Here is a 114,478-nt window from a genome sequence, read left to right as displayed (position 1 = left end):
AGCCGACCTTTCTCCTGCTGCAGACGGCATTCTGCGTTGGCGTGACCGGAACTGCGCTGACCGCGGCCGCGAACGTGAACGATCAACTCGCGGCACAGTTCGCCGGCGATCTCGCTGACCTGACCGCACGGGCCGAGGATGACCGGCTGCGTCTTGATGAATTCGCCTCGGCGCCAGAGGAAGTCGATTTGGCCGACGTGATCCGGCTGCGGCTGGACGCGGCCAATGTCGCGGTGGCGGCGACCCGCCTGGAATCGGCTCTGGCTGGGGGACAGGGGTACCGGGCAGGAACGGCCGCCAATCGCCGCTTCCGGGAGGCCGCCTTTCTACCCGTGCAATCACCTTCGGAAGGACAACTGCGGTGGGAACTGAAGCAGTACGAATAACATCCGGCGTCAAGACATTCGGCACCACCGGCGCTCTTGGCCCCATTGACCTGACTGTCGAAGCGGGGGAGTTCGTTGCGGTGCTGGGCCGTAGCGGCAGCGGAAAATCGACCCTGCTGCGAGTCCTGGCCGGCTTGGAGTCACTGACTGCAGGCACGGTGAGCTGGCCGGCGGACGGCGCGCGGCCGCACATCGGCGTGGTCTTCCAGGACGCGCTGCTGATGCCATGGCTGACCGTGCTCGACAATGTCTCCTACGCGCGGCGATTCAGCCACCGCCGCAACGAGTTCGACGCTGGGTACGTATCCGATCTGATGCGCCGGTTCGGCGTCGACGGGTTGGCCGACCGTTACCCCGACCAGCTGTCCGGCGGCCAGGCTCAGCGGGTGGCGATTTTGCGGGCGGTGGCCACTCGGCCTCGGCTGCTGCTGCTCGACGAACCGTTCAGTGCACTCGACCCTGGCACCCGCGGCGACCTGCAACAGTGGCTGGCCACGCTGGCGGCCGAACTGGGCATCACCGTGCTGCTGGTCACTCACGATGTCGACGAGGCACTGTCGCTGGCGCAGCGAGTGGTGCTGCTTGCCGACGCCGGTGTGATTCGGCAGCAGTGGAGCCTGAAAGAGCAGGACCGATCGGGACTGCGTGATGAAATCCTGGACCACTATCGGGTTTCTGTATCGGAAGCGGCGTGAGCGGGTCGCTGTTCTCCCGGCGCCAGGCTCTGGTTGCCGCGGTGGCTGCCGCCGGAGGTGCGCTTGGTCTGGCTGATCTGGCCCACAGTGCCGCAACGGATCCCACGGCGTCCGGGCCCCTTCGGGTGGGATACCTGCCCATCACCGACGCGGCGCCACTGTTGATGGCGCACGCGGCGGGGTTGTATCCGGTGGGTAGCCCCAAGCCGGTGCTGTTCCGGAGTTGGTCGGCGCTCGCCGAGGCCTTCCTCAACCGCCAGATCGACGTTGTGCACCTGCTGATGCCGATGGCCGTGCAGTTGCGCTACGCGCTCGGGGGCGGGGTGCGGGTACTGGGCTGGAATCACACCAACGGCTCGGCACTGACCGTCGCCCCGCAGATCCGCGACTTGACCGAGCTTGCCGGTTCACAGCTGGCCATTCCATTCTGGTGGTCGATCCACAACATCGTGCTGCAGAAGGTACTTCGGGCTCATGGCCTGCAGCCGGTGATCCGGCGCGGCGCTTCGCGGGCCGCAGGCACCGTCGAGCTGATCGTGATGAGCCCGTCCGACATGGTTCCGGCGCTGGCCACCGGATCGATCGGTGGCTACGTCGTCGCGGATCCCTTCAACGCACTGGCCCAGACCAAGAAGATCGGGCGCATTCATACTTTCCTCGGCGACGTGTGGCGCGACCACGCCTGCTGCGCGTTGGTCACCCGCGACGATGTGATCGCCGCCCAGCCGTCGGCCGTCCAGCAGTTCACCGACGCGGTGGTGACGGCGCAGCGGACATTGTCGGCCGACCGGAAGGCCGCGGCCGCCAAACTCGGTGGCGGAAGATACCTGCCACAGCCGGTGCCGGCGATCGAGTTGGCCATGACCTACCCGAAGCCGCCGTACCCGTTGCGGCACCCCGATTGGCTGCCGCAGCGACTTGGCTTTGCGCCGTTCCCGTTCGCGAGCTTCACCCAGGAACTGGTTACGGCCATGCACGACACCGTCATCGACGGTGATCGTCGCTTTTTGGATCGACTCGACCCGGCGACCGTGCATGCCGACCTGGTCGACGACTCCTTCGTCCGTAAAACGATCCACACTCATGGGGGTCCGGCGACCTTCGGACTCAGCAGCGAATTCACCCGAACCGAACAGATAGAGCCGACATGACCACAACGCCTGTTCACGTCGTGAAAGACACACCAGCGCAACCGGAGTCGCGCCGTTGGGTACGCCGATCGTTCTTGGCCCGCTCAGTTCCCGCGGTCGTGGCTGTCGCACTGACCGTCGGCCTGTGGTGGCTGGTCACCACAGTGCTGTGCGCTGCGCACTCGCTGTTGCGCCAAACCGCACCGCAGCGAGTGGTACCCGCACTGGCAGATCTGTTGTCCCGTGGAGTGCTGTTGCCCGATATCGGGATCAGTCTGTGGCGCTTGATAATCGGGCTGCTGGTCGCCATCGTGGTCGGCATCCCCGCGGGATTGTTACTCGGGCTCGATACAACTGCCGACAGGGCTACCGCGCCCATCGTCCAATTCGTCAGGATGATCTCGCCGTTGTCCTGGGCGCCGATCGCGGTGGCGGTATTCGGCATCGGCAATGAGCCGGTGATCTTCCTGATTGCCATCGCGGCCGTGTGGCCGGTGCTGATAAACACCGTGGCCGGCGTGCGGGCGGTCGACCCCGGGTACCTCGACGTCGCCCGGTCTTTTCATGCCAGCCGATTCGAGTTGGTGACGGCGGTGGTGCTCCCGGCGATTCGCGGGCAGGTGCAGACCGGTATCCGTGTCGCGTTGGGTATCGCGTGGGTGGTCCTCGTGCCGGCGGAAATGCTCGGTGTGCGTTCGGGTCTGGGCTACCAAGTGCTCAACGCCCGAGACCAGTTGGCCTACGACCAGGTGGCGGCGGTGATCGTGGTGATCGGTGTGCTCGGCTTCGTGCTGGACCTCGTTGCCCGCTGGCTGCTGAAACCCGGCCAGAAGCAGCCGTAGCTCACAATGGCGGCGGCCTCGCGAGCGGAGGTCAGTGCGGGATCAAGGGTGCGACCGGAGTGGTGGTGGTCGCGTGCACCAGGAGTTCAACCAGTTCGCGTGGGCGACTCAGGAATGGTGAGTGCGACGCGTCGATGCTCAATTGCTCGACACCGAGTCGGCGGGTGACGGTGTCGGCCAGCCAGCGTGGCATCGATCGATCCTGTTCGCACACAATGAAACTCCGCGGTAGGTCGGCGGTCCAGAAATTGGGAACAGATACCGGCATCACGGTGGTATCGCCGAACCGCTCCGGCCCCAACCGGTCGAACGCCCAGCGCGCGGTGGCCTCATCGCAGTCGTGGTAGAAGTACTTCCGTGCGCCCTCGAAGTCGGCGAATGTCATCGCGCCGGCGTCGTCGAAATGCAGATATGCCAACATCTCTCCGACATCGGCATCAAAGCCCTCGGCCAAGTCGGATTCGTCGCGCATGGCCATCGCCTCGGGATACGTGCGCCCTTCGCGGGGCAGTGCGGCGGCCAAATAGGTGATGTGGCTGATCTTTTCGGGTTCCGCGTCAGCGGCCAGGGTGACATCGAAGCCGCCACCGGAGTGGCCGACCAGTACATCGCCGGGCTCCAGTACCGAAACGATGGCATCGCGACGGTTGGCCAGCGTCGACTCCTGGTCGACCAACGCACCGTGTCCCGGCAGGTCGACGGCAACACCATCGTGCCCGAGCGTTGCCAGCTCGGTGATGACGCGTTCCCAGCACCACGCGGCGTGAAAACCGCCGTGTACGAAGATGAATCGCACGCTACTCCTCGATGGAGATGGCCTGTCGTGGGCATTGGCGCACGGCCTCGCGGACCGCGCGCTCGTTCTCCGGCGTCACCTCGTCGGTGAGCAGATTCAGGAAGTCACGTTCGTCGACCTCGAACACGTCGGGGGCCAGGCCCATGCAGACCGCGTTGCTCTCACACAGACCGAAGTCGACGACGATCTTGCTCACCTGAGTATCCTCACCGGCACGTTGGAATAGCCCGACACATTCTGCATGTGTACGCGCTCCAGTCGGTCGAAGTCGACCTCATAGCGGGGCATGAAGTCGAGCAGTTTCTCCAGCGCGATGGCGCTCTCCATCCGAGCCAACGCCGCGCCCAGGCAGCTGTGAATGCCGTACCCCAGACCGAGGTTCTGCGACTCGGTGCGGTTGCGGTCGATGTCGAACGTGTGGGCGTCGGTGAACGCCCGCGGATCGCGGTTGGCCGCGGCGCTGATCAGGAACACCGGCTTGCCCGCCGGGATGGTGGTGCCGTGCAGGTTCGCCTCGCGCAGCGTGTACCGCACGTTGTACTGCACCGGCCCTTCGAACCGCAGCAACTCCTCGACCGCGGCCGGAATCTTGGACCGGTCGTCCAACAGCTTCTGCCACTGCTCGGGGTTCTTCGCGAACAACACCACCGCGGTGCCCACCAGTTTGGTCACTGTCTCGGCCCCGGCGCCGCCCAATAGCGTTGCAAATCCGGCGATTTCGAGGTCGTCGAGCTTGGTCATCTCGCCACCATCGCGCTCGATCTCAGCGGCGATCAAGCGACTGATCATGTCGTTCTGCGGATTCTCCCGCCGGTCGGCGATCAGCTGCAGGTAGTACATCGCGGTGTCGATGGTGGCCTTCATCCCGGCCTCGGTGATGCCGATCTGGCCGGATTCCCGGTGCAGGGAGTCATCGATCCAGTGCCGCACCTGTTGGCGGTACTCGGGATCGACACCGGCCATCCGGGTGATGACCTCGACCGGGAATGGTCCGGAGAAATCCTGCACGACGTCGAACTCGTCGGCGCCGATCTTGCTCAGACACTCGTCGACCAATTCGATGACGGTCTGCCGTTGCGATTCGACGGCTCGCGGGGTGAACGCCTTGTTGAGCAGGCTGCGCATGTGCCGGTGGTCCGGCGGGTCCATGAAGATGATGGACTTCTGCGGCGGCTCGGCTGACTTCACCATGGCCAGGTCGCAGCCGCGCGACGACGAGTAGGTCTCGTGGTCTTTGAGTGCCGCGGCGACGTCGACGTGCCGGGTGAGCGCGTAGAAGTCATGCTCCTCGCTGTAGTAGACCGGCGCCTCGTCGCGCATTCGGGTGTACACGTCGAATGGGTTGTTGAAGTAGTCCTCGGAATACGGATCGAATACCAGGTCCGCCTTGGTCACGGTGTCCTCCTCCGCGCCCCGGTGGCCGGCTGGGGCGCTGGCAATATTACGAAAATCTAGAAAACTGTAACGCAGACAGTATGCCCCGTAGGCGGCCGTCGCGAGGTCGAAACGGCCACGCCGATCACGGGATTCTTATGGTGCAGGGGTTCCGGTGACGCGACTCAGCAGGGGATCGAGCAGCCCGAGTTCGGTGTTGAGACCGGCGGCAGTATCGCGCACCACCGCCACGTCTTTGCCGACGAACTCTGCCACCGCGGCGATGAAGCCGTCGGCGGATCCCGCGCGGGCCACCATGCCGAGCACTTTGCTCGCCGAGCTGCCATGTCCGAGTGCGGCCAGCAGATCGGCCTCGGCGACACCGAGGGATGTGCCGATCCTGGCTCCTTCGGCAACCACACCGATCTGCGCGGCGAACATCGCATTGTTGATCAGTTTCACGGTCTGCCCGGCGCCCAACGGCCCGACGTGCAGCACCGGGTCGCCGTAGGCACCGAGTATGGGTCGGGCCGAGGCAACGGTTTCGTCGGCGCCCCCGACGAACAGGGTCACCGTCCCGGCGGCGATGTCGTGTGGGCCGCCGCTGACCGGGGCGTCGATGACGCCGACGTGTGGGTGCTGTTCGGCGATACGCTGTGCGGTGCGCGGGCTGCCGGTCGTGTGCAGGATCAAGACGGCTCCGGGGGCCATCTCGGCCGGCAGGTCTTCGCAGATCTGTTGGACCTGGTCGTCGGTGAACACGCAGACCACGACGGCATCGGCGCCGTCCGTCACCGCACGTATGGAGTTCGTGGGAACGGCACCCAATTCGGCCAACGCCGAGCGCTTTTCGTCGGTGCGGCCAAGCGCTCGGACCTGGTGCCCGGCCTCGACCAACTGACGCACCATGGGTGCGCCCATCCGGCCGGCGCCGATGAAACCTACCTGCATCGGGCGCTCATCAGCGCGGGTGGCCCATCAAGGTCAGCGCAGCGTCGGCGGTGCCGAAAACTGCGCCGGGGATGGTCCCGGCCGAAATATCCACCGCGTCAGTCTTGGCCAGCGTCTGGGCGTGCCGACAGTCCTTCTGCAGCAGGACACCGGCGATGGGTGCCAGGGTCTCCAGAGATCCGCCGAACAGCGCGACGCTGCTGAGCGCCTTGCTGTTGGCCGAACCCTGGGTCAGCACCTGGCAGAGCTTGTCGCGCGGCACGCCGAGGGCCTCGCCGAGTTCCAGCGTGCTCATCGCGGCACCCAGGTTTGCCGTGAACATCACGTTGTTCAGGATCTTGGCGACCTGACCGCTGCCCAGCGGACCGAGATGCACGATCGGATCTGCATACGTGCCGAACACCGGCCGGACCTTCTCGACGACATCGTGCTCGCCGCCGATCATCACCAGCAGGGTACCTGCTTCGACGGCCGGTGATCCGCCGGAGACCGGTGCATCGATCACCGAAATGCCCTTGGCGGCAGCGAGTTCGGCAACCTCGCGACAGGTGTCCGGGTGGATCGTGGAGTGGATGGCGATGATGCCGCCCGGTGCCATCCCGGCCAGTACACCGGTGTCGCCCTGCAGCACCTGGCGTACGTCGTCGTCGCCGACGACGCACAGGCACACCAGATCACTGCCTGCCGCCATCTCTGCCGGGGTCGCGGCGGTCTTGGCTGCGGTGTCCGCATACGGCTCAAGGGATTCGGGGCGGCGTGCCCACAGTGTGGTTTCGTATCCACCTTCGACGATGCGCCGAGCCATCGGCCCGCCTTGACTGCCCAATCCGATGAATCCGACGCGCATCAGTGCCTTCTCCTCTTCGCGAAAGCACTCATCAGTACCTTCTCCCGTCCGTGTAAGCGCTCATCGGTGCCTTCTCCCGTCCGCGTAAGCGCTCATCGGTACCTTCTCTTCTTCGCGCAAGCGCTCATCAGCCCGCCTCCCTTTCGTTCTCGGTCTCCATGCACTCCGCGGCGAAGTCCAGCACCGACCGGTGATAGTGGCCGGCGGCGAGCCCGACGCTGAGATTGTGTCCGCTGTCGGCGATCTCGCTGATGTGCACCTGTGGCGACGCGGTGAACAGGGCCGCAATGGCAGCCAACGCAGCCGGGGACGAGTCCCAGACCGCCTCGTGTTGGGCGGCGCTGAATTGCACCGGCGGGGTGATGCCGGCGGCAAGATCCGGAAAATCGCGCCCCGCCCAATTGGCGGTGACCTTGCCCTCGTACTCGACCCCCGGGGCGGAAAGCGCGCCGGTCAGAACTTCGGGTGGGTAGCACTCGGTTGGCTCCCAGAGCAATTCGCGTAGGCCCGCCGGCCGGTGGGTCAACGTCGCCTGGCTCAGGATCTCCTGTGCGGCGGGGTTGTAGGTCAGACCGGTGCCGGCCAGGGACAGGCCGCTGACCCGGTCGGACGGAGCCATCCCCTGTGACATTCTCAATGCCAACTCGCATCCCAGTGAGTGCGCCAACACGAACACCGGACCATCTGGCGCGATCTTGCGCACCGCGCCCCAGGCCAACCGAACTCGCTCCGCAGGGTCGCCCATGGTGTCCTGGTACATCGCCGAGGCTCCGTAGCCCGGACGATCCAGCGCGATCGCGGTGTACCCGGCCTCAGCGGCCTGCCGCACCAGTGACAGTTCAGGGTGCCCCGGGCAATCGAAGTACACCGAAGACGTTGCGCCGCCGTGGATTGCAACGAGCACGCCGTTCGGGTCGGGCGGAGCGGCCACCAGTGCGGACATCGGGACCGCGTCGACCATCACGACGCGTCGCCTCGGTTCTGCGGTGGTCATCTAGTCGTCGGTTCGCAGCAGCAGCACGCCGCTGGGTGTCAGGCCGCCACTACTGACGACGGCTACTTTGGCGCCGGCCACCTGACGTTCACCGGCTTCACCACGCAGTTGGCTGACTGCCTCGTGCATCAGCCCCATGCCGTGGGTGCGGCCGTGTGACAGCTGCCCGCCGTGGGTGTTCACCGGGATGATGCCGTCGCGGGCTATCGCCTTGCCGCCGTCCAGGAAGTCCTTGGCCTCACCGATGCCGCAGAATCCCAGCGCCTCCAGCCAAGACAGACAATTGAACGAGAACCCGTCATAAAGCTCCGCAATATCAACATCATTGGGCCGCAGTGAGGTCCGGGTCCACAGATGTGCGGACTGGCCGAGCACCTGCGGCTCGTGGGTCAGGGTGGTCTGATCCCAGTCGGTGCGTTCGATGATCTGGGTGCCCACCGCCTCGATCCGCACCGGCTTGCGCGGCATGTCCTTGGCGATGTCGACCGCAGACACGATCACCGCGATGGCGCCGTCACACGGCACGTCGCAGTCGTACAGGCCGAATGGCGTGGTGATCATCCGGGCGTTCAAGTAGTCGTCCATGGTCATCGGATCGCGGTAGATGGCAGTGGGATTCAGCGCTGCGTTCGCCCGCTGGTTCAGGGCGATCCAGCCCAGGGTCTCCCGGGTGGTGCCGTAGCGGTGGAAGTGGCGCTGCGCGCCCAGCGCCAAGGTGTGTGCCGCCGACATGGCGCCGAACGGCATCTGGAAGCTGTTGGTGCGCATGCCCCCCGGCGGCGAGAGCTTGCCCTCCTTCATCAACTGCTGGTAGGTGGCCTCCCACAACGTCCGGAAGCACAGCACGTGCCGGGCCATTCCCGTGGCGACCGCCATCATCGCGGCGATCACCGAGCCGCCGGGCCCGAAGGTGTCCATGCCGCCATTGATCCAGGTTGGCTGGATGCCCAGGGCGTTCTCCAATGCGGTGCAACCACCTTCGCCCATGCCGACGGCGTCGATCGCCGGGTACGTGGACAGACCGTCGATGTCGGCCAGGGTCAGACCCGCGTCGGCGATCGCTGCCTCGCAGGCCTCGATGGTCAGCGCCAGCGGATTGACCATGAGGCGACGGCCCATCTTCGATGCCCCGATGCCGGTGATGGCCGAATGGTCCTCGAACTTCTTGGTGGTCAACATCGGCCGGACGTGCTTGCCGAAGTCCTGCGGTGGGATCTCGTCGTCGGGCAGGGGTGCGGTCTCGGGCTCGGCAGTGGGCCGGAACAGCGGCAGCCACACGTCGTCGTGCTGTTCGAAGGTCACCTCGACGACGCGGCCCAGCTCCAGTTCGGTGGGGTCACACTCAACGATGTTGGTGGTCAACCGAACCCGTGGATCCTCCTCGATGGCGACCTGGGCGATAACGTACGGCGCAGTCAGCCCGGGCATGGAGAACCGATGGTTGACGGTGAACGCCGACAACACCGCCCGCCCGGACACCTCGTGCGGGGACAGGTTGTGGCTCTTGCAATAGCGGCACACTGGCTGCGGCGGGTGGATCAGCGCCTTGCAGTCGTCACAACCCTGAATGCGCAAGGTGCCGTCGGCGCCGGACGTCCAGAAGAACTCGTTGTCAAAGGTGAGCTGCGGCAGTGGAAGTCGACTCATCGGGTGAATCCCCATTCCGCTTCGTTGGTGACCAGGTCCGGTTCAGGAGCCGCCACGGCGGTCGCCGGCCTGTCCTGCAGTTCGATGATCGCGTGCACCGGGCAATCCAGCAGGGCACGCAGCACCGCCGGCTGGTCCGGCAGCGGGATGTTGCCGTCGCCGACCAGGACGGCATATCCCCAGTCGTCGAGGGAGAAGTAGTCGGCCGCGTGCTTGGCGCACATGCCGAAGCCGTCACACATCGTGCGGTCGAGCTTGACCCGCATCGTGTCAGCGGAACTCAGGTCTTCGGACGTCACAGTGCCTCCACCCAATTCACCCCGAACGGCCGGTCAGCTGCGAACCCGGTCGCGCCGCAGTTGCCGGACAGGTGCCGCTGCACCTCGTCGGGAAACTTGGCCAACAAGCTGGCCGCGATGTTGGTGGCGGCATCCAGCGTCGCGCAGGCCCCGCGGCCGCGCAGCACGACCGACCAACGCTCCAGGCGGGCCAGATCGTCGGACGTCGCCGTACCGTCGCGTAGTGCGATGGCGACGGCCGCCATGGCGGCCGTCCCGTTGAAGCACGAGCCGCACTGTCCGGCGTTCTCCGCGTCGAAGTACGCCAGCACAGACGCGGCCACGGCCACCGGGCACTCATCGGTGATCACCGAGACGGCTCCACAGCCCAGTCCGCTGCCCAGGTTGCGCAGTGTCTGGTGATCCAGCGTGACCGACAGTACGTCGGCGGCGAGCAGGCCGGCGAAGTAGCCACCCATCAGTGCGCCGCGCACCTTGTTCGCGCAAATGCCATGCAGAGCAAGAAGATCCGAAACCGATGCACCGAACGGGAGCTCGTACAGCCCTGCCGGACGGTTACCGCCGGTGACCGTGGCCAGGAACGTGCCGGGGGAGTCGGCGGTGCCCTGGGTGCGGTACTCGGCCGCACCGTGACGATGGATCCAGGCCAGGTGCGCCAGCGTCTCCACGTTGCTCACCAACGTCGGTAGGCCGCCTACGCCTTCTTCGAAGACTCGCGGCGGCTTGTCGGTGGGTTTGGCCGGGCCGCCGTTGATGGCTCGTACCGCGGCGCTTTCTTCCCCCGCGATGTAGGCCGGGGCAACCGTGCGGACACTGACGGTCAACCCGCCCAGGCCCTCCGGTCCCACCTCGGCCAGCGCGGTTTCAACGCTGCGGGCCGCAGCCGGATCGGAGACGTAGACGTGCGCGTGCCCGGCCCCTACGATCCGGGCGGCCAGCCGTGTGCCGTCAAGCACCAGATGCGGTCGATTGACCAGCAACCAGCGGTCTTTCACCGACGCCGGCTCGCCTTCTTCGCCGTTGGCGACCACTACGGTGTCCTGGCCTCGGCGTCCGGCATCGCGCACCGTACGCAGCTTGACCGCCATCGGAAACCCCGCACCCCCGCGGCCGACGAGCCCGGCCTGTTGGACCTGATCCAGCAGCGCGTCCGGGTCGGTCAACACCGAATAGCCACCGGCAGATCGGTGATCGGAGGCGGCCTCACCGGTGGCGGCGAGCAGACGCGGCCTCAGGCCGGGCCACGCCGCCACGGTGAGACCGGTGTGGGCGGGGGCGTTCATGTTCGGCTCCTGCTCTGGCCACGGCTACGCTGGCCCGCATGCGCACGGCAGTGGTACGGATCAAGGTGGACCCGGCCGGCCGACTGACGCCCGATCAACTCGCCGCGGGAATGGCCGAGTTGGCCGGGTTGGTCGGCGATGCCCGGTTGGTCGAGAACAACCTCGCCGCTCTGCCGCCTAGCCGGCGCGAGGTCGAGATCCTGATGGACGGCATCGATGCGGATGCCCTGCAGGACAGCGCAATAGCCTGGTGTACCAAGGCGTTTGGTGGCAGCCCGGAACCGGGAGTGTTGACCTTCGTCAGCCGCGGCACCGACGAGGACGCACACGGCGTGCTGTCCGGCTTCGGCGTGACCGGTCGGATCGACCGGGTCGAGGGCCCCGAAGGCTGGGACATCATCCACGTCACGCTCCGTCGGGAGGATCTGGCGCGCATCCCCGAGAGCCGGATCCAGACCGCGCTGGAGGCCTCGACCAACTGCGAGGTTCGCCTTCATACGCACTGACCGCGCGGCAAGCATCAATTCGCCTTGAGGAAGGCCAGAATCGGCGGCGCCGCCAGCACCCAGGTCTCGAACATGTTGAAATGCTTGACCTTTCCGGCGGCGCGCTCCTCGGCGGCGCGCTCCCAGGCATCCTCGGGCCACGGCGGATCGATCAGCGTGGAGCCTTTGATCAGACAGCTGACTTCCAACGAGGTGCGCTTGGGATGGTCTAGGTCGTTTTCGCCGCCGCGGATGATCAGAGTCGGCACCTTGATGTTGTCGAACATCTCGTCCTCTACGCCGGGGATGGTCTGACCGGGCTTGGGTACGAACGCATTCAGCCAACGCATCATCAGTTTGAGGAATTCGTCGGGGTCCTGCGAAAGGATGCGGTCCCGGTTCCCTGGGTTTTCCAAGGCGCGCTCCTTCCACTCGGCAATGGCGGCAACGGCTTTCATGCCGCTGCCGCGGACCGCAAGGATGTTCGGCACGATGTAGTACGAACCGAGGACGAACTGCCCGTAGACGCCACCGACGATGTTCCACACCACAAGCTTGGTCACCAGTTCCGGGTAGAGCATGGTGGTCAGCATCGAGTCACGGGCCCCGCCGGAACCGCCCGCCAGGATGCATGGTCCGATATCGAGCTTGTTGATCAGCTGTTGCAACGTCTCGGCGCGCATATGCGACTCGCTGTAGCCGTAGAACTGCACGTCGGATTTGCCGCAGTTCGGCCGGTCCCAGAGCAACACCCGGTGGCCGCCGGCAACCAGCGCCTCGGCCAGCGGTCGAAGGCCCGGAATGTCCTTGCTGAAGCGGCCGCCCGGGGTGAGGACGAGGTAATCACCGCTGTCACCGAGGATTTCATAGACGACGTTGCCGCCGTTGATCATGACCGACTGCTCGCCACTACTCACTGTCATGCGGTTCGATTCCTCCAGTGCGATCAGGCCTGAACCAGGACGTCGTTACCGACGACCCGGACCGGATAGGTACGAATACTCCACTCGGGTTTGACCGCGGTGGTGCCGGTGGCCAACTCGAAACCCCATTGATGCCACGGGCAGAAGATGAACTCCATGTCCCGGACCATCACCGCGTCGCCCGGCACGTTCTCATCGACGATGTTCCGGCCGCGGGCCCGGCCGGAACACAGCGGCCCGCCTTCGTGTGGGCAGTAATTCGCAATGGCATAGAACGAGCCGTTGACGTTGTACACACCGACGCCGTGGCGGCCGATCGGTACCAACTTGTGTGTGCCGGGCGGGATTTCATCGACGCTGGCCACGATGTGTTCACGTCCCTGAGCCAGTCTCGGCTGTTGGTCGTCGGCCAAGATCAGAACACCCGAGTCTGTCCCTCGAGTACCGGCACGGTCTCGGGGAGCTTGTAGGTGTCGATTCCGTTGCGGAACATGATGTTTTCGCGCGCGTGTTCGGGCAGGTGCTTGACCAGCCAGCGGGGGTCGTCGAAGGTCCAGTGTGGGTAGTCGCTGGAGTAGAGCAGGATCTTGTCGGCTTCCATCCATTCGAACGCCCGGGTGAGTTCGGTCTTGTCCTCGGGGTAGTCCAGCGGCTGGGTGGTGAACTTGATGTGCTCTTTGACGTATTCGGACGGTTTGCGTTTGATGTCGACCCAGTTCTTGCGTTTGGTGTAGATGGCGTCCATGCGCCACATCAGGGGCAGGATCCAGCTGAAGGCGTGTTCGACGAAGACGATGCGCAATGTGGGGAAGCGGTCGAAGACGCCGTCGAAGATCAAGCTCATCACCTGGTTGGCTGCGAGCAGTGAGTAGGTGACCATGAAATCGTGGTTGTAGCTGGGGAATCCGACCGGCGGGATGGGTAGCGTTTCGAACTGTCCGCGGGACAGGTGACAGGACACCGGGATGTCGTGTTTGGTGGCCGCCGCCCAGATCGGGTCGTACACCGGGTCGCCCCAGGACGGGCGCGGCTCGGCCTTGATCAGGACTTGGGCCATGTACGGATGCCCGGCCCACTTCTCGATCTCGGCAACGGTGGACTGCGGGTCTTCGATGGCGGCGCAGATCGATCCGCGCCAGCGCTCGTGCCAGTTGTTGTGACTGTCCAGCCAGTGCTCGGCCAGCCACTGATTGGTCGCGGTGCAGAAGGCTGCGGTTGCGCCGGCGATCCGCATCTCACCATGAGTCGGCTCCAGGATTGCGATGTCCGAGCCGGCCTCCATGATGAGCTGTTTCAAGGCGAAATCGGGGTCACTGCAGGCAAACTCGCCATCGGGGGGAAAGGAGTCCACCCGCATGGCGTAGGAGTGCACGTAGTCCGGCGCGTCGTAGTAGATGGACTCGCCGACCTTGTGGTTCAGGAAGTACTTGCTGCGCCACGGTTCGGGGATGTAATCGATCAGCTCGCCGCGCCGCGGCATCGGGTGTACGTCGGAGTCGACGCAGCGGACCGGGATGCGCTCGGTGGGTGCGACCCGATCCCGGGCGGATGTCGTTGCAGTTATTGTCATCTCGCGCTCCTCTTCGTCACTGCGCCATTGCGGGCAGCGTGATGCCGTACAGGTCGGCGGCGTTGCGCCAGCAGAATTTCTCGCGTTGCTCGGCACTGAACGCCGATGGCACGGTCAATTCGGTCAGATTCCAGTGCGGATAGCTCGAACCGAACATCGTCATGTCGTCCTTACCGGTGAATCCGAACCACTCACCGGCGAACTCGGTGTCTCCGGGCCCGTCGAACTCACCCTGGACGAAGAACACGTGACCGGACAGATAGTCGCTGGGCATCTTCGGTGCCCACGGTGTCTGTTCCAGATGTGGCCGGCCGAAGCAGTCCATCCGCCAGATGAATGGGGTCAGCATGTCGCCCGCACCGTCGGCCCAGATGAACTTCAGGTCATCGAATCGCTCGAACACGCCCTCGGCGATCATGTTCATCAGGTGGTACAGGTAGTTCAGCCCCATGAAGGACAGGTACTGCTCGTAGGTCAGTGTCTTCCCCGATGGTGTTGGGGGAAAGGCGATTCCGGCGCCCACCTCGATGTGCGCCGCTACCGGCAGGCCGGCCGTCACGGCTGCCTCCCACAGTGGCCAGAACTGTGGCTTGCCGAACAGCTCGCGAGACTGCAGTGGGATGCCGATCTGCACCATCCGCGGGTGGCCGGCGTACTTGTCGATCTCGCGCAGCGCGCCGGTGATGTCGTCGGGATCGACCCGGATGGTGCCACGGAACTTCTCGCCGTACCTGTCGTGCTCGAGCCAGCGGCTCACCAGCATCTCGTTGTGGGCCGCCGCGATCGCGGTGCCCAGATGCCGGTCGGGCATGACGCCGCGTGTCATCGGGTGCAGCACCGCGATGTCCACCCCGCGCTCGTCGAACAACTGCTGTGCCACGACATCGACATCAGAACCGGGGTACTGACGGTTCGGGCCTGTGGTGCCCGCTGCGTACTCGCCGCCGGGGGCGCCGTACCAGTCCATCTCGTAGTCGGGGAAGCCGCGGCTGCGAAATGGTTCCCGCATGAAGTTCTCGCGCAGATCCTTGTTGGACTGGCAGAAGATGTGCACGCTGGCGTCGATGACGGGCGTGACCGTCCCGTCACTGAGTTCTTTCACAAAACCATCCTTAACCACTGGCTGCTCCCAGTGTAGATCCTTGTTCTTCAATCGCAAGAATATTGTTCTCGTCGCCGGATCCGAGTGATTGCGCTGGTAAACGCACATGCTGGTCGGTTGCGTAGCGCGGAGCCCGCAGAACTGGGCGCCTGAGGCGGGAGAGTATGGTCATCGATTTAGGAGAATGCTATTCTCATCGCGTCGTCGCGAGGTATCGCACGGACTTGCGCTGTCTGTAGGAGGTGGCCCGGTGCTACTGGAGTTCGACGCTGATCAGCGGTTATGGCAGGAGACGGTGCGTGACGCTGTCACCAAGTCGTGCCCGGCCACGCTGATCCGCGGAATCGCCGAGGACGGGGCGGACCCCAATCCGCTCTGGCAGACCTATGTGGATGCCGGCTGGACGGAACTGACCGATTCGGAGAACGCCGTCGAGTTGGCCATCGTGCTCGAGGAACTCGGCAGGGTCACCGACCCGACGCCGTTCCTGGCCACCATGAGTCAGTACGCGCCATTGGTGGGGAAGCGATTCGATTCGCAGAAGTCGGGCACCGCGATCTACTCCGGCATCACCGCGGTGCGGGACACCGAAGGCTGGCTGCTGGACGGCACCGCCCGGTTCGTGCTCGAGGGCGACCGGGCCGAGAGCCTGGCCGTGGTCACCGCATCCGGGGTCTTCGTCATCGACCCCTCTGTGCACGATTTTGCGATCCGGGTGCGCCGGACCTCTGTCTTCGACCCGGTACTGCACATGGCCGACCTGACCTTCATCGGATTGCGGGTACCCGACAACGACCGTTTGGAGGTCGACGCCGAGAAAGCACACCACGTCGCGCTCGCCGGTATGGCGGTGCACATGGTCGGCGCGTGCCAACGGATCCTTGATCTGGCCCTGGATCATGTGAAGAGCCGCTACCAGTTCGGCGTACCGATCGGATCGTTCCAGGCGGTGCAGCACAAGGCCGCCGACATGCACGTCGCCATCGAACGGGCCCGGGCACTGTCCTACTTCGCGGCGCTGACCATCGCCGCCGACGATCCGCGCCGCCGACTGGCCGCCGCGATGGCCAAAGCCTCGGCCGGCGAATGCCAATCGCTGGTCTTCCGGCACGGTCTGCAGTTGTTCGGTGCCATGGGATTCACCTGGGAGAACGATCTGCAGTTCGCACTGAAGCGGGCCAAGGCCGGCGAGCTGCTGCTGGGCGGCGCCGCCGAACACCGCGCGGTGATCGTCTCCGAATACCAGAGGGTTTCCAGATGCAGCTGACCTTTGACCCCGACGTCGAGGAGTTCCGCGCCGAGTTCGTCGCCTTCCTCGAGGCCAACCTACCCACTGCCGCACAGACTTTGGAGCGGCCGCGCTCGGTGTCGCACATGCCGCAGTGGGCCCGGGACTGGCAGCGCAAACTGTTCGACAATGGCTGGCTACTGCCGGCCCAGCCGCCCGAGTTCGGTGGACGCAATGCCTCGGTGTTGCAGCAGTACGTGCATCTGGAAGAGCTCTGTAAGCGCCGCATCTACCACAGTTTCAACCCGCAAGGGGTGAACATCATTGCGGCATCACTACTTTCGTTCGGCACCGACGAACAGAAACAGCGCTGGGCAGTGCCGGTGCTGCGCGGTGAGATGACCGCATCGCTGGGTATGAGCGAGCCGAGCGCGGGTTCGGACCTGGCATCGTTGCGGACTCGAGCGGTGCACGTTTCCGATTCCCACGGCGACCATTTCGTGGTCAACGGTCAGAAGGTCTGGACCTCAGGTGCGCACGATGCCGATTTCCTGTTGACGTTTGTGCGCACCGATCCGGATGCGCCCAAGCACAAGGGCATTTCGGTACTGGTCATACCGACCGATACCCCTGGTGTAGTTCGCCGACCGTTCGCCGATCTGTGCGGTGAGGACAACAAAGACTTCAACGAGGTGTTCTTCACCGACGCCGTGGTACCCGCCGAGAATCTGGTCGGTCCACTGAACGGCGGATGGGGTGTGGCCAACGGTTCCTTGGGCCACGAGCGCACCATGATGTGGCTGGGATTTGCGGACCGGATCGACAACCTGATCTCCGATTTCACCCCGCGCACGCCACTGGAACGCGACCAGTACGCATCGACCATCATGGATTATCAGGCGTTGCGGGCTTTGGGCTCAATCTCTTTGGCGCGCGCGGCGCGGGGCGAGCGGGACACCGCCTCGGTGTCAGTGCTCAAACTGCTCGGCTCCGAGGCCGAGATGCGCGCCATGGAACGGGCATTGGATGCCGCCGGTCCCGATGGCTTGGCTCATCCGTCGACCACCGGGCCGTACGCGCACATGAACCTGGACCACTACTTCGCGTCCTGGTTCGAGCGTTACGCGCGAAGCTTCTCCGGCACGATCGCCGGTGGCACCTCCGAGATTCAGCGCAACATCATCGCGACGGCCGTGTTGGGGTTGCCGCGAGGCTGAGGCCCGGGCGGGTGGTTCGACTCAGGCCGTCATGGCGGCGAGGAAGCCGGGCCAGTCGGGAAACAGTGCACGGTCGACGATTTCGATCCGGACACCGGACTGGCTGACGTAGTAGGCGAACGATGACAGCTGATCGCCGGCCGGCCTGGCTTCGCACCGAAAGCCGGCGGCTTCGAGCCGTGCAGCGACCCCGTGGAGGTCGTCGACCCAGTACCCGAGGTGATGTGCCGCGCCGTCGGCCCGGGCGGACCAGATGGTGCCGGGTACCGCGGAGATCAGCTCCAGGTGCGGGGCCTCGATCGAGTAGACGAAGCGGAACGGCATGTCGATATCGCCGTCGTCGGTGGTGATCTTCAGCGTGGCCTCCACCGGTTTGGTCCAGCTGTAGGCGCCCGCGGCAGTCATCTCCGCGATCGCAGAGTCAAGGTCTGGCACCACCAAACCCATGTGGTAGCAATCTGCGGGAGACAGCGGCGTCATCGGGTCACATCCAATTCGAGTTGTCGGGCTTGCACCGAGCTATACCAGGTAGATCACCAGAATCGCGCACCACAGCCCGGTCAGCCACACATCGGTGAACACCTTCAGCCACCGGGGCGCGGTCCGCACCTCCATGAAGTAACGAATGACCAAGCGGCCCTTGATGAAACCCAGCAAGATGACTGCGACGGTGATCTGGGTGCTGGGCTCCGCGGTGTGTCCAGAATGCTCGGGTGCCAGCCACCAGGAGGCAATGGTGATGACGCACAGCGCAATCCATGCGTAGGTGACGGCCCGTTCGGATGCGGGCAGCTTGGTTGCCGCGGACGTCACACCATCACCTCATCACGTAGAACAGTGCGAAGATGACCAGCCACAGCAGGTCGACCATATGCCAGTAGACGGCGCCGGCCTCAACCATCGATACCCGGCGCCGGCGCGGACTACGCAACTCGCGCACTACGACACCCAGGATCACCAGGCCCAGCGCGACGTGGAACAGGTGCACGCCGGTGAGCATGAAATAGAACATGAAGAAATCGCTGTTCGCCATCGAATGTCCGGCCCCGATCTCGATCGTCCACTCGTAGACCTTGATGGCGATGAAACCCAACCCGCACAGCCCGCCGGCCAAGACCAGCCGGACCGACCGCTCGACTTCTCCACCACGTATGGCTGCGGCACCTCGTGCAACGAACCACGAACTGGTCACCAGTACAAGGGTGTTCGCCACGCCCACAGTGATGTTCAGGTGCTGCTGAGAGGCCAGGAATTCCGCGCGATGCATGGCGCGGTAGATCATGAAGATGATGAAGTAGGCGCCGAAGATGATCAGGTCACCGAGCACCATGAGCCACATGTGCCCGTCACCCGGCAGGCGCTGCGTGTGCGTGTCCGACCGCCGCAGCGTCAGGCTCATCAAGCCAGTGCCGGTTCGTCGTCGCGCTGCATCTCGGTGGCTTTCTTCAGGAACACGATGACGCACACCAGCCAGAAGCCGAACACCACGGTGCCCATCCAGAACGAGATGGAGCCGTTCCAGGCGAACGCGCCGGCCTTGGACACGAATACCGGCACGGCCATCACTTCGGTGACGATCTGCCAGATGGTCACATAGGCAAGCCATTTGGGGAAGATCTCGTTGCGGTCGTAGAGGATCGCGACGGCGAAGCCGACGTACGCCGTCGCGAAGCAGCCGAGGGACCCCACATACGACAAGAGACCCACGTCGTACAGCAGTGAGAGTAGTTCCGGATCGCGGCCGGGTCGGTACACCGCGGTCAGGAAACAGAACGCCACCAGCAGACAACCGGGCAGGGCGCCGACGCCCATGGCGCCCATATACGCATACGCCATCACCGAGCCCACCGACATCCGCTTCATGTGATACACCACGATGCCGTTGGAAACTCCTGCGCCACCGACTATCAGCACCAGCAGGCCGAACCCGATCTGGATGGTCACGGCGTGGGCGTGGAAGAAATCGACGATCTGGCTGGTGCCGACATCGGGCCGCGGCGGCGGCATGACGCGCGCCAGCGCGAAGAAGATGACGCCGAACGCCGTGTAGAACGCCGGCACGATCCAGAACACCAGCCAGACGTCGCGCTTCCCGACCGGGGTTACCGGCTGGGAAGCGGTGTGCTGGGCGGTGTCAGTCACCGATGACCAGTCCCTGGTGGACCGCTTGCTGCGCAATGGCTTTGCGCAGCACGAAGAACATCACCACGACGAACACCGTCAGCGCGATGTTGCGCAGCCAGAACGAGATGGCACCGTTCCAGGCCAAGGGGCCGGACGAGAAGATCGCGGCGCCGACGGCCGGTGCCATGGCCAAGCCGGTGAGCGCCGAGAACGGTCCGGTCCAGCGGGGCAGCACTGTCCCACGGTCGTAGTGAATTGCCAGCGCCAGCAACAGATTCTGCGCCACCAGCGCGCCGACCGGAGCGATCAGGATCATCCAGCCCAGGTCGTTGAGCAGCTGTACCAACTCGGCGCCCCGCCCGGGCCGGAACGCGGCCACCAAGAAGAAGATGGCCGACAGCGCGAACAGCGTCGCCCCACTGACCGCCGCGGTCAGGTAGCAGTAGGCGAACACGTGGGTCTGGTTCGTCATCCGCTTCATCTGCACCACGATGACCATGAAGAACGGCAGCAGCATGACACCGCAGAGATTGAACGTGATCATCGAGAATCGGACCATGGCGGCATTGTCGCGGTAGAACGACGCCACCTGGTCGGCGCTCATCTCCGGCGACATCGGGGGAGTGAAGCCCGGGAACGCGAAGAACCCGACCAGCAGCACCACCCCGAAAATCGGTGCCATCCAGAGCGATACCAGTTGGGTCTTGATATCGGCGACCGCCGGCCGGTCCTCGGCTTCGGCGAGCAGGTGTGCCATGCGCGTACTCCCTAGTCGATGACGACCTCGTCTTTGTGCTCGGTGATCGGCCGGGCGGGTAATTGCTCATCGCAGATGCGCTGCAGCTTCTCCAGCGTCTCGTCCAGTCCAGGGCCGAGGGGCTTGCCCGGGGTGAAGGTGGCCGGCAGATGTTTCATGCCTTGGATGACACCGATGGTCTCGTAGTGTTCGGTGCCGGCCGGGTCGACCGTGTAGTCGGGCATTCGGTCCAGCACCGCGGTCAGCATCGACTTGAACACCGTGCGTGCCACGTTCGATCCGACGCAGCGGTGTACGCCGATACCGAAGCTGAAGTGCCGGTTACCCTTTCGATCCAGGTGAAGTTCGTTCGGGTGCTCGAAAACCTCGGCGTCCCGATTGGCCATGGCCCACGAGATCCAGAGTCGCTCGCCTTGTTTGAACTTCGTGCCGTCGAATTCGACGTCGCCGGAAAAGGTGCGGCCGTCGCCGGGTGCAGGGGTGAAGAAGCGCAGGAACTCCTCGGTGGCCGGGTCCAGCAGGGTGTCCCGATCGCAGCTCAGCCGTTCGCGTTCGGCCGGGTTCTGGGACAACCACTCCAACGCGTGCGCGGTGAGCGCCGTGGTGGTGTCGAAGCCGCCACCGATGATCAACCCGAGATTGCCCAGGATCTCCAGGTCAGGCGCCGGTTCGCCGTCAATCCTCAACTTCAGCAGGGCGTTGACCAGACCGGGCCGCGGACTCTCCCGGATCTCCATCATCGTGTTGATCATGTCGATGCCCATCTGCCGATTCATCTCGGCGACGCGCGCCGCGTCGGGCGAGTGTTCCGGGGTGGACACCGACAGGTGGGCGGGCTCGCTGTAGATCATCCACTTGTCGAGCTTGATGCCCATCATCGCCAGCGTCAGTACCGCCGGCACGATGTTGGCCAGGTCGTCCACGAAATCGATACGGCCGCTTTCGATCTTCTCGTCGATGGCGGCGCGGACGATCTCGTCGACGAACGGTTTCCAGCGCTTGATGGCGGCCGGGGAGAGGTACGGGTTGAGCGCGCCTCGGTAGGAGCTGTGCTCCGGCTCGTCCATCTCCAAGATGCCGCCGCGTACCACCGTGGCGCGCTGGGCCTTGGGGATGGTGATGCCCTGGTACGGGGTCTCGCCGGTCAGGTCATGATGATTGGAAACCACGGGGCAGCGGGCCAATTCGAAGACGTGCTTGCTGTCCGCGGCCACCCAGTGCCCGTTGTAGGTGGGGCTCCAGGCCATCGGGCACTTGGCGTGCATCTCGCTGGTGATCTGGTCGAACTGGCCGCGGTACTCGGAGGTGTGCCGATCGAAGTAGAAGGTGTTCTTCTTGCGATCGTCTTCGGCTGTTTCGGCTACGAAGTCGTCGACGCTCAAGGATTTCTCCTACTCATTCCTCGATGAGGATGGCTTGTTCGGGGCAGGAGTGCGCGGCCTCGCGCACTGCGTCCTGCTGATCATCTGGCACCAGCTCGGACAGCGGAGACGAGCTGCCGTCGATATCGCTGAGCACAAAGGAATCGGGGGCGATCATCGAGCACAGCGTGTGACCCTGGCAGCGCTGCCCGTCAACGGAAACCTTCACTGTCTCAACTCCTTTCGAGTGTCTTCGGCGCGCTCCGTCCCGCTGGGCGAGACGCAGCGCGCCGAGGTCGCAGGGCTCAGATGTGGTAGTCGTACCACTTGAGGTAGCCACCGGCGTCCACCCGCAGCTGCATGCCGGTGACGAACCGCGCCTCATCGGAGGCCAGCCAGAGCACCGCATTGCTGATGTCGACCGGCTCGACCCACGGCACCTTCATGGCCTGCTGGACGTAGAACACCGGTTCGGCGTCCGCCAGTTGCGGATCGGGCAGGTCCGGTCGGAACGATTGATACATCGGCGCACTCTGCAGCATGTTGGTGTTGCAGTTGGTCGGGTGGATGACGTTGAGCCGGATACCGCGCGGCGCCAATTCGGTTGCCATGTCATGCGCGTACTGAGCGATCAACCGCTTGGAGGTCATGTAGGCCATGCCACCGGGATCGCTGCCGGGGTTCATCTTCACGTGCGCGTCCATCAGGGCCGCGGCCGACGCGGTGGCTACGATCGAGGCGCCTTCGGACAGGTGCGGCAGGGATACCTGGATGGCGTTGATGGTGCCGACCAGGTTGACGTTGATGACGTCGGTCCAGGCCTGCAGCTGCGGCTCACCCTTCATGCCGGCGATACCCGCCTGTGCCACAACGATGTCCAGCTTGCCCAGCTCGGCGATGCCGGCTTCCAGAGCGGTCTGCAGCGCGGCGGCGTCCCGGACGTCGGCCCGTGCGGTGACGCAACGCCGGCCGGTCTTCTCGACGTAGTTCTTGGTCTCGTCAAGGTCCTCGAGGGTGGCCATCTTGTATCCGACGGTCGAGAAGTCGGTACAGAAGTCGACGGCAATGATGTCGGCGCCCTCTTCGGCCAGGCGGATCGCGTGGCTACGGCCCTGACCGCGCGCGGCGCCGGTGATGAATGCGACTTTGCCTGCTACCCGTCCCACGTGATGTCCCTTCGATGTCGATTACGAAAATGCTCGGCTGCGCTAGGTGTTCTGGCCGCCGTTGACGCCCAGGATCTGTCCGGTGATGTAGCCGGCCTCCTCGGACGCCAGGAACGAGACCGCGGCGGCGATGTCCTCGGGGCGTCCGATCCGGCGGACCGGGGTCTTGGCGATGGTGTCCTCGACGCGGACGAAGCCGCGGGCTTCGGCGCCGCGCAACATCGGGGTGTCGATGAAGCCGGGCGGCACGGCGTTGATGGTGATGCCTTCGGGGCCGTACTCCAGGGCGAGGGTCTTGGTGAGCCCGTTGACGGCGGACTTGGCCGCGACGTAGGCCGACATGTACTGCGCACCGGAATGGGTGCTGGAGGAAGAGATGTTGATGACCCGACCCCAGCCTGCCGCCCGCATGTCGGGCAGCGCGGCCTGGATGCAGTGATAGACGCCGTTGAGGTTGACGTCGATGACTTTCTGCCAGACGGCGAAGTCGGTGTTGTGGAACTTCTTGAAGGCGTCCAGTCCTGCGGCGGTGACCAGAACCGAGATCGGACCGAGTTCGGAGCGGATGGCGTCGAATGCGGCATGGACCGCCTGCACGTCGGTGACATCGGCGACGAACGCGTGCTCGTCGTCGACTCGGTTCAGGTCGATGATGGCCACGTTCAGGCCGTCTTTACGGAGCCGCTCGACAATGGCCGCGCCGATACCGGAGCCGCCCCCGGTGACGACGGCAGTCCTCGCAGATTCAGTCACTAAGAATCATCCTTCCGAATATGAGAACCGTACTCTCGGATCGGGGAACACCGCAAGACGTCGTGCCGTCCGATGTGTAGGCAGTTCATAGGTGCGTTCCGCGGCGACACCCCATATGACTAGGTCATCTAGCCTTGGTTGTGTTCTCTAACTACGAATGTATGATTCGCCGAAGATGAGAATGAAATTTCCATCACATCGTCGCTGCTCGAGGAGGACCGATGGCCCAGGCCGCTGTTGATTCGCAGAACATCGCGGGTTCGGGAACAGCTGAGGCGGGCGTGGACCGCCGGATGTTGATCAACGGCGAACTGGTCACCACCGCGGGCCGCTACCCGTCTATCAATCCGGCCACCGAAGAGGTCTTCGGCCACGCGCCCGAGGCCACCGTCGCCGATGCCGAAGCCGCCATCGCCGCGGCCCGTCGGGCCTTCGACGAGACCGACTGGGCCACGAACGTGGAACTACGGATCCGGTGCATGGACGAGTTCCACAAAGCCTTGGTCGAGCATCGCGAAGAACTCGCGGCACTGACAGTTCAAGAAGTCGGCGCCACCCCGGCACTGACCCACGGCGCCCAACTGGACCAGCCGATCGCGATCGTGCGGTACTACGCCGACCTGCTCAGGACCTTCCCGATGACCGAGGATCTCGGCAACATCGAGGTTCGCGGCGCCCAGCACCACCGCTGGGTCGAGAAGGAAGCCGCCGGCGTCGTCGCGGCGATCATCGCCTACAACTACCCGAATCAACTGGCGCTGGCCAAGCTCGGGCCCGCCCTGGCCGCCGGCTGCACCGTGGTGCTCAAGGCCGCCCCAGACGCCCCGCTGATCACGCTGGCCCTCGGCGAACTGATCGCCAACCACACCGACATCCCGCCCGGCGTGGTCAACGTCATCAGCTCGTCTGACCCGCAGGTCGGTGTCGCGCTGACCACCAGCGGTGACGTCGACGCCGTGACCTTCACCGGCTCGACCGCGACCGGCCGGGCCATCATGTCCGCGGCCAGCGCCACCCTCAAGCGGGTGTTCCTGGAACTGGGCGGCAAGTCGGCCGCGATCGTGCTCGACGACGCCGACTTCGGTATGGCCGCAGTCTTTTCCGCGTTCAGCATGGTCACCCACGCCGGCCAGGGCTGCGCTTTGACCAGCCGGCTGCTGGTGCCGCGCGAGCACCACGACGAGATCGTCGAGATGGTCAAGACCAACTTCTCGCACGTGCGCTGGGGCGATCCGAACGACCCGAAGACCTACATGGGGCCGTTGATCAGTGAGAAGCAGCGCGACAAGGTCGACGCCATGGTGCAGCGGGCGGTCGCCGGCGGCGCCACCCTGGTCACCGGAGGGGAGAAGAAGGGACCGGGGTACTTCTACACCCCGACCCTGTTGACCAACGTCGACCCCGACAGCGAGATCGCCCAAGAAGAGGTCTTCGGACCAGTGCTGGTGGTCATCGCCTACGACGACGATGACCACGCCGTACAGATCGCCAACAACTCCATCTACGGCTTGTCCGGTGCGGTGTTCGGCGGCCAGGAGCGCGCCGTGGCGCTGGCCCGCCGCATCCGCACCGGCACCTTCTCGATCAACGGCGGCAACTACTTCAACCCGGACAGTCCGTTCGGCGGCTTCAAGCAGTCCGGCGTCGGGCGGGAGATGGGCACCGCCGGACTCGAAGAGTTCCTGGAGCGCAAGACGTTTGCCACGGTCGTTGGCTGAAATCACCCGGGACCGCCCAGCCCTACAACGACGTAAGGAAGCGCCTGCATGACCGGTAAGCCGCTCGAGGGGATCCGAGTCCTCGAGGTCGCGATGTACGGATTCGTGCCCTCGGCCGGCGCGGTGCTGGCCGAATGGGGCGCCGATGTCATCAAGGTCGAGCACGCTGTCACCGGTGACCCGCAGCGTGGCCTGCGCCAGACCGGCATGCTGCGCGTCGAGGGCGACCCCAACCCCAACATCGAGCACGCCAACCGCGGCAAGCGCAGCATCGGCCTGGACGTCTCAGTGCCCCAGGGGCGCGAGGTCCTGCTCGAATTGGCAAAGCGCGCAGACGTTTTCCTGACCAGTTTCCTGCCCGGGCATCGCAGGAAGTTCGGGATGGACGTCGACGACATCCGCGCGGTCAACCCGACGATCGTCTACGCGCGCGGCAGCGCACTGGGCCCTCGAGGCCTGGAAGCCGAAAAAGGAGGCTACGACATGACCGCCTTCTGGTGCCGCGCCGGTACCGCCGCCACCATCACCCCGCCGGGGCTGGACGGCATGATCGGCCCGCCCGGTCCGGCGTACGGGGACACCATCTCCGGTACCAACCTGGCCGGCGGCATTGCCGCGGCGCTGCTCAAGCGCGAGCGCACCGGTGAACCCTCGGTGGTCGACGTCTCACTGCTGGGCAGCGGGCTGTGGGCGATGGGCCACACCGTCGCGCTGACCAGCCACCTGAACGAACGACTGATCCAGCAGCCGCCCGGCGTGCATGGCTCGCCGATCAACCCGCTGGTGGGCGTCTACCGCACCAAGGACGACCGGTACATCTCGTTCGTGATGATGCAGCCCACCAAGTTCTGGGGCGACGTATGCCGGCACATCGACCGGCCGGAGCTGGCCGATGACCCGCGGTTTGCCACCGCCGAGTCGATCGCCCAGCACACTTCGGATGCGGTGGCCATCTTGGATGAGGTGATCGCCACCCGCACCCTGCCGCAGTGGAGCGAGCACTTCGCCACTCTCGCCGGGCCGTGGGCACCGGTGCAGGACACCCTGCAGGCCGCCCAGGACGCACAGGTCCGGGCCAACGAATACATCGTGCAGGCAGGCGAATTGGAGCTGGTGGCCAATCCGGTGCAGTTCGATGTCGCGGCGCCGCACACCGGTGGGGCCCCCGGCTTCGCCGAGCAGACCGACGACATCCTGGTCGAGCTGGGCCTGGACTGGGACCGCATCATCGAACTCAAGACGGCCGGCGCCGTCACCTAGGCCAGATTTCTTCATGCTCAACGTCATTGCCTGCCAAGGCGGCCCGCGAGGTGCCGCCGGTGTGGCACAGTGCCTCCAGTTGCACCAACAACTGAGCACCACAGCTATCAACCAGATGGACGACGCCCGCCCAGCGCTGGCACCTAAACTCGGCGGCCCGACTGCCACGTCGGCCGCGACGATTCTGGAAGGACCGGGCGCGGATGGCGGGTAAGGGGCCGGACCGGTGGTCACCGGGTATTTCGTTGGGGCGCAGTGCGTCCGGGCCGATGGCCGCAATCGGTGGTTTGTTCGCGATGTCCGCGGACGCAGTCAGATATGTGTTCCAGCGGCCGTTTCAGATGCGGGAGTTTTTGGAGCAGTCCTGGTTTGTGGCGCGGGTGTCGCTCGCTCCGACGTTGTTGGTGGCGATCCCGTTCACGGTGCTGGTGTCGTTCACCCTGAATATCCTGCTGCGCGAGCTCGGCGCCGCCGACCTGTCCGGGGCGGGTGCGGCATTCGGTGCGGTGACCCAGGTCGGCCCGATGGTGACGGTGCTGATCGTCGCCGGCGCAGGAGCGACCGCGATGTGTGCCGACCTGGGATCGCGCACCATCCGCGAAGAGATCGACGCGATGGAGGTCCTGGGGATCAATCCGGTGGCGCGATTGGTGACTCCCCGGATGCTGGCTTCGGGTCTTGTTGCGTTGCTGCTGAACTCGTTGGTGGTGATCATCGGCATCTTGGGTGGCTACATCTTCTCGGTGTTCGTCCAGGATGTGAATCCGGGTGCGTTCGCCGCCGGCATCACGCTGTTGACCGGGGTACCGGAGGTGATCATCTCGTGTGTGAAGGCGGCCCTGTTCGGGTTGATCGCCGGCCTGGTGGCCTGCTACCGCGGTCTGACCATTACCGGTGGTGGCGCCAAAGCCGTTGGTAACGCGGTCAATGAGACGGTGGTGTACGCGTTCATGGCGTTGTTCGTGATCAATGTGGTGGTCACCGCCATCGGTATCCGAATGACCGCGCGGTGACACGGTGGGCATCATGGCGCTGAGACAGACCTATCCGCGGTTGGCCCGCGAACTGGGCCGCCCGGTGTCGTTGCTGGGGCGCATCGGTGATCACACCCTGTTCTACGGCAAGGCATTGGCGGGGGTGCCGTTCGCGGGGACGCATTACCGCAAGGAGATCATCCGGCTGATCGCCGAAATTTCCATGGGCGCGGGCACGTTGGCGATGATCGGCGGCACGGTGGCGATCGTGGGCTTTTTGACGTTGGCCACCGGCGGCACCCTGGCGGTACAGGGCTACTCGTCGCTGGGCAATATCGGCATCGAGGCGTTGACGGGGTTCTTGTCGGCGTTCATCAATGTGCGTATCGCCGCCCCGATCGTCGCCGGGATCGGTTTGGCCGCCACCTTCGGAGCCGGGGTCACCGCGCAACTGGGCGCGATGCGGATCAACGAGGAGATCGACGCGCTGGAATCGATGGCGATCCGCCCGATTTCGTATCTGGTGTCGACCCGGATCTTGGCGGGGATGATCGCGATCACCCCGTTGTATTCGATTGCGGTGATCCTGTCGTTTGTGGCGTCGCGGTTTGTCACGGTGGTGTTGTTCGGCCAATCCGCGGGGTTGTATGACCACTACTTCAATACCTTCTTGAACCCGATCGATTTGTTCTGGTCTTTTCTGCAGGCGATTTTGATGGCGTTGACGATTCTGTTCATCCACACCTATTTCGGTTATTTCGCCACCGGCGGCCCGTCGGGTGTGGGGGTGGCCGTGGGTAACGCGGTGCGTACTTCTTTGGTCGTGGTGGTGTCGGTGACGTTGTTGGTGTCGCTGTCGATCTACGGCTCCAACGGCAACTTCCATCTCTCGGGCTAGAAAGGGCACCTCGTTGGCACACAACCTGGGCCCTGGCCCGATCCATCGCTCCGAAACCACCAGCAGCGCGGGTCCGGTGGCCGCCAGGGGCGGCGGGCACTTCGGTGCCTCGAACCTGGCCCGTCCGATCGCCGGGCTGGCCACCGTCGCGATCATCGCGTTGATCGTGGTGCTGGCGATCGGGGCATTCGCGGGGGCTTACACCACCACGGTGCCGGTCACCGTCATCTCCCAGCGGGCCGGTTTGGTGATGAACCCCGACGCCAAGGTCAAGATGCGTGGTGTCGAGGTGGGCAAGGTCGACTCGATCGAACAACGCCCCGACGGCACCGCCGCCCTGCACCTGGCGATGGACCCGTCGCAGATGCAGCTGATCCCGGAGAACGTCCGGGCCGACATCTCGTCCTCAACGGTGTTCGGGGCGAAATACGTTGACCTGCAGGCGCCGGCCGCTCCGTCGTCGACACCGCTGCGCGCCGGGCAGGTGCTGCAGGGCGAGCACGTGACCGTCGAGATCAACACCGTATTCCAGCAGCTGACCAACGTGCTCGACAAGCTCGACCCGGCCAAGCTGAACCAAACCCTGGCGGCGATGTCCACCGCGGTGTCCGGTCGTGGTGAGCAGTTCGGTCAGACCATGGTCGATTTCGATGCGCTGTTGGCCAAGCTGCAGCCGAGCTTGGCCAACCTGGGACATGACATCAAGGTGATGGCCCCGGTGTCCGAGGCCTACGGCGATGCCGCGCCGAACCTGCTGCAGACCGTCAGGAACGCCACCAAGATGAGTGCCACACTGACCGAAGAGCAGACGAGCCTGGACAACTTCCTGGTCAACATGACCGGGTTGGCGGACACCGGCAACGACGTGCTCGGTGGCAACCGGGAACAGCTCAGCAATGTGTTGCACCTATTGGCCCCGACCACGGACCTGCTCAACCAGTACGCGCCCGGGCTCAAGTGCGCGTTGGCCGGCATGAACTTCATGGCGCACCAGCCGCCGCAGCTCAATCCCGGCGTGGTGGTCAACGTCGCGTTCACCCTTGGCATCGATCGGTACCGGTACCCGTCAAACCTGCCGAAAGTGGCGGCCAAGGGCGGTCCGCACTGTATGGGCCTGCCGTACATCGGATTCGGCAACCGGTCCAAGTATCTGGTCACCGACACCAACGCCAACCCGTGGGCCTATGGCAACCCCGGCATCGTGCTGAACTCCGACGGTCTGAAGCAGATCCTGTTCGGCCCCATCGACGGCCCGCCGCGCAACACCACACAGGCGGGAATGCCCGGATGAAACGCTCCAATGCCACACTGCTCAAGTTCCTGTCGTTCGCGGTGGTCATGATCGTGATGACGGTCTTCTTGTTCATGGCGTTCGGCCAGTACCGCAGCGGCTCCACTGCGCAGTACACCGCGGTGTTCGCCGATGCGTCCCGGCTCAAGGGCGGCGACTCGGTGCGGGTCGCCGGCGTCCGCGTGGGTACTGTCAATGACGTTGAGCTGCAACAGGATCACAAGGTGCTGGTCACCTTCGATGCCGACAAGGACGTGGTCCTGACCACCGGAACCAAGGCTGCGGTGCGTTACCTCAACCTGGTCGGCGATCGGTTCCTGGAGTTGATGGACGGTCCGGGATCGTCACGCATCCTGCCCGCCGGCGCGACCATCGGCCAGGACCGCACCTCGGGCGCACTGGATCTGGACCTGTTGCTGAATGGGCTGCGTCCGGTGGTCCGGGGGCTGAATCCCCAGGATGTGAACTCGCTGACCTCATCGCTGGTGCAGATCTTCCAAGGCCAGGGCGACAACCTGGACTCCTTGCTGAGCAGGACATCGTCGTTCTCAAATGATTTGGCAGACAACGAACAAACTGTCTCGCAACTGATCGACAACCTCAACACGGTGGTGGGCACGCTGTCCAAGGACGGGGACAAGTTCTCCGGGACCATCGACAAGCTGCAGCAGTTGATCAGCGGGCTGGCCGCTGACCGGGATCCGATCGGTACCGCCATCACCCAACTGGACCAGGGCACCGCCTCGATCACCAGTCTGCTGACCCAGGCGCGTCAGCCGCTGAAATCCACCGTGGACGAACTCAATCGGCTCGCACCGCTGCTCGACGACCACAAGACGGTGCTGGACCGTGGTCTGCAGAAGGACGTCGAGTACTACCGCAAGCTGGCTCGGCTGGGGTCCTATGGCTCTTGGATCATGTACTACATCTGTGGCCTGCAGATCCGCGTCAGCGATCTGCAGGGCCGCACCGCCGTGTTCCCGATGCTGCAGCAAGAAGGCGGAAGGTGCGGTGAGCCCTGATGCTGAAATACCGTGGCGCGCAACTGGTCAAGGCCGGCATCTTCGGCGTCGTGCTGATCGCGATGATCATCGCCATCGGGTTGCAACCCGAGCAGATCAAACAGTGGGCCACCTCGGTCCGCTATCAAGCCGAGTTCAGCGAGGCCGGCGGCATTGCGATCGGCAACCAGGTGACCATGTCGGGCATCAAAGTCGGTACCGTCTCGGATATTTCACTGCGTGACGGCAATGCGGTGGTCACCTTCACCACCGAGGGCAAGTATCCGTTGGGATCGCAGACCACAGCGCACATCCGGACCGGTTCACTACTCGGTGAGCGGGTCCTGACCCTGGAGCCGGCGGGCAGCGGCACGATGCGACCCAATGACGTCATTCCGGTCACCCGCACCTCGTCGCCGTACTCACTGACGGACGCGGTCACCGACCTGACCACCGACACGGCCGGCACCGATACCGCCTCGCTGAACCAGTCGTTGGACACCCTGTCGGCGACCCTCGATCAGATCGCGCCGAAGCTCGGTCCCACCTTTGACGGGCTGAGTCGGCTGTCGCGATCGCTCAACAGCCGCAACGAAAGTCTGGGCGGTCTGCTCAAGAGCGCCGCCGAGGTGACCAGTGTGCTGTCCCAACGCAGCGGACAGTTGAACACCTTGATCCTCGACGCCAATGACTTGCTCGGGGTGCTCAACGATCGGCGCGAGGCGATCGTCGCGCTGCTGGCCAACACCTCGGCAGTGTCCAAGCAGTTGTCCGGGCTGGTGCACGACAACCAGAAGGAATTGGCTCCGACGCTCGAGCGGCTGAATCGGGTGACCGAGGTCCTGGAGAAGAACCGGGACAACATCACGAAGATCCTTCCCGATTTGCGCAAATTCATGCTGTCGCAGGGCGAGACGCTGGCCAACGGCCCGTATTACAACGCGTACGTGCCGAACCTGAACCCGGCGCAGACGCTTCAGCCGTTCCTGGACTACGCCTTCGGCTTCCGCCGTGGTGTCCACGCCGGCCAGCCGCCGGACAACGCCGGGCCGCGCGCCGAATTGCCCATTCCGTACAACGGGATTCCCGGAGGTTCGCGCTGATGACGCGTAGCCGGATGACGAAAGTACTGGCGGTCGTGGTGGCCGCGCTGCTGGTGATCGGCGGCGGTGTGCTGGTGCGGCAGAGGTTCTTTGCACCACAGACGATCTCGGCGTTGTTCACCGAAGCCACCGGCATCTACCCGGGCGATGACGTCCGGGTAGCCGGGGTGCAGGTCGGCACGATCGACGCGATCACGCCGGAGGGCACCCAGACCCGGCTGACGCTCAAGGTCGACCGGAACATCTCGATTCCGGCGGATGCCAAGGCTGTGATCGTGGCGCAGAACCTGGTGGCGGCGCGTTACGTGCAGCTGACCCCCGCTTACCGGCACAGTGGTCCGAAGCTGGCCGACAATGCGGTTATTCCGTTGGACCGCACCGCAGTTCCGGTCGAATGGGATGAGGTCAAGGCCCAGCTGACCCGGCTGGCCACCGACCTGGGTCCCAAGAGCGGCGTTTCGGGTACGTCGGTCTCCCGGATGATCGACAGCGCCGCGAATGCGTTGGACGGCAACGGCCAGAAGCTACACGACACCATCACCCAGATGGCGGGGGCGGCCCGCGTGATAGCCAACGGCAGCGGCAACCTCGTCGAAATCGTCAAGAGCTTGCAGACTTTCGTCACCGCCCTGCGCGACAGCAATCAGCAGATCGTGTCGTTCCAGAACCGACTGGCCACGCTCACCGGCGTGGTCAATGAGAGCCATTCCGATCTCGATGCCGCGCTCAAGGATCTGTCGTCATCGATCGTCGAGGTGCGACAGTTCGTCGCCGGTACCCGGGATCAGACGGCCGAGCAGGTCCGTCGACTCACCAACGTCACCCAGAACCTGGTGGACAACCAGATACAGCTGAAGAACATCCTGCACATCGCGCCCAATGAGTTCGTCAACGCGTACAACATCTACAACCCGTCGACCGGCAGTGCGGTCGGCCAGTTCGTGTTGCACAACATGTCGTCACCGGTCGACTTCATCTGTGGCGCAATCGGTGCGGTGGAGAACACCACTGCGCCCGAAACCGCCAAGTTGTGCTCGCAGTACCTGGGCCCGGCCCTGCGGCTGGTCAACTTCAACCACCTGCCGTTCGGCATCGACCCGTACCTGATGCCTTCGGCCAACCCCGAGGACATCGTGTACTCCGAGCCGGGGCTGGCCCCCGGTGGCGGTGGTGGGTCGCCGACGCCACCGGACGTCATGACGAGCCTGCCGGCCTACAATCCGGGCCCGGCCGTGCCGCCGTTCACCGGTCGGCCGCCAGGCACACCCCCGCCGGGAGCGGATCAGCTGCTGCCGAATGCTTTGCCGAACCCTGGGCCGAACTTGCCGCCGTCGGTGTGGTCGATGCTGACACCGGCAGGCCCGGCGCCGGGTCCCGCGCCGCAGGGCGCGCTACCGCAGTTGCCGGCGGAGGTTCCGGGTGCTCCGGTCGCCCCACCTGCTCCGCCAGGCCCGATCGGCTCGGACACTCCGATCGGGCCGGGTATGGCCGACGCTCCGGCGCCGCTACCGGCAGAGGGGACACGCCCATGAGGCCCGTGCGCAACGCATCGATGCGGGTGGTGGCCCGGCAGCCCAAGACCATCAAGGCCGCAGTGGCGGCTACGTCCGCGGTGATGCTGACCGCGACCGGTTGCGCTTTCCAGGGCGTGAATTCACTGCCACTGCCCGGCGCCGTCGGTCGCGGGTCGGGATCGACGGTCTACCACGTCGAGATCGCGAATGTCGCTACGCTGGAACCGAATTCACCGGTCATGATGAGTGACGTCGTGGTCGGCAGCGTGCGCGGCATGACCGCCAGGAACTGGCACGCCGACATCGAGTTCTCGGTGAAGCCCGGGGTGACGGTCCCCGCCAACGCGATTGCCCGAGTCGGCCAGACCAGCTTGCTCGGCTCGATGCACCTGGCGCTGGACCCGCCGGTGGGGCAGGCGCCGAGCGGCGCGCTGACCCCTGGGGCGACGATCCCGTTGAGTAGCGCATCGACCTATCCGACCACCGAACGAACCCTGTCGTCGTTGGCGGCCGTGGTCAACGGCGGCGGGCTGGGCCAGATCGGTGACGTGATCCATAACTTCAGCGCCGCGCTGAGCGGCCATGAAGCCCAATTCCGGGATCTGCTAACGCGTTTGAACGATTTCGTCGGCACCCTCGACGACCAGCGCGACGACCTCGTCAACTCGATCCAGGCGCTGAACCGGTTGGCGTCGACATTTGCCGGGCAACGTGATGCCCTCACCGCGGCGCTGGACAAGATCCCGCAGGCACTGGACGTGTTGGTAAAGCAACGGCCGCAATTGACCGCCGCGCTGGAGAAGCTCGGCAAATTCAGCAGCGTGGCGAATCAGTTGGTCACCGATTCGAAGGCCGACCTGGTGACCAACCTCAAGAACATCACGCCGGCGCTGGCAGCCTTCACCGCGCTGGGGCCCGACGTGGACACCGTGCTGGAGTATCTGCCGCACTTCCCGTTCACCGGCAGCTTCATCGACCGGGCGATCCGCGGCGACTACTACAACCTGTTCGCCGTCATCGACCTGACCATCCCACGCCTGAAGCACAGCATCATGCTGGGCACCCGGTGGGGACAAGAGGGCACCGAACTCGTACCGGCACCGGGCGACCCGTCGTACCTCAACTACACCTACGATCCGCTCAAGACCGGGGTCAACCCGCCGCCGCCCGGGAACTTCGTGCCGAGTTCACCGCAACCGCCGTGGGCGCCACCACCGGTGACCGCCGACGTCGGCCCGATCCTGCCGGTGGTTCCGCAGGCGGGCATGCCGGGCGGCACGGTCCAGACGCCCCCGCCGCCCGGGCAGAACCAGGTGTTCGCCGGACCGTACGGCGCCAAGCCACCGAGCGGAGGTAACTGATGCTCACCCGTTTCATCCGGACGCAGTTGATCATCTTCACCATCGCGTCGATCATCGGTGTGGCGGTGATGCTGTTCGCGTACATGCAGGTGCCCACGCTGCTGGGCCTTGACCGGCTGACCGTGAAGCTGCAGTTGCCGGCCACCGGTGGTCTCTATCGCTTCAGCAACGTCACCTACCGTGGATCCCAGATCGGCAAGGTGACGGACGTGAAGCTGACGTCGACCGGTGCCGAGGCCACGCTCTCACTGGATACGTCACCGAGGATCCCGATCGACCTGCAGGCTCAGGTCCGCAGTATGTCGGCAGTGGGTGAGCAGTACGTGGATCTGTTGCCCAAGAACGACTCTGGGCCCTACCTGCAAGACGGCGCGGTGATCCCGTTGGCCAGCGCCACCATCCCGCAACCCGTGGGCCCGATGCTGGACAAGCTCGGTGCGCTGGTCGACACGATTCCGGGGGACCAGCTCAGCAAGCTGCTCGATGAGTCGTACACGGCGTTCAACGGGACGGGCTATGACTTCGGATCGCTGTTGGACTCGGCATCGAAGCTGACCAAAGACGCCAACGGAGTCTCCGATCAGATGCGCAAGCTGATCGATGACTCGGGGCCGTTCCTGGACGCGCAAGCCCAGAACACCGACGGCATCCGGGCCTGGGCGGCCAACCTGGCGGGGATCACGGGCACGTTGGCGGGCAACGACTCGCAGTTCCGGTCGATCCTGCACAACGGTCCCGGCTTTGCGCAGGAGACCACGATGCTGTTGCAGCAGCTCAAGCCGACGCTGCCGATCCTGCTGGCGAATCTGAGCACCATCGGCCAGATCGGTGTCACCTGGCACGCTTCGCTCGAACAGCTGCTGGTGTTGTTGCCGCCGTTCGTCGCGCAGATCGAGACCTATGCGCCGGTCAACAACCCGACCGGCCTGCCCAACGGTGAGTTCTCGTTGGGTCTGGGTGACCCGCCGTCGTGCACTGTCGGATTCCTGCCGCCGTCGGCGTGGCGGTCGCCCGCCGATCTGACGCCCATCGACACCCCGGACAATCTGTATTGCAAGTTGCCTCAGGACTCGCCGATCGCCGTGCGCGGTGCACGTAACTATCCGTGTATGGATCACCCCGGCAAGCGCGCGCCGACTGTCGAATTGTGTGATGACCCAAACGGTTTCCAACCTTTGGCGCAGCGTCAGCACGTCTTGGGTCCGTATCCGATCGACCCCAGCCTGATCGCGCAGGGCGTGCGGCCCGACGATCGGGTATTGCCGGACAAGAACATCTACGGGCCGATCGAGGGCTCACCGCTGCCGCCAGGGGTGGCAGATCGGTCGCAGGCGCCTGCGCCGCCCGCGCCGCCACCGTCCAGCTTCCCGGGCATGCCGCCGGGACCGTTGATGCCGTACCCGCCGTTACACGTGGATCCACCGGGTCCGGCACCGGAGCAGGTGCCGCTGGGTCCGATGGTCCCGGAGCGACCCGGTGATCAGGCCCGGGCGACCGACGTGCCGACCCCGACGCCAGGGCCCGCCGAAGTGAATGTTCCTGCACCGCAAGATGGTCCGGCACCGCAGGCCGCACCGAGCGCGTTCAAGGGATCCGCGTCCGGCCCGTCGGTGATGATCGCTCGTTACGATCCGCGCAGTGGTCAGTATCTGGGCAGTGACGGCAAGCTGTACAAGCAGACGGACTTGGCCACGCCGGCCAAGTCATGGCAGCAGATGCTGGCGTCATGACTTGGCAGCGGTGAGCGCCGGCGGTTCGACTCCCTTGCCGCACTTGCGATCTGGAGCCGTCAGCATCGGTTGACAACGTCACGTGTGGTGACCGGTGCCGGCGTGCACCGATGCCGCAAACTCCGTTGTCAGTTCTCAAACCCCGTGTCACATTCTCAATCTGAGTGTCATGCAATGTCGCGAATGACAAAGAAATGAGAAAGCAAAACCGGCAGGCAAACCGCAGCTCGTCGTGGTTAGGGGCCGCATACTGGGGCAGCAGTTTTCGCCAGCACTTCGGCGACGGTGACTCCGGGTGCCAGTTCGACGACCCGGAAGCTGTCGCCGGTCATGTCGAACACGCCCAGGTCGGTGATTACCCGCCGGACCACGGCACGTCCGGTCAACGGCAGGTCGCAGGCCGTGACGAGTTTGGCGGCACCGGTCTTGGTCACGTGATCCATCAGCACGATCACCCGTTCGGCGCCGCTGACCAGGTCCATCGCTCCGCCCATGCCCTTGACCATCGCGCCGGGCACCATCCAGTTGGCCAGGTCTCCGTTGACGGCGACCTGCATGGCTCCCAGTACGGCGACATCGACGTGGCCGCCGCGAATCATTGCAAAGCTCAAGGCGGAGTCGAAGAACGAGGCGCCCGGCACGACGGTGACGGTCTGTTTCCCGGCGTTGATGAGGTCGGGGTCCACCTCGTCGTCGTACGGGAACGGGCCGACACCGAGGATGCCGTTCTCGGCGTGCAGGGTGACGTCGGAGCATTCGGGTAGGTAGTCGGGTATCAGGGTGGGTAGCCCGATACCCAGATTGACGTAGTCACCGTTGCGCAGCTCTGCCGCTGCGCGGCAAGCCATCTCAGCACGGGTCCAGCTCATCGCGGCTCTGCCCGGTGTCGGGTGGTGCGCTGTTCGATGTGCTTGCGCGCGGCTTGTTCGGGTGTCAGCGCGACGATCCGTTGCACGAATATTCCGGGCAGGTGTATCTCGCCCGGATGCAGTTGACCTACTTCGACGACGCGTTCGGCCTCGACCACGGTGATCCGTCCGGCCATGGCCGCGGGTGGGTTGAAATTGCGCGCAGCAGAATGGAATTGACAGTTCCCGGCCTTGTCGGCGACAGCGACGCGGATCAGTGCATAGTCGGTGACGATGGACTCTTCGAGCACCATCTCCTTGCCGCCGAAGATGCGCACTTCTTTGGGTGGCGACGATAGCGCGATGCTGCCGTCGGGGTGGTAGCGCCAGGGCAGTCCGCCGTCGGCCACCAGGGTGCCGACCCCCGTGGGGGTGTAGAACGCGCCGATCCCACTGCCACCGGCGCGCATCCGCTCGGCCAGGGTGCCCTGTGGGGTGAGTTCGACGGTCAGTTCGCCGGCCAGATATTGGCGTGCGAACTCCTTGTTCTCGCCCACGTAGGACGCGATGACCCGGCTGATCCGGTTGGCCTCCAACAGGAGTCCGAGTCCGGCGCCGTCCACGCCGCAGTTGTTGGACACCACGGTCAGATCGGCGGCGCCCTGCTCCAGCAGTGCCTCGGTGAGAAACCACGGGATGCCCGCCAGACCGAACCCGCCGACGGTCAGGCTGGCCCCGTCGGGGATGTCGGCCACCGCGACTGCCGCCGAGGCGACGACCTTGTTCAAGGTCATGACGGGGTGGCCGTCGAGTGCCGGTGGTAGGCGGTGATCCAGTTGCTGAATTCGACCGCCAGATGCCAGCGGTGGGCCGCAACCATCGGCGATGGCATCATCCCCGGGAACTCCACCGTCAGCTGGGCCTCCAACCTGCCCGCGGTGTCCCGGAACTGGTGGCGGACACCGCCGATGACCAGACCGTCGTCGAGCACCGCCTGCCCGGCGATCTGTATCGGATAGTCCGGGTCGGGTTGGGTGGCCAGCTTGTCGATCCTGGTGTAGTCGACCAGGAACCGGGTCGCGGCCAGTGATCCGCCGGTGGTCTCCACCACTTCCTGTCGACCGTCGGGAAGCCCGCGCAGCAGGTAGTGGTCGGGCATGGCGTCGATCATGTTCACCTCGTCGTCGACGACGACGAGGTTGTTGAACCATTCCGCGAAAGCCTCCGCCGAAACTCCAGGCACCGCGAGGTGGGTGATGCTGAGGGCGACGCGGCCGCGGCTCGCCGCCACAGCAGTGCGCGAAACCCGTTCCGAAGCAACAATATCCCGCCGAAGCATGGCGTACATGCCGGCATGTCCGAGTCCGGTCTTGAGGGTAAGCAGAGCGGCCCGCTGGGCGTCCAGATCGCCGGTGAGCGCCGCGGCGAAATCCAGATCCGGCGCGATCTCGGCGATCGCCCGCGGCCCGAGCCGGGACGCGAACTTCTTGAGTACCGCAGTGGCACGGCGCGCCTCCCACTTTTGCACTTCGGCGCGCGGCACTTTCTTGCTGTTGATGGTGGCTGTGATGGTCAGCTGAGTTGCCATGAGTGTTGTGGCCTTCCTGCGCGAAATGGGTTGATGCTGGGATCGATCAGTACTTTGCCTTCGACGCGGCCTGCGGACAGCCGGTCCAGGCTCGGACCGAGTTCGTCCAGTGGGACGGGGGTTTCCGCGAGCTCGGTGCCCAACTGCCCCTTGGTAAGCACCTCGAGTGCGGCCGGCAGGTCTGTGTCGCAGATGTGTGCCAGGGTGGAATCGATGGTGATCTCCCGGAACACCACCGAATGAAAGTCGATCTCCGGTTTGGATTTTGGGATGCCTACTGCCAGCACCCGGCCGCCATCGGTGACCATCTGGATTGCCGACGATAGTTGGCCCGGGGCGCCGCTGGCTTCGATGACGACGTCGGGGCGAACTCCAGCCAGGAGATCGATGACGTCGGAGGCGATGTCTTCTGACGGGGCCAGCGTGCAGGTGGCGCCCAGACGTGAAGCACGTTCCAACCGTGGGCCGGGGAAGTCGATGACGGTCACCTCGACGTCGGTGAGGTGTTTGAGGCCGGCGAGCACGAAGGACCCGATGGCACCGGCACCGATGACCACCACCCGGTCCCCGGCGCGGGCGCCGGACCGACGTGCGGCATGGATACCGACCGCCAGCGGCTGGGCGAGCCCGGCATGATCGACGGACATTCCGCGGGGTATCCGCCGCAGCGACTTCGATGGCACCGCAACGTATTCGGCCATCCCGCCGTTGACGTTGAGGCCGAGAGTTCGGTAGTTCAGGCACAGATTGGTGCGCCCGGCCCGGCAGCGGCGGCAGTGCCCGCACCAGATCCCCGCGCCGCTGGCGACCAGGTCCCCGACGTCAAGGTCGGAGGCCGGGTCGGAAACGACGATCTCGCCGACGAACTCGTGCCCCGGGATGATCGGGCCCAGATGACCACTGTGGGGATGGCGGTGCTCCACGGGGAACGTTTTCGGACCAGCGACCCACTCGGTGGCGTCGGTACCGCAGATACCTGAACGCAGGACCTGGACCAGCGCCTCGCCCGGTGCGGGGGAGGGAACCGGTACCTCCTCGATGCGGATATCGTGCGCGCCGTAGTACACAGCGGCTGCCATCGTCGCCACCATTGCTGTTCCTCCTTGACGCTCAGGGGTATGCGTCACGCTCAACTAATGTAAAGTAAAACTACACATCCGTGCAGCGCTAGTGATCGATTGGCAACTCATTGGTGCCGGCAATCGCGACGGTGTCGTTCACGCGGTGAGACAATCGGGCCCGAGGAGAATGCGATCGAGATGGGTGAAGCATTGAGTACCGAACCCCTGTCGCCTGCCGGCGACGGTCCGGCTGCCGATCGGAACGTGCAGGTCGGGCTACGCCTGCGGACCGCGCGCGAGAAGGCCGCCATGTCCCTGCGCGAGCTGGCCCGTCGGGTCGGCGTTTCGCCCAGCTTCATCTCCCAGGTGGAGTTGGGACGCACAGCGCCGTCGGTGGGCACGCTGTACGCGATCGCCACCGAGCTGGGTCTGTCGCTGGACAAGGTGATGGCCGCCGGACCCGGTGCCCGCAACGTTGCCGACCTGGCCCCACTTGACCAACGAGGTGCCGGTGTGACCTCGAACGATGTGGCGCCCCAGCCGGAAGTCGGAACTCTGCCGGGGTTGCAGCGCGCAGACGAGCGCCCGGAGCTGTACCTGGCCGGGGTCCGATGGGAGCGCCTGACGCCTGAGGATGATCCGAACGTCGAGTTCCTGCGGGTGACCTACCCGCCCGGAACCGAATCGTGCCCACCGGACAACCTGATGAATCACGGTGGCAGGGAGTACCTGCACGTCCTCAGTGGGCACCTGGAAGTGCAGGTGGCGTTCGCCCGCCAGGTCCTCGGTCCCGGGGACAGCCTGAATTTCGACTCGACGATTCCGCATCGTCTGAGCAATCCGCACGATCAGGAATGCACAGCCATCTGGTTCGTCGTCGGCCGCCAGGGATAGGCGGGCTTCGGCGCAAGTATTGGTTTACGGAACACTCCTAATGTACGGTATTGCTTAACATCGTCGATCGGGAGAGCCATCCATGACGCAGCCAGGTCCTGCGGACCAGTTCGCCGCCACGAAAACCGAGATCCTCGACCGGGAGACCGCGCGCTACCGAGCCGTCATCGACGGCGACTTCGAGGCGTTCCGCCGCCTGTGTCACCCGGATCTGGTGTACACCCACTCCGACAGTGCACGGGACACCCTGGACTCCTACATCGACAAGTGCCAGTCCGGGTTCTACACCTACAGCCGGATCGATCACCCGGTCGAGGACGTGCTCGTTGTCGGTGACACCGCAGTGGTGGTCGGACAGATGAGCGCCAGTATCACCGCCGGCGGCAAGGCAAAAGAGTTGAACAACAACTCGATTGCGGTGTGGGTGAAGACCGGGGACACCTGGTTGCTGCTGGCCTACCAGCCCACACCACTGCCGGCCGGCCACTGACGTGCTTGAGTTCGGCCACACCACCCTGGGGCAACGCGTGGTGTTCGGGTTGGGAAAGGCCACCGACAACTTGCACGCCGAGGTAACTCGACGCGATGCCCACTCAGTCATGGTCATCAGTAGGAACGCCGAACACCGCCTGACCCAACAGGTCTGCCGCACTCTTCGGCCTACTCTGCTGTACACAGATACCGCACCGCACGTCCCAATCGAGAAGGCGCAGAAGGCCCGCGCCGCAGCGCACGAACATCACATCGACCTGATCGTCAGTATCGGTGGCGGATCCACCACCGGCCTGGCCAAGGCCGTCGCTCTTACCACCGGATTGCCGATCATCGGGATACCCACCACCTACTCCGGCTCCGAAGCGACCAACGTGTGGGGCATCACCGATGCCGGCCGCAAGACCACCGGCGTCGACGACAAGGTCCTACCGGTCGCCGTCATCTACGACGCGACGCAGATGATCTCTCTGCCCGTCGAATTGAGTGTCGCGTCGGGGCTGAATGCCCTCGCGCACAGCATCGATGCGATGTGGGCCCCGCACACTGATCCGATCAATCAGGTGCTGGCCATCGAGGCGATCCGTGAGTTGGCCTCTGGCATGACGTCGATCAAGGCCGACCCGACCGCGTTGTCCGGGCATGAACGCTGCCTGTATGGGGCGTACCTATCGGCGGTGGCATTCGCCTCCGCCGGCTCGGGGATGCACCACAAGATTTGCCACGTACTCGGAGGCGCCTACAACTTGCCGCACGCACAGACCCACTCGGTGATGTTGGCCTACGTGTTGGCGTACAACTCGCGCGCTGCGGTATCGGCGACCGCCCGCATCGCCGCGGCATTCGGATCTCCGTCGGCAATAGACGGGCTGCAGGCGCTGCGGCAGATACTCGATGCGCCACAAGCGCTGCGAGACTGCGGCTTTCAGGAATCCGATATCCATGAGGCGGCGGACCTCATCCTGCCGGTGATCCCCCCGTCCAATCCTCGACCGGTGACGCGAGATTCGTTGATCGAGCTGCTGTCGGCCGCATGGTCCGGCACACCGCCGAAGGCCGTGTATCTCCGATGAATGCCGAACAGCAGAACCGTGAACACCTACTCACCGAGCGGGTCCTGGCCAGCTTCGACGGAACCGGCGACGACCGCCTGCGCAAACTGATGCACGGACTGGTCGAGCACCTGCACGCCTATATCCGCGAGGTGCGGCTGACCGAGCAGGAATGGAACGCGGCGATCGAATTCCTCACTGCCGTCGGCCATATCACCGACGACAAACGCCAAGAGGTCATCCTGCTCTCCGACGTCCTAGGTGCCTCCATGCAGGTGGTCACGGTCAACAACGAAGCTGTCTCGGATGCGACCGAAGCCACCGTGTTCGGACCGTTCTTCGTCGAAGGGTCCCCTGAAGTCCCGTTGGGCGGCGACACCTCCGGCGGCGCGTCCGGACAGCCCTGCTGGATCGAGGGTAAGGTCACCGACACCGCGGGCAACCCGCTGCCACACACCCGAATCGAGGTGTGGCAGGCCGACGACGACGGGTTCTACGATGTTCAACTCGGCCACGATGTGACCTCCGGTCGCGCACACCTGTTCACCGACGAACTGGGTCACTACAGCTTCTGGGCGCTGACCCCTACCCGCTACCCGATCCCACATGACGGACCAGTAGGCAGGTTGCTCGCAGCCGTCGGCCGCTCACCGATGCGTGCACCCCACCTACATTTCATGGTGACCGCCGAGGGCCGACGCAGCCTCATCACCCACATCTTCGTCCACGGTGACGAATATCTCGAACACGATTCCGTGTTCGGCGTGCGGGACTCTTTGATCAAAGAGTTCGTCGTGCAACCGGCCGACGCACCGCCGCCGGGTGGTCGTGATCTGGCCGGACACCCCTGGGCCCGTGCCCGTTTCGACATCACCCTGGCTCTCACCTGAGCCGCACATTGCACTGAACCTGGAGGTTGCCATGAAGATCGGATTCGCCGGACTCGGACGCATGGGTGTCCCGATGGCTGCGCATCTGCTCGCCGACGGCCACCGCGTCATCGCCTACGACCTCTACCTCACCGGTCCGGAAACGCTGCCGGAGTCGTTGCGCGATCAGGACATTCAGATCGTAGCCAGTCCGGCCGGTCTGGCCGACGCCGATATGTCGGTCGGCATGCTGCCCAACGCTGCCATCACCGACACCGTGCTTTTCGGACCGAGCGGACTCATCCCAGCGGCCAATGCCGACCACATCCACGTGGTGATGGGAACAGTAGGGCCCTCCGCGGTCATCGACTTCGCGCAGCGCGCAGCGAACGCCGACGTGGCGTTGGCAGACGCGCCGGTATCCGGCAGCGTCAGCCTCGCCGAATCAGGACAACTCACTGCAATGGTGGGCGCCGACGATGAACTCTTCAATCGGGTGCGACCCGTGCTCGCGGCAATGACCAGCAAGCAGTTCCACGTCGGCCCGGTCGGGGCTGGTTCGGCGGCCAAGCTGGCCGTCAATTCTGTGCTGGCCGCCTTGAATCAGGGCGTGGCAGAGGCGCTGGTCATGGCCGAAGCCGGAGGCGTGGCGCCGGCCGAACTGTACGAGGTGCTGTCCTCCAGCGCGGTAGCCGCACCCTACGTCCACTACAAGCGGGAAAACTTCCTCGACCTCGACGGCACCGACGTCGGCTTCGCACTCGCCCTGCTGCACAAGGACGTATCGCTCGGACTGGCTATGGCAGCAGAGCACGCGCTCGACCTGCCGCAGGCCACAACTGTCGGGCAAGTGCTCGACCGAGCGCTGGAATCCGGCCTGGGTCAACAGGATATGGCCGCAGTGCTGCAACTTCTCCGCCACCGCGTATAAGAGCGCCTTGCAGATGCACATCGACGCACGCGTGAAGCTTCCCCGTGACGGATGAGAACTGACATCCGTCACCACGCCATGTCGTGCCCGACGTCCGTGGTCAGTACGGCTAGCCCGAGATCTTCTTCATGTAGAACGGCATCCGAACCACCGGCCATTGGTTACGGCCACAGGACCCGCTTGGGCCGGTGGTGTGGTCTTCGCCGGTGTATTCGTCGGAGGTGTCGGCGAGGTGGCCGTCTGGACCGACCGGGTAGATCTTGTACTCCTGCAGTCCCTGGATCGGCGTGCCGTCGTCGCAATACCGCCAGTTGGGCAGCACCCGCTTGACGAAGTAGATGCCGTCGGTGGTGTAGATCGGCGCGGTCCACCCCTCGCTGCTCTTGACGGTGCCGGTGCAATCCGCCGGGCCAACGCATTTGGTGGAGACGGTCCAGGTGGATTGCTCGCCGGGTTGCGCTTCGTACCGCTCGTTGAGTTTGGCGAATGCCCCGTTGGATGAGGTGGCGTACGTGCCGTTGATGCCCCAGAGGCTGGGGTCTTCGTCTGCGACCGCGGGTACCGCGCCAGACACTGCGGTGAACGCGGTGAGGAGTGTGCCGATCGTCGCTTTCATGCTCAACGTCAAGCCCGGCATGGTCGCGCTCCTCGGGGTGATAGCGGCGTTCTCGATTCCGGAGAATATCAGTATCGCGAACATCTCCGTCGGTATCTGCAGTATTCACCGCGGGTCCTCAGAGGTATGCGAGGTCCGAAATTTTCAGCCGGCCCTGGTCCTTGGCCAGTGTCACCACCACGCGGAATCTCTTGGGCGCCTGCTGGGCGTCGTTGGCGTTGGCGGCCTGCGATGTGGTGGCAACCAGCACGACGGCGGAGTCATCGGTGGCAGATTGGACCGCCACGCCCGTCACGGTGACGTGTGCGACCACTTTGGACATGATGAGCTGCTTGACCAGCAGGTACTGCTGGCCCTGGAAATCCTGTTTGAACTTGCCGGTGGCGTTGTCCAGGATGCGCTGCACATCTTCTTCGGCATTGACGAAGTTCAGCGACATGATGTCGATGACGCCCTGGCGGGCCACTGCCGCAGCCTGCTCCTGCTGTTGCCGATGCGTCTGTGCCACGTGGTGGCTCCAGGTCATGGCCGCGCCGAGCCCGAGGAATGCGCAGAACACCAGTGCCGCGACGCCGGCGGCGATCCGGTGCCAGCGCGATGACCGTCGACCTACTGCTGGGGCTGCGGCGGGGGTTGATTCGACTGTCTGACGGCGGAGCACGTCGGCGCGGGCACGTGCTTGGCGAGCACGCGCTTCGGCGAGTGCGGCGTGCGCTTCAGCCGCTGCCACGTCGTCGGTGCCTGCCGTGTCTGCAGAACCGTCGGTGGCCGGTGGTGCCATGGTGGACACTTCCTTATGGTCGGTCGATATCTCGCCAAGGCTAGTTGGCCAGTGCGAGCGGGTCGGCATTCCGCGAGCACATCGTAATAATCTTCTCGGAAATAGAGAATTTCGTTTCCGCATGTGCGAAAGTTGACGACGTGCGTGTGACCGTGGTGGCGGCCGCCTCGGCGCTGGCGGCCGGGATGTTCATCGTCGCGCCACAGGCTTCGAATGTTTCTGCGCCCCAAGCGCATGCCGATCCGCAGACGTGCAACGACGCGTTCTGCGTTCCGGGCATCATCCCGCACCGGGTACTGGGAGCGCCCTGCGACAACACCACCTATTACGTCTTTGCCACCACCGACTGGGGACGGTTGATGTTCTGTGGGTCGCCTCGGCGGTATGACCCGCGCTGGTTCCGCTCGCCCCCGATGGCCGGCATCCGTGATGAGAACAGCAACTGCATCAGCGAGCAGAACATGGTCGCGCAGGCCCCGGACGGCCTGTTCCTGACCTGTGTCGCGATGAACGGGGTCAGCCGCTGGATGCGCGGGGACACCTGACTCGTAGCGGCGGCGCACCGAATCAGGCAGGGGCGCTTGATGTTTCGCTGATATCTACCAGTTGCGGATCGAACACAACGCGCCGTGCGGCCCGCTGTTCTGCTTCACCAGCACGCCGTCGACCTCAAGGCGGCAATTGAAGGACGGCGTCGGGAAGTTCGGCGCCTCGCCGGACTGCACGGTGACCATCGCCCAGAGGTTGGGGTCGTTGAGCGTGGTGTCGAAAACCCATGGCTGGTTGGGCCCGACGGTGACATCGGCCATCGGGCTGAACACGTAGGGGTTATGGCTGTAATCCGACCAGGTCGGCGGGTCGGTATCGCGGTAGTAGATATTCGAGTAGATCGGGGCGGCGGCGCTCACCACGTAGCGGACGTGATGCGGTGTCGGGGGCGGCCCGGGAGCGCCGTCCTCGTCGGCAAAGGCTGGGGCGGCCGGCATCAGCGCAGCGCCCAGCGCGAGCGTGGCGGCGAGAGTCTGCAGGGCTGCGCGCATCATCACATCCTGCTCAGGCTGAATGGATAAGTCAGCGAACCGCCGGGTGCACCGTCGCAACCGGCGTCGAATGTCGACGTCATCTGCCCAGCGAGAGTGCTTGCGTCCCAGGTGTACACGTCGCGGGTGGGGATGGTCGGCCCATAGTAGATGTCCCCGCAGCGCAGGCCCATGTCCTCGTCGATGGTCATGCTGTACTGCCCGTTGACCAGGCGGGCATCGGCCTTGTTGCTGTCGGCTTTGGCGACCGGCTGGGGGATGGTCAGGACGTGGATGCACTCGGTGAGGCTGACCTGGTCACCGTCCGGGTTGTAGCACGGCACGAGCGCCGAGAAGATCCACGTATGAAAGTCCCTGCGGTCAGGCATGTTCAGCATGTAGTTGCCCAGGTACATCGTCGCCGACGCGGGAGGGGCGACCGCAATCGACACCGTCGACACAACCACGGCGGCCATCGCAGCCAACTTCATAGCGTCCTCCACCCGCCAACTGGCGAGACTGTCATTCTCCTAGTCGGAGAATAACATCTCCGCCGGCCGTGGTTCGGTCAAACGAGAACGTCAGGCTCGGCGGAAGTTGATGTGCAGTTCGGTCAGCCCGCGCAGGATGAATGTCGGCTCGTAGGAGTAACTGCGGTTGCCGGCCGGTCCGTGCCTGTCGGCATCAATCGTGATGTCCGACAACCGATCCAGGATCCGCTCGATGGATACCCGACCTTCGACCCGGGCCAGCGGTCCGCCTGGGCAGGAGTGCACGCCGCGGCCGAACGCGATGTGCTCGCGAACGTTCTTGCGCTCCAGGCTGAAGGTGTGCGGATCCTCGAAGCGGACCGGATCGCGGTTCACCGCGCCGGGGCAGACCATCATGATGGTCCCCGCGGCCACCTCGGTGGCACCGACCACGGTGTCCTTCTTGGCCAAGCGGAACTGGCTCTTGACCGGGGCGTCCATCCGCAGCGCCTCTTCGACGAACACCGGGACCCGGGTGCGGTCGCGGCGCAGCGCCTCCTGGATGTCCGGCCGGTCGCCGAGTACCCGCATCGACGCCGACAGCAGCTTGGTGGTGGTCTCCTGGCCGGCGGCGAACAAGAATGTCGCCGATCGGACCACGTCGATCACCTCGGGGGTCGACCCGTCCGGGTACTTCGCGGTGGCCAGCGCGGTCAGCACGTCGTTGCGCGGCTCGCGGCGCCGGTCCTCCAGGTAGGTGACGAACTTCTCGTCCAGCCACTCCAGGGGGTTGACGGCCAGCACCTCGTGCTTCAGCGAGCCGACAATAGATCCGGGCCCCGGCGCGCCGAGCACGGTGCGGAACTCGTCGTGGTCTTCCTCGGGGACACCCAGCAGATCGGCAATCACCAACAGCGAGAAAGGTTTTGCATACTCGGACAGGAATTCGCACGAACCTTTGTCGATGAACTCATCGAGCTGCTGGTCGGCGAGGCGCCACATGAAGTCCTCGTTCTCCTTGAGCCGGCTCGGGGTGAGCAACCGGTTCAGCAGCGAGCGCGCGTCGGTGTGGTGCGGCGGATCCATGGTGACCATGTGCTCGAACATCGGCAGCTGGGTCCGGTGCGATTCGATCTGCTCGGTGATGTCGCTGCCCTCAGGAGTGAACGGCAGTGGCGGGAAGGGGCCGCCGACGGCGATGCACGACGAGAACAGGTCGGTGTCCTTGAGGACCGTGGTTGCCTCGTCGAATCCGGTGACCGCCAGCACGCCGTAATGCGGTTCCTTGACCACCGGGCACTTGCTGCGCAGGTGGTCGAAATATGGATGCGGATCGGGCACCAGCGACTGATCGGTGAAGTAGTCGACGGTGTCGAAGTCGGTCATCTGCGGGATTCCTCCGGGCGGGCGGTATGCGGCGGGCTGCCTGCGGGCACTGCGGAATGTGACTGAAATGCTGTGCACCTGCTTAGCATGGGGTTATGGTCGTGGTCAAGGTCACAGTGCGGACCCCGGCGATAAGATCGCTTGCCCAGTTGGGTGTGAGGGGAAGGCAACGGCATGGCATCGGCTCGACGGATCGGGGCGCCGGACGCGAAGAACCGCGGAGTGCTGCTCGATGCCGCCGAGCAGTTGATGCTCGATGAGGGCTACGCGGCGGTGACCTCGCGCCGGGTGGCGGACAAGGCCGGGCTGAAACCGCAATTGGTGCACTACTACTTCCGGACCATGGACGATCTGTTCCAGGCGGTCTTCCGGCGCCGGGCCGAACAAGGTCTGGAGGTTCAGCAGTTGGCGCTGCAGTCCGAGCAGCCACTGTGGAATCTGTGGCGGTTCAACACCGATCCGGCCGGTACCAGGCTGACCATGGAGATCATGGGCCTGGCCAACCACCGCAAGGCGCTACGCACCGAAATCGCCTACTACGCAGAACGATTCCGGGAGCAGGAGACCAAGGCCTTCACTGCGGCATTGCAGAGGTACGGGGCCGAGGAGGCCGACGTGCCACCCGTGGTGTGGGCGGTGTTCACCACCAGCATCTCCCGGGTGCTGGTCATGGAACAGGAACTCGGCATGTCAGCCGGCCACGATGACACGTTGGCATTCGTCGACACCTGGCTGCGGCGACTGGAGGGCGATCCGTTGCCGATGCCGGACTTTGCGGCGATGCTCGGTCCGGCCGACGAGGAATCCGAGTAGGTCCGGCGTCAGAGCATGCCGTCGAGCAGTGCGGTGAGGATCCGGGTGAGCCGGGGCCGAATTTCGACGATGGCGTGGGCCAGCTGCGGGTCGCTGCGGTACAGCGCGGCCACCTCGGGTCCCGGTGTGGCGATGTGCCAGAACGAGCCGGCCAAACTGGTGGCCGTGGCCACCGCATCGCCGGCCGACTCTGCGCTGAGCGCCGGCAACGACTGGCGCAGTGCCGCAACGATTTCGCTGAATTCGGCCAGGGCGATCAGCTTGTAGCCCCGCACCGCATCCACCGAAACGTTCCGCTCCAGATGTAGGGGAGTCTGGGCCAGTAGATCGCAGAAAAAGCCTCGCGCGGTGAGGGTTTCGGCGAACACGTCGGCGACATCGGCCGGCGCCGGGGTCTGCAGCGCCGTCAGCTGGTGGCGCACGCACCGAGACCACTCCTGCCAGGCGGTCGCCGTCAGCTGCAAGAAGATCTCTTCGCGGGTCTCGAAGTAACGCAGCATCGCCGACTTGTGCATCCCGACCGCTTCGGCGATCTCGGTCAGTGTCACCTGACTCACGCCGCGCGCCGCGCCCAGGTGCTGCGCGGCATCAAGGATCGCTTCGTAGCGCTGCTGCTTGGCCTGCGGGGACCGCGCTCGCTGAAACTCGGCTCCGGACATCGACCCAGCATACCGCAACACTGTTGCGCTATTAATAAAACGATGTTTTACTAATGTCATGTCCAAAACATGGTTCATCACCGGCTCCTCACGAGGCTTCGGCCGCGCACTGGTACGTGCGGCCCTGTGCAACAACGACACGGTCGCGGCCACGGCGCGCGATCCGAAACAACTCGATGACCTGGTAGCCGAATTCGGTGACCGGATCCGCCCGATTCGGTTGGACGTCACCGATCCCGACGGTGTCCGCGCCGCGGTAGCCGAGGCATTGCAGGCGTTCGGTCGTCTCGATGTGGTGGTCAACAACGCGGGCTACGCCAACGTGGCGCCCATCGAGAGCGGCGACGACGCCGACTTCCGGACGCAGTTCGAAACCAACTTCTGGGGCGTCTATCACGTCTCGAAGGCGGTCATCCCGGTCCTGCGCGAACAGGGCGGCGGCTTGATCGTGCAGTTCTCGTCGATGGGTGGGCGGGTCGGCGGCAGCCCGGGGATCGCGTCCTACCAAGCCGCCAAGTTCGCCATCGATGGATTCAGCCGGGTGCTGCGCACCGAGACCGGACCATTCGGCGTCAAGGTTCTGGTGGTGGAACCCAGCGGATTCGCCACCGACTGGGCGGGTTCGTCGATGACCGTGCACGATGTCCCCGCCGCGTATGCCGCGACGGTGGGTGCGCTGCACAACGCCATGCGGGGCGGTGATGTGAAACCGGCCGGGGACCCCGAGCGGGCGGCGAGCATCTTGGTGCAGATGGCCCATCGCGACAACTTGCCCGACCACCTGCCGCTGGGGGCTTATGCCGCGGAAAGCTCGATTCTGTTGGACCGCAGGCTACTTGAGGACGACCTGGCCTGGCGCGCGGTCAGTCGGTCGGCCGACTTCGCCGAACCGTACCCGGTGCAGTTCCCGCCCGACGTTCCGGCAGCTCGGTAGCAGTCGGTTGGCCTAGGCGCTAGCGACCGCGATGCGGGGCCGCTGCCCATCCGGGACGGGCCCCTGAAGATAGAGGAAATGTTGTTGCCGCAGTAGTGCTTTCGCGCGTCGACTGGTAGCTCGTGATGCGGCACAGTCGGATACGACGCGCGGGCGCACCGCGGGTGGCCACGTTGGGCGCGGAGCCGGCCAGGCTGGTTCCGGGGGCTCAATGCGGTCGGCCGTCATCGGGGCCACCGGCGGTTCGGGCACCTGCTGAACCGACACCTGCCGAACCGGCACCGCGTGCGATTCGGGCGTCGTCAGAGTGGTCCACAGCGAGCGGGCAGTGGCCGGGAGGCGGACCAGGGATCGTCGGCTGATGGTGATCGTTGTGGCGTTGGCACTCAACCCGATCGCCATCAGCAGGCCGGCCCGGTGCAACAACGCATCGCCAGGCGCCAACCAGATCGCCACACCGAACGCGATGCCGGCCAGGCACAGCACGTTCGCCGGCTGACGGAACGGTCGGCGCACCCGCGCCCGCCCGGCCATCGAAACCTGGTGATGCACGGCCATCGGGCCGGCAACCGTCATGGCCAACAACAAAGCCAGCCAGGTGATTTCACCGACCACGATGTCCGTCACGGAAATCCACACGGCCGCGCCGGCAAGCAGGAAGCACGCCGACAATGCGGAGAGCAGAAGCACTGCGCGGCGGTGTCGTGCCATCGCCGCCGCGGCCAGCGCAGTCAGCACCATGAAGCACAGACCGAGGGCTGTGGCGTCGTGCCGGGCCAGGTCGCGCAGCTGCTGCGCCGCGGTACCGGTGCCGGACACCGTCACTGTGCTGTCGGTCAGCGCGCCGTCGCGGGTCGCCGCGGCCAGTACCTGGGCGATGGTCGTCGGACGTTGCCACAGCGGCATGGCGACATTGTCCAGCGCGCCGTACACCAGCAGTCGGGTGCTGTGGCCGTCGGCGGTGAACATCGCGTCCCGCACCGACCGGTATGCCGCCCCATCTATCACCGAGCGGGGGAGGTAGAACGCACCCTGGCTGCCATCGCCGAAGTTTTGTCCGATGCCCTTCATCGACGTTGCCAGAGAACCGATCTGGGGCAGCACGGCGTCGAGCAGATGGGCCAGGCCGGGGACGAGGGCGCGCAGCTGGCTCACCACCGCCTGCAGCTGGCCGAGCGCGTCCGCCGGCAGCGCCGGGCCCTGCCGTCCGTCGAACATCTGGGCGGTACCGCGGCCGAGATCGCTGACACTGCGCAGCACATTGGCGAAGGGGCCCATCAGGCGTTGAGCCGAGGCGCACAGCGCGTTGTCGGAGCAATCGGACATCCCCTGCATCCATTCCTGGATCGGGGTCAGCGAACTGGTCACCGCGGCCGCCGCGCGTTGCAAGCTCTGCACACCGGAGCCGACATCGGCAGCTGCGCGGGCGAAATCGCCGCCGCCCGCGCCGCCACCGCGGGCCAGGTCAATGGTGTTGCTCAGTGTGTCCAATGTCGAGGCCAGTGACTTCACCGCAGCGAGTTGGGAGTTGGCCGAGGCGGCCGACTGCGATGCCTGCTTACCCAGGCTGCCCGCTTGGAATGCGAAAGTGGCTTGATCCCAAGGCATTCCAGCCGGTGCGCTGGGGGACTGGACGCGGATGACGCCGGGTAGAGCCAGCAGTCTGCGGGTGAGCAGATTGATGGCCGCGAGACCGTCCGGGCTACGCAGATCGTGATCGGAGGCGATGGTCACGACGTCGGGCAGGACCTGGCTGAGTGGGAATGGTCCGGCATCCGACGGCATGGCCTCGGAGGCGTTGTGTACCGACACGGCGGTGGCGCCGGCCACCAGCGTGCATGCGGTGGCTGCGGCGGTGATCAGGCCCCGTCTGCGCAGTGGGGGCGTCAGCAGGCGCCCGGCCCATGATTCGGTCCATTGCGGCGACTGGGCGCTGCGCCCGATCAGCCCCGGTACCAGCGTCGTGACGGCCAGCAGCGCGACCAAGACACCGATCGCTGCCGGCGCCGTCACCTCCCGTAACAGGGGAGTGTGGAGGAAGACCGATACGAACAGCAGCGCGGTGAGTACCGGTGCCGCCACCGCGGCGTGCCGCAGCAGTGAGCAGTACGCGTGGACGAGGGCGCCGTCGTGCTCGGTGCCGGCGCGTCGTTGCCGGTGGTAGCTCCGGGTGATCACCAGTGCGAAATCAATGGCGGCGCACGCCGTCAGCACGCCCCCGAGGGCTACCGACAGCGGAGAAAGGCTGAGCCGACCAGCGGCGGCGAGCAGGTAACTCACCGGTGCCGCAGCGAACAGTGCCGTCGCGGCCGGGTAGGCGAGCACCGTTAGCCGGACCTTCGGACGGCAAACCCGGTGCACTGCCAAGGCGACGACCAGCAGGACGGCCGCCAAGATGGCGGCCGCAGTCGGCCAGGACGGCGACGCCGGCATGGCGAACGCTGTGGCCGGTCCGGTCAGATATGCGTGGGTGCCTGCGGGCGCGGGAACCGACGCGATGATCCGGTTCACCGCATCGACCGCCGAGCGGGCCTGCGCGCTGCCCAGGGCGCCGTTCAGCCACACCAGGCCGTAGGCGCCGCGGTGGTTCGGGCTCGCTGCGATGTCGGCGGTCAGCGGGTCCGACCAGGTGCCCACGGCCGATTCGACGTGAGCGGCGTCGGTGCGCAGCCGGCTGATCAGGGTGTCGTAGTACGACCGGTCCGCCGGGCCGAGTGGGTGTTGGCTCGCAACGACGAGGTGTCCCAGTGCTGTCGGCTCGCTCGTGGGCTGTGACCAGCCGGTGCTCGACGCGGTTGTGCCTGGTAGTAGCGGCGGTGGGGCAATCGGCGTCGGCGGCGCAGCGATGACGACGAACCACAACGCCAGGGGCACCAGTACCCAGCCTGCCGCGATCCAGACGGCGTACCTGCGGACGGCGGCCAGGGCCCGTCTCGGAAGCCGGTGGCGGACCTGTGCGCCCCGGCGTAGCCCGGTGACCATCGCCCGGCCAGCGCTGTACGCGAGGACGGTGGCGGCGGAGGGATTCTCCGCGACCGGACGGCTAGCCAACGACAATTCTGCTCACCCTCGAGCCGCCGTCGCGCAGGGCTGCGTGACGATTTTTGGTGGCTCGTAATTCATCGATTTGTCCGCTGTATGACGCGGAAGACACATCGACAATTTACATACGTGTCAAGGATCACGCGCGCCGGGTCGACGGTAGGCGTGTCGGACCGTGCGATGCGAAAATGTCTGGTGCCGTGTCGAATACGTGTATTCGGGTGATCGGCGGGTGTTGGCAACGAGGCGCAGCTAACCGTCGGTGCTTATCGGAAGCGCGGCAGGTACCGGGCAGTCGGCAAAAATATGTAACTGGAGTTATCGGGCGCGCTTGGCCAGTGCGGCGGGGTCGTAGATGAAGACGGACCGGCCCTGCTGGCGGATCCAGCCGCGGGCAGCGAAATTCGACAGGGCCTTGTTGACCGATTCGCGGGTGGACCCGACGAGCTGGGCGAATTCCTCTTGAGTGAGTTCGTGGTTGATGCGCAGCGCTTCGCTGTCCCGTTCGCCGAAGCGACTGGCCAGGTCCAGCAGTAGCTTGGCGACCCGTCCTGGCACGTCGGTGAAGATCAGGTCGCTGAGGTTGTTGTTGGTTCGTCGCAGGCGTCGGGCCAGGACCCGCAGCAGCTGTTCAGCGATCTCGGGGTGTTCGCCGATCCAGAAATGCAGTGCCGGGCGGTCCATGGTCAAGGCTTCCACCGCGGTCAACGTGGTCACCGTCGAGGTGCGGGGTCCAGGGTCGAACAATGCCAGTTCGCCGAACATGTCGGCCGGCCCGAGGATGGCGATGAGGCCCTCTTTGCCGTACGGACCCGTGCGACCGATCTTCACTTTGCCCGAGGTGATGATGTACAGCTCGTCTCCGGCGTCGCCCTCATGGAACACGATGTGTCCCAAGGGAAATGACACCGGCTTCAAGTGGGCGGTCAGTGCGGCGATGGCATCTGGGGCCACGCCCTGGAAGATGCCGGCGCGCGCCAGTACCTCGGTCACGATGTCCCCGTTCGGGAGGGTTGAAGAGACAAGTGCGAGCGCCGGCACCGCTGTGGGCGGCGGACGCTTTTGCACATTACAGCAGCTGTAAGTCGTGTTATTGGTGTGGTTTGGGTGAATCAGCCGCGTTGCGGCAACGTCATCACCGACAGGTACATGTCCAGAGCGGTCCGGTACAGGTCGACGTCGTCGAGTTCGCTGCCGAGCATGATCGCGTCGCTGGTGGTGATGAGGATGCGAGCGAAGGTCTCCGGCGGGATCGACAGGGTGGCTCCGAGTTGCTCGGTGCCGGCCTGGATGAACTCGGTCAGTGCGTCGACGACTTTGCGACGCTTTTCCGAGACACGTTGGTGGGCATCGGGATTTCGTCGCAGATACAGCGTAAATTCGAAGCCCAGTGCGGCGAAGTCGACGGCGCCGGATTGGGTCAGATCCCGCCAGTGCGCCGCGATCTGGTCGCGGTCGGCGGCTTCGATGACGGTTACCCGCGACAGTAGTTCGGTGAATGTCTCGAAGTAGCGACGCCAATACTTGTCGCCGACGGCCAGGAACAGATCCTCTTTGGTGGCGAAGTGCTTGTAGATGGCGCCTTTGGTGTAGCCGGCGGCCTCGGCAATGTCGTCGAGCGACGCGGCGCCAAAACCTTTGCGGGCGAACACTTCCTCGGCGGCATTCACCAGCATTTCGCGGGTCTGTCCGGCGCGCTGCTCACGCATCGATCCCTTGGTGGCCATGACCTGCATAGTGCCAGAAAGTCACTTCGGGTACTTGCCGGTATCTCAGATACTACCTAGTATCTATAGGCTGTGGTGACCACGATGAGCGATGTCTACTACGACCCCTACGACGCCGGGCTGATCGCCGACCCCTATCCGATGTTCAAGCGGTTGCGCGACGAACTTCCGTTGCACCACAACGAACAGCACGACTTCTATGCGCTGAGTCGTTATGCCGACGTCAACGCGGGGATGCTCGACGTGGTGACGTTCAGCTCGGCCAAAGGCAACATCCTGGAACTGATCAAGGCCGACCTGCCGATCCCGTCCGGATTGCTGCCGATGGAGGACGCACCCCGGCACGACATCCACCGCAAGCTGCTGTCCCGCATGTTCACCCCGCGCAAGATCGCCGAGCTGGAGGATGTCGTACGCCGCTACTGCGTGCGCTCGCTGGACCCGTTGATCGGTTGTGCTGGTTTCGATTTCATCGCCGACCTGGGTGCTCAGATGCCGATGCGGGTGATCTGCTCATTGCTGGGTATCCCGGAGGAGATCCACGAAGCCGTGCGGGACCAGGCCAACGCCCAGCTGGCGACCGAAGAAGGCCGGCCGATGGAGATCGCCTCGTCCGGTTTCGACGACGGGCAGTTGTTCAGCGACTACGTCGACTGGCGAATGACGCATCCCGGCGACGACATCGTCACCGAGCTGCTCAATGTCGAGTTCGTCGACGAGTCGGGCGTGACCCGGCGGCTCACCAGGGCCGAGTTACTGATGTACATCAGTGTGGTGGCAGCCGCCGGTAATGAGACCACGGCACGACTGATCGGTTGGGCGGCAAAGGTTTTGGCTGAGCATCCGGGCCAGCGGCGGGAACTGGCCGAGGCCCCGGCGTTGATCCCGAACGCGATCGAGGAGCTGTTGCGATTGGAAGCGCCCGCGCCGCACGCGGCACGGTACGTCAGGTGCGACGTCGAGTACTACGGGCACACCGTGCCGGCCGGCAGCGTCATGATGATGCTGATCGGCGCTGCCAACCGCGATCATCGCCATTTCGCTCCCGACGGTGATGTCTTCGACATTCATCGAAAAGTCCGCAGCCACCTTGCCTTTGGGGTTGGCGCCCATTACTGCATGGGTGCGGCCCTGGCCCGGTTGGAGGGGCGTATTGCGCTCGAGGAGGTGCTGGCGCGCTTCCCGCGCTGGGACGTCGACCTGGACAACGCCGTCATGTCGACGACGTCCACCGTGCGGGGCTGGGACAAGATGCCCGTCACGATTTGCTGACGCGGGCCATCACCTCGTCGGCGGCGGCCCAGTGGTCGTCGTGCACCCACAGCTTCGCAAATGCCGAGATGGCCTCTTCGGGTGTCACGCCGGCGATGACCCGCTTGATCTCGTCGGCCGCGCCGCTGGCGAGTTTGATTGCCAGCGAACGCCATTCGTCCTCGAAAGACTCGCGCGGCACCACCACGTCGAGCAGCCCGAGCGGCAGCGCGTCGGCGGCGTTCAGGATGGTGCCGCTGCCCGCGAGCATCAAGGCGCGTCCCCGCCCGACCAGCGTGGCCAGTCGCTCGGCGCCACCCCAGGCCGGCATGATGGCCAGCGTCACCTGGTTGAAGCCGATGCGGATGTCGTCGCAGGCGATCCGGATGTCGGCGGCCACCGCGAATTCGGCGCCACCGCCCAGTGCGTGGCCGTTCAGCGCGGCGATCACCGGGCCGGGGAAGTCGGCGATGCGGTCGCAGATGGCGCGCATCCTTCGGGCCATGTCGGCGGCTTCTTCCTCGGTGCGCAGCGCCGCCAATTCCTTGAGATCCCCACCGGACACGAAGGCCTTGTCGCCCGCGCCGGTGAGCACCAGCGCCTTGGCGTCCGAGGCAACGACCGCATCCAGTGCCGCGTTCAGTTCGTCCATGGTGCCGAGCGAGATGGCATTGCGCGCATGCGGGCGGTCGATGGTGATGACAGCGAGCGCGCCGTCGGCTTCGTGGGTCACCCGAACGTCATTCAAGGGTGGTTCTCCATCTTCGGTATTGGCATTCTCGCTGCTGGAGAATAGCATTCATCGTGGTGTGTCCGACGGTCGTCGGCAAGCGCGGAGGTCGTCGGAAGTCCATGCAGAACCCCGGTCCTACTCCCGCTCGCGCCGCCCCCGGGGCGACCGTGCCGGGCTTCATTGCCCGAAGCATTCCCGCCGAACTTGTAGAACGTTACGTGTCCGAGGGGTGGTGGCTGCCCGAGACTCTGGGTGACGTCCTGGCGAACGGTCTGCGGCAGGCCCCCGAGGCCGGCTTCTGGGTGCACTCGGACACCCGGCCGTTCGCCGGCACCTTCGCCGACGTCGAGCTGGTGGCTCGACGGTTGGCAGCCGGGTTGCGGGCCCGCGGCGTCGGCCCCGGTGATGTGGTGGCGATGCAGCTGCCCAACTGGATGGAGGCGGCAGCCACGTTCTGGGCGTCGGCGCTGCTCGGGGCGATCGTGGTGCCGATCGTGCACTTCTACGGCCGCAAGGAATTGGGCCACATCATGGCCACTGCGCGGCCCAGCGTGCTGGTCACCGCCGAGCGGTTCGGGCGGATGGAGTACCACCGCGATCTGTGCGCCGAGGTGCCGCTGGTGCTGCTGGTCGGCGGCCCCGGCGGTGGTCGTGAGCTGGTCTTCGACGATGTACTGGCCGACGAGCCGATGCCCGAAGTGCTGCCCACCGACCCCGCGGGGCCGGCCTTGATCGCCTTCACCTCGGGCACTACGCGCGACCCCAAGGGCGTCGTGCACAGTCACCAGACGTTGACGTTCGAAACTCGCCAGCTGTTGGCCAACTACCCGCCCGGCCGTGGCCGGCAGCTGACCGCGACCCCGGTCGGGCATTTCATCGGCATGCTGGGTGCCTTCCTCATCCCGGTGCTCGAAGGTGCGCCGATCGATCTGGTCGACGTGTGGGATCCGGCCAGGATGCTGGCCCTGATGGCTGCCGACGGCATCTCGATCGGCGGTGGGCCGCCCTACTTCGTCACCAGCCTGCTCGACCATCCGGATTGCAGCGATGTGCACCGCAAGCTGATCACCACCGCAGGCCTGGGCGGCTCGACAGTGCCGGCAGCCGTCACTCGGCGGCTGAACGACATGGGGGTGTTCGTGTTCCGGTCCTATGGCAGCACCGAGCATCCGTCGATCACCGGATCGGGCGTGAGCGCACCGGAGGCCAAGCGGCTCTACACCGATGGCGATCCGCGTCCGGGCGTCGAGATCAAACTCGCCGACGACGGCGAGATTCTCAGCCGCGGCCCGGACCTGTGCCTCGGGTACCTCGATTCGGCCTTGACCGCCAAGGCTTTTGACGATGACGGCTGGTATCGCACCGGCGACATCGGGGTGCTGGACGCCGACGGCTACCTGACCATCACCGACCGCACCACCGACCTGATCATCCGCGGCGGCGAGAACATCAGTGCCCTTGAGGTGGAGGAAGTTCTGCTGACCATGCCGGAAGTGGCCGAGGCGGTCGTGGTGGCCGCGCCGGACGAGCGGCTGGGGGAACGGGTCGCCGCAGCGGTGCGGGTCCGCTCCGGCCAGGTGATGCCCACGCTGGACCGCGTTCGCGAGCATTTCCAACGGGTTGGAGTGGCCCGGCAGAAGTGGCCGGAGGAACTCCACGAGGTGCCTGAGGGGCAGGACTTCCCGCGGACGGCCAGCGGCAAGGTGCAGAAATTCAAGGTGCGGGCCGAATTGGCCGTAAATCGGGCCTGAACCTGCGGTAATGCGCGTACCAATCGGGTGAAAACGCGGTCGGAAACGTGGGAAAACCAACCTGGACGTATTGCCAGTGCACTCAAGTGAGAATATGATTCTCACGAAGCGAAAAGGAGAATTTCATGGGTCAACTGTCACACCGGGTCGACATTTCCTTCCCGCTGTTCGACGCGGACAACCACCTGTACGAGCCGCCGGAGGCGTTGCTGACCTACCTCCCCAAGGAGTACAAGGACGTCGTCCAGTACGTGGAGGTCAACGGGCGGACCAAGATCGCCATCCGCGGCCAGATAAGCAACTACATCCCGAACCCCACCTTCTCGGTGGTCGCCAAGCCCGGCGCCTGGGAGGAGTACTTCAAGTTCGGTAACCCGGATGGCAAGAGCAAGCGGGAGCTGTTCGGTGAGCCGATGAAATCCATCCCGGCGTTCTTCGAGCCCGGCCCGCGGCTGGAGCTGATGAATGAGCTCGGTATCGACCGCACGCTGATGTTCCCGACGCTGGCCAGCCTCGTCGAGGAGCGGCTGCGCGACGATCCGGTCGCGATCCACGTCCTGATCCACTCGCTGAACCAGTGGCTGGACGACGTGTGGGGCTTCAACTATCAGAACCGCATCTTCACCACGCCCGTGATCACGCTGCCGATCGTCGACAAGGCCATCGAGGAGCTGGAGTGGGCGGTCAAGCGTGGTGCCCGCGCCATCCTGGTCCGCCCGGCACCGGTGCCCGGCTTCCGTGGCCCGCGCTCGTTCGCGCTGCCCGAGTTCGACCCGTTCTGGCGCAAGTGCGTGGAGTACGACGTGTTCGTCGGTATGCACTCCTCCGACAGCGGCTACTCGCGCTACACCTCGGAATGGGACGGCGGGGCGCAGGAGATGCTGCCGTTCCAGACCAACGCGATGTCGATCCTCAACGAGTGGCGCCCGATTCAGGACGCGGTGGCCTCATGGGTCATCCACGGCGGCCTGTTCCGGCATCCGGATCTGAAGGTCGGAGTCGTCGAAGCCGGGTCCAAATGGATGTTCCCGCTGCTGGATTCGATGGCGGAGGTGTACAAGAAAGCGCCAGAGGCGTTCTTGGGCAACCCGATCGAAGAGATCAAGAACCGCATCTACGTCAGCCCGTTCTACGAGGAAGGCATCGACGACTTGATCAACCTGATCGGTGTCGACCAGGTGCTGTACGGCTCTGACTGGCCGCACCCGGAGGGCCTGGCCGAGCCGACCCACTACGTCACCGCGCTGGAGCACCTGGCCATCGAGGACCAGGCCAAGATCATGGGTGGCAATCTGGGTCGTCTCGTCACGCTGTGACACGACCCCGCTGGGAGACCATCCCCGAGATGGTCCTCAGTGCAGCGGACCGGTTCGGCGATGCCGAGGCAGTCGTCGACGGTGGTGCCGTCAATCCGGCTGGGGACGGTCCGCTGCGCTTGTCGTTCGACCAACTCGCTGACCGCGTCCGCCTTGCTGCGGGCGCGGTCGCCGGGCTGGGCGTCAACAAGGGTGACCGGGTCGCGCTGTGGGCGCCCAACTCCGGCGAGTGGATCATCGCGGCGTTCGGCATCATGACCGCCGGTGGCGTGCTGGTCCCGGTCAACACCCGGTTCAAAACGGACGAGGCCGCCGACGTCATCACCCGCAGCGGCGCCAAGGCTGTGCTGGTCCAAAAGGGTTTCCTAGGGCAGGATTTCGACGTTCCGGGGATCCCGACCATCGATCTGAAATCTGACTTCCTCACCGCAGCAGCGCCATTCGAGCGGGCGCCCGCGGACTGGCTGAGCGGCGACGACATCTGCGATGTCATCTACACCTCGGGCACCACCGGCCGTCCCAAGGGCGCCATGATGAACCACCGCCAGACCCTGCGGATGTACGAAGAATGGGCGACGCTGGCCGACCTTCGTCGGGGCGATCGATATCTGATGGTCAACCCGTACTTCCACACCTTCGGTCTCAAGGCCGGCCTGGTCGCCTCGTTGCTGCGCGGGGCGACCATGATTCCGGTCGAGGTGTTCGACATCGACCGCGTGGTGGAACTCATTGAGGCAGAACGGGTTACCATGCTGCCGGGCCCGCCCACGCTGTACCACTCGCTGCTGACGGTGCCCGACAAGACCCGGCTGGCGACGCTGCGCGCCGGGGTCACCGGGGCCGCGGACATCCCGGTCGAGCTGGTCCGCCGGATTCACGACGAGCTGCCGTTCCAGACGTTGATGACCGGCTACGGCCTGACCGAGGCCGGCAACGTCACACTGTCGCTACCCGGAGATTCGTTCGAGGACGTGGCCACCACTGCCGGTGTGCCGTGTGACGGTGTCGAGGTCCGCATCGCCGGGGACGGCGAGGTGTTGGCCCGCGGCTACAGCGTCATGCAGGGCTACCTGGACGACCCGGGCGCCACCGCTGCGGCAATCGACCCCGACGGTTGGCTGCACACCGGCGACCTCGGCGAGTTCACCGAAGTAGGCCGGCTCAAGATCGTCGGCCGCAAGAAGGACATCTTCATCGTCGGCGGATTCAACGCCTACCCGGCCGAGATCGAAGGCTTCCTGATGGAGCACCCGGCCGTCGCGCAAGCTGCAGTGGTCGGGGTGCCCGACGAGCGAATGGGTCAGGTCGGCAAGGCGTTTGTGGTCTGCCCATCCGGCGGGATCACCGCCGACGAGCTGATCTCCTGGAGCCGGGATCGGATGGCTGGTTACAAGGTCCCGCGCTTTGTAGAGTTCCGGGACGCCTTGCCGCTCAATGCGACCGGCAAGGTGATGAAGGACCAATTGCGCTAGCTGCCAAGGAACGCGCTGGGCATTCGCACAGCACGGAAATGTCATTTCCGCTGCACAGTCACGATATTGCAACGTGTACGGGTGGAGTATGGTCGGCCTCATATCAAAAACTGATAATGTCATTCTCGCCAAGTGCTGCACTGACGGGCAGGAGGGGTCGATGTCATCCCGCGATAGGCGTCACCATTGATCGATATGGACACACACAGCCCGGAGGACTCGGCGTCGGCCGATGCTCCGTCGCTCGCCGCAGATGAGGCCGAAGCCGAGGCCGCAGAAGCCGAGGCCCTGGCAGCTGCTGCCCGGGCCAAGGCCACCGCGATCCGGCTGCGGCGCGAGGCCGAAGAACTACAGGCCGCGCAGTCCGCGCGGGCAGAGTCGTCCGATACGCCACCGAACCCCGACCCGCTTGAGCTCGAAACGTCCGTCACTGAGCCGTCCAAGACACCGGTGTGGGCGATCATCGCCGCGACGTTGATCGTCGTGCTGTCGCTGGGGCTGGTGGGTTTCGGTGGTTGGGTGATGTGGCAGCACCACCAGCTCCAAACCGGCCAGGCCGCCGAGCAGCACCGGCGCGCTGAATTCGCCGCGGCTGCAGCACAGGGTGTGGTGAATCTGATGTCACTGGATTACCGGCACGCCCAGCAGGACGTGCAGCGGATCCTCGATGGGACCACCGGCGACTTCAAGAAGGACTTCCAGGCGACCGCACAAGACTTCGTCAAGGTGGCCGAATCGTCCAAGTCGGTGACCGAGGCGACCGTGACCGCCACGGCGGTTCAGGCCATGACGCAGGACACCGCGACGGTGTTGGTGGCGGCGACCACGAAGGTGACCAACGCGGCCAGCAAGGACCAGCAGCCGCGGTCGTGGCGTTGGAGTGTGGACGTGGCTCGTGACGGTGGACAGATCAAGCTGGCGAAAGTTGAGTTCGTGCCGTGACTTCCGAGCCTGACGAGATCGAGACGACCGGAGTCGAACTGACCGCACCCGCGGATGGCGTCGATGACGCAGCGGTCGCCGCGGAGCCGGAGAACCGCGTTGTGCGATGGCTGATTCCGGTATTGCTCGCGGTGCTGCTGGCCGGTTCTGCAGGCTTCGCGACGTGGGCCTACTTCGACCTGTACGTGCCCGACAGGCAGACCAACGCGATGTCGTCGGACGCGGTACTCAAGGCGGCCTCCGAAGGTGCGGTGGCCATGTTGTCGTACGCGCCGGAGACCATGGACAAGGACTTCGCCAAGGCCAAGTCGCATCTCACCGGTGACTTCCTGGGTTATTACACCGACTTCACCCAGAAGGTGGTGACCCCGGCGGTCAAACAGAAGGATGTCAAGACGCAGGCGACCGTCGCTCGTGCGGCGGTCTCAGAGATGCATCCGGACTCGGCGCTGGTCCTGGCGTTCATCAACCAGGTCACCGTGAGCAAGGAGAACCCGGACGGATCTTTTGCCCAGAGCGCGGTGAAGATCAGTATGAACAAGGTCGACGGCAACTGGCTCATCGCGGCGTTCGACCCGATCTAGGGTGACGTGGTGATCATCTGGGGAATCGTGCCGCTGCCGGCCGACGTCGCGCCGACCGATTTCACCGCACCGATCGGTGGTGCATCCGCCCTGACCCGGGCAGTACGGGCGATGTCGTCAGCAGCGCCGGTGCTGGTCGTGGTCGCCGAGCCGTCGTTGACGGTAACTCGGGAATGCCTGGCAGCCAACGATCTCGGCGACTGCACCGTCCTGGCGGCTGCCGGTGCGGCTTCGTTTCGCGACTGTGTCCGCACCGCGCTGGATCACCTGCGCGGTGAACCGGTCGGTGTCACCCACGTGGTCGTGCACGATGTGCGGTACCCACTGGCCACCGCTGAGTTGTCCACCAGAGTAAGTACCGGACTGCGTGACCACGATGTCGTGCTGCCTGTGCTGCCGATGGTGGACAGCGTGAAAGTCGTTGATGCGCAGGGTGTTGTCGGCGGTAATGTCGACCGCGCCGAATTGTGCACGGTGCAGTATCCGCGCGGTTATTCCGTTGCAGCACTGGCCCGGTGGCTCGATGGTGAGGATCTGATGCCGGAGGCCGCGACCGTGGACGGTGACCCGAATGCGTTCGCCGTCGACCTGGTCCAGGATCGGGCTCTGGTGGAAGCGATTCTCACCGCAGGCTGAGGAGTTGCTCGGCCACCTGAACATCGTGGGCGAATGTCACTTTGAAGTTCTGCGCCGAACCGGCGATCGAATGGACCCGGACATCGGTGAACCGCTCCACGCACGACGAGGTGTCGGTGCCGTCGAACCCGGCCGCGTCGGCGTCGCGGTAGGCCTGTAACAGCGGACCGGCCCGGAATGCCTGCGGAGTCTGCACGCGCACCAGTGATTCCGGAATCGCGGTCAGCCGATCGGATGAGTCCCTGCGCGCCACGTCGCCGGCGTCGAGCACCGGGATTGCGCCACCGTGCCGGCGGGCCGCGGCGATCGCGGATGCCATCAATTCGGGTTCGGCCAGCGGTCGGGCGGCGTCGTGGATGAGAACGACGTCGATCGATCCGGACTCGATGTCGGCGGCCAGATGGTTCAGCACATTGTGTTCCGAGCTGTGCCGGCTGTCACCGCCCTCGACGAATTCAATTGGTATGCCAGGGAGTTCGGCGGCAATCAGCTGTTCGACCTGAGCGCGTTCGCCGCGGCGGAACACCAGGACGGTGCGTTCGATATCGGGCGCGCCGGCGACCGCGCCGACCGACCAGGACATCATGCTGCGGCCGGCCAACTGTAGGTAGGCCTTGTTGCCGTCGGCGCCCACCCGCGAGCCGATGCCCGCGGCGAGCACCACACCGACGGCGATCGGGGCAGTGGACACGCACTCACGGTAGTGGGACGTGGGTGGTGAACATGCGGGAGGCTTACCGTGGAGCGGCCCGAGGCGGGCCGCGGATTCGGTGAAGGGGATACGGCATGGACGGAGCGCAGCCGCTCACTTCCGACGCGCACAGCGCAGTGCGGGCCCATCGACTGGCGCCGATGCGGGGACGAGATCCCCATGAGAAGCACCGGGTGTCGACCCCCCTGGAGTTGCTGTTCGACCTGACCTTCACCGTCGCCTTCGGCGTCGCGGCTTCGGAACTGGCCCACATGCTCGCCGCCGGTCACGTGGGCGCCGGGATCACCGCGTTCGTGTTCGCGACTTTTGCGATCTGCCTGGCGTGGATCAATTTCACCTGGTTCGCCTCGGCGTACGACACCGACGACTGGGTGTTCCGGCTGATGACCATGGTCGAGATGGTGGGCGTGCTGGTCCTGGCGCTGGGCCTGCCGGCGTTCTACGACTCCGTCGAGGCCGGCCGGCAGGTGGACAACGCGGTGCTGGTCGCCGGCTACGTGGTGATGCGAATTGCGTTGGTGGGGCAGTGGTTACGGGCCGCGCGGCAGAATCCGGCCGGTAGGCCGGCCGCGTTGACCTACGCGGTGATCGTGTCTGCGGTGCAGCTCGGCTGGATCGGCACGGTGTTCCTGCCGACGCCGGTACCGGTGACGCTCGGTTGTTGGGCGGTGCTGGCTTCGATTGAACTCGGCGGACCCATCCTGGCCGAATCGCGATGCGGCGGCACGCCGTGGCACGCCCATCACATTGCGGAACGTTATGGCCTGCTGGCGATCATCGCGCTGGGGGAGGGCGTGGTCGGTACGGTCGCCACGCTCTCGGCGGACATCGGCGAACACGGCTGGTCGGTCGATGCGGTACTGCTGGCGATCTCGGGCACCGCCCTGACGTTCGGCATGTGGTGGGTGTATTTCATGGTTCCGGCCGCCGATGCGTTGCACGCCCACCGCGAGCGGTCGTTCTGGTTCGGTTATCTGCACATGCCGGTGTACGGGGCCATCGTGGCCACGGGTGCCGGCTTGCACACCGCGGCGTACTTCATCCAGCATCACTCGGCGCTGGGCTCGGTGGCCACGGTGCTGACCGTGGTGATCCCGGTGGGCGTCTATATCGCACTGGTCTACGGGATGTACACGCTGATGCTGCGCAGCTCGGATGCGTTGCACCTGCTGTTGTTGGCGCTGACCGCGGTGGTGCTGGTGGTAGCGGTGATCCTGGCGGGGGCAGGGGTGCCGATGGCGGTCTGTCTGCTGGTCGCGTGCCTGGCCCCGATAGTGACCGTGATCGGGTTCGAGATGGTCGGGCATCGACATGCGGATGCTGCGGTTCAGGCCGCAGGCGGGCACTGATCAGTGAGCCCAACTTCACGTTCGGTGCCAAACCCTGCTGCGGCGCTGCGCCACGTGCAGATCGACCAGCGGAAGGTTGCTGGCATCGGCGTCGACGCCGACAACATTCTCAAACATTGGTGCGGCCAGTGGGACTGACGCCTGACGGTTTGTGGGGCGGCATGGTCGCCGGTTAGCTGGTGATCAACTCTAAGGCGGTCGAGACGTGAGTCCAGCAAACTTTGCCTCGACAACTTACCGGGCTTATATACACCGTGAACTGACTTGTCGACGTTTTCTGCGAGATTTTTTGCTACCCGCAAGTAAGGTGCGCCGGGCGCCTCAAACCCGATAACGATTTGATAACAATACCGCTGTGATCTGCGAAATCCTTGCTACCCGACCGTAACCACCCGCAAGCAGGACGTTTGTCCGGCAACTTGTAGACCGTTTTGTGATGCGCCGTTACCCAATCTGTGGTTACCCATCCGTAGAACTCGCCAGTAACCATTTCCCGTCGGAAAATGGGCTGACCTCTTATGACACTCTTATTGCAGTCGGCCCGGCCCGGATGGTCCGTCCGTCTGGAAGCTGGGTGCCTCCGCAGCGTCGCGGAGTCGGTGCGATTTCTTTCGCGCCACGCAGACCCGGCCCTGCCGGGCCGACAACGCAGACATCGCAGCACGCGCAGTACCAAAGGGAGAAGCACGACGTGACGATCAACGAACACCACCAGGTGACCAGCGGCCGCGCCGACGATTCGGCGGCCTCCCTTACCGGCGCGCACGCGCTGGTGGACCTCCTCAACGCCGGTGAGCCCTATGCCGTGGCCTTCGGTGGCCAGGGTGCCGGCTGGCTGGAGAACCTCGAAGAACTCGTCAGTTCGGCCGGTATCGAGTCGGAACTGAGCGAAGTCGTCGGCGAAGCGGCCCTGCTGCTGGAGCCGGTGGCCCGCGAGTTGGTCGTGGTACGGCCGGTCGGCTTCGAGCCGATGCAGTGGGTCCGCGCACTGGCTGCCGACGAGCAGCTGCCCACCGCCAAGCAACTGACCACGGCCGCCATCTCCGGCCCGGGCATCCTGCTGGCCCAGATGGCCGCCATGCGCGCCGTGCAGCGTCAGGGCCTGGATCTGGCCGGCACCCCGCCGGTCGCGGTCGCAGGGCATTCGCAGGGCATCATCGCGGCCGAGGCACTCAAGGCCAATGGTGCTCGGGACGCCGAGCTGCTCGCGCTGCTGCAGCTGATCGGTGCCGCCGGCTCGCTGGTGTCGCGCCGCCGCGGCATGGTCGGCCGGGGTGACAAGTCTCCGATGGTGTCGGTCACCAACGCCGACCCGGACCGTATCGCCGAACTGCTCGAAGAGTTCTCCAAGGATGTCCGCACGGTCCTGCCGCCCGTGCTGTCGATCCGTAACGGCCGTCGCAGCGTCGTCATCACCGGAACCCCGGAGCAGCTGGCCCGGTTCGAGCTGTACTGCAGCAAGATCACCGAGAAGGACGAAGCCGAGCGGAAGAACAAGCTGCGCGGTGGTGCGGTGTTCAGCCCGGTGTTCAACAGCGTGCAGGTCGAGGTCGGCTTCCACACCCCGCGTCTGGCCGACGGCATCGAGGTCGTCGACCGCTGGGCCGCCAAGATCGGCATCGACACCGAGTTGGCCCATCAGATGACCGAAGCGATCTTCGTCAAGCCCATCGACTGGGTCTCCGAGGTCGAGCGGCTGCACGACGCCGGCGCCCGCTGGATCATCGATCTGGGCCCCAGCGACACCGTCACCCGCCTCACCTCGCCGATCATTCGGGGCCTGGGCGTGGGCATCGTGCCCGCCGCCACCCGCGCCGGACAGCGTTCGCTGTTCACCGTCGGTGCGGCGCCGGCCGTGGCGCCCGCCTGGGCCAGCTACGCCCCGTCCGCGGTGCAGCTGCCCGACGGTTCGGTCAAGCTGTCCACCAAGTTCACCCGCCTCACCGGCCGGTCGCCGATCCTGCTGGCCGGCATGACCCCCACCACCGTCGACGCCAAGATCGTCGCCGCGGCGGCCAACGCCGGGCACTGGGCCGAGCTGGCCGGTGGCGGCCAGGTCACCGAGGAGATCTTCGACGACCGCATCGCCGAGCTGACCCAGCTCCTCGAGCCGGGCCGCGCCATCCAGTTCAACTCGCTGTTCCTGGACCCGTACCTGTGGAAGCTGCAGGTGGGCGGAAAGCGCCTGGTGCAGAAGGCCCGTCAATCCGGTGCGCCGATCGACGGCGTGGTGGTCACCGCCGGCATTCCCGAGCTGGAAGAAGCCGTCGCGCTGATCGAGGAACTGCACGAGATCGGCATCACCAATGTGGTGTTCAAGCCGGGCACCGTGGACCAGATCAAGTCGGTCATCAAGATCGCCGCCGAGGTCCCGGACAGGGAGATCATCGTCCACGTCGAGGGCGGCCGCGCCGGTGGCCACCACTCGTGGGAAGACCTCGACGACCTGCTCGTCAGCACCTACTCGGATCTGCGCAAGCAGTCCAACCTGACCATCTGCGTCGGCGGCGGTATCGGTACCCCGGAGCGGGCTGCCGAGTACCTGTCCGGCCGGTGGGCCAAGCAGTACGGCTTCCCGCTGATGCCGGTCGACGGCATCCTGGTCGGCACCGCCGCGATGGCCACCCTGGAAGCCACCACCTCGCCTGCGGTCAAGCAGATGCTGGTCGACACCAAGGGCACCGATCAGTGGGTCGGCGCCGGAAAAGCCCAGGGCGGCATGGCTTCTGGCCGCAGCCAGCTGGGCGCGGACATCCACGAGATCGACAACACCGCATCGCGTTGTGGCCGGCTGCTCGACGAGGTCGCCGGCGATGCCGACGCCGTGGCCGAGCGCCGCGACGAGATCATCGCCGCGATGGCCGACACCGCCAAGCCGTACTTCGGCGACGTCGCCGAAATGACGTACCAGCAGTGGCTTTCGCGCTACGTCGAGCTGGCCATCGGCGACAACAACAGCACCGCCGACACCAAGAAGACCGACTCGCCGTGGCTGGACATCACCTGGCGCGACCGGTTCGAAGAGATGCTGCAGCGCGCCGAGGCCCGGCTGAACCCGGCCGACGCCGGCCGGATCGACACCCTGTTCGGTGCGAACGCCGAAGGCGAAGCGCTGCTTGAGGATCCGCAGCGCGCGATCGCCGAGTTGGTCGCCCGCTACCCCGAGGCGCAGACCCTGCGCCTGCACCCGGCCGACATCCCGTTCTTCATCACGCTGTGCAAGACCCTCGGCAAGCCGGTGAACTTCGTGCCGGTGGTCGACAAGGATGTGCGCCGTTGGTGGCGCAGCGACTCGCTGTGGCAGGCCCACGACGCGCGTTACACCGCTGACCAGGTCTGCATCATCCCCGGTACCGCCGCCGTCGCCGGTATCACCCGGGTCGACGAGCCGGTCGGCGAGCTGCTGGACCGCTTCGAGCAGGCCTCGATCGACGAGGTGCTGGCCGCCGGGGTCGAGCCGGTCTCGGTGGTCTCCCGTCGCCAGGCCCGCGTCGACGTCACGGGGCCGCTCGGCGTGGTTCTGGACTCGCCCGATGTGCTGTGGGCCGGTCGCACCGCGATCAACCCGGTGCACCGCATCGGCGCTCCGTCGGAGTGGCAGGTCAACGAAAACCGTTCGGCCACACACCCTTCGACCGGCGCTCGGCTCGAACTCGATAGTGACGGCGTCACCCTGAACGTACCGCTGTCGGACATCTGGATCGCGATCCGGTTCACCCTGCCGTCGGCCACCGTCGACGGCGGTATGCCGGTGGTCACCACCGAGGATGCCGCTGCGGCCATGCGCGCCGTGCTGGCCATCGCCGCCGGCGCCGACGGCGTGGACGCGCTGCCGATCGTCACCGGCAACACGGCCACCGTCACCGCAGACTGGGACCCCGAAGAGGTTGCCGACCACACCGGCGTCACTGCCACCTTCGGTGCCCCGCTGGCGCCGGGTCTGACCCTGGTGCCCGACGCTCTGGTCGGCCACTGCTGGCCCGCTGTCTTCTCGGTGATCGGTTCGGCCGTCACCGATAGCGGCTTCCCGGTCGTTGAAGGCCTGCTGAGCCTGGTGCACCTGGACCACGCCGCGCACCTGCTGGCCCCGATGCCCACCGAGCGTGCCGAATTGACCGTCACCGCAACGGCTTCGGCCGCGGTGGACACCGAGGTCGGCCGCGTCGTGCCGGTCGAGGTCACCATCGCCGATGCTGCCGGCACCGTCCTGGCCAAGCTGGACGAGCGGTTCGCCATCCGCGGTCGGAGCGGCGCCATCGAGCTGACCGACCCGCCGCGCGCCGGCGGTGCGATCACCGACAACGCCACCGAGACCCCGCGCCGTCGTCGTCGCGATGTCTCCGTCACCGCGCCTGCCGACATGAGCGCCTTCGCGGTGGTCTCCGGTGACCACAACCCGATTCACACCGACCGGGCTGCCGCACTGCTGGCCGGTCTGAAATCGCCCATCGTGCACGGCATGTGGCTGTCGGCCGCGGCCCAGCATGTGGTCACCGCCACCGATGGGCAGGCCACGCCGCCGGCCCGTCTGGTCGGCTGGACCTCCCGCTTCCTGGGCATGGTGCTGCCGGGCGATGACATCGACTTCCGGGTCGACCGCGTGGGCATCGACCGCGGCGCCGAGATCATCGAGGTCACCGCGAAGGTCGGCGGCGATCTGGTGATGTCGGCGACGGCCCAATTGGCCGCGCCCAAAACGGTTTACGCGTTCCCAGGCCAGGGCATCCAGCACAAGGGCATGGGTATGGAGGTGCGGGCCCGGTCCAAGGCCGCCCGCAAGGTGTGGGACACCGCCGACAAGTTCACCCGCGACACCCTGGGCTTCTCGGTGCTGCACGTGGTGCGCGACAACCCGACCAGCATCATCGCCAGCGGTGTGCACTACCACCACCCGGACGGCGTGCTGTTCCTGACGCAGTTCACCCAGGTGGCCATGGCCACGGTGGCGGCCGCTCAGGTCGCCGAGATGCGGGAGCAGGGCGCCTTCGTCGAGGGTGCCATCGCCTGTGGCCACTCTGTCGGCGAGTACACCGCGCTGGCCTGCGTGTCCGGTGTGTACGAGCTGGATGCGCTGTTGGAGGTGGTGTTCCACCGCGGCAGCAAGATGCACGACATCGTTCCGCGCGACGAGAAGGGCCGCTCCAACTACCGGCTCGCCGCCATCCGCCCGTCGCAGATCGACCTCGACGACGATGACGTCACCGACTTCGTGGCCCAAATCGCCGAGCGCACAGGTGAATTCCTGCAGATCGTGAACTTCAACCTGCGTGGCTCGCAGTACGCCATCGCCGGTACCGTCCGCGGCCTGGAGGCCCTGGAGGAGGAGATCGAGCGTCGTCGCGAGATCAGCGGCGGCAAGCGGTCGTTCATCATGGTGCCCGGCATCGACGTGCCGTTCCACTCCGAGGTGCTGCGTGTCGGCGTCGCCGACTTCCGTCGGGCGCTGGACCGGGTCATGCCGCGTGACGCCGATCCCGATCTGCTGGTCGGCAAGTACATCCCGAACCTGGTGCCACGGTTGTTCACCCTGGACCGCGACTTCATCCAGGAGATCCGCGATCTGGTGCCGGCCGAGCCGCTCGACGAGGTGCTCGCCGACTACGACACCTGGCGCAACGAGAAGCCTCATGAGCTGTGCCGCAAGGTCGTCATCGAGCTGTTGGCCTGGCAGTTCGCCAGCCCGGTGCGTTGGATCGAAACCCAGGATCTGCTCTTCATCGAAGAGGCCGCAGGCGGTCTCGGTGTCGAGCGGTTCGTCGAGATCGGCGTGAAGACCATGCCGACGGTCGCCGGTCTGGCCACCAACACGCTCAAGCTGCCGGAGTACTCGCACAACACCACCGAGGTGCTCAACGTCGAGCGCGACGCGGCGATGTTGTTCGCCACCGACACCGATCCGGAGCCCGAGGACGACACCGCTCCCGCGCCGGCTGCCGCTGCGGCACCCGTGGAAGCTGTTGCCGCAGCACCGGTTCCGGCCGCCGCGCCGGCCGCACCCTCGGGTGGACCCCGTCCTGACGACATCGGCTTCGACGCCGCCGACGCGACCGTGGCATTGATCGCGCTGTCGGCCAAGATGCGCATCGATCAGATCGAGCCGCTGGACTCCATCGAGTCGATCACCGACGGTGCCTCGTCTCGACGCAACCAGCTGCTGGTCGACCTGGGTTCGGAGCTGAACCTGGGCGCCATCGACGGTGCCGCCGAGGCCGACCTGTCCGGGCTCAAGGGGCAGGTCACCAAGCTGGCCCGTACCTACAAGCCTTTCGGCCCGGTGCTTTCCGACGCGATCAACGACCAGTTGCGCACGGTGCTCGGCCCCTCGGGCAAGCGTCCGGCCTACATCGCCGAGCGGGTCGGCAAGACCTGGGAGCTCGGTGCGGGCTGGGTCAAGCACGTCACCGTCGAGTTGGCGCTGGGTACCCGTGAAGGTTCCAGTGTCCGCGGCGGCGACCTGGGTGGCCTGCACAACGGCGCACTGGCCGACGCGGCCAGCGTGGACAAGGCCATTGATGCCGCCGTGAGCGTGGTTGCCGCGCGTCGTGGCGTGGCGGTGTCGCTGCCCTCGGCAGGTGGCGGCGCCGGTGGCGTCGTCGACTCGGCCGCACTGAACGAGTTCGCCGAGCAGGTCACCGGTCCGACCGGTGTGCTGGCTTCGGCCGCGCGCCTGATCCTGGGCGAGCTGGGCCTGAACACCCCGGTGGTGCTGCCGGAGGCCTCGGACGCCGAGCTGATGGATCTGGTCAACGCCGAATTGGGTTCGGACTGGCCGCGTTTGGTTGCGCCGGTGTTCGACGGCCGCAAGGCGGTGCTGTTCGATGACCGGTGGGCCAGCGCCCGCGAGGACCTCGCGCGCATCTGGCTGATGGACGAGGACGAGGTCGACGGCGACTGGGCGCAGCTCTCCGAGCGCTTCGAGGGTGCCGGACATGTCGTTGCCACCCAGGCCAATTGGTGGCAGGGCAAGGCGCTGGCGGCGGGTCGCACCATCCATGGGTCCCTCTACGGACGGGCCGCGGCAGGCGCCGAGAACCCGGAGTCGGGTCGGTACGTCAACGAGGTGGCCGTGGTCACCGGCGCGTCGAAGGGCTCGATCGCTTCGGCGGTGGTGGCGCAGCTCTTGCACGGCGGTGCTTCGGTTGTGGCGACCACCTCCAAGCTCGATGACGACCGGTTGGCGTTCTACCGGACCCTGTACCGCGACAACGCCCGCTTCGGCGCGCAGCTGTGGGTGGTGCCGGCCAACATGGCGTCCTACACCGACATCGACGCGCTGGTGGAGTGGATCGGCAACGAGCAGAGCGAAAACCTTGGGCCGCAGTCGATTCACGTCAAGGATGCGCAGACCCCGACATTGCTGTTCCCGTTCGCCGCGCCGCGCGTGGCGGGCGATCTGTCGGAGGCCGGCGCCCGCGCCGAGATGGAGATGAAGGTTCTGCTGTGGGCCGTGCAGCGGCTCATCGGCGGCCTGTCGCACATCGGTTCCGATCGCGACATCGCCTCACGTCTGCATGTGGTGCTGCCGGGCTCGCCCAACCGCGGCATGTTCGGCGGTGACGGCGCCTACGGCGAGTCCAAGTCCGCTCTCGACGCAGTGGTATCGCGCTGGAAGGCCGAAACCTCGTGGTCACAGCGAGTTTCGCTGGCGCACGCGCTGATCGGCTGGACCAAGGGCACCGGCCTGATGGGCCACAACGACGTAATCGTCGGTGCCGTCGAAGAAGCCGGTGTCACCACGTACACCAGCGAAGAGATGGCTTCGATGCTGCTCGACTTGTGCAACATCGAGTCCAAGGTGGCAGCGGCACACGAGCCGATCAAGGTCGACCTGACCGGCGGTCTGGGTGAGGTGCAGCTCGACATGGCTGAGCTGGCCGCCAAGGCCCGCGAGGAGATGGTCGCCGAATCTGCTGCGACAGAAGAAGATCTGGCGGGCACCATCGCCGCACTGCCGTCGCCGCCGCGTGGCCGTCAGGCCGCCCCGGCACCCCAGTGGGCGAAGGTCGACGTCGACCCCGCCGACATGGTGGTACTGGTCTCCGGTGCCGAGCTCGGGCCGTACGGCTCGTCGCGCACCCGCTTCGAGATGGAGGTGTCCGGCGAACTGTCGGCCGCCGGCGTCCTGGAGCTGGCCTGGACCACCGGTCTGGTCAAGTGGGAAGACGACCCGAAGCCGGGCTGGTACGACACCAACACCGGTGACCTGGTGGACGAGACCGAACTGGTCGAGCGCTACCACGACGTCGTGCTGGACCGCGTCGGCATCCGTGAATGGGTGGACGACGGATTCCTGGATCCCGATCACGCCGCACCGCTGCTGGTTTCGGTGTTCCTGGACAAGGACTTCTCGTTCGTCGTCTCCTCCGAGGCCGACGCCCGGGCGTTCGTTCAGTTCGATCCGGAGCACACCGTCATCGCGCCGGTGCCGGACAGCTCCGACTGGCAGGTCACCCGTCAGGCCGGCACCGAGATCCGGGTGCCGCGCAAGGTGAAGCTGTCGCGCACCGTCGGTGCGCAGGTGCCCACCGGGTTCGACCCGCAGGTCTACGGCGTCACGCCGGACATGGCCAGCTCGATCGACCGGTTGGCGTTGTGGAACCTGGTGACCACCGTCGATGCGTTCCTGTCGGCCGGGTTCAGCCCGGAAGAGCTGATGCGCTGGGTGCACCCGAGCATGGTGGCCTCGACGCAGGGCACCGGCATGGGCGGCATGACCTCGATGCAGACCATGTACCACGGCAACCTGCTGGGTCGCAGCAAGCCGAACGACATCCTGCAGGAGGTGCTGCCCAACGTCTTCGCCGGACACGTGGTGCAGTCCTACATCGGTAGCTACGGCTCGATGATCCACCCGGTTGCCGCGTGCGCGACCGCCGCTGTGTCGGTCGAAGAGGGCGTCGACAAGATCCGTTTGGGCAAGGCCGATTTCGTGGTCGCCGGTGGCTATGACGACCTGACGCTGGAGGCCATCATGGGCTTCGGCGACATGGCCGCCACTGCGGACACCGAGGTGATGCGCGCCAAGGGCATCAGCGACTCGAAGTTCTCCCGCGCCAACGACCGGCGCCGGTTGGGCTTCGTCGAATCCCAGGGTGGCGGAACGATTCTGCTGGCCCGCGGTGACCTCGCCATCGAGATGGGTCTGCCGGTGCTGGCCGTGGTCGGCTACGCCTCGTCGTTCGGTGACGGTGTGCACACCTCGATCCCGGCTCCGGGTCTGGGTGCACTGGGCGCCGGTCGCGGTGGCCGCGAGTCGAAGCTGGCCCGTTCGCTGGCCAAACTCGGTGTGGCGCCGGATGACATCGCCGTCATCTCCAAGCACGACACCTCGACGCTGGCCAACGATCCCAACGAGACCGAGTTGCACGAGCGTCTCGCGGCTTCGTTGGGTCGCTCGCCGGGCAACCCGCTGTTCGTGGTGAGCCAGAAGAGCCTGACCGGTCACGCCAAGGGTGGCGCGGCAGCGTTCCAGATGATGGGTCTGTGCCAGATCCTGCGCGACGGCGTGATCCCGCCGAACCGCAGCCTGGACTGCGTGGACGACGAACTGTCCAACGCGCAGCACTTCGTCTGGGTCCGCGAAACCCTGCAGCTGGGCGAGAAGTTCCCGATCAAGGCCGGTCTGGTGACCAGCCTCGGGTTCGGCCACGTGTCCGGCATGGTTGCGCTGGTGCACCCGGAGGCCCTGCTGGCCGCGCTGACCCCGGAACAGCGGGAGGACTACCTGCGTCGCGCAGATGCCCGACTGCTGGCCGGTCAGCACCGCCTGGCATCGGCCATCGCCGGTGGCCGTCCGCTGTACGAGAAGCCGGCCGACCGCCGGTTCAACCACGATTCGCCGGAGAAGCGTCAGGAAGCTGACATGCTGCTCGACCCGGCATCGCGGTTGGGCGAAAACGGTTGGTACGGGCGCGGATGAGCACCGGAGCGAGTAGCGAAGCGGATCGCGCGTGAGCATTGTTGGTATAGGTATTGACCTGGTGTCCATTTCGGACTTCGCCGAGCAGGTGGACCAGCCGGGCACCGTCTTCGCCGAGACCTTCACGCCAGGGGAGCGCCGGGACGCCGCCGACAAGAGTTCGTCGGCGGCCCGGCACCTGGCGGCCCGATGGGCAGCCAAGGAAGCCGTGATCAAGGCGTGGTCGGGGTCACGGTTCTCCAAGCGGCCGGTGCTGCCCGAAGGGATCCACCGCGACATCGAGGTGGTCACCGATATGTGGGGCCGCCCCAAGGTGCGGCTGTCCGGTGAGATCGCCGAGCACCTCAAGGGCGTCACCATTCACGTGTCGCTGACCCACGACGGCGACACCGCCGCGGCCGTCGCGGTCCTCGAGCAGGCCTAATTTTTCCTTCGTGACCGGTTAACCTTGGCCGCATGACCGATCTTGTTGCCAGCGTCCGTGCGGTCCTGCCATCGGTGCGAGCCGACCTGGAAGACCTGGTTCGCATCGAGTCGGTGTGGGCCGATCCCTCCCGTCGTGGGGAGGTGCAGCGCAGTGCCGAATTGACCGCAAAGCTGTTGTCGGATGCGGGCTTCGGTGACGTGAAGATCGTTGAAGAAGGTGGCGCCCCGGCGGTGATCGCGCATCACCGGCCGCCGCCCGGCGCGCCGACGGTACTGCTGTACGCCCACCACGACGTGCAGCCCGAAGGCAACCGCGCGCAATGGACCTCCGAGCCGTTCGAACCCAGCGAGCGGGACGGGCGGTTGTACGGCCGCGGCAGCGCCGACGACAAGGCCGGTATCGCAACGCATTTGGCGGCCTTCCGGGCGCACGGCGGCAATCCGCCGGTCGGGGTCACCGTATTCGTCGAGGGTGAGGAGGAGTCCGGCTCACCCTCACTCGGCGCGTTGCTGGCCGCGCACAAGGACGCCCTGGCCGCCGATGTGATCGTGATCGCCGACTCGGACAACTGGAGCACCGAGATCCCGGCGCTGACGGTGTCATTACGTGGCCTGGCCGACTGCGTCGTGGAGGTGGCCACGCTGGATCATGGCCTGCACTCGGGCATCTGGGGAGGTGTGGTGCCCGACGCGCTGACCGTACTGGTGCGGTTGCTGGCCAGCCTGCACGACGACGACGGCAATGTCGCGGTCGCCGGCCTGCATGAAGGCGCTGCGGCCGACGTGGATCGCGGGCCGGACTGGGTGGCCGCCGAGACCGGCATGCTCGACGGAGTGCAACAGATCGGTTCGGGCTCGGTGGCGCAACGGCTTTGGGCCAAACCGGCGATCACCGTCATCGGCATCGACACCACGCCGATCGACAAGGCGTCCAATACCCTGATCCCCAGCGCCCGGGCCAAGATCAGTCTCCGGGTCGCACCCGGTGGTGACGCTGCGGCGCATCTTGCGGCGTTGACCAGGCACTTCGAGAGCCACGTTCCGTGGGGCGCCAAGGTCACCGTGATCCCGGGCGATGTCGGCCAGCCCTACGCGATCGAGGCCAGCGGTCCGGTATATGACGCGGCTCGGGCGGCCTTCACCCAGGCCTGGGGAGTGGCCCCGGTCGATATGGGGATGGGCGGGTCCATCCCGTTCATCGCCGAATTCGCCGCCGCGTTCCCGGATGCGACCATCCTGGTCACCGGGGTGGAAGATCCGAGCACCCAGGCGCACAGCATCAACGAGAGCCTGCACCTCGGCGTCTTCGAGAAGGCTGCGACGGCCGAGGCGCTGCTACTCGGGGCGCTGGGTCAGAACGCCTCCGGGTCGCGCTGAACCGCTGCTGGAACCGGGTGTTGATACAGCCGGGAAGCGTTCTCCCAGGTGATCTTTCGGATCGCGTCGGCCGGCAGGTCACCGATCTCGTCGTGGATGGTCTGCTGCGTGTGCGGCCATGTCGAGTCGCAGTGCGGGTAGTCGGCCTCCAACATGATGTTGTCCAGCCCGATCCGGTCGCGTTGCACAAATGAAGATTGGTCCTCCACCGCACAGAACCAGAAGTTGCGCACGAAAACCTCGGCCGGCGAAAGCTTTTCGCCGAGCCGCTCCCAGGTGCCGTACATGGCGTGATAGCTGAGCATGTGATCGAGCCGGTCGAGCAGCCCGGCCACCCAGCCGATACCGCCTTCGGACAGACAGATCTTCAGGTCCGGAAACCGGCTGGGCAGACCGGAATACAACCAGTCCACCGCCGCCGAGATGGCGTAGGCGAAGAACAGCACGCCCTGGACATCCGGCGGTGCGTCCGGGGTGGTGGACGGTGATGAGCCCGACGATCCGATGTGCAGGTTGACCACGGTTCCGGTATCGGCGCACGCCGCCATCATCGGATCCCAGTAGCCGGAGTGGATGCTGGGCAGTCCAAGCATCGCCGGGTTCTCGCTGAAAGTCATTGCGTGAAAGCCGCGTTCGGCATTCTCGTAGATCATCTTGGCCCCGACCTTGGGGTCCAGCAGCCAGGGCAGCTGGCACGGGATGATCCGGTCCGGGTGCGAGCCGGCCCACACCTCGAGGTGCCAGTCGTTCCAGGCGCGCACCGATGCCATCGCCAGGTCGCGGTCGGTGGTGACCTGTTGTAGGCGTTGGCCGGCGAAGCCGGGCAGGAACGACGGGAAGTTCAACGAGGCGTAGACCCCGTTGAGGTCCATGTCCTTCACCCGGGCGTGGATATCCCAAGCGCCCCGGCGCATCTCGTCGAAGCGCACCGGCTCGAATCCGTATTCGGACACCGGCCGGCCGACCACCGCGTTGAAGCCGACGTTGGGCAGCTCTTTGCCGTCGTACACCCAGGTCTGGCCGCCGGCGTCGGTGTCCACCACGCGCGGAGCCCGGTCGGCGAACTTGGCCGGCAGCCGTCCGGTGAACGTATCCGGCGGCTCGACGATGTGGTCGTCCACCGAGATCACCGTGTACCGACGTTTGGCGCGCGGTGGATCCGGCAGCAGGGTGACGGTGCGATCCACGCCGGTTTTGGCGGTGGTGAAATCGAGGTTGGTGGCCAGGTCGTCAATGGATTTCATGCCAGTTCCTTACTGCAGAACGGCCGAGTCGGCCTTGATGGTCGCGCGGGCGGCACCGGCCCAGTACACGTCTGCGGCCCGCTCGATCAGCGACGCCTTCATGCCCATCATGTCCGCCCATTTCATCTCGGTGGGTTTGAGGCCGGTGAGCAGTACGTCGTAGGCCAGTTTGCACACCCGCTCGATGGCGGCCGCCCGGTACACCGCCTCAGGCAGGTTACGGCCGGTCGCGATGACTCCGTGGTTGGCCAGGATGGTCAGGTTCGCCGAGCCGATCCGCGTTGCCAATTCCGCTGCACGCGAAGGACTGTCGACCTCGCCGTCGTACTCGTCGATCAGGCAGAGGTCGTCGAGGAACAGAGAGCCCGTCTGGTGCAGCAATTCGGGCAGGCGGCCGAGCGCCGCCAACACGCATACGTAATACGGGTGATTGTGGATCACCACTCGCGCATCGGGTCGCGCCCGGTGCAGTTCGGTGTGGATATGGATGGCCGGGGTGACGTCCCATTTGCCGCGCACCACGCGGGCGTCCTCGTCGACCATACAGACGTCCGAGGCGCTGACCTCCTGCCACCACAACCCCCATGGGTTCACGTACATCTCGGTGTGGCCGTCGGGCTGCCAGGTGATGTGCCCGGCCAGGTTCTCGGCGAATCCGATGGACGCCAGGTGCCGGAACGCGATGGCCATGGCCTGCTGGTCGGACAGGTTTACCCCGATCGGCGGTGTCACCGACGGCGCCCATACTTCCAATCCGCCGCGGCGCGGTTCAGCTGCGGTCATGCCGGCCTCCCATGCGAGATCGAATATCCTGGCGGAGTTGACCTTTGGCCACCTTGCCGCCCGATGACCGGGGGAGTTCGCCGAGTACGATCAGTCGCTCGGGCAGCAGTTCTTTGGAAACCCCTTGTGCCAACAGGTGCGCGCACAGCTGCGGCAGGTCCAGCGCCGCTGAACCGATCAGCTCGACGTAGACACAGACCTTTTCGCCGAACACCGGGTCGGGCATGGCGACGGCGGCGGCCACCGCGACCGCGGGATGCGTGGTCACGTAGTCCTCAACCTGATTGGCACTGATGTTCTTGCCGCCGCGCACGATGAAGTCGGATGTCCGGCCGGTGACTCGCAGGTAGCCGTCGGCGTCGATTTCGCAGATGTCACCCATCCGCATCCAGCCGTCGCGGGTGAACAACTTGTCGTGGTCGGTGCCGCCCAGATAGCCCAGGCTGGTCGCCGGGCCGCGGCAGGCCGGCTGTCCGCGTCCGGTGGCGGTGACGTCGGTGTCGCCGTCGAACAGGCGGACGGCCATGTCCGCGACGATCCGGCCACCGGTACGCAGCCGGTTTTCCAGGGAGTCGTGCACCGTGGTGCCACTGAGCAGGCCGGTCTCGTTGGACCCGTAGAACTGCAGAATCTTTGCACCGGTGAGTGTTTCGAACTCAGACGCTGGGCGGTAGGGGAGCGCCTCACCGCCGGTGAAGACCACCCGAAGCGAGCTCAGGTCGTGTTCGCGCGCCGCCGGATCAGCCATGATCATGGTCAGTTGGGTACTGACACAACACAACACACTGACCCGATGGCGCTCGATGGCCGCGCAGGCCGCCGCGGCGGTGAATCTTTCCAGCAGGATTGCGCTGGCGCCCAGGTGGATCGGGGTGATGTGGCTGGTCCACAGGCCAAAGCCGAACGGAGTCGGGATGACCGGCAGGAACACGTCGTCGGAGGTCAACAAGCCGTTGGCGACGGCCTGCTGATGGAAGTAATACCAACGGTTCTGGGTGTGCACGACGCATTTGGGCAGCCCCGTGGTGCCGGAGGTCGAATTGATCAGGAAGACATCGTCGGGGTCGAGCGGTCCGTGCGGCTGCGCGGGCGTGACACCTACCGACAGGTCCGACAACATCAGTAACCCGCAACCGAGTTCGGCGGTGACCCCCGACGCGGCGTCGTGGCGCTGCGGATCGGTGATCAGCAGCAGTGGCCCGGCGCCGCGCAGGATGGCCGTCACCTCACTGGTTCCGGCGCGAGCACCGACGCCGACCACCACGGCGCCGCACCGCTCGATCGCCACGAACAGCGCGTGGATCGCTACGGTGTCGCCGTGCCAGACTGCGACCCGGTCGACGTGGCCCACGCCTGCACCGGCCAGCTCCCGGGCCAAAGCATCTGCAGCAGCATCGAATTGGCGCCACGTCAGCTGAAAATCGGGGTGGTTCAGGTAAGCGATGCGATCCGGAACGTCGGTGGCGTTGGTACGCACCGCATCCGACAACGTGGTGTCAGACCACCAGCCGATAGCGCGGTAGTGCGCAACCTCGTCGGAGGTGAATGCGGGTGAGCCCGCGATCGCGACCACGGGTCGAGTGTGTCAGACCAAGACGGTCGACAAGGGTCAGACGGACAGATCCCGACGCAGCTTGGCAACGTGGCCGGTGGCCTTCACGTTGTATTGCGCGACCTCGATCTTGCCCTTCTCGTCGACCAGGAACGTCGAGCGAATGACGCCCTGAACGGTTTTGCCGTACATCGACTTCTCGCCGAATGCTCCGTATGCGGTCAGCACCTTGCGCTCCGGATCGGACAGCAGCGGGAAGGTCAGGTGTTCGGCGTCGCGGAACTTGGCCAGCTTCTCGGGCTTGTCGGGAGAGATGCCGATGACATCCAGCCCGGCCTCGTTGAGCTCGGCCAGGCTGTCTCGGAAGTCGCAGGCCTGTTTGGCGCATCCGGGGGTGGAGGCGGCCGGGTAGAAGTAGATGATCACCTTGCGGCCCGCGTAGTCGGACAGCTTCACGGTGTTGCCGTCGGCATCGGGCAGGCTGAATGCGGGAGCCTTGGCGCCCACTTCGAGTCGGGGGGTCGGTGCCACCGTCGTGTCCCTTCTGTTGGCCACAGCGCGGACTATTGGTCCGGCTGAACTAGGGTAGTTCGCCTAGGAGCAAAGCGAGTTGGAGGGCTGAAGTGGCGGACCGGAATCCTGACGACATCAAGCAGGACATTGATCGGGCGCGCGATCAGTTGGCGTCCACCGTCGACGCGCTCGCTGTGCGGGCCAATCCGCAGAAGCTGGCCGATGAAGCCAAGGCGCGTGCCATCGCTTTCGCCAGCAAGCCCGCGGTGATTGTCTCGGTCGCCGGGCTCGGCACGCTGGTGATCGTGTTGGTCATCCGCAAACTGCGCAGCTGACTCGGTTTCAGCGGCGCCGCGACGGGAGCAGTAGCTCCAGGAGTCCGCGGCGCGGTGGATTGGCGCGCAGGCCCAATCGGCTGCAGTTGTGCACTGCGATGAGGCCAGCCATCGCGTCGTCGACGGTTTCGTTACCGGGCGTGGGGCGTGAAATTGCTGCTGTGCTCATTTTCAGCTAACCCCTCCCCGATAAGTGCTGCCTCAGCTCGCCGACTGCGTAGCTTCGCTCAGCTAACTAGATGTTAGCGTGATTTGTCCAATTTTTGCAGCTAATGACACCGTTAGGCCGATCACGGGTCAGTGTTCGCTATCGGTCCAAATTTACGCCTGAGTGTTCAACTGGTTCCGGCGGAACATTTTCAGCACAGTTTCACGCGAAAGGCCGCGTGGTGGAGATCACAATTGGAGCCTTGGGGGTTCGGTAGCGGCTAAGCGCACCTCACGGGACCGTCCAACGCGCCTGACCTCGCGATTTCATCCGGCGGCCATTGGGCTGTTAAGGTTTTCCACGCCGCGCCGTTAGCTCAGTTGGTAGAGCAGCTGACTCTTAATCAGCGGGTCCGGGGTTCGAAACCCTGACGGCGCACAGCACAGAGGCCCCCACTTCGGTGGGGGCCTCTTTTGTTTCCGATGATGGTCCACAATCACTCGTATGGGTCTTCTGCCGACGCCGTACACGCGCCTTTCTGACTCCGATGTCGCGGACGCATTGGGTCGCGCGGTCGCGGTCATCAATCCACTGCTCAACGTGCTTTCGGAGGCCGATCCGATCGGGCTGCGCAAACGCACCCACCGGCTCCTGCGGCCGCCTCGCGGGGTGAGCGACCTGGTCCGTCGGCTCCGTCTGCACCGTCGTCGTCATGAGGCCGGCCGCAGCCCGAGCAACACCGACCGCGCCTTGAACGTGGGTGCCCATGTGATGAATGCCGCCGACTTTCCCGGCACCGCGGCCTGGGATCGGATGGACCGCGATGAGCGCATCCACTGGTGGGTGCACCGGGTCGGCGCACTGAACACCGTGCTGGTGGCTTCGCCCGGAGCCTTCGGTTGGCTGGCCCGAATGGTGCCGGTGGGTGAGCTGGCCGGCTTTGTCAGCCAGGCCATCGTGTTGTGCGCGGTGGCCCGCGAATACGGCGTCACCGACAAACGGGAGCAGGTGCGATTGCTCGCCGAGGTGTTGTGTCAGCGGCATCTGCCCGAGGACTTCGACGTGCCGGCGCAGCCCGACCCCGAGCCGCTCCCCGAAACGCCGCCACCGGGCTGGAAGCCGCTTGAGGCGATCACATCGTCGACCCCGGCGGTGGTCATCAAGAGCATCTGGCAGCTTGCCGGCATCCTGCGCGCGACGTTCGACGAGGTCGCCAAGCGGCCGCATCCGACGCGGCTGTACGGGCTCCTGGGTTCATTGCCCGGGCTCGGATGGGTCGCGACCTATTTCGGCGAGCGTGGTGCGTTGGCCCGAGCGGCGCACCAAGGAATCCTCTGGCTGGCCGACCGGACCGCCGGCTGAACTCGTGGCATCAGCTCGCCGAAGACAGATGTCGACGCCCTCACCGATTGAAGTGGAACTCCGCGCTGGCCGTTCTAGGCGCGTGTTCTCAGCGTCAACGGGGCACCCTCCACCCCCTGATGGGTGAGCTGGTCGGGGGCGTTACTTGCCCAGGATGCGAACGAGGGGTGCGAGGGCTCGTTGGACGCGGACAAGGATCGGGAGCGCCGAGCGGACCGGGGCGATGCCGAGTTGTTCAAGCATTTCGAGCGGGTTGACCACGCTGGCCCATTTGTGCAGCAGCCCGTCGCGGTATTCGTAGAGGTCGACACCCTTGATGTCGACCCGTTTGCCGGTGGGTGCGAGGGCCATCGGTGACGGGCCGCCGCGCATGTCGCCGGTGAATGTTCCGGTGACTCGCCACGGAGCGGCAACTCCGACACCTTCAGTTGCTAGATAGATCGGCCATTCGGACTGCTCGAACAGGGCGTCGGGGAAAGCCCTGAAGAACATTTCGACGAACGCCCGGAACTGGGCGCGGCCCCGGATGTGTTCACCCATCATCGACGGATCCTCGTACACGATGTCCTCGTGGACCAGTGCGACGACACCATCGAGGTCCTGGGTATTCCAGGCGTCCCACCACATTTGGGCCCATTTGCGCAGTTCGGCGGCGTGGGCTTTCGCGGTCGCGATCGCCTGGTCCAGGGTGTCGTCGTCCATAATGTCCAATGGGGCGGTGGCTTGGGTGGTCGGTGTCATCGTTGACTCCTGTGGGTGAGTTGTCATGAGCGGGTTGCAGAAACAGTGTGGAAGCGACTGGGCAGCATTGAGAGACCGCGCAGCAGGGCGACGGCCACTGTGTATTCGGCCTGATGGATGACGGTGCGGCCACTAGGTGCATACCAATGCCGGATGTGGGCCGGGAGCATGCCGGTCAGGACGTTCGTAGCGTGGGTCACGATCGGACCGGCCGCAGGCCGCAATAGCGGCCACAACCAGTTCGCAATCTGCGGGGGTTGAGTGGGCTGGCGAAGGTAGGCCCGCAGGTCGGCCAGGAACTGGGTGTCGACGATGTCGTGGTCGATTGCGTTGTCGAACCAGACCAGTAGTTCGGGAACCGTGGGCGGCATGTCTTGCCCGCGGACCTGGTAGAGCCGCCCGATCATGCGCAGACCGGCGTAGACCTCTTCGACTTCGTCCTCGGATGCGTTGTGGAACATGTTGATCCCGCGGATGACGGCCTCGCAGATGGTCAGGTGAACCCAGGTCCACGCGTCGCGGTTCCACGCGTGGTAGCGCGTGCCCTCGGCGTCGACGCCAGTGATGTCGCGGTGCATCTCGCGGATCGCACGCGCGGTGCCGACCGGGTCCGGGCCCAGCATCAGCTCGTTGGCATAACGGGCGGTGCTCACCACCCGGTCGACGGGGTCGCGCAGGATTCGCCCGTGATCTACCACGCCCGCCGAGACCAGCGGGTACGCGGCCTGTAGCAGCGAAGCCCGGCCCAGGACCAGCATCACCCGCCAATCATCGGTGTGGCGGCGGAATGCCGAGTCGGGCCCGATCAACGCCTCAAGGTCCTCGCCGTCGACCATGCGCCGATCACGCGCCGTGTCGGTGTTGTTCGTTACCGCCGCGCTGGTCATATCGGCTCCCTCGCCATGCAAATGGATATTCATTGTTATCCAGTTTCTGATGTCGTCACGCTGACATGGATAACGTGGGTTGTCAACATGGCAGGATGGTGATCATGCGTGACGCTGCGACCCGCACTTGGCGGGGTGTGAGTGCCGACGAGCGCCGTATCGACCGTCGCAAGCGACTCATAGCCGCTGGTCTGGAGGTGATCGGCACCCAGGGCTGGGCGCGCACCACGGTGCGCGAAGTCTGCACCGAAGCCGCGCTTACCCCGCGCTATTTCTATGAGGCGTTCCCCGACCGGGAAGCATTACTGCTCGCCGTTTTCGATCACATTGCCGAGCAGGGCACCCGAATCGTGATCGAAGCCTTCAGTGAGGACACGCCGAACCGCGTCCGCGCCAAAGCCCGTGCTGCCATCGCCGCATTTTTCGAATGGCTCACCGACGACCCACGGATCGGCCGCGTGTTGTTGTTGGAGGCGGTCAGCGACGAGCGGCTGCAACAGCGTCGGCAGCAGCTGATGCTCTCAGGCTCAACGGTTCTGGCAGATTTGGCCACCGGGCACCTCAACACTCAACAACTCGACCGCACCGATGTTGAGTTGTCTGCACTTGCCCTTGTGGGAGCGGAAGCCGAGCTCGCCACCGCGTACCTCGCTGGGCGTATCGACATCTCCCGCGAGCGATTGATCGACCACATCACCGAGCTACACCTCGCGCTCGTCAACGTCAGCTCGGTGAACAGGCGTACTCCTACACGCTGAAGCGGAACTCCGTGCTGGGCGTTTGTCAGTGTTGACCGCGTCGGGGGCGTCAAGTCTCAGCAGGTCAGGAGGGTTGGCGGCGTTGGTTGCTGTTTGCGGTGGAAGGAGCTACTGCGGACGACAGCGCTTCCGCGATCTGCGGAGAGAGCGGACGGTGGCCGTACGAGGCGTCCTCTGTCGCGACTCAGGGGGCACCCCCACCTCCTCGGCGGATGTGCCAAATCAGCTCTGGGGGTCGCGACGGCGATTGTTCAGTTCGAGTCGTTCTAGTCGGCGGACAAGGATGCTGGGCAGCCAGCGCCCTACGTCGGTGGCCTCGATCCAGGTTGTCTGTTCCAGCAGCATCTGCAACACGATCTGAGCCTCCAACCGTGCCAGTGCGGCCCCGACGCAGAAATGCGCGCCCTTGCCGAAGGTGACGTGCCCTTTAGGGCCAGCGCGGTCGAGCCGGAACTCATTGGGTGCGTCAAACTGCTGCGGATCGCGATTGGCGGCTCCCCACATCAACAGCAGGCGAGAGTCGGCAGGCAGGTCGACCCCGCCCAGCGTGGTGTCTCGCACGACATGGCGGTAGTGGCCGCGAAACGGGGACTCGAAACGCAGTGTCTCCTCGATGAACGCACCCAGCAGTTCGGGCTGGGCGCGGACCTGTTCTTGGATGTCGCTATGGCTCACCAGGATCCATGCGGCGCTGCCCAGTAACGAGGCGGTGGATTCACCTGCCGCGCTGAACAACGTCAACATGATCGCCAGCGCGGGAAGCTGTTCCAACTCGCCCGAGGCGTAACGCGCAGCGAGGTCGCCGATAAGGCCATCCTGGGAGCTTTCGCCGGCCTTCGTGAAGTGCTCCATGACGTACCCAGCGAGCTCCATCGCAGCCCCGCCTGCGGCTTCGAGCTGGGTCGCGCTGACTACGCCGTCGAGCAGAGTCGTGGTGGCATAGCCCAACCGGATCAGCCGGTCGACATCGTCCTCGGGTAGACCGAGCAAGCGGGCGACCACCATCATCGGCAGCCGATTGGCCACGGCGCTCATCCACTCGACCCGACCGTCGACCGACCCGTCGGACCACAGTTGAATCGCGGTAGCTTCGGCGAACTCTTCGATGACACGAATTCGCTTCGCAGACAGGTGCGGCACCAGCAGCTTGCGGTGGGAATCGTGCACCGGGTCATCAGCGGTGGCCAGCGCGTGCTGCGACCCACCCAGAGTCCCCATGTCGAACGGGGTGACGGTCCCGTCGTCGTGATACACCATCGTCGCGGTGAGGTTCGAAGAGAAGTCCTCCACGCGGGCGACAGCGTCCATGATGGCGTCCCAGCCACACACCGCATGGAAACCGGAATCACCGATGCGGTGCACCGACGCGTGGTCGCGCATCCGGTCATAGAGCGGATAGGGGTCCTGTAGGGCGGCAGTTCCGAAGAAGTCGTGTGCGTCCGCCAAGAGGGCCATGCGCTCAGGGTGAGCGCGGCCTACACCTGCGTCAACGGTGTTCGGCAAAGGTGAAAACCGGGCCAGACACACGCCTCGGTGCTGGCTTCTCAGGTCGATGAGCCGACCAGCGCCTACGCTGAGAAATCAGCCGTTATCTCTCTCACAGTGATAAAACGACTTCATGGGTTCGCAGCGATGGATCGCCTGACCGATGGCCACGGACGACTGGCTGGTGGGCCGGGATCGCCATAGCGAGGCCGCTGAACGGATCTACGCCGCAGCCGCCGATCTGATGTCGCGCCAGGGCTACGACGCGTTCAGCATCGACGAGTTGGCTGCCACCGTGCACTGTTCACCGGCGACCATCTACCGCCACACCGGAGGCAAGACCGCCATCCGCGACGCCGTGATGGGCCGCCAAGCCGAACGTATCCTCGACTCCGTTCGTGAAGCCATTAGCGGACTGAGCGGTCCAGAACGCATCGTCACCGCCACCACCGCCGCGTTGCAACGCCTGCGAGCCGATCCGCTTGCTCAGATCATGCGCTCGATGACCACATTCCCCGGCACCGACTGGCTGACCGACTCACCCATCGTGACCCGCTTCGCCACCGAAATGGTCGGGCTAAGCACGCCCGATCCCCTTGCCGCACAATGGTTAATCCGCACATTCCTGGCACTGTGGTACTGGCCGCTCAAGGACGCCAATGCCGAGAACCAGATGGTGCGCCGATTCCTTGGACCGCCGTACGCAATCGACGCGCACCCGGTCGCCACAAGCGCCCCGCCAAGCTGGTCGTCGGCGCTCTCAGCCAAGACTCGGTAAACAGTCGCACGCGAGACACCTAACGCGGCGGCGATAGTGCCCGCCGACTCGCCACCAGCGTGCATCCGTTGCGCCAGCGCCACCTTCGACTGATCCAACGCCTTGGGCCGACCGATGGACTGTCCGCGTGCACGCCGTGCATCCCGCGCTGCCGTGCGACGTTCCCTGCCCAGCTCCAACTCAAGCTCGGCAAGACTGGCCAATACCCCGGGGCGGGACGCTGCTCGGTTGCAGGGCTAAGACGGGAGATTGAGGGGTGCAATAAGGTTGCAAGCTGCCCGTAAAACGCAAGTGGTGGAGGGCCGAAAACGGCCCTCCACCTGCAGGGGTGGCTGACGGGGCTCGAACCCGCGACATCCAGGATCACAACCTGGTGCTCTACCAGCTGAACTACAGCCACCATCGCCGCGTGGAGCGGCGTCGTAGATATTAGCCGCTCCAGCGCGCTACGCCGAATCGGTTTGCGCCGCGTCGTCCGAAGGCGGTCCCAATTCGCTCGCGACCGCGGCGATCTCGCTGGTAGAAGGCCCAGGGGCGGGCACGAATGCGGTGCCGCGGTAGTACTTCAGTTCGCGGATCGACTCGTGGATGTCGGCCAGCGCCCGGTGGGCCAGCCCCTTCTCCGGCTGGCCGAAGTAGATCCGCGGATACCAGCGGCGGCACAGTTCCTTGATCGAGCTGACGTCGATCATCCGGTAGTGCAGGTACTCATTGAGCTCCGGCATGTCCCGGGCGATGAAGCCACGGTCGGTACCGATCGAATTGCCGCACAAGGGTGCAGTCTTGGCGGCCTTGATGTGGGTGCGGATGTAGTCGAGCACCAACTGTTCGGCCTCGGCCACGGTGACGGTGGACTTCCGCACTTCTTCGGTGAGCCCGGAGCGGGAGTGCATCTTCATCACCACGTCCGCCATGCCACCGAGCGCTTCATCGTCGGCGTGGATGACCACGTCGATCCCGTCGCCCAGGACGTTGAGTTCACTGTCGGTCACCAGGGCTGCGATTTCGATCAGTCGATCGGAGCCCAGATCAAGGCCCGTCATCTCGCAGTCGATCCACACCAGTTCTTCACGCACGGTGATCCAGGGTATTCCCAGTCGCATTCACGGAGCGTCGATACCCGGCCAGTGCAATCCTGGGCAAGTACTGTCAGGCCCATGACCTCAGACCAAGCTGCCGCCCAAGCACAGCAGATCGCTGCGGGATACGCCATCACCGGCCAGGCTCTGAACCTGGGCTCCGTGGTCGTCGACGGCACCGTCGACCCGTCGGCCCAAGTGCGGATCCCGCTGGCCACGATCAACCGGCACGGACTCATTGCCGGCGCCACCGGCACCGGCAAGACCAAGACGCTGCAGGTCATCGCCGAGCAGCTGTCGGCCGCCGGGGTTCCGGTGGTGATGGCCGACGTCAAAGGCGACCTGTCGGGGCTGTCGCGCCCGGGGGAGGCCAACGACAAGACGGCCCAGCGCGCCACCGACACCGGTGACGATTGGACGCCGACGGCGTTCCCGACGGAATTCCTGTCGCTGGGTACCAGCGGAGTCGGTGTGCCGGTGCGTGCGACGATCACCAGCTTCGGGCCGATTCTGCTGTCAAAGGTGCTGGGGCTCAACCAGACTCAGGAATCGACGCTGGGCCTTATCTTCCACTGGGCAGATCAGAAAGGCCTGCCGCTGCTGGATCTGAAAGACCTGCGCGCGGCGATCCAGTTCCTGACCAGTGACGAGGGCAAGGCGGACCTCAAGGCGCTCGGTGCGGTGTCGCCGGCCACCGCCGGGGTGATCCTGCGGGCGCTGATCAATCTGCAGGCCGACGGCGCGGACACCTTCTTCGGTGAGCCCGAACTCAAGCCGGCTGATCTGATGCGCCTGGACCCGCAGGGCCACGGCATCGTCACGCTGCTGGAACTGGGGGACCAGGCTGCGCGCCCGGTGATGTTCTCGACCTTCCTGATGTGGGTACTGGCGGATCTGTTCACCGAGCTCCCGGAGATCGGCGACGTCGACAAGCCCAAGCTGGTGTTCTTCTTCGACGAGGCACACCTGCTGTTCACCGACGCCTCCAAGGCGTTCCTGGATCAGGTCGAGCAGACCGTCAAGCTGATCCGCTCCAAGGGCGTCGGCGTCTTCTTCTGCACCCAGTTGCCGACCGACGTGCCCAACAATGTGCTCAGCCAGTTGGGTGCACGCATCCAGCACGCCATCCGCGCATTCACCGCCGACGACCAGAGGGCGCTGACCAAGACCGCCAAGACCTACCCGAAATCCACGGTCTACGACCTGGAGACCGCGCTGACCTCGTTGGGTATCGGTGAGGCCATCGTGACGGTGCTGTCCGAGGTCGGTGCACCGACGCCGGTGGCCTGGACCAGGTTGCGGGCGCCGCGATCGCTGATGGGAGCCATCGGCAACGACGCGATCAAGGCGGCTGCGGCAGCCAGCCCGTTGCAGGCCGAGTACGGCCAAACCATCGATCGCGACTCGGCCTACGAGCGACTGGCCGGCAAGCTCGGCCTGGACGCTGCTCCGGCTCCGGCCGAGCCTGCAGCTGATCCCGCTGCGCCGGCGCCCCAGCCGGAACCTGACCTCACGGTGTCCGGTCGGGTGAACGCACCTGACGCTGTCGAAGGTCCGGGCATGGTCGAGGAAGTGCTGCAGAGCACGGCCTTCAAGAGCTTCCTGCGGTCGGCGGCCACCGTGGCCGGCCGGGAGATCACCCGCAGCATCTTCGGAACCGCCAAGCGGCGTTAGTCTCCGCCGAGTTTCTTGTAGACGGCGCCGACGATCGGGGCCACGATCGCCCGCGGTGCGTACCCGCTGGCCACCGACATCGCCTTGGACGTCAGCCCCGGGACCACCCGCATCTTGTTGTGCTCCAACCCGTCCAGCGAGATCCGCGCGGTGTACTCGGTGTCGATCCACAGGAAGTCCGGAATCAGGCGCTCGATCAGTGACTGCTGGGACGGGTCGGGCAATTCGGTGCGCACCGGGCCGGGCGCCAGCAGCGTGACGTGGATGCCGTGCGGCTTGAGCTCGCCCCGCAGCGACTCGCTGAACGTGTTGGCGAATGCCTTCGACGCCGCGTAGGTGGCGTTGTTGGGGATCGGCGAGTTACCGGCCGCCGAACCCGAGATCAGGATGCCGCCGCCACCGCGTTCGATCATCCCCGGCAGCACCGCCAGCACCAGGTCGTGCACGCCCTGGACGTTCAGCTGCACCTGGGCCTTCTCGCCCTCGACGGGCAGGCTGGCCACGGTGCCGAACGTCGCGGTGCCGGCGTTGGCGCACAGGATCGAGATGTCGCGTTCGGCCAACTCGGCGCAGAGCTTGTCGCGATCGGCCGGATCGGTCAGATCGCAGGCACGGACCTCGACCGTCACGCCGTGCCGCTCGGTGATCCGCTGGGCCACCTCGTTCAACACATCGCCGCGGCGCGCGGTGATGATCAGGTGGTGTCCGCGAGCGGCAAGTTCGTTGGCCAAGGCCTCGCCGATGTTCTGAGAGGCGCCGGTGACGACGGCGCGGGCATCGGGGCGCGGGGAAGGTACGGACATGGCGTCAATCGTAGGGACCAATAGAGTGATGCCATGAGCAGCCCCGGGGCGGTAACGCCGCCCGTAGTTCGGGGTCGCGCAGCCGATCCGGCAGCCAGGCGCAGGGTCGCTGCGTGGGCACTGTGGGATTGCGGCGCGACCGGCGTCAACGCGGTCGTGATGACATTTGGATTCAACGTCTATCTCACGTCGGTGGTCGGCAAGGGTCTGCCCGGGCAGACCACGCCGGAAAGTTGGTTGGGCCGGGCCGTCTTCGTCGCCGGTTTGTCGGTGGCGGTGCTGGCGCCGGTCACCGGGGTACTGGTTGACGCGGCGCATCGTCGACGGGGCGCGTTGGCCATCTTGACCGGCCTGGTGGTGCTGCTGACTGCGTCGATGACGTTCATCCAGCCGGACTATCACTACCTCTGGGCGGGGCTGGCGCTGCTGGCCGGCGCTGCCGCGTGCATGGATCTGGCGACCGTGCCGTACAACGCGATGTTGCGCCAGTTGTCCACTCCGGCAACGTCCGGTCGGGTCTCCGGATTCGGTTTGGCCGCAGGGTTTTTCGGCAGCGTGGTGGTGTTGCTACTGGTCTATGTCGGGTTCAAGGCCGGCACCGGTGACACCGTCGGACTGCTCGGCATCCCCAACGCGGACGGGAAGCCGGACCGGTATGCAGTGCTGGTCGCTGCGGCGTGGTTCGCAGTGTTCGCGCTGCCGTTGTTGCTCTCGGTCCGATCCCCGGCGCACGACGGAACGCCGGCTGTCGGATTCTTCGGGGCGTATCGCAAGCTGTGGACCGAGGTTGTCTCTGAGTGGCATCGCGACCGAAACGTCGTCTACTACCTGATTGCCAGTGCCGTGTTCCGGGACGGACTGACCGGCATCTCGCTGTTCGGACCGGTCCTCGGTGTCAGTGTCTACGGACTGACGCCGGCGAGTGTGCCGCTGTTCGGAGCATGTGCCTTCACCATCGCGGCTCTCGGCGCGGTGGCCGGCGGCCTGCTCGACGACCGCGTCGGCTCCAAACCGGTGATCGTGACGTCGTTGGCGGCGATGGTGGCGGTCGGCGTCACCTTGATGTTCCTGTCGGGCACCGTGGCCTTCTGGGTCTGTGGCTTGTTGCTCTGCCTGTTCGTCGGCCCGACCCAGTCCGCTGCGCGCAACCTCATGCTGCGGATCTCCGCAGAGGGTAAGGAGGGCGTGGCCTTCGGCCTGTTCACAACCACCGGTAGGGCCGCGCACACCTTGTCGCCGTGGCTGTTTTCTCTGTTCATCGACATTTTCGCCACAAGTCGCGCGGGCATGGGCGGCCTGTGCACGGTGCTGGCACTCGGTTTGGTGGGCATGACTCTGGTCCGAGTGCCTGCCCGCCGTAGTTAGCTGCGGCCCATCCCGCGGTTCATCGCGCTGCAGATGGTCAGACCCATTCCGGTGTGGTGCTGTACGGGGGTGCCGTCGATGCTGATCGCGCATGACACCGGTGGCCCGACGTTGACGACGCTGACGCTGGCCGATCGTGCTGACGCGGTGGCCAGCTCAACTTCTTTGCTCCACGGCAGCATCACGTTGAACTCGGTCTGCAAGACGTTGCCGTTGTCGATGTAGGTGATGTTGATGGCCCGGCCGGTCCCGGTGACGCTGTAGACGACGGTCTCGGTCTCCCCTGGAGTCGCGGATTCTCCGGGTGGGGTGACGTCGCCCGGGGGAGTGGTCATGCCGGGCAGTGGGATGGGCATGGGGATCGGGGTTGGGGCCGCCGTCGCACTGGGTGTGCTTGGCGTGGTTGTGGTTTCACGTGTCGGTTCGGGAATCGGTGGGGGCGCCACCAGTGTCTGCTGCTCGTTGCTGTTGATGACCACCAGCGCGATCACCAGGCCCAATACCAGTAGCACCGAGAGCCCGGCCAGGATCCACAGCCAGCGCGGTGTCGGGCGGCGCGGGCCGTCCGGTTCGTTGAGGGGGGAGTAATTGTTGGGCGCTGACGGGAATTGTTGGGTGGGCTGATACGGCACCTGGTCGGCGTAAGCGGGGTAGCTGTAGCCGATCGGCTGCGTGGGGCCGGGCCCGTCGCGGCCTGCTGGATCGCTCATTCCCACCTCATGTGCTGCAGGGTACCCGCGCTTGCGGGTCACTCGCCGCCAGTGGGGGTGATCAGCCAATATTCGGCCGCAGCGCAGCCAGGGTCATGGCCCTGAGCACGGCGCGTGACGATTCGTCGGCCCTGGCCGAAGACTTGGGTGCGCGCACACTGTGCGGAGTCGAGTTCAGTAGCCCGAACGCGGCGTGCGCCATCACGCGGGCATCGGCTTCACTGCGGGCCGGGTCCAGCCGGCGCAGCGTATCCACCCATAGTTCGACGTATTGCCGCTGTGATCGGCGGACCTGACGCTTGGCCGGCGCCGGCAGGCTGCCCAGATCGCGGTCTTGGATCCGGATCAGGTCGGACTCGTCGAAGGCGAAGTCCAGATGGAAGTCGACCAGGCCGTCGAGGCCGGCTGACGGGTCGGCTGCGTCGGCGAGCACGGCCGTTGCCCCGTCCAGCAGTCGGGTACTGACACCCACCAGCAGCTCCACCAGTAGGGCTTCCTTATTGGGGAAGTGCCGGTAGATGGCCGGGCCGCTGACCCCGGCGGCGGCACCGATGTCCTCTAGGCGCACGGCCAGGTACCCGCGCTCGGCGACGAGCCGTTCGGCGGCGGCGATCAGCTGCGTGCGTCGGTCGGACTTGGCCTTGCTGCGCGTGGTTTGACCGGTGGGTGGCATCGGTTGCCTCCAACCTGCTCTAGACATCTTGGTTAATGATGATTAACATACCACCAGTTATTCGTCATTAACTCAACTGAAACGGGTTTAGCGATGGCACCGCGGGTATCTCATCGCGAGCAGCATCTTGCGCTGGTGGCGCAGCTGCGCGAAAAGCTGGCCACCGCAGCGCTCGGCGGGCCGGAGAAGGCCAGACAACGGCACATAGATCGCGGCAAGCTATTGCCCCGCGAGCGGGTCGATGGGCTGCTGGACCCCGGCAGTCCCTTCCTGGAGATCGCGCCACTGGCGGCCGACGGTATGTACGACGACGAGTGCCCCGGCGCCAGCATGATCGCCGGCATCGGTCGGGTGTCGGGTCGTGAATGCATGATCGTCGCCAACGACGCCACCGTGAAAGGTGGGACCTACTACCCGATCACGGTCAAGAAGCACTTGCGCGCCCAGGAGATCGCCGCTCAGAACCGGCTGCCATGCCTCTATCTGGTGGACTCGGGCGGAGCGTTCCTGCCGCGCCAGGACGAGGTGTTCCCGGACCGCGAGCACTTCGGCCGCATCTTCTTCAACCAGGCCAACCTGTCCGCCCAGGGCATTCCGCAAATCGCCGCGGTGCTCGGATCCTGTACCGCCGGCGGTGCCTACGTCCCGGCGATGAGCGACGAAGCCGTGATCGTGCGCAATCAGGGCACCATCTTCCTGGGCGGGCCGCCGCTGGTGAAAGCTGCCACCGGAGAGGTGGTTACGGCCGAAGACCTCGGCGGCGGCGACCTGCACTCCAAGATCTCGGGCGTCACCGACCACCTGGCCCACGACGACCGCGACGCTCTGCGCATCGTGCGGCGCATCGTGTCGACGTTCGGTCCGCGCGAGTCCACCCCGTGGGACGTCGCGCCGACGGTTGACGCGGTCTGCGACCAGACCGAACTCTACGACGTGGTGCCCATCGACTCGAAGGTGCCGTACGACGTGCACGAGGTCATCACGCGGATCGTAGATGGTGGCGAATTCTCCGAGTTCAAGGCCGAATACGGCACCACCTTGGTCACCGGGTTCGCCCGTATCCACGGCCACCCCGTCGGCATCATCGCCAACAACGGTGTGCTGTTCGGCGAATCCGCCCAGAAGGGCGCACATTTCATCGAATTGTGCGACAAGCGCTCGACTCCACTGCTGTTCCTGCAGAACATCTCCGGCTTCATGGTCGGCCGTGACTACGAGGCCGGCGGGATCGCCAAGCACGGCGCGAAGATGGTCACCGCGGTGGCCTGCGCCAGGGTGCCCAAGCTGACCGTGGTGATCGGCGGCTCCTATGGAGCCGGCAACTACTCGATGTGCGGCCGCGCGTATTCGCCGCGGTTCCTGTGGATGTGGCCGAATGCCCGGATCTCGGTGATGGGCGGCGAGCAGGCGGCGTCCGTGCTGGCCACCGTCCGCGGCGAGATGACCGCGGACGAGGAAGAGGCCTTCAAAGCCCCGATCCGTCAGCAGTACGAGGATCAGGGCAACCCGTACTACTCGACCGCGCGGCTGTGGGATGACGGCGTCATCGACCCGGCAGATACCAGAACCGTGGTGGGACTTGCTCTTTCAGTTGTCGCACAGGCTCCGCTGGAACCTGTGTCCTACGGCGTCTTCAGGATGTGAGATGAGCTCCTTGAATATCCAGGGCGGGCGAAGCGACGGGTTGTTCAATACAGTCTTGGTCGCCAACCGCGGCGAGATCGCGGTTCGGGTCATTCGTACGTTGCGTGCCATGGGCATTCGGTCGGTGGCGGTGTTCAGCGACGCCGATGCCGGTGCTCGGCATGTCGCTGAAGCCGATGTCGCCGTCGGTATCGGCCCTGCCGCGGCGCGGCAGAGTTACCTGAACATCGAGGCGTTGGTGGCGGCCGCCCTGCGAACCGGTGCGCAGGCCGTGCACCCCGGCTACGGATTCCTTTCGGAGAACGCGGAATTCGCCGCCGCGCTGAACGAGGCGGGCATCGTCTTCATCGGTCCGCCGGCCGCCGCGATCAGCACGATGGGCGACAAGATCGCCGCCAAGGCCGCGGTGTCCGCGTTCGGAGTTCCTGTGGTGCCCGGCATCTCCCGGCCCGGGCTGACCGACGAGGATCTGATCGCCGGTGCTCCCGCGGTTGGCTTCCCGGTGCTGGTCAAGCCGTCCGCCGGTGGCGGTGGCAAGGGCATGCGGGTGGTGCATGCGGCCGACGAGCTGCCGGCCGCGTTGGCCTCGGCACGCCGGGAGGCGGCATCGGCATTCGGCGACGACACCCTGTTCCTGGAACGGTTTGTGTTGAACCCCAGGCATATCGAGGTGCAGGTCGTCGCGGACCGTCACGGCAATGTGGTGCATCTTGGTGAGCGCGAGTGCAGCCTGCAACGCCGGCATCAGAAAGTCATCGAAGAGGCACCGTCACCGCTGCTGGATCCGGCGACCCGAGCCCGCATCGGTACTGCTGCGTGCGATACCGCGCGCAGCGTCGACTACCGGGGCGCCGGCACCGTCGAATTCATCGTCTCCGCCGACAAGCCCGACGAGTTCTTCTTCATGGAGATGAATACCCGTCTGCAGGTGGAACATCCGGTCACCGAGCTGGTGACCGGTGTCGACCTGGTGCAGTGGCAGATCCGGGTCGCAGCCGGCGAGGCGCTGCCGGTGACCCAGGACGACATCGTCATGACGGGGCACGCGATGGAGGCGCGGGTGTACGCCGAAGACCCGGCCAATGACTTCCTGCCCACCGGCGGTACGGTGCTGGCACTTGCCGAGCCGGCCGGTGTCCGGGTGGACTCAGGCCTTCGCGCCGGATCTGTGGTCGGTAGCGATTACGACCCGATGCTGTCGAAAATCATTGCGTATGGCGATGATCGGGCTGCGGCGCTGCGCGGGCTGGACCGGGCACTGTCCGAGACCGCGGTGCTCGGTGTGGGTACCAATATCGACTTCCTTCGCTTCCTGCTCGCTGACGAGGACGTCGTCGCGGGCCGGTTGGACACCGGCCTGCTCGATCGCCGTACCGGCGATTACGTCGCCGCGCACGGCGGCGACGATGAGTTGATCGCCGCGGCCGCCTTCCGGTGGCTGAGCCATTGGCGTGCGGACGCAAGCCTCTGGGAGCAGCCGACCGGTTGGCGCACGGGGGAGCACGCACCGGTGACCGTTCGGCTCCGGTCGGGTGACCGCATCGACCACGTGCACCTCACCGGTAGACCACTGGATGCCCGGGCCTGCGTCGAGGATGGCCGATCACGAACGCTGACAGCGGTTCTGGACGGTACTCGGCTGGCCGTCACACTCGATGGCCTGCGCACCGAATACCTGACCGCGGTCGAAGACGGCAAGCTGTGGCTGGCCGGCGGCGGACGCACCATCGTGGTCGAGGAAGTCCGGGAGGCGCCGGTCAAACCAGACGAGGAACGCCAGGGCGACGCCGAGATCGTCAGCCCGATGCCCGGATCGGTGGTAGCCGTGGGTGTCGAAGATGGTGGGACGGTGCGTACTGGTGATGTCGTGGTCACCGTCGAAGCCATGAAAATGGAACATGCGCTGTCATCCCCGGTGGACGGCGTCGTGGAATTACTTGTCGCCGTTGGCGACCAGGTCAAGGTGGGCCAGCCGCTGGCCCGGATCACCGCACACCAAGAGGAGCCCGCGTCATGACCGACTTTCTAGCCACCGGCAACCTGCCGGAGCACTACGCCGAACTGGCCAAGACGGTGCGCGACTTCGCGCAGACCGTCGTCGCACCGGTGGCGGCCAAGCATGACAAGGAACATTCGTTCCCGTACGAAGTTGTCGACGGCATGGCCGAAATGGGCCTCTTCGGTCTGCCGTTCCCCGAGGAATACGGCGGCATGGGCGGCGACTACTTCGCGCTGTGCCTGGCCCTGGAAGAACTCGGCAAGGTCGACCAGAGCGTCGCCATCACGCTGGAGGCAGGCGTGGGTCTGGGCGCCATGCCGGTGTACCGCTTCGGTACCGAGGCGCAGAAGCAGGACTGGCTGCCCCTGCTGGCCAGCGGAAAGGCGTTGGGCGCCTTCGGTTTGACCGAGGCCGGCGGTGGCAGCGATGCCGGTGCCACCAAGACCACCGCCAAGCTCGACGGCGACACCTGGGTCATCAACGGATCCAAGCAGTTCATCACCAACTCCGGCACCGACATCACCAAGCTGGTCACGGTGACGGCGGTGACCGGCGAAGTCGATGGCAAGAAGGAGATCTCGGCCATCCTGGTGCCCGTGCCCACGGCGGGCTTCACCGCCGAGCCCGCCTACGACAAGGTCGGCTGGAACGCCTCGGACACCCACCCGCTGAGCTTCGACGACGTCCGGGTGCCTGCGGAGAATCTGCTCGGTGAGCGTGGTCGCGGGTACGCCAACTTCCTGCGCATCCTGGACGAAGGTCGCATCGCGATCGCCGCATTGTCGGTCGGTGTCGCCCAGGGCTGCGTCGACGAATGCGTCAAGTACTCCAAGGAACGAGAGGCGTTCGGCCGCAAGATCGGTGGCTACCAGGCCATCGCTTTCAAGATCGCCCGGATGGAGGCCCGCGCCCACGTTGCGCGCACCGCGTACTACGACGCGGCGGCACTGATGTTGGCGGGCAAGCCTTTCAAGAAGGCCGCCTGCGTGGCCAAGATGGTGGCCAGTGAGGCAGCGATGGACAATGCCCGCGATGCCACCCAGATCTTCGGCGGCTACGGGTTCATGAACGAGTATCCGGTGGCGCGACACTACCGGGACAGCAAGATCCTCGAAATCGGTGAAGGCACAACGGAAGTGCAGCTCATGCTGATCGCCCGGGAGGCCGGGCTGTGAGCGAGAAGAAGATCGTTGTCCAGCGCGGGCTGTGGTTCGAAGAGTTCGAACCCGGGGTGATCTACCAACACCGGCCGGGCCGCACCATCACCGAAGCTGACAACGTGCTGTTCACCACGCTCACCATGAACACCCAGGCGCTGCACCTGGATGCCGCTTTCGCAGACGCGCTGCCGCCGTTCAATCAGCGGCTGGTGAACTCGATGTTCACCCTGTCGACCCTGGTGGGTCTGTCGGTGGCACAGCTGACCCAGGGCACCATCGTCGGCAACCTCGGCTTCTCCGATGTGGTGTTTCCCAAGCCGCTGTTCCACGGCGACACCCTGTACGCCGAGTCCGAGGTGCTGGAAAAACGCGAATCCAAGAGCCGTCCTGGCGAGGGCATAGTCACCTTCGCGCACACCGGCCGTAACCAGCACGGAGACATCGTCGCGACTGCGTCGCGCAAGACCATGGTGCGGATGCGTCCGGCTGAAGACTCCCCCGTCGCTTCGCTCGCCCCAGGGCCTTCTCCCGTCGCTTCGCTCGCCCCAGGGCCTTCTCCCGTCGCTTCGCTCGCCCCAGGGGAGTCATAGTGGCCCTCCGCGCACCGGGCCCCGGCTGGCTGTTCTGCCCGGCCGATCGTCCCGAACGCTTCGAAAAGGCCGCGGCGGCAGCCGATGTCGTCATCCTGGATCTGGAGGACGGGTGTGCGGCCAAGGACCGCCCGGCGGCCCGACAGGCCCTCATCGACACCCCACTGGACCCGACTCGCACTGTGGTGCGGGTCAACCCGACCGACACTGCCGACCACAGGTTGGACCTCGAAGCGCTGGCTCGCACGCCGTACACCACGGTGATGCTGGCCAAAACCGAATCCGCGCAGCAAGTTCGGGCGCTGGCGCCGCTGGACGTGGTGGTACTGGTGGAAACTCCGCTGGGTGCGCTGGCCGTCACCGAGACCGCGCGGGTGGACAACACCTTCGCCGTGATGTGGGGCGCCGAAGACCTGTTCGCGGTTCTGGGAGGCACCTCGAACCGCTGGCCCGACGATAGCTACCGGGATGTCGCCAAGCATGTGCGGTCGCAGTCGTTGTTGGCCGCCAAGGCTTTTGGCAAGTTGGCGCTGGATTCGGTGTATCTGGATATCAAGAACCTCGATGGGCTGCGAGCCGAGGTGGATGATGCAGTGGCGGTCGGTTTCGACGCCAAGGTGGCGATTCACCCCACGCAGGTCGCGGTGATCCGGGCCGGCTACACCCCGACGGAGCAGGAAGTCGATTGGGCCCGTGCTGTTTTGGATGCGGCGACCCGCGAGCGCGGCGTGTTTCAGTACGACGGCCTCATGGTGGATATGCCGGTGCTCCGGCGGGCAGAGCGGATCGTCGCCCTGGCGCCGCGAGCCTGATCTCGTCCGGTCAGCTGATGTTGTTGACCGCTGCGGCGACCTTGGTCTGGAAATCCGGTGGCAACGGGATATAGCCGAGTGGGGGCAGGCCTTGTTGTCCGACGGAGACGGTCGATTGCATGAACGCTCGCACCGCCTTGCCCACTTCGGTATCGGGGTACTTGGAGCAGACGATCTCGTAGCTGGCCAATAGGATTGGGTAGGCGCCGGGCGCGCCAGTGGCGTACACCTTCGACAGATCGAGCACGAGGTCGCTGCCCTGGCCTTTCACCGTGACGTTCGAGATGGTCTTGCCGACCCAGTCGCTACCGATGCGAACCACTCCACCTGCCGTCTTGATTCCTGCCACGTCGAGGTCCTGCTTCATCGCGTAGGACCATTCGTTGTAGCTGATGGCGCCTTCGGTGCTTTTCACGGCTTTGGCCGTGCCCTCGTTGCCCCGGCCGGCGGTCCCCACGCCTCCGTTGAATACCTTGCCCGCGCCTTTGGTCCAGGCTCCGCCCGAGGCGGCCTGCAGGTACTGCTGGAAATTGTCGGTGGTTCCGGACGCGTCGCCGCGGTAGATGACATGGATGTCTTCCGCGGGCATGGTTCCGTTCTGCGCGGTGATGGCCGGGTCGTTCCAGCGGGTGATGGCTCCGCTGAAAATCTTTGCGAGCGTTGGTGCGTCAAGATTCAGGACGTCGGTTGACTTGACGTTGAAGGTGATCGCTATCGGGCCGAACACCACTGGCAGGTCCCACGCGTCTGCCTGGCCGCAGCGCTGCTTGGCGCTGGCATATTCGTCACCCTGCAGCGGCGAGTCCGAGCCGCCGAAATCGGTTCTGGCAGTGAGGAAATCTTGAATTCCCGCGCCCGATCCGCTCGCCGTATAGGTGAGCGTCTTGCCGGAGCATGACTCTTCGTAGCCGGTGATGAAGTGGCTCATCGCGCCCGCTTGGGCGGTCGAACCACTGCCCGTCAGGTCCTGCTTGCCACCACAGCTGACCTCGACGCCTTTGGCGTAGGTGGGCGGCGTGTCGAGGTGTGTGCAGGCCGACAGGGTCAGGCTGCCCACGATGAGCAGTCCGGCCGCGGTCCGGGATCCGATACGCCTCATGGTTGTCTCCTCGTAGAACAAACCCGGATAGCCATATCGGCTGCCCGGAATGCTCGGGGCCAGAACAGCTGTTGTGCTCCTGCCGCAAGTTGGATGAAACGAATTAGTAGTCACCGATAGCGAAATCGAACTCAGTCCAAAGCAAACAAAGGGTTAACCCTGGATGAGGCCGACGGCATTGCCAATCAGCTAAACATAGGAAGCAAACCGGGAGCGCGAAATTCCGCCGGAATGACCTAGTCATACACCGTTGACCTGCTTGAACACTCGGCCTTTTCCAAGCGATTTATCGGGTCAGGCCCAGGTTTGCCACAGTCTGCTGAATTCACCCGGCATTCAGTGTGCATTCACTGATCCCGCTTAGCGTCTGCGGAATTGACGCTGGTCAGCCGATGGTGCACGCCCGCGAAACCGTCCCGTATCGCGACGGTGCGGTATCGGGCGGGCCGGGTTGGCGACCGACGCTGGAATTCCGGGAGAGGCGACATGACCGACACACTCGACAAACCGCAAGACCAACCCCAGACGACCGGGAAATCGGTGCAGGAGTACATCGACGAGCTCCCCGTCTGGCCCGACGGCACCGCGTTGCGGTCGATGCCGATGACCGCCATGCAGTTCCGAATCTGGGCGCTGGCCTGCGCCGGTAAGTTTTTCGAGGGCATGGTCGTGTTCATGACAGGCGTTGCCCTGCCGCTGATTTCGATCCAGTTCCACTTGACCGCCACAGACAAGGGTCTGGTCACCGCAGCCTCCCTGGCAGGCATCCTGGTCGGCGCCACGGCTCTCGGCGGTTTGGCGGACAGCTACGGGCGCAGGGTGATGTTTATTGCGGAGATGATCATCTTCGCGGTGTTTCTGGTGGCGCTGACGTTCGCGCCCAACTTCATCACGCTGGTGATCTGCCTGTTCGGGGCGGGACTTGCGCTGGGCTGCGATTACCCGACTGCGCACATGGTGATCTCGGAAAGCATCGCAACCTCGATGCGGGGCCGACTTGTGCTGAGCGCCTTCGCTTTCCAGGCTGTGGGAGCCTTCTTCGGCACCGCGTTGGGCTTCGGAATTTTGTATGCGAACCCGGACGTGGGCGCCTGGCGGTGGATGTACGCATCGGCCATCGTGCCGGCGATCCTGGTCGTGATCGGTCGCCTCTATGTCACGGAGAGCCCCCACTGGCTGGTGTCGAAGGGCCGACACGAGGAAGGCGAGAAGGCCACTCACAAGCTGCTCAAGCGCAACCCGCAGTATCCCAAGAACGTTTCTCTGGCACACCTGAGCGACCAGGCCAAGGGGGCCTCCGGAGGTCACGGGTCCTACACGTCACTGTTCAAGAAGAAGAACCGGCGCGCAACGATCCTGGCCTCGGTTCCGTGGTTCCTGCAGGATCTGGGTGTCTACGGAATCGGCATCTTCACGCCGACGATTTTGGCTGCGGTCATCGGCACCGAGTCGAAGTCACACGGACTGTCGGACACAATTCACAATGACATCCTGGGGGCCAAAGGCTCGGCCATGATGGACGTGCTGTTCGTCTTGGGTGTCATCGTCGCCATCTTCCTGGTGGACCGAGTCGGCCGAATCAAACTGCAGATCATCGGCTTCATCGGGTGCGCCGTGGGCCTGCTGCTGTCTGGGTTGTCCATCCGTTCGGACGGCTCCAACGTGATGTGGCTGCTCTTCCTCGGTTTCACACTGTTCTACTTCATGGTCAACTTCGGGCCGAACGCGATGACCTACCTGCTGGCCGGCGAGGTCTTCCCCACCGAGGTCCGGGGTAAGGGCGCCGGGTTCGCCGCGTCGTTCGCAAAGATTGGGGCGGTGCTGACCGCGTTCCTGTTTCCGATTTTGCTCAAGTCCATAGGTACCTCCGCGCTGCTGTGGGGGCTGGTCGTCTGTTTCCTGCTGGGCGCCATAGTGACCTACCTGTTCCGGATCGAAACCGCCGGAGTGAACCTGGAGGATGTCGGCAAGTAACCGCCCTGGACGGGACGGCCGACACGTCGCTGTTCCGTGACCTGCGGTCACCTCGGTCATGCCCATCCGGGCGCATAATGGCGGTGATGCCCCAGCACTGCGGCGAGCAGAGCGGATCATCCGGCCGGCGCCACACCCCGACACCGACCGGCGGCCCCACACCAGGGGTTTGCCCTGACCGCCACCGCGCTGAGCACCTCGCGGACTGACGGCCGAACATGCCGTCACCGAAAGGAGGCGGTATGGCTGAGACGGTGGCACTGGAGCCGGTGCAACTCATCGCGCCCGATGGCGCAGTCACTCCCGAGGACCGGTATCACCGGGACCTGCCGCCGGAGACCCTCGGCTGGCTCTACGAATTGATGGTCGTCACCCGCGAGTTGGACGCCGAGTTCGTCAACCTGCAGCGCCAAGGTGAGCTGGCGCTGTTCGCCTCCTGCCGGGGCCAGGAGGCTGCACAGATCGGTGCGACGGCCTGCCTGCGCAAGACCGACTGGATCTTCCCGCAGTATCGCGAACTCGGCGCCCTGCTGACCCGGGGTATCACTCCGGCCCAGATGAGCGCGGTGTGGCGGGGCCGCTGGCACGGCGGCCTGGGCTTCACCGAAAAGCACTGCGCCCCACTCTCGATACCGATCGGCACGCATGGTCTCCATGCCGTCGGCGCCGCCATGGGCGCGCAACGGCTGGGTGAGGATTCGGTGACGGTGGCGTTCGTCGGCGACGGCGGTACCTCCGAGGGTGACATGCATGAGGCGCTCAACATGGCGGCCGTTACCGCGGCGCCGTGTGTGTTCTTCATCCAGAACAACCAGTGGGCCATCTCGGTGCCGATAGGTCGGCAACAGGCCGGACCCTCGATTGCGCACCGTGCCATCGGTTACGGCATGCCCGGTATTCGCGTGGACGGCAACGATGTACTGGCCTGCTACGCGGTGATGGCACAGGCCGCGCAACGGGCACGTCAGGGCGGTGGGCCGACGTTGATCGAGGCCGTCACCTACCGGCTCGGCCCGCACACCACCTCCGACGATCCGACCCGCTATCGCTCGGCCGATGAGGTCAAGCATTGGGAGACAAAGGATCCGATCACTCGCTATCGCACGTACCTGGAGCGCATCGGGATACTGACGCCGAGGCTGTCCGAGCGTGTCCAGGCCCGATCGCAACGGCTGCGCGACGAGCTGCGCGAGTCCGTCGTCAATGCACCGGATTTCGACGTCGCCGAGATGTTCGACACCGTCTACGCGGACATCACCCCGGAGCTGGCCCGGCAACGTGATGCGCTGATCGCCGAATTGGATTGGGAGGGTTGACATGACACAGATCATCGACCGGCCCTCGGTGTCCGGAGATTCCGGCGACGAGTTGCCTGAGCTCAGCTCCCAGGCCCAGACCGTCACCATGGCCCAGGCCGTCAACCGGGCGCTGCACGACGCGATGATCGCCGACGAACATGTGCTGGTGTTCGGCGAGGACGTCGGACCACTCGGTGGTGTCTTCCGGGTAACCGACGGCCTGCAGGCGACGTTCGGTGAATCACGGTGCTTCGATACCCCGCTGGCCGAATCGTCGATCATCGGCATTGCGATCGGTTTGGCGCTCCGCGGATTCGTGCCGGTGCCGGAAATCCAGTTCGACGGCTTCGCTGCGCCGGCATTCGACCAGATCGTCAGCCATTTGGCCAAGTACCGCATGCGCACCCACGGCGACATCGACATGCCCGTGACGATTCGCATCCCGTCATTCGGCGGAATCGGTGCGGTGGAACACCATTCGGAGTCCACCGAGTCGTACTGGCTGCACACCGCCGGGCTCAAGGTGGTGGTGCCCTCGACCCCGTCGGATGCCTACTGGCTGTTGCGGCAGTCGATCTCATCGCGCGACCCGGTCATCTATCTGGAACCCAAGCGCCGGTACTGGACCAAGGGCGAGTTGGACACCACCACGGCCGGACCGCCGCTGGGGCAAGCCGCGATCCGGCGGGTCGGGCAGGACGTCACCGTCATCACCTATGGCTCCCTGGTCGACACCGCCTTGGCCGCAGCGAATCTGGTGGCCGACACGGTTGCGCTGGAGGTCGTCGACCTGCGGTCACTGAATCCGCTGGATTTCGAGACCGTCGCGGCATCGGTGCGCAAGACCGGCCGCGCCGTCGTCATGCACGAAGGACCGCGCACCTTGGGCTTCGGTGCTGAACTGGCCGCGCGGATCTCCGAGGAACTCTTCTACGACCTGGAGGCACCCGTGTTGCGCGCCACCGGATTCGACACCCCGTACCCACCGGCCCGGCTGGAGAAGTTGTGGCTGCCCGGCGTCGACCGTCTGCTGGACTGCGTGCACAAGGCGATGAGCCAGCCATGAGTGTGGTCCGCGACTTCCTGGTTCCAGACCTGGGTGAGGGACTGCAGGACGCCACCATCACGTCGTGGGCAGTCGCCGTCGGTGACACCGTCGTGCTCAACCAGGTGCTGTGCACGGTGGAGACCAACAAGGCCGCCGTCGAGATACCCAGCCCATATGCCGGCATCGTGACCGAACTCGGTGGGGCAGAGGGCCAGACGTTGGCTGTGGGCGCGGTTTTGGTGCGTATCGCAGTCGCCGAGTCCGCGACGCAGCCCGAGCCGCCGCAACCCAAGCGCAATCCGGTGCTGGTCGGCTACGGCACCGATGAGCAGATGGATGCGACGCGGCGCCGGGCCAAGCCACGAGTCCGCAAGCTCGCCGCTGACCTACATGTGGATCTGAACGGCGTTGTGCCGTCGGGCCCCGACGGCATCGTCACTCGTGACGACGTCTTGGCCGCAGCGCCGCACGCCGACAGCGTCCGCCCCGACAGTGTCACCGCGGTGACCGGCGTGCAGGCCGAAATGGCCCGGCGGATGTCTGTGTCACGCAGCGAGATTCCTGACGCACATGCCTCGGTGCACATCGACTGCACCGAATTGCTGAGGGTTCGCCAGATCCTGGCCGCGGTGGATGAGGCGATCACCCCCTTTACCCTGACGCTACGGCTGCTGACCATTGCGCTGCGGCACCATCGGGAATTCAACGCGACGTGGGTGCCATCTGAGCGGGGTCCTGGTGTGCATCTGCACGAATCGGTGCACCTCGGTATCGGGGTGGCGACCACCCGTGGATTGCTGGTGCCGGTCGTTCGCGATGCGCACCGCATGACTACCCGCCACCTGGCGCAGGAAGTCGCGCGACTGGTACGCGCGGCGCGGGACGCGGAGATCAAACCCGTTGAGCTGCATGGCTCGACCTTCACCGTGTCGAACTTCGGCGCGCTGGGCCTGGACGAGGGGGTGCCCGTCATCAACTACCCGGAAGCGGCCATTCTCGGCATGGGGTCACTCAAACCGAGGGCCATGGTGATCGACGGCGTCGTCGAAGCCCGCCCGACCATGACGCTCACCTGTGCCTTCGACCACCGGGTGGCCGACGGTGCCGGGGTCGCGGCGTTCCTGGGGGAGCTGCGCGCACTGATCGAGACGCCGGAATTGGCCTTGTTGGAAGGCTGATCAGCGCTGCCTGGCCGCCGCCAACCGTGCTGCGAACTCCGGTGATTCGATGGATGCGGCCTGTGGCGCGATCTCGATGTCCACCGCCAGGTGGTGCTGGTCGATATCCAGCACACCAGGGTGATCGGTGGCCCGCATCGAGGCCTTGGTCGCCAGCACCACCTCACGAGGAGCACCGGCAGGTCCCGCGGCCAACGCCAGTGCGGCGGCCACCGGATCATCTGCAACCTGCAGGGCCAGGCCATTTCGCACCGCCTCTTCGGCATCGAACCTCATGCCGAACAACAGTGCAGCCCGAGCGACCTGCGGTCCGACGGCGCGCTGCAACATCCATGTCGCCCCGCCGCCGGGATGAATACCGAGCTTTTGGAAGCGTGGGTCGAACACCGCTCCCGGACCGGCGATGCGGACGTCGGCGGCCAGCGCGAGATTCAGCCCGGCGCCCACCGCCGGGCCGTTCACCGCAGCGATGGTCGGCAGCTTGCAGTCCGCCACCGCCAGGAATCCGTCGTAGATGACCCGTAGCCCGTTGACAGTGGCTGCGCCCAGCGCGGTCAGGTCGGCGCCCGCGCAGAACGCCTTGCCTGCGCCGGTGACGACGACCGCATGCACACCGGGGTTGGCTTCGGCGGAGTCGACCGCTGCGCGCAGGCCGGCGGAGATCTCCGCGGTGACCGCGTTGCGGCGGTCGGGATCGTTGACGGTGATGAGCGCGACGCGGTCGAGAACCTGCGTCAATACGTGTTCGGACACGAATGTCAGCCTAGAACTGCGGCTTGGACCAGCGGAGTAGATACCGGTAGTACAGGCCGCGGCGGATCACTGCGCCGGGCAGGATTCGGTTCGCCGTGATTCGAATCTCGGACAGTGATTCGCGAGGGGCGGCGACCGCCACCCCGATGTCACGCCGTTCGCCGTGCCAACGGGAGCCGATCCGGACGGCGGGCAGGCAGGCCGCCGATATCAGCCAGTCTGTGAGGGTGCGATTGGCGGACAGCCCTACTACGGCGATTTCCCCTGTGGGCGTGAGTAATTCACGAGCCTTCAGTAGGGAATCAGCCAGCTCCATGTGGTGCAGGCTGGCGACGAAAGTGATCACATCGAATTTCTGACCGCCGGCGTCGAACTCATGGAAACCGTTGTGTGCCAGAGTGACCCGCCCGATGCCGGCGAGTCGTTCGCGGGCCCGGTCGATCGCGGCGGAATCGGGGTCGATGGCAGTGACCGATCGCGAGGTGGCGGCCAGTCGCTGCGCCAAAAGACCTTCACCGCAACCGATGTCGAGCACATTGCCCCGATGTTTCCCGGCGATGTCCAGCACCCACCGGTGATAGGCGGCATTGTGATTCCAGTAGTCCGGGGTGGCAGTCACACGCTCGACTCTGCCACCACGCAGCGGTATCCGAACTGCCGGGAACGCGCGATGGGATCCGGTGTACGGCGAATGAACCGGGACTGCGAAGGGCCTGTGAATTTGCTTAACTCCCGGTCATGAATGGCGTCGGAACTGGCTTGTCGAATCGTCTAGCTGCACTCGGGGTGGTGTGTGCGCTGTTACCGGTGAGCATGTCTTCCGCCGCATATGCCGATCCGGCCGTGCCGCCCGCCGGCGACGCCGCACCGCTGCCGGACACCGGAGCGGTGGCCTCGGCCGAACCCGGCATTGTCACCACGCCGGATGGCTGGACGCTGACCGTGACCGCGTCCGATGAGACCCAACTGCCGGTCGCGCCGCTGACCACCGCGGTCTCCTCCCGCGAATACCTGGTGGGTGGCACCTTCACCGGCACCATCAGCGGCCGCGGGAAGGGCACTCTCGCGGGTGGAACGTTGGAGGTCGGCTACCAGATCGGTTGCGGTATCGAGCTGGGGCAGGTCCGACTGGTCGGCTCCGCCGGCGCGACCACCGGCACCGCCAACCTCTTCACCGGCGCCATCCCCACCAACGTCACCTTCCCGTTGCAAGGTTCGATCGAGAATCACCCGAAGCCCGGCCAGGTGACGGCCATCCCGGTCGACAAGAAGGCGTTCAAAACGGCCCCGGTGCGGGTGACACTGAAAGAAGTCCACGTCAAGGTCGACGGCTGCGTCGGTCAGTCGTTCCTGCGGTCGTACGGGACCTTGACCAGTTCGACCTCCGATACCGACGACATCGTGGCGTACTACGGCGTCACCAAGGCGGTCTGATTCGAGCGCGCCGATCGAAACTTGCTTGGGGAAGCAGTTTTCTGAGTATTCACTAGCTGATCGCTGATAGCTTGATCGGTGTCGTGAACAGTGCGGTCTGCACTGTTACGGTGCCGACAGCGGGCGGCTCTGGGGGTGCAGCATCAGCGCGGTATTGGAAGCCGGGGGCATAAGGGTGCGCGGGATCACGTGGCGTGGTCCCGCGGCTGAGTCGGCCTTGATCGGGCTGTTCGCGTTTGTCATCGGTGTGATCGGTGCGGGCCGCCCGTCGCTGTGGTTGGACGAGGTCGCGACGATGTCCGCGACCGGGCGCAGCCTCCCGCAATTGTGGGCGCTGCTGCACCACGTCGACGGGGTACACGGCGCCTACTACTTCCTCATGCAGGGCTGGTTCACCGTGTTTCCGGCAGATCAGTTCTGGGCGCGGTTCGTCAGTTCCGTCCTGGTCGGGGCGGCGGCATCCGGTGTGGTGGTGATCGGTCGTCAACTGGCATCCAGGCAGGTCGCGGTCGCGGCCGGCGTGGTTTTCGCGGTGCTGCCGCGGGTCACCTGGGCGGCGGTCGAAGCGCGTTCCTACGCGATGTCGATGTTCGACGCGGTGTGGATCACGGTGCTGTTCCTGATGGCGCTGCGCCGGAGGAGCGTCTGGCTGTGGGTTGCCTACGCAGCGGGCCTGGCGTTGTCGACCGTATTCAATGTCTTCGTCATCTTCGTCGTCGCAGCCCATGCGGTACTGGTGCTCGGCAACCGGCCCGCCAGGCGGACCATCGCCGGCTGGATCTGCGCGGTGGTTGCGGCGACCATCGCCGCGCTGCCGTTCATGTATGCGATCAAAGCGCAGCAGGCCCAAGTCGGATGGATCTGGGCGATCGGTCCTGGAACGCTGGGACAGCTGATCGGTGACCAGTACTTTCCCGCGGTGTACTCGAGCAGTGAGCGGGCCACGAACTTGGTCCCGAATCACAAGGTGACCTCAGCTGAGATCGCGGCAGGAGTACATGCGCAGGCCTTGGTGGCGCCGTTCATCATCGCTGTGCTGGTGCTGACCGTCGTGGCGTGGCGCATGCGCCGCCGGCCGGGCGCCCCGCTGGGGGAACGCCCGAGACTGTTGGGCTGGATGGCGGCCGCGTGGATCATTGTCCCGACCGCAGTGATCGTGGCGTATTCGATGGTGCGCGAACCGATGTACCAACCGCACTATCTGTCGTTCACGGCCCCCGCGCTGGCGCTGCTTCTGGGCATGGCAGCGGTCACCGTCGGCCGGGAACCCCGCCGGATCGCAGTGGTGCTGGCCGTCCTGGCCGCAGCCGCGGTGCCGAATTATGTTGCCCAGCGCGGGCCGTACGCGAAATACGGCATGGACTACATTCAGGTCGCCGACATCATCAGCGCCCACGCTCAGCCCGGCGATTGCCTCAACATCGACCTGTCGGCGAACTCGACCGTGGTGGGTCCTCTCAAGGCCGCCAAGCCCGCGGCGTACGCGCGGTTGCGCGACTTCGGACAGGACAAGAGTGCGTTGGAGCTCGAAGCGCTGTTCGAGACCCGGCTGCCGATCACGGCCTGGGCGGACAAGCTGCCGTCGTGCCCGGTGGTGTGGACCGTCACCGAACGCGATCGGTCGCTGCCTGCTCACCGGCAGGCCGGGACGTTGACGCCGGGGCCGCGCCTGGCCAGCACGGCGGCGTATCAAGTGCCGGCCGCGCGGGGGTTCCGGGTCATCGAGCAGTGGCAGCTCAATGTCGCGCAAGTGGCGAAACTCGTTCCGGCCAAATGATTTTGACGCTCGCGCTGCGGGCGTTGGCAGCCTGGGTCAGCGACCGGCCTGAATGCCTTGGTTGACCTGATCGATCGCCTGCTGCACCAAGTTGATTGCGGTGGCGCGGTGGCCGCCCTTGTCCGCCTCCGCTGCGTTCAGAAAGTTCAATGCATTCTGCAGGCTGTCGCGGGCATCGAACATCCGCCACTGGTCGGCCGACGCGAGACCGGTGCCCAACATGGTGAAACTGATTGCAGCCAAAGCACCTACGATCAGCATCTTGAGTTTGGAAATGTACATCGTCTGGCCCTTCACCCGAAGGGTAGCTGACCGGCCCGACGCTAACAGTGGCCGCCGGTGGCTGCGGTCATAGTTTTGAGACCTTCAGCGGTTCTTCAGCGAAGTGAGCTGTACGAAGGTGTCGCGCCGGCTTTGTCTACGTTTCGTCGCACTGAACCTCATGCAACGGGCACAATTCGCGGGCCGGCGAGCACAGCTGCGCCGCGATGCCGACAGCGGGCACACCGCGCGAAAGGGCCGGGCAACGATGAGTGACAACGCGGACTCGCCGGCGATGCGTCAACGGCTTGAAGACCGTTACCGCCGGCTGGCACAGGCGCGCCAGGTCCGATTCGTTTCGGCGGTGGTCGCTCGGTTCAACGAGATCGACGGGGGCACCTTGGGTGCGGTGGTGTCGGTCCAACTGTTCACCACCGTTATCCCCTTGGCGATTATCGGCTTCAGTTACCTTCACGGCTTCGCCGACAACGCCAGCCCCGGGACGGTGATGAGTCGTCAGCTCGGCCTGGTGTCTCCGTTGACCGAACGGGTTCGAGACGCCTTCGGCCGGGCCTCGGGCCTGCGGTCCAGTTGGACCTTCATCGGCGTCTCGAGTTTTCTCTTGTGGGGAATCCCGATGTCGATCAGCATCGCCGGCATCTTCGCCAAGGCCTGGCGCCGTGAGCCGTTCGGCCTCGGCGGCAAGTTGTGGCGTGGCGCGCTGTGGTTCCTGTTGTATCTGGCGGTGATTGCGGTTCGGGAGCGGATCGCCTTCGGCAGCGATCACCACGGGGCCTCGCGGTATCTGCATTTTGCGGCTTCTCTGATACCGGCCTGGCTCTTCTGGACGATCACCCCGGCTCTGCTGGTCCGCCGCGGTGGCCGGGGCGGGTCAGCGCTGGTGCTGGTTGGCCTGGCCGGAATGCTCATCGACGGGGCGGTGCTGCCGCTGGCCGCCCGGCTGGTCTTCCCGCCACTGCTTCAGGGCTGGGACGAATTCGGGCCCATCGGGGTAGCCATGGCGATACTCACCTGGTGCGGCGTCAGCGGGATCGGGTGGGTTGTGACGGCATGTGTCGGCGCCGTGGTGTGGGAGCGGGCGGCGCCGCCCGCGACCGTCATCGAGTCGGAGGCCGACGACGAAGACGCGGCCCCAGAGGAATCAAAACTCTAGTTACTGGCAGCGGCTCTTCATGTCGCGCAGCGGCTGGCGGATCGCTGCCAGGTCCGACTGGGTCTGCGGGTTGGCGGCGTAGTAGTCGTGTACCTGCTTGCGGACCTGGTCTTTGGACTGGCCTCGCAGGCTGGTGAAGTACGCGTTGACGTCGGGGTGGGTGAACAGATACACCGACGTGGCTGCGGAGACCTGGGCGCTGATCTGTTCCAGATCCCCGGCCGAACAACCCGGCTGCGGGTCGGCCGACGCCGCAGGGGCAGCGCCGATCACGGCGGCGCCGGCAAAGAAGACGGTACCGATCACGCGTGCTGCGCCGCGGGCACTGACGGCCATATCCAACTCCTCACCTCGGGTGCGCTGACCTTATCCCACCCGGCGGCCGCCTCGAGGGCTGACGGGCCACGCAGACCTTCGTTGATATCGGGTGGCAGCCGGTCGCCGATGTTACTGTCAGCCATCAGTTCTCGGCGTTGGCAGTAGGAGATTCCGGTGCGCACACGACTTATCAAAGCTGCGGTGCTCTGCGCCGCGACGGCAGTGGTGACGTTGGTCGCGCCTCCGCTGGCTTCGGCCGATTCGTGCGATCCGGCGATCGCGGCCTGCCCGGACTACGGCACGCAACCCACCACCGACAATCCGTCGCTGTCATTTTCGCCGACCACCATCGCGGACAACGATCAGTACCCATTCGACGGTGACTGGTACTTCAACCAAAACATCGATGAGTCCGGGCACAGCGGTGGCCACAGCGGCGGCGGTGGCGGGCACGGGCGGTAACGCAGACCATGTGAAGTGCGGCAGTTCTGGCTAACTGACGAGGATGGCGCAATGCCGGTATCGGCCTGCAAGAGTGCTGAGCGCCCCTGTTCAACGTCGGTTGATGCTTGACCGATCTACTCCGGTTGATCCTTGACACTGGTTGTTGTGTTTTAGGGCTGTGCGCTGGTGCGCAAG

At 65.5% G+C, this 114,478-nt stretch carries 107 protein-coding genes, 2 tRNA genes and 3 pseudogenes (1 of these 112 cut by a window edge); 56 read left to right on the top strand and 56 right to left on the bottom strand.

Annotated features, from left to right (window positions below):
- The 4 genes in view from ABIA30_RS16815 to ABIA30_RS16800 are tightly spaced (each overlapping or abutting the next) and all read left to right on the top strand, a layout consistent with a single transcriptional unit that may run on beyond the window.
- On the top strand, positions 1-386 hold the 3' end of the coding sequence (locus tag ABIA30_RS16815; RefSeq protein WP_370067339.1) for an acyl-CoA dehydrogenase. It extends 640 nt beyond the left edge of the window; the window shows 386 of its 1,026 coding nt (coding positions 641-1,026); its start codon lies off the left edge, out of view; its stop codon occupies positions 384-386.
- Entirely contained in the window at positions 362-1,081 is a 720-nt protein-coding gene (locus tag ABIA30_RS16810; RefSeq protein ID WP_370067337.1) for an ABC transporter ATP-binding protein, read from the top strand. The genes ABIA30_RS16815 and ABIA30_RS16810 overlap by 25 nt, the downstream gene beginning before the upstream one ends.
- Positions 1,078-2,232: an ABC transporter substrate-binding protein gene (locus ABIA30_RS16805; protein ID WP_370067335.1), complete on the top strand. Its 1,155-nt coding sequence runs from the start codon at positions 1,078-1,080 to the stop codon at positions 2,230-2,232. Before ABIA30_RS16810 ends, ABIA30_RS16805 begins: the two co-directional genes overlap by 4 nt.
- The gene (locus ABIA30_RS16800) at positions 2,229-3,053 is read left to right on the top strand and encodes an ABC transporter permease (RefSeq protein WP_370067333.1); all 825 of its coding nucleotides are present in this window, start codon (positions 2,229-2,231) and stop codon (positions 3,051-3,053) included. The genes ABIA30_RS16805 and ABIA30_RS16800 overlap by 4 nt, the downstream gene beginning before the upstream one ends.
- 31 nt (positions 3,054-3,084) lie before the next feature.
- Here the strand turns inward: ABIA30_RS16800 and ABIA30_RS16795 are convergent, their stop codons facing one another.
- From ABIA30_RS16795 to ABIA30_RS16755, 9 genes are all read right to left on the bottom strand, one after another.
- Positions 3,085-3,849 carry an alpha/beta fold hydrolase gene (locus tag ABIA30_RS16795; RefSeq protein WP_370067331.1) on the bottom strand — a complete coding sequence of 255 codons (765 nt, stop codon included), beginning with the start codon at positions 3,847-3,849 and terminating at the stop codon, positions 3,085-3,087.
- 1 nt (position 3,850) lies between these two features.
- On the bottom strand, positions 3,851-4,045 hold the full coding sequence (locus ABIA30_RS16790) for a ferredoxin (RefSeq protein WP_370067330.1): 195 nt from the start codon (positions 4,043-4,045) through the stop codon (positions 3,851-3,853).
- Positions 4,042-5,244, bottom strand: coding sequence for a cytochrome P450 (locus ABIA30_RS16785; protein WP_370067328.1), 1,203 nt, complete (start codon positions 5,242-5,244; stop codon positions 4,042-4,044). The genes ABIA30_RS16790 and ABIA30_RS16785 overlap by 4 nt, the downstream gene beginning before the upstream one ends.
- A 135-nt stretch (positions 5,245-5,379) precedes the next feature.
- Positions 5,380-6,174, bottom strand: coding sequence for an NAD(P)-dependent oxidoreductase (locus ABIA30_RS16780; protein WP_370067326.1), 795 nt, complete (start codon positions 6,172-6,174; stop codon positions 5,380-5,382).
- A 10-nt stretch (positions 6,175-6,184) separates the two neighbouring features.
- A complete protein-coding gene (locus ABIA30_RS16775; RefSeq protein ID WP_370067324.1) occupies positions 6,185-7,021 on the bottom strand; it encodes an NAD(P)-dependent oxidoreductase in 837 nt (278 codons plus the stop codon).
- 127 nt (positions 7,022-7,148) lie between these two features.
- On the bottom strand, positions 7,149-8,015 hold the full coding sequence (locus ABIA30_RS16770) for an alpha/beta hydrolase (RefSeq protein ID WP_370067322.1): 867 nt from the start codon (positions 8,013-8,015) through the stop codon (positions 7,149-7,151).
- Positions 8,016-9,662: an OB-fold domain-containing protein gene (locus ABIA30_RS16765; RefSeq protein WP_370067320.1), complete on the bottom strand. Its 1,647-nt coding sequence runs from the start codon at positions 9,660-9,662 to the stop codon at positions 8,016-8,018. It lies immediately after the preceding gene.
- Positions 9,659-9,928: a ferredoxin gene (locus ABIA30_RS16760; RefSeq protein WP_370067684.1), complete on the bottom strand. Its 270-nt coding sequence runs from the start codon at positions 9,926-9,928 to the stop codon at positions 9,659-9,661. The genes ABIA30_RS16765 and ABIA30_RS16760 overlap by 4 nt, the downstream gene beginning before the upstream one ends.
- Before the next feature lie 29 nt (positions 9,929-9,957).
- The gene (locus ABIA30_RS16755; protein WP_370067318.1) at positions 9,958-11,244 is read right to left on the bottom strand and encodes an NADH-ubiquinone oxidoreductase-F iron-sulfur binding region domain-containing protein; all 1,287 of its coding nucleotides are present in this window, start codon (positions 11,242-11,244) and stop codon (positions 9,958-9,960) included.
- Positions 11,245-11,282: 38 nt separating this feature from the next.
- Here ABIA30_RS16755 and ABIA30_RS16750 point away from each other — a divergent pair, with 38 nt between their 5' ends.
- Entirely contained in the window at positions 11,283-11,750 is a 468-nt protein-coding gene (locus tag ABIA30_RS16750; RefSeq protein WP_370067316.1) for a hypothetical protein, read from the top strand.
- 14 nt (positions 11,751-11,764) lie between these two features.
- Here the strand turns inward: ABIA30_RS16750 and ABIA30_RS16745 are convergent, their stop codons facing one another.
- Genes ABIA30_RS16745 through ABIA30_RS16730 form a run of 4 tightly spaced genes read right to left on the bottom strand, consistent with a single transcriptional unit; the run spans position 11,765 to position 15,324 of the window.
- A complete protein-coding gene (locus tag ABIA30_RS16745) occupies positions 11,765-12,652 on the bottom strand; it encodes an alpha/beta fold hydrolase (protein ID WP_370067314.1) in 888 nt (295 codons plus the stop codon).
- Between the two features lie 23 nt (positions 12,653-12,675).
- The gene (locus ABIA30_RS16740; protein ID WP_370067682.1) at positions 12,676-13,068 is read right to left on the bottom strand and encodes a Rieske (2Fe-2S) protein; all 393 of its coding nucleotides are present in this window, start codon (positions 13,066-13,068) and stop codon (positions 12,676-12,678) included.
- Positions 13,068-14,222: an amidohydrolase family protein gene (locus ABIA30_RS16735; protein WP_370067312.1), complete on the bottom strand. Its 1,155-nt coding sequence runs from the start codon at positions 14,220-14,222 to the stop codon at positions 13,068-13,070. The genes ABIA30_RS16740 and ABIA30_RS16735 overlap by 1 nt, the downstream gene beginning before the upstream one ends.
- 16 nt (positions 14,223-14,238) lie before the next feature.
- Positions 14,239-15,324: an amidohydrolase family protein gene (locus ABIA30_RS16730; protein WP_370067310.1), complete on the bottom strand. Its 1,086-nt coding sequence runs from the start codon at positions 15,322-15,324 to the stop codon at positions 14,239-14,241.
- Positions 15,325-15,574: 250 nt separating this feature from the next.
- Between ABIA30_RS16730 and ABIA30_RS16725 the strand changes: the two genes are divergently transcribed.
- A complete protein-coding gene (locus tag ABIA30_RS16725; protein WP_370067308.1) occupies positions 15,575-16,591 on the top strand; it encodes an acyl-CoA dehydrogenase family protein in 1,017 nt (338 codons plus the stop codon).
- Positions 16,582-17,769: an acyl-CoA dehydrogenase family protein gene (locus ABIA30_RS16720; RefSeq protein ID WP_370067306.1), complete on the top strand. Its 1,188-nt coding sequence runs from the start codon at positions 16,582-16,584 to the stop codon at positions 17,767-17,769. The genes ABIA30_RS16725 and ABIA30_RS16720 overlap by 10 nt, the downstream gene beginning before the upstream one ends.
- Positions 17,770-17,790: 21 nt before the next feature.
- On the opposite strand, the gene ABIA30_RS16715 is transcribed toward ABIA30_RS16720, so the two are convergent.
- From ABIA30_RS16715 to ABIA30_RS16675, 9 genes are all read right to left on the bottom strand, one after another.
- Positions 17,791-18,249: a VOC family protein gene (locus ABIA30_RS16715; protein WP_370067304.1), complete on the bottom strand. Its 459-nt coding sequence runs from the start codon at positions 18,247-18,249 to the stop codon at positions 17,791-17,793.
- A gap of 39 nt (positions 18,250-18,288) precedes the next feature.
- Complete coding sequence (locus tag ABIA30_RS16710; RefSeq protein WP_370067302.1) at positions 18,289-18,582, bottom strand: cytochrome C oxidase subunit IV family protein; 294 nt, start codon at positions 18,580-18,582, stop codon at positions 18,289-18,291.
- 4 nt (positions 18,583-18,586) lie between these two features.
- Positions 18,587-19,168, bottom strand: coding sequence for a cytochrome c oxidase subunit 3 (locus tag ABIA30_RS16705; protein ID WP_370067300.1), 582 nt, complete (start codon positions 19,166-19,168; stop codon positions 18,587-18,589).
- The gene (locus ABIA30_RS16700) at positions 19,168-19,911 is read right to left on the bottom strand and encodes a hypothetical protein (RefSeq protein ID WP_370067298.1); all 744 of its coding nucleotides are present in this window, start codon (positions 19,909-19,911) and stop codon (positions 19,168-19,170) included. Before ABIA30_RS16700 ends, ABIA30_RS16705 begins: the two co-directional genes overlap by 1 nt.
- Positions 19,904-20,650 carry a hypothetical protein gene (locus ABIA30_RS16695; RefSeq protein ID WP_370067296.1) on the bottom strand — a complete coding sequence of 249 codons (747 nt, stop codon included), beginning with the start codon at positions 20,648-20,650 and terminating at the stop codon, positions 19,904-19,906. The genes ABIA30_RS16700 and ABIA30_RS16695 overlap by 8 nt, the downstream gene beginning before the upstream one ends.
- Before the next feature lie 11 nt (positions 20,651-20,661).
- A complete protein-coding gene (locus ABIA30_RS16690) occupies positions 20,662-22,032 on the bottom strand; it encodes a cytochrome P450 (protein WP_370067294.1) in 1,371 nt (456 codons plus the stop codon).
- A 13-nt stretch (positions 22,033-22,045) separates the two neighbouring features.
- Positions 22,046-22,240: a ferredoxin gene (locus tag ABIA30_RS16685; RefSeq protein ID WP_370067292.1), complete on the bottom strand. Its 195-nt coding sequence runs from the start codon at positions 22,238-22,240 to the stop codon at positions 22,046-22,048.
- A gap of 76 nt (positions 22,241-22,316) precedes the next feature.
- On the bottom strand, positions 22,317-23,177 hold the full coding sequence (locus ABIA30_RS16680) for a mycofactocin-coupled SDR family oxidoreductase (RefSeq protein WP_370067290.1): 861 nt from the start codon (positions 23,175-23,177) through the stop codon (positions 22,317-22,319).
- Between the two features lie 42 nt (positions 23,178-23,219).
- Positions 23,220-23,930 carry an SDR family NAD(P)-dependent oxidoreductase gene (locus ABIA30_RS16675; protein WP_370067288.1) on the bottom strand — a complete coding sequence of 237 codons (711 nt, stop codon included), beginning with the start codon at positions 23,928-23,930 and terminating at the stop codon, positions 23,220-23,222.
- A 221-nt stretch (positions 23,931-24,151) separates the two neighbouring features.
- On the opposite strand from ABIA30_RS16675, the gene ABIA30_RS16670 reads away from it, so the two are divergent.
- The 10 genes from ABIA30_RS16670 to ABIA30_RS16625 all read left to right on the top strand — a co-directional run bounded on the left by ABIA30_RS16670 (position 24,152) and on the right by ABIA30_RS16625 (position 36,780).
- The gene (locus ABIA30_RS16670) at positions 24,152-25,648 is read left to right on the top strand and encodes an aldehyde dehydrogenase family protein (protein ID WP_370067286.1); all 1,497 of its coding nucleotides are present in this window, start codon (positions 24,152-24,154) and stop codon (positions 25,646-25,648) included.
- Positions 25,649-25,696: 48 nt separating this feature from the next.
- Positions 25,697-26,908 (top strand): CaiB/BaiF CoA transferase family protein, encoded by a 1,212-nt coding sequence (locus tag ABIA30_RS16665; protein ID WP_370067284.1) that lies wholly within the window; start codon positions 25,697-25,699, stop codon positions 26,906-26,908.
- Between the two features lie 203 nt (positions 26,909-27,111).
- Positions 27,112-27,921: an MlaE family ABC transporter permease gene (locus tag ABIA30_RS16660; protein WP_370067282.1), complete on the top strand. Its 810-nt coding sequence runs from the start codon at positions 27,112-27,114 to the stop codon at positions 27,919-27,921.
- Between the two features lie 13 nt (positions 27,922-27,934).
- Entirely contained in the window at positions 27,935-28,780 is an 846-nt protein-coding gene (locus ABIA30_RS16655; RefSeq protein ID WP_370067280.1) for an MlaE family ABC transporter permease, read from the top strand.
- A 13-nt stretch (positions 28,781-28,793) separates the two neighbouring features.
- The gene (locus ABIA30_RS16650; protein WP_370067278.1) at positions 28,794-30,071 is read left to right on the top strand and encodes an MCE family protein; all 1,278 of its coding nucleotides are present in this window, start codon (positions 28,794-28,796) and stop codon (positions 30,069-30,071) included.
- Entirely contained in the window at positions 30,068-31,093 is a 1,026-nt protein-coding gene (locus ABIA30_RS16645; protein WP_370067276.1) for an MCE family protein, read from the top strand. The genes ABIA30_RS16650 and ABIA30_RS16645 overlap by 4 nt, the downstream gene beginning before the upstream one ends.
- A complete protein-coding gene (locus tag ABIA30_RS16640) occupies positions 31,093-32,175 on the top strand; it encodes an MCE family protein (protein WP_370067274.1) in 1,083 nt (360 codons plus the stop codon). The genes ABIA30_RS16645 and ABIA30_RS16640 overlap by 1 nt, the downstream gene beginning before the upstream one ends.
- Positions 32,175-33,707 (top strand): MCE family protein, encoded by a 1,533-nt coding sequence (locus tag ABIA30_RS16635; RefSeq protein ID WP_370067272.1) that lies wholly within the window; start codon positions 32,175-32,177, stop codon positions 33,705-33,707. The genes ABIA30_RS16640 and ABIA30_RS16635 overlap by 1 nt, the downstream gene beginning before the upstream one ends.
- Complete coding sequence (locus tag ABIA30_RS16630) at positions 33,704-35,050, top strand: MCE family protein (RefSeq protein ID WP_370067270.1); 1,347 nt, start codon at positions 33,704-33,706, stop codon at positions 35,048-35,050. The genes ABIA30_RS16635 and ABIA30_RS16630 overlap by 4 nt, the downstream gene beginning before the upstream one ends.
- Positions 35,050-36,780, top strand: a complete 1,731-nt coding sequence (locus ABIA30_RS16625) for an MCE family protein (RefSeq protein WP_370067268.1) — start codon at positions 35,050-35,052, stop codon at positions 36,778-36,780. The genes ABIA30_RS16630 and ABIA30_RS16625 overlap by 1 nt, the downstream gene beginning before the upstream one ends.
- Positions 36,781-37,016: 236 nt before the next feature.
- Here the strand turns inward: ABIA30_RS16625 and ABIA30_RS16620 are convergent, their stop codons facing one another.
- From ABIA30_RS16620 to ABIA30_RS16605, 4 genes are read right to left on the bottom strand one after another with little or no spacing between them, the layout of a single operon-like run.
- Positions 37,017-37,649: a 3-oxoacid CoA-transferase subunit B gene (locus ABIA30_RS16620; RefSeq protein WP_370067266.1), complete on the bottom strand. Its 633-nt coding sequence runs from the start codon at positions 37,647-37,649 to the stop codon at positions 37,017-37,019.
- The gene (locus ABIA30_RS16615) at positions 37,646-38,422 is read right to left on the bottom strand and encodes a CoA transferase subunit A (protein WP_370067264.1); all 777 of its coding nucleotides are present in this window, start codon (positions 38,420-38,422) and stop codon (positions 37,646-37,648) included. The genes ABIA30_RS16620 and ABIA30_RS16615 overlap by 4 nt, the downstream gene beginning before the upstream one ends.
- Positions 38,419-39,216 (bottom strand): hypothetical protein, encoded by a 798-nt coding sequence (locus ABIA30_RS16610; RefSeq protein ID WP_370067262.1) that lies wholly within the window; start codon positions 39,214-39,216, stop codon positions 38,419-38,421. Before ABIA30_RS16610 ends, ABIA30_RS16615 begins: the two co-directional genes overlap by 4 nt.
- Positions 39,201-40,295: a zinc-binding dehydrogenase gene (locus ABIA30_RS16605; protein ID WP_370067260.1), complete on the bottom strand. Its 1,095-nt coding sequence runs from the start codon at positions 40,293-40,295 to the stop codon at positions 39,201-39,203. The genes ABIA30_RS16610 and ABIA30_RS16605 overlap by 16 nt, the downstream gene beginning before the upstream one ends.
- A 192-nt stretch (positions 40,296-40,487) precedes the next feature.
- Between ABIA30_RS16605 and ABIA30_RS16600 the strand changes: the two genes are divergently transcribed.
- The 5 genes from ABIA30_RS16600 to ABIA30_RS16580 all read left to right on the top strand — a co-directional run bounded on the left by ABIA30_RS16600 (position 40,488) and on the right by ABIA30_RS16580 (position 44,515).
- On the top strand, positions 40,488-41,171 hold the full coding sequence (locus ABIA30_RS16600; protein ID WP_370067258.1) for a helix-turn-helix domain-containing protein: 684 nt from the start codon (positions 40,488-40,490) through the stop codon (positions 41,169-41,171).
- A gap of 82 nt (positions 41,172-41,253) precedes the next feature.
- A complete protein-coding gene (locus ABIA30_RS16595; protein ID WP_370067256.1) occupies positions 41,254-41,661 on the top strand; it encodes a nuclear transport factor 2 family protein in 408 nt (135 codons plus the stop codon).
- 1 nt (position 41,662) lies between these two features.
- On the top strand, positions 41,663-42,736 hold the full coding sequence (locus tag ABIA30_RS16590; RefSeq protein WP_370067254.1) for a maleylacetate reductase: 1,074 nt from the start codon (positions 41,663-41,665) through the stop codon (positions 42,734-42,736).
- Positions 42,733-43,605 (top strand): dioxygenase, encoded by an 873-nt coding sequence (locus tag ABIA30_RS16585; RefSeq protein WP_370067252.1) that lies wholly within the window; start codon positions 42,733-42,735, stop codon positions 43,603-43,605. Before ABIA30_RS16590 ends, ABIA30_RS16585 begins: the two co-directional genes overlap by 4 nt.
- Before the next feature lie 31 nt (positions 43,606-43,636).
- The gene (locus tag ABIA30_RS16580) at positions 43,637-44,515 is read left to right on the top strand and encodes an NAD(P)-dependent oxidoreductase (RefSeq protein WP_370067250.1); all 879 of its coding nucleotides are present in this window, start codon (positions 43,637-43,639) and stop codon (positions 44,513-44,515) included.
- Between the two features lie 109 nt (positions 44,516-44,624).
- Here ABIA30_RS16580 and ABIA30_RS16575 read toward each other — a convergent pair whose 3' ends face one another.
- On the bottom strand, positions 44,625-45,152 hold the full coding sequence (locus tag ABIA30_RS16575) for a hypothetical protein (protein ID WP_370067248.1): 528 nt from the start codon (positions 45,150-45,152) through the stop codon (positions 44,625-44,627).
- Between the two features lie 97 nt (positions 45,153-45,249).
- Entirely contained in the window at positions 45,250-45,921 is a 672-nt protein-coding gene (locus ABIA30_RS16570) for a hypothetical protein (protein WP_370067246.1), read from the bottom strand.
- A 131-nt stretch (positions 45,922-46,052) separates the two neighbouring features.
- Between ABIA30_RS16570 and ABIA30_RS16565 the strand changes: the two genes are divergently transcribed.
- The gene (locus tag ABIA30_RS16565) at positions 46,053-46,457 is read left to right on the top strand and encodes a hypothetical protein (protein WP_370067244.1); all 405 of its coding nucleotides are present in this window, start codon (positions 46,053-46,055) and stop codon (positions 46,455-46,457) included.
- A 54-nt stretch (positions 46,458-46,511) separates the two neighbouring features.
- Here the strand turns inward: ABIA30_RS16565 and ABIA30_RS16560 are convergent, their stop codons facing one another.
- The 3 genes from ABIA30_RS16560 to ABIA30_RS16550 form a co-directional block, all read right to left on the bottom strand.
- Positions 46,512-46,952, bottom strand: coding sequence for a hypothetical protein (locus ABIA30_RS16560; RefSeq protein ID WP_370067242.1), 441 nt, complete (start codon positions 46,950-46,952; stop codon positions 46,512-46,514).
- Between the two features lie 2 nt (positions 46,953-46,954).
- Entirely contained in the window at positions 46,955-47,422 is a 468-nt protein-coding gene (locus ABIA30_RS16555) for a hypothetical protein (RefSeq protein WP_370067240.1), read from the bottom strand.
- 90 nt (positions 47,423-47,512) lie between these two features.
- Positions 47,513-48,787, bottom strand: a complete 1,275-nt coding sequence (locus ABIA30_RS16550; RefSeq protein ID WP_370067238.1) for a cytochrome P450 — start codon at positions 48,785-48,787, stop codon at positions 47,513-47,515.
- Between the two features lie 174 nt (positions 48,788-48,961).
- On the opposite strand from ABIA30_RS16550, the gene ABIA30_RS16545 reads away from it, so the two are divergent.
- Positions 48,962-49,600, top strand: a complete 639-nt coding sequence (locus tag ABIA30_RS16545; RefSeq protein ID WP_370067236.1) for a TetR/AcrR family transcriptional regulator — start codon at positions 48,962-48,964, stop codon at positions 49,598-49,600.
- 8 nt (positions 49,601-49,608) lie between these two features.
- On the opposite strand, the gene ABIA30_RS16540 is transcribed toward ABIA30_RS16545, so the two are convergent.
- Complete coding sequence (locus ABIA30_RS16540) at positions 49,609-50,259, bottom strand: TetR family transcriptional regulator (protein ID WP_370067234.1); 651 nt, start codon at positions 50,257-50,259, stop codon at positions 49,609-49,611.
- 58 nt (positions 50,260-50,317) lie between these two features.
- On the opposite strand from ABIA30_RS16540, the gene ABIA30_RS16535 reads away from it, so the two are divergent.
- A complete protein-coding gene (locus ABIA30_RS16535) occupies positions 50,318-51,193 on the top strand; it encodes an SDR family NAD(P)-dependent oxidoreductase (protein WP_370067232.1) in 876 nt (291 codons plus the stop codon).
- A 12-nt stretch (positions 51,194-51,205) separates the two neighbouring features.
- On the opposite strand, the gene ABIA30_RS16530 is transcribed toward ABIA30_RS16535, so the two are convergent.
- The 3 genes from ABIA30_RS16530 to ABIA30_RS16520 form a co-directional block, all read right to left on the bottom strand.
- Positions 51,206-54,250 (bottom strand): MMPL family transporter, encoded by a 3,045-nt coding sequence (locus ABIA30_RS16530; protein ID WP_370067230.1) that lies wholly within the window; start codon positions 54,248-54,250, stop codon positions 51,206-51,208.
- Positions 54,251-54,553: 303 nt separating this feature from the next.
- Entirely contained in the window at positions 54,554-55,228 is a 675-nt protein-coding gene (locus tag ABIA30_RS16525) for a Crp/Fnr family transcriptional regulator (protein WP_370067228.1), read from the bottom strand.
- A 119-nt stretch (positions 55,229-55,347) separates the two neighbouring features.
- Positions 55,348-55,962 (bottom strand): TetR/AcrR family transcriptional regulator, encoded by a 615-nt coding sequence (locus ABIA30_RS16520; protein ID WP_370067226.1) that lies wholly within the window; start codon positions 55,960-55,962, stop codon positions 55,348-55,350.
- A gap of 84 nt (positions 55,963-56,046) precedes the next feature.
- Here ABIA30_RS16520 and ABIA30_RS16515 point away from each other — a divergent pair, with 84 nt between their 5' ends.
- Complete coding sequence (locus tag ABIA30_RS16515) at positions 56,047-57,234, top strand: cytochrome P450 (protein WP_370067224.1); 1,188 nt, start codon at positions 56,047-56,049, stop codon at positions 57,232-57,234.
- Here ABIA30_RS16515 and ABIA30_RS16510 read toward each other — a convergent pair.
- On the bottom strand, positions 57,221-58,012 hold the full coding sequence (locus ABIA30_RS16510; RefSeq protein WP_370067222.1) for an enoyl-CoA hydratase/isomerase family protein: 792 nt from the start codon (positions 58,010-58,012) through the stop codon (positions 57,221-57,223). The two genes, ABIA30_RS16515 and ABIA30_RS16510, sit on opposite strands and share 14 nt — an antisense overlap.
- A 53-nt stretch (positions 58,013-58,065) precedes the next feature.
- Between ABIA30_RS16510 and ABIA30_RS16505 the strand changes: the two genes are divergently transcribed.
- The 6 genes from ABIA30_RS16505 to ABIA30_RS16480 all read left to right on the top strand — a co-directional run bounded on the left by ABIA30_RS16505 (position 58,066) and on the right by ABIA30_RS16480 (position 64,647).
- Positions 58,066-59,697 carry an AMP-binding protein gene (locus ABIA30_RS16505; RefSeq protein ID WP_370067220.1) on the top strand — a complete coding sequence of 544 codons (1,632 nt, stop codon included), beginning with the start codon at positions 58,066-58,068 and terminating at the stop codon, positions 59,695-59,697.
- 125 nt (positions 59,698-59,822) lie between these two features.
- Positions 59,823-61,013 carry an amidohydrolase family protein gene (locus tag ABIA30_RS16500; RefSeq protein WP_370067219.1) on the top strand — a complete coding sequence of 397 codons (1,191 nt, stop codon included), beginning with the start codon at positions 59,823-59,825 and terminating at the stop codon, positions 61,011-61,013.
- Positions 61,010-62,485: a FadD3 family acyl-CoA ligase gene (locus tag ABIA30_RS16495; RefSeq protein WP_370067218.1), complete on the top strand. Its 1,476-nt coding sequence runs from the start codon at positions 61,010-61,012 to the stop codon at positions 62,483-62,485. The genes ABIA30_RS16500 and ABIA30_RS16495 overlap by 4 nt, the downstream gene beginning before the upstream one ends.
- A 195-nt stretch (positions 62,486-62,680) precedes the next feature.
- A complete protein-coding gene (locus ABIA30_RS16490; protein WP_370067217.1) occupies positions 62,681-63,427 on the top strand; it encodes a hypothetical protein in 747 nt (248 codons plus the stop codon).
- Positions 63,424-64,011 (top strand): twin-arginine translocation pathway signal, encoded by a 588-nt coding sequence (locus tag ABIA30_RS16485; RefSeq protein WP_370067215.1) that lies wholly within the window; start codon positions 63,424-63,426, stop codon positions 64,009-64,011. The genes ABIA30_RS16490 and ABIA30_RS16485 overlap by 4 nt, the downstream gene beginning before the upstream one ends.
- A 9-nt stretch (positions 64,012-64,020) precedes the next feature.
- Positions 64,021-64,647 (top strand): 2-C-methyl-D-erythritol 4-phosphate cytidylyltransferase, encoded by a 627-nt coding sequence (locus ABIA30_RS16480; protein ID WP_370067213.1) that lies wholly within the window; start codon positions 64,021-64,023, stop codon positions 64,645-64,647.
- Here the strand turns inward: ABIA30_RS16480 and ABIA30_RS16475 are convergent.
- A complete protein-coding gene (locus tag ABIA30_RS16475) occupies positions 64,634-65,338 on the bottom strand; it encodes a 2-C-methyl-D-erythritol 4-phosphate cytidylyltransferase (RefSeq protein ID WP_370067211.1) in 705 nt (234 codons plus the stop codon). The genes ABIA30_RS16480 and ABIA30_RS16475 overlap by 14 nt on opposite strands.
- A 161-nt stretch (positions 65,339-65,499) precedes the next feature.
- Between ABIA30_RS16475 and ABIA30_RS16470 the strand changes: the two genes are divergently transcribed.
- The 4 genes and pseudogenes from ABIA30_RS16470 to ABIA30_RS16455 all read left to right on the top strand — a co-directional run.
- Positions 65,500-66,708, top strand: coding sequence for a low temperature requirement protein A (locus tag ABIA30_RS16470; protein WP_370067681.1), 1,209 nt, complete (start codon positions 65,500-65,502; stop codon positions 66,706-66,708).
- A gap of 691 nt (positions 66,709-67,399) precedes the next feature.
- Positions 67,400-76,627, top strand: a complete 9,228-nt coding sequence (locus ABIA30_RS16465) for a fatty acid synthase subunit beta domain-containing protein (protein ID WP_370067209.1) — start codon at positions 67,400-67,402, stop codon at positions 76,625-76,627.
- A 31-nt stretch (positions 76,628-76,658) separates the two neighbouring features.
- Positions 76,659-77,051, top strand: coding sequence for a holo-ACP synthase (locus tag ABIA30_RS16460; protein WP_370067207.1), 393 nt, complete (start codon positions 76,659-76,661; stop codon positions 77,049-77,051).
- 38 nt (positions 77,052-77,089) lie between these two features.
- Positions 77,090-78,482, top strand: a pseudogene (locus tag ABIA30_RS16455) (dipeptidase); the annotation flags it as partial.
- On the opposite strand, the gene ABIA30_RS16450 reads toward ABIA30_RS16455, so the two are convergent.
- From ABIA30_RS16450 to bcp, 4 genes are read right to left on the bottom strand one after another with little or no spacing between them, the layout of a single operon-like run.
- Positions 78,406-79,674, bottom strand: a complete 1,269-nt coding sequence (locus ABIA30_RS16450; RefSeq protein ID WP_370067205.1) for an amidohydrolase family protein — start codon at positions 79,672-79,674, stop codon at positions 78,406-78,408. The pseudogene ABIA30_RS16455 and the gene ABIA30_RS16450 overlap by 77 nt on opposite strands.
- A gap of 9 nt (positions 79,675-79,683) precedes the next feature.
- On the bottom strand, positions 79,684-80,457 hold the full coding sequence (locus ABIA30_RS16445) for a class II aldolase/adducin family protein (RefSeq protein WP_370067203.1): 774 nt from the start codon (positions 80,455-80,457) through the stop codon (positions 79,684-79,686).
- Positions 80,444-82,030: a class I adenylate-forming enzyme family protein gene (locus tag ABIA30_RS16440; RefSeq protein ID WP_370067201.1), complete on the bottom strand. Its 1,587-nt coding sequence runs from the start codon at positions 82,028-82,030 to the stop codon at positions 80,444-80,446. The genes ABIA30_RS16445 and ABIA30_RS16440 overlap by 14 nt, the downstream gene beginning before the upstream one ends.
- Before the next feature lie 36 nt (positions 82,031-82,066).
- Positions 82,067-82,540: a thioredoxin-dependent thiol peroxidase gene (bcp, locus tag ABIA30_RS16435; RefSeq protein WP_370067199.1), complete on the bottom strand. Its 474-nt coding sequence runs from the start codon at positions 82,538-82,540 to the stop codon at positions 82,067-82,069.
- Between the two features lie 92 nt (positions 82,541-82,632).
- Between bcp and ABIA30_RS16430 the strand changes: the two genes are divergently transcribed.
- On the top strand, positions 82,633-82,857 hold the full coding sequence (locus ABIA30_RS16430) for a DUF3618 domain-containing protein (RefSeq protein ID WP_370067197.1): 225 nt from the start codon (positions 82,633-82,635) through the stop codon (positions 82,855-82,857).
- Positions 82,858-82,864: 7 nt separating this feature from the next.
- Here the strand turns inward: ABIA30_RS16430 and ABIA30_RS16425 are convergent, their stop codons facing one another.
- A complete protein-coding gene (locus tag ABIA30_RS16425) occupies positions 82,865-83,026 on the bottom strand; it encodes a hypothetical protein (RefSeq protein WP_370067196.1) in 162 nt (53 codons plus the stop codon).
- A 344-nt stretch (positions 83,027-83,370) separates the two neighbouring features.
- Between ABIA30_RS16425 and ABIA30_RS16420 the strand changes: the two genes are divergently transcribed.
- Positions 83,371-83,443, top strand: a tRNA-Lys gene (locus ABIA30_RS16420).
- 66 nt (positions 83,444-83,509) lie between these two features.
- On the top strand, positions 83,510-84,367 hold the full coding sequence (locus ABIA30_RS16415; protein ID WP_370067194.1) for a hypothetical protein: 858 nt from the start codon (positions 83,510-83,512) through the stop codon (positions 84,365-84,367).
- Between the two features lie 141 nt (positions 84,368-84,508).
- On the opposite strand, the gene ABIA30_RS16410 is transcribed toward ABIA30_RS16415, so the two are convergent.
- Both ABIA30_RS16410 and ABIA30_RS16405 read right to left on the bottom strand, forming a co-directional pair.
- Entirely contained in the window at positions 84,509-85,108 is a 600-nt protein-coding gene (locus ABIA30_RS16410) for an ester cyclase (protein WP_370067192.1), read from the bottom strand.
- A gap of 23 nt (positions 85,109-85,131) precedes the next feature.
- The gene (locus ABIA30_RS16405; protein WP_370067190.1) at positions 85,132-85,995 is read right to left on the bottom strand and encodes an oxygenase MpaB family protein; all 864 of its coding nucleotides are present in this window, start codon (positions 85,993-85,995) and stop codon (positions 85,132-85,134) included.
- Positions 85,996-86,099: 104 nt separating this feature from the next.
- On the opposite strand from ABIA30_RS16405, the gene ABIA30_RS16400 reads away from it, so the two are divergent.
- Positions 86,100-86,753 carry a TetR/AcrR family transcriptional regulator gene (locus ABIA30_RS16400; protein WP_370067188.1) on the top strand — a complete coding sequence of 218 codons (654 nt, stop codon included), beginning with the start codon at positions 86,100-86,102 and terminating at the stop codon, positions 86,751-86,753.
- A 222-nt stretch (positions 86,754-86,975) separates the two neighbouring features.
- Here ABIA30_RS16400 and ABIA30_RS16395 read toward each other — a convergent pair whose 3' ends face one another.
- The gene (locus ABIA30_RS16395) at positions 86,976-88,208 is read right to left on the bottom strand and encodes a cytochrome P450 (protein ID WP_370067186.1); all 1,233 of its coding nucleotides are present in this window, start codon (positions 88,206-88,208) and stop codon (positions 86,976-86,978) included.
- Between the two features lie 193 nt (positions 88,209-88,401).
- Here ABIA30_RS16395 and ABIA30_RS16390 point away from each other — a divergent pair, with 193 nt between their 5' ends.
- On the top strand, positions 88,402-89,016 hold the full coding sequence (locus ABIA30_RS16390) for a TetR/AcrR family transcriptional regulator (RefSeq protein WP_370067184.1): 615 nt from the start codon (positions 88,402-88,404) through the stop codon (positions 89,014-89,016).
- On the opposite strand, the pseudogene ABIA30_RS16385 reads toward ABIA30_RS16390, so the two are convergent.
- The 3 genes and pseudogenes from ABIA30_RS16385 to orn all read right to left on the bottom strand — a co-directional run.
- A pseudogene (locus ABIA30_RS16385) lies at positions 88,998-89,225 on the bottom strand (helix-turn-helix domain-containing protein); the annotation flags it as partial. The gene ABIA30_RS16390 and the pseudogene ABIA30_RS16385 overlap by 19 nt on opposite strands.
- 118 nt (positions 89,226-89,343) lie before the next feature.
- Positions 89,344-89,416, bottom strand: a tRNA-His gene (locus ABIA30_RS16380).
- Positions 89,417-89,462: 46 nt separating this feature from the next.
- Complete coding sequence (orn, locus tag ABIA30_RS16375) at positions 89,463-90,092, bottom strand: oligoribonuclease (protein ID WP_370067679.1); 630 nt, start codon at positions 90,090-90,092, stop codon at positions 89,463-89,465.
- Between the two features lie 81 nt (positions 90,093-90,173).
- Between orn and ABIA30_RS16370 the strand changes: the two genes are divergently transcribed.
- A complete protein-coding gene (locus tag ABIA30_RS16370; protein ID WP_370067182.1) occupies positions 90,174-91,769 on the top strand; it encodes a helicase HerA-like domain-containing protein in 1,596 nt (531 codons plus the stop codon).
- Here ABIA30_RS16370 and cmrA read toward each other — a convergent pair.
- Positions 91,766-92,572 (bottom strand): mycolate reductase, encoded by an 807-nt coding sequence (gene cmrA, locus ABIA30_RS16365; protein ID WP_370067180.1) that lies wholly within the window; start codon positions 92,570-92,572, stop codon positions 91,766-91,768. The genes ABIA30_RS16370 and cmrA overlap by 4 nt on opposite strands.
- Before the next feature lie 33 nt (positions 92,573-92,605).
- Here cmrA and ABIA30_RS16360 point away from each other — a divergent pair, with 33 nt between their 5' ends.
- A complete protein-coding gene (locus ABIA30_RS16360) occupies positions 92,606-93,937 on the top strand; it encodes an MFS transporter (protein WP_370067178.1) in 1,332 nt (443 codons plus the stop codon).
- Here ABIA30_RS16360 and ABIA30_RS16355 read toward each other — a convergent pair.
- Positions 93,934-94,647, bottom strand: coding sequence for an MmpS family transport accessory protein (locus ABIA30_RS16355; protein ID WP_370067177.1), 714 nt, complete (start codon positions 94,645-94,647; stop codon positions 93,934-93,936). The two genes, ABIA30_RS16360 and ABIA30_RS16355, sit on opposite strands and share 4 nt — an antisense overlap.
- Positions 94,648-94,708: 61 nt before the next feature.
- Positions 94,709-95,320, bottom strand: coding sequence for a TetR/AcrR family transcriptional regulator (locus tag ABIA30_RS16350; RefSeq protein ID WP_370067175.1), 612 nt, complete (start codon positions 95,318-95,320; stop codon positions 94,709-94,711).
- Positions 95,321-95,413: 93 nt separating this feature from the next.
- Here ABIA30_RS16350 and ABIA30_RS16345 point away from each other — a divergent pair, with 93 nt between their 5' ends.
- From ABIA30_RS16345 to ABIA30_RS16325, 5 genes and pseudogenes are all read left to right on the top strand, one after another.
- On the top strand, positions 95,414-96,964 hold the full coding sequence (locus ABIA30_RS16345) for a carboxyl transferase domain-containing protein (protein ID WP_370067173.1): 1,551 nt from the start codon (positions 95,414-95,416) through the stop codon (positions 96,962-96,964).
- A 1-nt stretch (position 96,965) separates the two neighbouring features.
- The gene (locus ABIA30_RS16340) at positions 96,966-98,981 is read left to right on the top strand and encodes a biotin carboxylase N-terminal domain-containing protein (RefSeq protein WP_370067171.1); all 2,016 of its coding nucleotides are present in this window, start codon (positions 96,966-96,968) and stop codon (positions 98,979-98,981) included.
- The gene (locus ABIA30_RS16335; RefSeq protein WP_370067169.1) at positions 98,978-100,138 is read left to right on the top strand and encodes an acyl-CoA dehydrogenase family protein; all 1,161 of its coding nucleotides are present in this window, start codon (positions 98,978-98,980) and stop codon (positions 100,136-100,138) included. The genes ABIA30_RS16340 and ABIA30_RS16335 overlap by 4 nt, the downstream gene beginning before the upstream one ends.
- Positions 100,135-100,614 (top strand): annotated as a pseudogene (locus ABIA30_RS16330) (MaoC family dehydratase); the annotation flags it as partial. The gene ABIA30_RS16335 and the pseudogene ABIA30_RS16330, both read left to right, overlap by 4 nt.
- Before the next feature lie 98 nt (positions 100,615-100,712).
- Positions 100,713-101,525: a CoA ester lyase gene (locus ABIA30_RS16325; RefSeq protein WP_370067167.1), complete on the top strand. Its 813-nt coding sequence runs from the start codon at positions 100,713-100,715 to the stop codon at positions 101,523-101,525.
- A 10-nt stretch (positions 101,526-101,535) separates the two neighbouring features.
- Here the strand turns inward: ABIA30_RS16325 and pstS are convergent, their stop codons facing one another.
- Complete coding sequence (pstS, locus tag ABIA30_RS16320) at positions 101,536-102,624, bottom strand: phosphate ABC transporter substrate-binding protein PstS (RefSeq protein WP_370067165.1); 1,089 nt, start codon at positions 102,622-102,624, stop codon at positions 101,536-101,538.
- 486 nt (positions 102,625-103,110) lie between these two features.
- Between pstS and ABIA30_RS16315 the strand changes: the two genes are divergently transcribed.
- The 4 genes from ABIA30_RS16315 (at position 103,111) to ABIA30_RS16300 (ending at position 108,122) form a co-directional block, all read left to right on the top strand.
- Entirely contained in the window at positions 103,111-104,598 is a 1,488-nt protein-coding gene (locus tag ABIA30_RS16315) for an MFS transporter (RefSeq protein ID WP_370067163.1), read from the top strand.
- A 242-nt stretch (positions 104,599-104,840) separates the two neighbouring features.
- Entirely contained in the window at positions 104,841-105,914 is a 1,074-nt protein-coding gene (pdhA, locus tag ABIA30_RS16310) for a pyruvate dehydrogenase (acetyl-transferring) E1 component subunit alpha (protein ID WP_370067162.1), read from the top strand.
- A 1-nt stretch (position 105,915) separates the two neighbouring features.
- Positions 105,916-106,962 carry an alpha-ketoacid dehydrogenase subunit beta gene (locus ABIA30_RS16305; protein ID WP_370067160.1) on the top strand — a complete coding sequence of 349 codons (1,047 nt, stop codon included), beginning with the start codon at positions 105,916-105,918 and terminating at the stop codon, positions 106,960-106,962.
- On the top strand, positions 106,959-108,122 hold the full coding sequence (locus ABIA30_RS16300; RefSeq protein ID WP_370067158.1) for a dihydrolipoamide acetyltransferase family protein: 1,164 nt from the start codon (positions 106,959-106,961) through the stop codon (positions 108,120-108,122). The genes ABIA30_RS16305 and ABIA30_RS16300 overlap by 4 nt, the downstream gene beginning before the upstream one ends.
- Here ABIA30_RS16300 and ABIA30_RS16295 read toward each other — a convergent pair whose 3' ends face one another.
- Complete coding sequence (locus ABIA30_RS16295) at positions 108,123-108,875, bottom strand: enoyl-CoA hydratase (RefSeq protein ID WP_370067156.1); 753 nt, start codon at positions 108,873-108,875, stop codon at positions 108,123-108,125.
- A gap of 10 nt (positions 108,876-108,885) precedes the next feature.
- Positions 108,886-109,494 carry a class I SAM-dependent methyltransferase gene (locus ABIA30_RS16290; protein WP_370067154.1) on the bottom strand — a complete coding sequence of 203 codons (609 nt, stop codon included), beginning with the start codon at positions 109,492-109,494 and terminating at the stop codon, positions 108,886-108,888.
- 140 nt (positions 109,495-109,634) lie between these two features.
- Here ABIA30_RS16290 and ABIA30_RS16285 point away from each other — a divergent pair, with 140 nt between their 5' ends.
- A complete protein-coding gene (locus ABIA30_RS16285; RefSeq protein ID WP_370067677.1) occupies positions 109,635-110,309 on the top strand; it encodes an MspA family porin in 675 nt (224 codons plus the stop codon).
- Positions 110,310-110,484: 175 nt separating this feature from the next.
- On the top strand, positions 110,485-112,086 hold the full coding sequence (locus tag ABIA30_RS16280; protein ID WP_370067152.1) for a glycosyltransferase family 39 protein: 1,602 nt from the start codon (positions 110,485-110,487) through the stop codon (positions 112,084-112,086).
- 36 nt (positions 112,087-112,122) lie between these two features.
- Here ABIA30_RS16280 and ABIA30_RS16275 read toward each other — a convergent pair whose 3' ends face one another.
- Positions 112,123-112,383 carry a hypothetical protein gene (locus tag ABIA30_RS16275; protein WP_370067150.1) on the bottom strand — a complete coding sequence of 87 codons (261 nt, stop codon included), beginning with the start codon at positions 112,381-112,383 and terminating at the stop codon, positions 112,123-112,125.
- 145 nt (positions 112,384-112,528) lie between these two features.
- Here ABIA30_RS16275 and ABIA30_RS16270 point away from each other — a divergent pair, with 145 nt between their 5' ends.
- A complete protein-coding gene (locus ABIA30_RS16270; protein WP_370067148.1) occupies positions 112,529-113,521 on the top strand; it encodes a hypothetical protein in 993 nt (330 codons plus the stop codon).
- Here ABIA30_RS16270 and ABIA30_RS16265 read toward each other — a convergent pair whose 3' ends face one another.
- Entirely contained in the window at positions 113,522-113,857 is a 336-nt protein-coding gene (locus ABIA30_RS16265) for a heme-binding protein (protein ID WP_370067146.1), read from the bottom strand.
- A gap of 156 nt (positions 113,858-114,013) precedes the next feature.
- Here ABIA30_RS16265 and ABIA30_RS16260 point away from each other — a divergent pair, with 156 nt between their 5' ends.
- Positions 114,014-114,301, top strand: a complete 288-nt coding sequence (locus ABIA30_RS16260; RefSeq protein ID WP_370067144.1) for a hypothetical protein — start codon at positions 114,014-114,016, stop codon at positions 114,299-114,301.
- Positions 114,302-114,478 lie beyond the last annotated feature (177 nt).

It is taken from the genome of Mycobacterium sp. MAA66, assembly GCF_041261665.1.
In the GTDB taxonomy this organism is placed as follows: Bacteria; Actinomycetota; Actinomycetes; order Mycobacteriales; family Mycobacteriaceae; genus Mycobacterium.
Note: the sequence above shows the minus strand (reverse complement) of the source record. Positions and strands in the feature narration are given on the sequence as shown.

What these genes read in the sequence shown, in the direction of transcription:
- ABIA30_RS16800 (WP_370067333.1), top strand. Translation starts at nt 2,229, where the DNA reads ATGACCACAACGCCTGTTCACGTCGTGAAAGACACACCAGCGCAACCG.
- ABIA30_RS16780 (WP_370067326.1), bottom strand. Translation starts at nt 6,174, where the DNA reads ATGCAGGTAGGTTTCATCGGCGCCGGCCGGATGGGCGCACCCATGGTG.
- ABIA30_RS16775 (WP_370067324.1), bottom strand. Translation starts at nt 7,021, where the DNA reads ATGCGCGTCGGATTCATCGGATTGGGCAGTCAAGGCGGGCCGATGGCT.
- ABIA30_RS16770 (WP_370067322.1), bottom strand. Translation starts at nt 8,015, where the DNA reads ATGACCACCGCAGAACCGAGGCGACGCGTCGTGATGGTCGACGCGGTC.
- ABIA30_RS16765 (WP_370067320.1), bottom strand. Translation starts at nt 9,662, where the DNA reads ATGAGTCGACTTCCACTGCCGCAGCTCACCTTTGACAACGAGTTCTTC.
- ABIA30_RS16760 (WP_370067684.1), bottom strand. Translation starts at nt 9,928, where the DNA reads ATGCGGGTCAAGCTCGACCGCACGATGTGTGACGGCTTCGGCATGTGC.
- ABIA30_RS16755 (WP_370067318.1), bottom strand. Translation starts at nt 11,244, where the DNA reads ATGAACGCCCCCGCCCACACCGGTCTCACCGTGGCGGCGTGGCCCGGC.
- ABIA30_RS16750 (WP_370067316.1), top strand. Translation starts at nt 11,283, where the DNA reads ATGCGCACGGCAGTGGTACGGATCAAGGTGGACCCGGCCGGCCGACTG.
- ABIA30_RS16745 (WP_370067314.1), bottom strand. Translation starts at nt 12,652, where the DNA reads ATGACAGTGAGTAGTGGCGAGCAGTCGGTCATGATCAACGGCGGCAAC.
- ABIA30_RS16735 (WP_370067312.1), bottom strand. Translation starts at nt 14,222, where the DNA reads ATGACAATAACTGCAACGACATCCGCCCGGGATCGGGTCGCACCCACC.
- ABIA30_RS16720 (WP_370067306.1), top strand. Translation starts at nt 16,582, where the DNA reads ATGCAGCTGACCTTTGACCCCGACGTCGAGGAGTTCCGCGCCGAGTTC.
- ABIA30_RS16715 (WP_370067304.1), bottom strand. Translation starts at nt 18,249, where the DNA reads ATGACGCCGCTGTCTCCCGCAGATTGCTACCACATGGGTTTGGTGGTG.
- ABIA30_RS16705 (WP_370067300.1), bottom strand. Translation starts at nt 19,168, where the DNA reads ATGAGCCTGACGCTGCGGCGGTCGGACACGCACACGCAGCGCCTGCCG.
- ABIA30_RS16695 (WP_370067296.1), bottom strand. Translation starts at nt 20,650, where the DNA reads ATGGCACACCTGCTCGCCGAAGCCGAGGACCGGCCGGCGGTCGCCGAT.
- ABIA30_RS16670 (WP_370067286.1), top strand. Translation starts at nt 24,152, where the DNA reads ATGGCCCAGGCCGCTGTTGATTCGCAGAACATCGCGGGTTCGGGAACA.
- ABIA30_RS16665 (WP_370067284.1), top strand. Translation starts at nt 25,697, where the DNA reads ATGACCGGTAAGCCGCTCGAGGGGATCCGAGTCCTCGAGGTCGCGATG.
- ABIA30_RS16660 (WP_370067282.1), top strand. Translation starts at nt 27,112, where the DNA reads ATGGCGGGTAAGGGGCCGGACCGGTGGTCACCGGGTATTTCGTTGGGG.
- ABIA30_RS16655 (WP_370067280.1), top strand. Translation starts at nt 27,935, where the DNA reads ATGGCGCTGAGACAGACCTATCCGCGGTTGGCCCGCGAACTGGGCCGC.
- ABIA30_RS16645 (WP_370067276.1), top strand. Translation starts at nt 30,068, where the DNA reads ATGAAACGCTCCAATGCCACACTGCTCAAGTTCCTGTCGTTCGCGGTG.
- ABIA30_RS16640 (WP_370067274.1), top strand. Translation starts at nt 31,093, where the DNA reads ATGCTGAAATACCGTGGCGCGCAACTGGTCAAGGCCGGCATCTTCGGC.
- ABIA30_RS16635 (WP_370067272.1), top strand. Translation starts at nt 32,175, where the DNA reads ATGACGCGTAGCCGGATGACGAAAGTACTGGCGGTCGTGGTGGCCGCG.
- ABIA30_RS16630 (WP_370067270.1), top strand. Translation starts at nt 33,704, where the DNA reads ATGAGGCCCGTGCGCAACGCATCGATGCGGGTGGTGGCCCGGCAGCCC.
- ABIA30_RS16625 (WP_370067268.1), top strand. Translation starts at nt 35,050, where the DNA reads ATGCTCACCCGTTTCATCCGGACGCAGTTGATCATCTTCACCATCGCG.
- ABIA30_RS16620 (WP_370067266.1), bottom strand. Translation starts at nt 37,649, where the DNA reads ATGAGCTGGACCCGTGCTGAGATGGCTTGCCGCGCAGCGGCAGAGCTG.
- ABIA30_RS16615 (WP_370067264.1), bottom strand. Translation starts at nt 38,422, where the DNA reads ATGACCTTGAACAAGGTCGTCGCCTCGGCGGCAGTCGCGGTGGCCGAC.
- ABIA30_RS16610 (WP_370067262.1), bottom strand. Translation starts at nt 39,216, where the DNA reads ATGGCAACTCAGCTGACCATCACAGCCACCATCAACAGCAAGAAAGTG.
- ABIA30_RS16605 (WP_370067260.1), bottom strand. Translation starts at nt 40,295, where the DNA reads ATGGCAGCCGCTGTGTACTACGGCGCGCACGATATCCGCATCGAGGAG.
- ABIA30_RS16595 (WP_370067256.1), top strand. Translation starts at nt 41,254, where the DNA reads ATGACGCAGCCAGGTCCTGCGGACCAGTTCGCCGCCACGAAAACCGAG.
- ABIA30_RS16585 (WP_370067252.1), top strand. Translation starts at nt 42,733, where the DNA reads ATGAATGCCGAACAGCAGAACCGTGAACACCTACTCACCGAGCGGGTC.
- ABIA30_RS16580 (WP_370067250.1), top strand. Translation starts at nt 43,637, where the DNA reads ATGAAGATCGGATTCGCCGGACTCGGACGCATGGGTGTCCCGATGGCT.
- ABIA30_RS16575 (WP_370067248.1), bottom strand. Translation starts at nt 45,152, where the DNA reads ATGCCGGGCTTGACGTTGAGCATGAAAGCGACGATCGGCACACTCCTC.
- ABIA30_RS16560 (WP_370067242.1), bottom strand. Translation starts at nt 46,952, where the DNA reads ATGCGCGCAGCCCTGCAGACTCTCGCCGCCACGCTCGCGCTGGGCGCT.
- ABIA30_RS16555 (WP_370067240.1), bottom strand. Translation starts at nt 47,422, where the DNA reads ATGAAGTTGGCTGCGATGGCCGCCGTGGTTGTGTCGACGGTGTCGATT.
- ABIA30_RS16550 (WP_370067238.1), bottom strand. Translation starts at nt 48,787, where the DNA reads ATGACCGACTTCGACACCGTCGACTACTTCACCGATCAGTCGCTGGTG.
- ABIA30_RS16545 (WP_370067236.1), top strand. Translation starts at nt 48,962, where the DNA reads ATGGCATCGGCTCGACGGATCGGGGCGCCGGACGCGAAGAACCGCGGA.
- ABIA30_RS16540 (WP_370067234.1), bottom strand. Translation starts at nt 50,259, where the DNA reads ATGTCCGGAGCCGAGTTTCAGCGAGCGCGGTCCCCGCAGGCCAAGCAG.
- ABIA30_RS16535 (WP_370067232.1), top strand. Translation starts at nt 50,318, where the DNA reads ATGTCCAAAACATGGTTCATCACCGGCTCCTCACGAGGCTTCGGCCGC.
- ABIA30_RS16520 (WP_370067226.1), bottom strand. Translation starts at nt 55,962, where the DNA reads ATGGCCACCAAGGGATCGATGCGTGAGCAGCGCGCCGGACAGACCCGC.
- ABIA30_RS16515 (WP_370067224.1), top strand. Translation starts at nt 56,047, where the DNA reads ATGAGCGATGTCTACTACGACCCCTACGACGCCGGGCTGATCGCCGAC.
- ABIA30_RS16510 (WP_370067222.1), bottom strand. Translation starts at nt 58,012, where the DNA reads ATGCTATTCTCCAGCAGCGAGAATGCCAATACCGAAGATGGAGAACCA.
- ABIA30_RS16505 (WP_370067220.1), top strand. Translation starts at nt 58,066, where the DNA reads ATGCAGAACCCCGGTCCTACTCCCGCTCGCGCCGCCCCCGGGGCGACC.
- ABIA30_RS16500 (WP_370067219.1), top strand. Translation starts at nt 59,823, where the DNA reads ATGGGTCAACTGTCACACCGGGTCGACATTTCCTTCCCGCTGTTCGAC.
- ABIA30_RS16490 (WP_370067217.1), top strand. Translation starts at nt 62,681, where the DNA reads ATGGACACACACAGCCCGGAGGACTCGGCGTCGGCCGATGCTCCGTCG.
- ABIA30_RS16470 (WP_370067681.1), top strand. Translation starts at nt 65,500, where the DNA reads ATGCGGGGACGAGATCCCCATGAGAAGCACCGGGTGTCGACCCCCCTG.
- ABIA30_RS16450 (WP_370067205.1), bottom strand. Translation starts at nt 79,674, where the DNA reads ATGAAATCCATTGACGACCTGGCCACCAACCTCGATTTCACCACCGCC.
- ABIA30_RS16445 (WP_370067203.1), bottom strand. Translation starts at nt 80,457, where the DNA reads ATGACCGCAGCTGAACCGCGCCGCGGCGGATTGGAAGTATGGGCGCCG.
- ABIA30_RS16425 (WP_370067196.1), bottom strand. Translation starts at nt 83,026, where the DNA reads ATGAGCACAGCAGCAATTTCACGCCCCACGCCCGGTAACGAAACCGTC.
- ABIA30_RS16415 (WP_370067194.1), top strand. Translation starts at nt 83,510, where the DNA reads ATGGGTCTTCTGCCGACGCCGTACACGCGCCTTTCTGACTCCGATGTC.
- ABIA30_RS16410 (WP_370067192.1), bottom strand. Translation starts at nt 85,108, where the DNA reads ATGACACCGACCACCCAAGCCACCGCCCCATTGGACATTATGGACGAC.
- ABIA30_RS16405 (WP_370067190.1), bottom strand. Translation starts at nt 85,995, where the DNA reads ATGACCAGCGCGGCGGTAACGAACAACACCGACACGGCGCGTGATCGG.
- ABIA30_RS16400 (WP_370067188.1), top strand. Translation starts at nt 86,100, where the DNA reads ATGCGTGACGCTGCGACCCGCACTTGGCGGGGTGTGAGTGCCGACGAG.
- ABIA30_RS16395 (WP_370067186.1), bottom strand. Translation starts at nt 88,208, where the DNA reads ATGGCCCTCTTGGCGGACGCACACGACTTCTTCGGAACTGCCGCCCTA.
- ABIA30_RS16390 (WP_370067184.1), top strand. Translation starts at nt 88,402, where the DNA reads ATGGCCACGGACGACTGGCTGGTGGGCCGGGATCGCCATAGCGAGGCC.
- ABIA30_RS16370 (WP_370067182.1), top strand. Translation starts at nt 90,174, where the DNA reads ATGACCTCAGACCAAGCTGCCGCCCAAGCACAGCAGATCGCTGCGGGA.
- cmrA (WP_370067180.1), bottom strand. Translation starts at nt 92,572, where the DNA reads ATGTCCGTACCTTCCCCGCGCCCCGATGCCCGCGCCGTCGTCACCGGC.
- ABIA30_RS16360 (WP_370067178.1), top strand. Translation starts at nt 92,606, where the DNA reads ATGAGCAGCCCCGGGGCGGTAACGCCGCCCGTAGTTCGGGGTCGCGCA.
- ABIA30_RS16355 (WP_370067177.1), bottom strand. Translation starts at nt 94,647, where the DNA reads ATGAGCGATCCAGCAGGCCGCGACGGGCCCGGCCCCACGCAGCCGATC.
- ABIA30_RS16350 (WP_370067175.1), bottom strand. Translation starts at nt 95,320, where the DNA reads ATGCCACCCACCGGTCAAACCACGCGCAGCAAGGCCAAGTCCGACCGA.
- ABIA30_RS16345 (WP_370067173.1), top strand. Translation starts at nt 95,414, where the DNA reads ATGGCACCGCGGGTATCTCATCGCGAGCAGCATCTTGCGCTGGTGGCG.
- ABIA30_RS16340 (WP_370067171.1), top strand. Translation starts at nt 96,966, where the DNA reads ATGAGCTCCTTGAATATCCAGGGCGGGCGAAGCGACGGGTTGTTCAAT.
- ABIA30_RS16335 (WP_370067169.1), top strand. Translation starts at nt 98,978, where the DNA reads ATGACCGACTTTCTAGCCACCGGCAACCTGCCGGAGCACTACGCCGAA.
- pstS (WP_370067165.1), bottom strand. Translation starts at nt 102,624, where the DNA reads ATGAGGCGTATCGGATCCCGGACCGCGGCCGGACTGCTCATCGTGGGC.
- ABIA30_RS16315 (WP_370067163.1), top strand. Translation starts at nt 103,111, where the DNA reads ATGACCGACACACTCGACAAACCGCAAGACCAACCCCAGACGACCGGG.
- pdhA (WP_370067162.1), top strand. Translation starts at nt 104,841, where the DNA reads ATGGCTGAGACGGTGGCACTGGAGCCGGTGCAACTCATCGCGCCCGAT.
- ABIA30_RS16305 (WP_370067160.1), top strand. Translation starts at nt 105,916, where the DNA reads ATGACACAGATCATCGACCGGCCCTCGGTGTCCGGAGATTCCGGCGAC.
- ABIA30_RS16300 (WP_370067158.1), top strand. Translation starts at nt 106,959, where the DNA reads ATGAGTGTGGTCCGCGACTTCCTGGTTCCAGACCTGGGTGAGGGACTG.
- ABIA30_RS16270 (WP_370067148.1), top strand. Translation starts at nt 112,529, where the DNA reads ATGCAACGGGCACAATTCGCGGGCCGGCGAGCACAGCTGCGCCGCGAT.
- ABIA30_RS16265 (WP_370067146.1), bottom strand. Translation starts at nt 113,857, where the DNA reads ATGGCCGTCAGTGCCCGCGGCGCAGCACGCGTGATCGGTACCGTCTTC.